The 113011-nt window shown below is 69.4% G+C and carries 99 protein-coding genes, 2 pseudogenes and 1 riboswitch; of the genes and pseudogenes, 55 read left to right on the forward strand and 46 right to left on the reverse strand.

From position 1 onward, the window contains the following. The 3 genes and pseudogenes from ABZU72_RS15150 to ABZU72_RS15160 all read right to left on the reverse strand — a co-directional run. Window positions 1–500, reverse strand: a pseudogene (locus ABZU72_RS15150) (HNH endonuclease); the annotation flags it as partial. Window positions 501–913: 413 nt separating this feature from the next. Next, a complete protein-coding gene (locus ABZU72_RS15155) occupies window positions 914–1168 on the reverse strand; it encodes a hypothetical protein (protein WP_355019663.1) in 255 nt (84 codons plus the stop codon). Next, on the reverse strand, window positions 1165–2463 hold the full coding sequence (locus tag ABZU72_RS15160; RefSeq protein ID WP_355019664.1) for a PspC domain-containing protein: 1299 nt from the start codon (window positions 2461–2463) through the stop codon (window positions 1165–1167). Before ABZU72_RS15160 ends, ABZU72_RS15155 begins: the two co-directional genes overlap by 4 nt. Window positions 2464–2587: 124 nt before the next feature. Here ABZU72_RS15160 and ABZU72_RS15165 point away from each other — a divergent pair, with 124 nt between their 5' ends. Then, entirely contained in the window at window positions 2588–3928 is a 1341-nt protein-coding gene (locus tag ABZU72_RS15165; protein ID WP_355019665.1) for a PspC domain-containing protein, read from the forward strand. Then, entirely contained in the window at window positions 3925–4572 is a 648-nt protein-coding gene (locus ABZU72_RS15170) for a response regulator transcription factor (protein ID WP_355019666.1), read from the forward strand. The genes ABZU72_RS15165 and ABZU72_RS15170 overlap by 4 nt, the downstream gene beginning before the upstream one ends. 3 nt (window positions 4573–4575) lie before the next feature. Here ABZU72_RS15170 and ABZU72_RS15175 read toward each other — a convergent pair whose 3' ends face one another. Further along, entirely contained in the window at window positions 4576–6846 is a 2271-nt protein-coding gene (locus tag ABZU72_RS15175) for a bifunctional SulP family inorganic anion transporter/carbonic anhydrase (RefSeq protein ID WP_355019667.1), read from the reverse strand. Between the two features lie 170 nt (window positions 6847–7016). Here ABZU72_RS15175 and ABZU72_RS15180 point away from each other — a divergent pair, with 170 nt between their 5' ends. Both ABZU72_RS15180 and pcrA read left to right on the forward strand, forming a co-directional pair. Next, on the forward strand, window positions 7017–7379 hold the full coding sequence (locus tag ABZU72_RS15180; protein WP_160025265.1) for a hypothetical protein: 363 nt from the start codon (window positions 7017–7019) through the stop codon (window positions 7377–7379). 61 nt (window positions 7380–7440) lie between these two features. Continuing rightward, on the forward strand, window positions 7441–9900 hold the full coding sequence (gene pcrA / locus ABZU72_RS15185) for a DNA helicase PcrA (RefSeq protein ID WP_355019668.1): 2460 nt from the start codon (window positions 7441–7443) through the stop codon (window positions 9898–9900). Window positions 9901–10031: 131 nt separating this feature from the next. Here pcrA and ABZU72_RS15190 read toward each other — a convergent pair whose 3' ends face one another. Further along, a complete protein-coding gene (locus ABZU72_RS15190) occupies window positions 10032–12059 on the reverse strand; it encodes a peptidoglycan DD-metalloendopeptidase family protein (protein WP_355019669.1) in 2028 nt (675 codons plus the stop codon). A gap of 510 nt (window positions 12060–12569) precedes the next feature. Here ABZU72_RS15190 and sucC point away from each other — a divergent pair. From sucC to ABZU72_RS15205, 3 genes are all read left to right on the forward strand, one after another. After that, a complete protein-coding gene (gene sucC / locus ABZU72_RS15195; RefSeq protein WP_355019670.1) occupies window positions 12570–13733 on the forward strand; it encodes an ADP-forming succinate--CoA ligase subunit beta in 1164 nt (387 codons plus the stop codon). A 17-nt stretch (window positions 13734–13750) separates the two neighbouring features. Further along, window positions 13751–14647, forward strand: a complete 897-nt coding sequence (gene sucD / locus ABZU72_RS15200; protein ID WP_355019671.1) for a succinate--CoA ligase subunit alpha — start codon at window positions 13751–13753, stop codon at window positions 14645–14647. Between the two features lie 242 nt (window positions 14648–14889). Continuing rightward, window positions 14890–15561 carry a LysM peptidoglycan-binding domain-containing protein gene (locus tag ABZU72_RS15205; RefSeq protein WP_355019672.1) on the forward strand — a complete coding sequence of 224 codons (672 nt, stop codon included), beginning with the start codon at window positions 14890–14892 and terminating at the stop codon, window positions 15559–15561. Between the two features lies 1 nt (window position 15562). Here ABZU72_RS15205 and ABZU72_RS15210 read toward each other — a convergent pair whose 3' ends face one another. Continuing rightward, window positions 15563–16399 (reverse strand): helix-turn-helix transcriptional regulator, encoded by an 837-nt coding sequence (locus tag ABZU72_RS15210; protein WP_355019673.1) that lies wholly within the window; start codon window positions 16397–16399, stop codon window positions 15563–15565. A 102-nt stretch (window positions 16400–16501) separates the two neighbouring features. Here ABZU72_RS15210 and ABZU72_RS15215 point away from each other — a divergent pair, with 102 nt between their 5' ends. Further along, window positions 16502–17098 (forward strand): NAD(P)H-dependent oxidoreductase, encoded by a 597-nt coding sequence (locus tag ABZU72_RS15215; protein ID WP_355019674.1) that lies wholly within the window; start codon window positions 16502–16504, stop codon window positions 17096–17098. Window positions 17099–17170: 72 nt separating this feature from the next. Here the strand turns inward: ABZU72_RS15215 and ABZU72_RS15220 are convergent, their stop codons facing one another. The 6 genes from ABZU72_RS15220 to ABZU72_RS15245 all read right to left on the reverse strand — a co-directional run bounded on the left by ABZU72_RS15220 (window position 17171) and on the right by ABZU72_RS15245 (window position 24811). Further along, window positions 17171–18553, reverse strand: a complete 1383-nt coding sequence (locus ABZU72_RS15220; RefSeq protein WP_355019675.1) for a dicarboxylate/amino acid:cation symporter — start codon at window positions 18551–18553, stop codon at window positions 17171–17173. A gap of 156 nt (window positions 18554–18709) precedes the next feature. Further along, entirely contained in the window at window positions 18710–20212 is a 1503-nt protein-coding gene (locus ABZU72_RS15225) for a hypothetical protein (RefSeq protein ID WP_355019676.1), read from the reverse strand. A 1-nt stretch (window position 20213) separates the two neighbouring features. Further along, window positions 20214–20717 (reverse strand): SigE family RNA polymerase sigma factor, encoded by a 504-nt coding sequence (locus ABZU72_RS15230; RefSeq protein ID WP_355019677.1) that lies wholly within the window; start codon window positions 20715–20717, stop codon window positions 20214–20216. A 97-nt stretch (window positions 20718–20814) separates the two neighbouring features. Next, window positions 20815–22341, reverse strand: coding sequence for a hypothetical protein (locus ABZU72_RS15235; protein ID WP_355019678.1), 1527 nt, complete (start codon window positions 22339–22341; stop codon window positions 20815–20817). Further along, on the reverse strand, window positions 22338–22847 hold the full coding sequence (locus ABZU72_RS15240) for a SigE family RNA polymerase sigma factor (RefSeq protein ID WP_355019679.1): 510 nt from the start codon (window positions 22845–22847) through the stop codon (window positions 22338–22340). The genes ABZU72_RS15235 and ABZU72_RS15240 overlap by 4 nt, the downstream gene beginning before the upstream one ends. Before the next feature lie 131 nt (window positions 22848–22978). Continuing rightward, on the reverse strand, window positions 22979–24811 hold the full coding sequence (locus ABZU72_RS15245) for a hypothetical protein (protein WP_355019680.1): 1833 nt from the start codon (window positions 24809–24811) through the stop codon (window positions 22979–22981). Between the two features lie 156 nt (window positions 24812–24967). Between ABZU72_RS15245 and ABZU72_RS15250 the strand changes: the two genes are divergently transcribed. The 5 genes from ABZU72_RS15250 (at window position 24968) to ABZU72_RS15270 (ending at window position 29921) form a co-directional block, all read left to right on the forward strand. Further along, a complete protein-coding gene (locus ABZU72_RS15250; protein ID WP_355019681.1) occupies window positions 24968–26230 on the forward strand; it encodes a DUF6350 family protein in 1263 nt (420 codons plus the stop codon). A 10-nt stretch (window positions 26231–26240) separates the two neighbouring features. Then, window positions 26241–26852 (forward strand): phosphoribosylglycinamide formyltransferase, encoded by a 612-nt coding sequence (gene purN / locus ABZU72_RS15255; protein WP_355019682.1) that lies wholly within the window; start codon window positions 26241–26243, stop codon window positions 26850–26852. 10 nt (window positions 26853–26862) lie between these two features. Next, window positions 26863–26940, forward strand: a riboswitch (ZMP/ZTP riboswitch). Between the two features lie 30 nt (window positions 26941–26970). After that, window positions 26971–28548: a bifunctional phosphoribosylaminoimidazolecarboxamide formyltransferase/IMP cyclohydrolase gene (gene purH / locus ABZU72_RS15260; protein ID WP_355019683.1), complete on the forward strand. Its 1578-nt coding sequence runs from the start codon at window positions 26971–26973 to the stop codon at window positions 28546–28548. A gap of 154 nt (window positions 28549–28702) precedes the next feature. Then, the gene (locus ABZU72_RS15265; protein ID WP_355019684.1) at window positions 28703–29554 is read left to right on the forward strand and encodes a bifunctional methylenetetrahydrofolate dehydrogenase/methenyltetrahydrofolate cyclohydrolase; all 852 of its coding nucleotides are present in this window, start codon (window positions 28703–28705) and stop codon (window positions 29552–29554) included. Between the two features lie 4 nt (window positions 29555–29558). Next, on the forward strand, window positions 29559–29921 hold the full coding sequence (locus tag ABZU72_RS15270; RefSeq protein ID WP_355019685.1) for a DUF3017 domain-containing protein: 363 nt from the start codon (window positions 29559–29561) through the stop codon (window positions 29919–29921). A gap of 56 nt (window positions 29922–29977) precedes the next feature. Here the strand turns inward: ABZU72_RS15270 and ABZU72_RS15275 are convergent, their stop codons facing one another. After that, complete coding sequence (locus ABZU72_RS15275; protein ID WP_355019686.1) at window positions 29978–31072, reverse strand: MIP family channel protein; 1095 nt, start codon at window positions 31070–31072, stop codon at window positions 29978–29980. Between the two features lie 261 nt (window positions 31073–31333). On the opposite strand from ABZU72_RS15275, the gene ABZU72_RS15280 reads away from it, so the two are divergent. Then, window positions 31334–33526 (forward strand): NADP-dependent isocitrate dehydrogenase, encoded by a 2193-nt coding sequence (locus ABZU72_RS15280; protein WP_355019687.1) that lies wholly within the window; start codon window positions 31334–31336, stop codon window positions 33524–33526. 198 nt (window positions 33527–33724) lie between these two features. After that, entirely contained in the window at window positions 33725–37285 is a 3561-nt protein-coding gene (locus ABZU72_RS15285) for an ABC transporter ATP-binding protein (RefSeq protein WP_355019688.1), read from the forward strand. A gap of 32 nt (window positions 37286–37317) precedes the next feature. Here ABZU72_RS15285 and ABZU72_RS15290 read toward each other — a convergent pair whose 3' ends face one another. Both ABZU72_RS15290 and ABZU72_RS15295 read right to left on the reverse strand, forming a co-directional pair. Further along, window positions 37318–37857, reverse strand: a complete 540-nt coding sequence (locus ABZU72_RS15290; RefSeq protein WP_355019689.1) for a Clp protease N-terminal domain-containing protein — start codon at window positions 37855–37857, stop codon at window positions 37318–37320. Beyond that, window positions 37857–38069: a helix-turn-helix domain-containing protein gene (locus ABZU72_RS15295; protein WP_141802873.1), complete on the reverse strand. Its 213-nt coding sequence runs from the start codon at window positions 38067–38069 to the stop codon at window positions 37857–37859. The genes ABZU72_RS15290 and ABZU72_RS15295 overlap by 1 nt, the downstream gene beginning before the upstream one ends. A gap of 120 nt (window positions 38070–38189) precedes the next feature. Between ABZU72_RS15295 and ABZU72_RS15300 the strand changes: the two genes are divergently transcribed. Further along, on the forward strand, window positions 38190–39392 hold the full coding sequence (locus ABZU72_RS15300) for an MFS transporter (protein WP_355019690.1): 1203 nt from the start codon (window positions 38190–38192) through the stop codon (window positions 39390–39392). Here the strand turns inward: ABZU72_RS15300 and ggpS are convergent. Further along, window positions 39389–41671: a glucosylglycerol-phosphate synthase gene (ggpS, locus tag ABZU72_RS15305; RefSeq protein ID WP_355019691.1), complete on the reverse strand. Its 2283-nt coding sequence runs from the start codon at window positions 41669–41671 to the stop codon at window positions 39389–39391. The two genes, ABZU72_RS15300 and ggpS, sit on opposite strands and share 4 nt — an antisense overlap. 440 nt (window positions 41672–42111) lie before the next feature. On the opposite strand from ggpS, the gene trpS reads away from it, so the two are divergent. The 4 genes from trpS (at window position 42112) to ABZU72_RS15325 (ending at window position 44914) form a co-directional block, all read left to right on the forward strand. Next, window positions 42112–43149 carry a tryptophan--tRNA ligase gene (trpS, locus tag ABZU72_RS15310; protein WP_355019692.1) on the forward strand — a complete coding sequence of 346 codons (1038 nt, stop codon included), beginning with the start codon at window positions 42112–42114 and terminating at the stop codon, window positions 43147–43149. Window positions 43150–43161: 12 nt separating this feature from the next. Beyond that, entirely contained in the window at window positions 43162–43686 is a 525-nt protein-coding gene (locus tag ABZU72_RS15315; RefSeq protein WP_350665729.1) for a 2'-5' RNA ligase family protein, read from the forward strand. Window positions 43687–43731: 45 nt separating this feature from the next. Beyond that, entirely contained in the window at window positions 43732–44628 is an 897-nt protein-coding gene (locus ABZU72_RS15320) for a YihY/virulence factor BrkB family protein (RefSeq protein ID WP_355019693.1), read from the forward strand. Window positions 44629–44689: 61 nt separating this feature from the next. After that, window positions 44690–44914, forward strand: coding sequence for a hypothetical protein (locus ABZU72_RS15325; RefSeq protein ID WP_355019694.1), 225 nt, complete (start codon window positions 44690–44692; stop codon window positions 44912–44914). A gap of 3 nt (window positions 44915–44917) precedes the next feature. Here the strand turns inward: ABZU72_RS15325 and ABZU72_RS15330 are convergent, their stop codons facing one another. Then, window positions 44918–45373, reverse strand: a complete 456-nt coding sequence (locus tag ABZU72_RS15330; protein WP_355019695.1) for a MarR family transcriptional regulator — start codon at window positions 45371–45373, stop codon at window positions 44918–44920. Window positions 45374–45427: 54 nt separating this feature from the next. Here ABZU72_RS15330 and ABZU72_RS15335 point away from each other — a divergent pair, with 54 nt between their 5' ends. Together ABZU72_RS15335 and ABZU72_RS15340 are read left to right on the forward strand one after the other, a co-directional pair. Continuing rightward, window positions 45428–45844: an organic hydroperoxide resistance protein gene (locus ABZU72_RS15335; protein WP_355019696.1), complete on the forward strand. Its 417-nt coding sequence runs from the start codon at window positions 45428–45430 to the stop codon at window positions 45842–45844. A gap of 301 nt (window positions 45845–46145) precedes the next feature. After that, the gene (locus ABZU72_RS15340; RefSeq protein WP_355019697.1) at window positions 46146–47051 is read left to right on the forward strand and encodes a hypothetical protein; all 906 of its coding nucleotides are present in this window, start codon (window positions 46146–46148) and stop codon (window positions 47049–47051) included. A gap of 138 nt (window positions 47052–47189) precedes the next feature. Here ABZU72_RS15340 and ABZU72_RS15345 read toward each other — a convergent pair whose 3' ends face one another. The 4 genes from ABZU72_RS15345 to ABZU72_RS15360 form a co-directional block, all read right to left on the reverse strand. After that, complete coding sequence (locus ABZU72_RS15345) at window positions 47190–47930, reverse strand: succinate dehydrogenase/fumarate reductase iron-sulfur subunit (RefSeq protein ID WP_355019698.1); 741 nt, start codon at window positions 47928–47930, stop codon at window positions 47190–47192. Next, a complete protein-coding gene (locus ABZU72_RS15350; RefSeq protein WP_355019699.1) occupies window positions 47927–49981 on the reverse strand; it encodes a fumarate reductase/succinate dehydrogenase flavoprotein subunit in 2055 nt (684 codons plus the stop codon). The genes ABZU72_RS15345 and ABZU72_RS15350 overlap by 4 nt, the downstream gene beginning before the upstream one ends. 13 nt (window positions 49982–49994) lie before the next feature. Next, entirely contained in the window at window positions 49995–50714 is a 720-nt protein-coding gene (locus ABZU72_RS15355) for a succinate dehydrogenase cytochrome b subunit (RefSeq protein WP_355019700.1), read from the reverse strand. Between the two features lie 108 nt (window positions 50715–50822). Beyond that, window positions 50823–51926 carry a glycosyltransferase gene (locus tag ABZU72_RS15360; protein ID WP_355019701.1) on the reverse strand — a complete coding sequence of 368 codons (1104 nt, stop codon included), beginning with the start codon at window positions 51924–51926 and terminating at the stop codon, window positions 50823–50825. A 104-nt stretch (window positions 51927–52030) separates the two neighbouring features. Between ABZU72_RS15360 and ABZU72_RS15365 the strand changes: the two genes are divergently transcribed. The 3 genes from ABZU72_RS15365 to ABZU72_RS15375 are packed head-to-tail and all read left to right on the forward strand — an operon-like array spanning window position 52031 to window position 55543. Then, window positions 52031–53614 (forward strand): sulfatase, encoded by a 1584-nt coding sequence (locus ABZU72_RS15365; RefSeq protein ID WP_355019702.1) that lies wholly within the window; start codon window positions 52031–52033, stop codon window positions 53612–53614. Between the two features lie 49 nt (window positions 53615–53663). Continuing rightward, window positions 53664–55208, forward strand: coding sequence for a sulfatase-like hydrolase/transferase (locus tag ABZU72_RS15370; RefSeq protein ID WP_355019703.1), 1545 nt, complete (start codon window positions 53664–53666; stop codon window positions 55206–55208). Continuing rightward, complete coding sequence (locus tag ABZU72_RS15375; protein ID WP_355019704.1) at window positions 55205–55543, forward strand: DUF1707 domain-containing protein; 339 nt, start codon at window positions 55205–55207, stop codon at window positions 55541–55543. Before ABZU72_RS15370 ends, ABZU72_RS15375 begins: the two co-directional genes overlap by 4 nt. Here ABZU72_RS15375 and ABZU72_RS15380 read toward each other — a convergent pair. After that, window positions 55540–55971 (reverse strand): hypothetical protein, encoded by a 432-nt coding sequence (locus ABZU72_RS15380; RefSeq protein ID WP_355019705.1) that lies wholly within the window; start codon window positions 55969–55971, stop codon window positions 55540–55542. The two genes, ABZU72_RS15375 and ABZU72_RS15380, sit on opposite strands and share 4 nt — an antisense overlap. A gap of 89 nt (window positions 55972–56060) precedes the next feature. Here ABZU72_RS15380 and ABZU72_RS15385 point away from each other — a divergent pair, with 89 nt between their 5' ends. From ABZU72_RS15385 to ABZU72_RS15405, 5 genes are all read left to right on the forward strand, one after another. Continuing rightward, complete coding sequence (locus ABZU72_RS15385; RefSeq protein WP_355019706.1) at window positions 56061–57851, forward strand: methylmalonyl-CoA mutase family protein; 1791 nt, start codon at window positions 56061–56063, stop codon at window positions 57849–57851. Further along, on the forward strand, window positions 57848–60025 hold the full coding sequence (gene scpA / locus ABZU72_RS15390) for a methylmalonyl-CoA mutase (RefSeq protein WP_355019707.1): 2178 nt from the start codon (window positions 57848–57850) through the stop codon (window positions 60023–60025). Before ABZU72_RS15385 ends, scpA begins: the two co-directional genes overlap by 4 nt. A 69-nt stretch (window positions 60026–60094) precedes the next feature. Further along, a complete protein-coding gene (locus ABZU72_RS15395) occupies window positions 60095–61783 on the forward strand; it encodes a serine/threonine-protein kinase (RefSeq protein ID WP_355019708.1) in 1689 nt (562 codons plus the stop codon). Window positions 61784–61813: 30 nt separating this feature from the next. Next, complete coding sequence (meaB, locus tag ABZU72_RS15400) at window positions 61814–62794, forward strand: methylmalonyl Co-A mutase-associated GTPase MeaB (protein ID WP_350666565.1); 981 nt, start codon at window positions 61814–61816, stop codon at window positions 62792–62794. 12 nt (window positions 62795–62806) lie between these two features. Then, window positions 62807–63991 (forward strand): amidohydrolase, encoded by a 1185-nt coding sequence (locus tag ABZU72_RS15405; RefSeq protein ID WP_355019709.1) that lies wholly within the window; start codon window positions 62807–62809, stop codon window positions 63989–63991. Window positions 63992–63998: 7 nt separating this feature from the next. Here ABZU72_RS15405 and ABZU72_RS15410 read toward each other — a convergent pair whose 3' ends face one another. From ABZU72_RS15410 to ABZU72_RS15425, 4 genes are all read right to left on the reverse strand, one after another. Then, window positions 63999–65282: an ABC transporter permease gene (locus tag ABZU72_RS15410; RefSeq protein ID WP_355019710.1), complete on the reverse strand. Its 1284-nt coding sequence runs from the start codon at window positions 65280–65282 to the stop codon at window positions 63999–64001. Window positions 65283–65287: 5 nt separating this feature from the next. Next, window positions 65288–66568 (reverse strand): ABC transporter permease, encoded by a 1281-nt coding sequence (locus tag ABZU72_RS15415; protein WP_355019711.1) that lies wholly within the window; start codon window positions 66566–66568, stop codon window positions 65288–65290. Then, on the reverse strand, window positions 66565–68079 hold the full coding sequence (locus ABZU72_RS15420) for an ABC transporter ATP-binding protein (protein ID WP_355019712.1): 1515 nt from the start codon (window positions 68077–68079) through the stop codon (window positions 66565–66567). Before ABZU72_RS15420 ends, ABZU72_RS15415 begins: the two co-directional genes overlap by 4 nt. Window positions 68080–68193: 114 nt before the next feature. Then, on the reverse strand, window positions 68194–69282 hold the full coding sequence (locus ABZU72_RS15425) for a BMP family ABC transporter substrate-binding protein (RefSeq protein ID WP_355019713.1): 1089 nt from the start codon (window positions 69280–69282) through the stop codon (window positions 68194–68196). A gap of 179 nt (window positions 69283–69461) precedes the next feature. On the opposite strand from ABZU72_RS15425, the gene ABZU72_RS15430 reads away from it, so the two are divergent. The 5 genes from ABZU72_RS15430 to ABZU72_RS15450 all read left to right on the forward strand — a co-directional run bounded on the left by ABZU72_RS15430 (window position 69462) and on the right by ABZU72_RS15450 (window position 73717). Beyond that, window positions 69462–69875, forward strand: coding sequence for a cytidine deaminase (locus ABZU72_RS15430; protein WP_355019714.1), 414 nt, complete (start codon window positions 69462–69464; stop codon window positions 69873–69875). 48 nt (window positions 69876–69923) lie between these two features. Continuing rightward, window positions 69924–70541: a hypothetical protein gene (locus ABZU72_RS15435; protein ID WP_355019715.1), complete on the forward strand. Its 618-nt coding sequence runs from the start codon at window positions 69924–69926 to the stop codon at window positions 70539–70541. A 17-nt stretch (window positions 70542–70558) separates the two neighbouring features. Beyond that, window positions 70559–71176, forward strand: a complete 618-nt coding sequence (locus tag ABZU72_RS15440; protein ID WP_355019716.1) for a hypothetical protein — start codon at window positions 70559–70561, stop codon at window positions 71174–71176. A gap of 138 nt (window positions 71177–71314) precedes the next feature. Then, a complete protein-coding gene (locus tag ABZU72_RS15445; protein ID WP_355019717.1) occupies window positions 71315–72598 on the forward strand; it encodes a thymidine phosphorylase in 1284 nt (427 codons plus the stop codon). Between the two features lie 75 nt (window positions 72599–72673). Further along, window positions 72674–73717 carry a S66 peptidase family protein gene (locus ABZU72_RS15450; RefSeq protein ID WP_355019718.1) on the forward strand — a complete coding sequence of 348 codons (1044 nt, stop codon included), beginning with the start codon at window positions 72674–72676 and terminating at the stop codon, window positions 73715–73717. Between the two features lie 3 nt (window positions 73718–73720). Here the strand turns inward: ABZU72_RS15450 and ABZU72_RS15455 are convergent, their stop codons facing one another. Then, window positions 73721–74356, reverse strand: coding sequence for a helix-turn-helix domain-containing protein (locus ABZU72_RS15455; RefSeq protein WP_355019719.1), 636 nt, complete (start codon window positions 74354–74356; stop codon window positions 73721–73723). 56 nt (window positions 74357–74412) lie between these two features. Here ABZU72_RS15455 and ABZU72_RS15460 point away from each other — a divergent pair, with 56 nt between their 5' ends. Together ABZU72_RS15460 and ABZU72_RS15465 are read left to right on the forward strand one after the other, a co-directional pair. Beyond that, window positions 74413–75360, forward strand: coding sequence for a hypothetical protein (locus tag ABZU72_RS15460; protein WP_355019720.1), 948 nt, complete (start codon window positions 74413–74415; stop codon window positions 75358–75360). Window positions 75361–75794: 434 nt separating this feature from the next. Further along, window positions 75795–76874, forward strand: a complete 1080-nt coding sequence (locus ABZU72_RS15465) for an isoprenylcysteine carboxylmethyltransferase family protein (RefSeq protein ID WP_355019757.1) — start codon at window positions 75795–75797, stop codon at window positions 76872–76874. Here ABZU72_RS15465 and ABZU72_RS15470 read toward each other — a convergent pair. Beyond that, window positions 76782–77072, reverse strand: a pseudogene (locus ABZU72_RS15470) (MaoC family dehydratase); the annotation flags it as partial. The gene ABZU72_RS15465 and the pseudogene ABZU72_RS15470 overlap by 93 nt on opposite strands. A gap of 35 nt (window positions 77073–77107) precedes the next feature. On the opposite strand from ABZU72_RS15470, the gene ABZU72_RS15475 reads away from it, so the two are divergent. Beyond that, the gene (locus tag ABZU72_RS15475; RefSeq protein ID WP_355019721.1) at window positions 77108–78187 is read left to right on the forward strand and encodes an adenosine deaminase; all 1080 of its coding nucleotides are present in this window, start codon (window positions 77108–77110) and stop codon (window positions 78185–78187) included. Here ABZU72_RS15475 and ABZU72_RS15480 read toward each other — a convergent pair. Both ABZU72_RS15480 and deoC read right to left on the reverse strand, forming a co-directional pair. Beyond that, on the reverse strand, window positions 78162–78773 hold the full coding sequence (locus tag ABZU72_RS15480) for an ATP-binding protein (RefSeq protein WP_355019722.1): 612 nt from the start codon (window positions 78771–78773) through the stop codon (window positions 78162–78164). The two genes, ABZU72_RS15475 and ABZU72_RS15480, sit on opposite strands and share 26 nt — an antisense overlap. A 30-nt stretch (window positions 78774–78803) precedes the next feature. After that, a complete protein-coding gene (gene deoC / locus ABZU72_RS15485) occupies window positions 78804–79472 on the reverse strand; it encodes a deoxyribose-phosphate aldolase (RefSeq protein WP_355019723.1) in 669 nt (222 codons plus the stop codon). A gap of 45 nt (window positions 79473–79517) precedes the next feature. On the opposite strand from deoC, the gene ABZU72_RS15490 reads away from it, so the two are divergent. After that, complete coding sequence (locus tag ABZU72_RS15490) at window positions 79518–80087, forward strand: hypothetical protein (protein WP_355019724.1); 570 nt, start codon at window positions 79518–79520, stop codon at window positions 80085–80087. Window positions 80088–80091: 4 nt separating this feature from the next. Here ABZU72_RS15490 and ABZU72_RS15495 read toward each other — a convergent pair whose 3' ends face one another. The 3 genes from ABZU72_RS15495 to ABZU72_RS15505 form a co-directional block, all read right to left on the reverse strand. Beyond that, on the reverse strand, window positions 80092–81741 hold the full coding sequence (locus ABZU72_RS15495) for a phospho-sugar mutase (protein WP_355019725.1): 1650 nt from the start codon (window positions 81739–81741) through the stop codon (window positions 80092–80094). A gap of 373 nt (window positions 81742–82114) precedes the next feature. Continuing rightward, window positions 82115–82912 (reverse strand): purine-nucleoside phosphorylase, encoded by a 798-nt coding sequence (locus tag ABZU72_RS15500; RefSeq protein ID WP_355019726.1) that lies wholly within the window; start codon window positions 82910–82912, stop codon window positions 82115–82117. Window positions 82913–82941: 29 nt separating this feature from the next. Then, window positions 82942–83394, reverse strand: a complete 453-nt coding sequence (locus tag ABZU72_RS15505) for a gamma-glutamylcyclotransferase family protein (RefSeq protein ID WP_355019727.1) — start codon at window positions 83392–83394, stop codon at window positions 82942–82944. A gap of 72 nt (window positions 83395–83466) precedes the next feature. Between ABZU72_RS15505 and lpdA the strand changes: the two genes are divergently transcribed. After that, window positions 83467–84867 carry a dihydrolipoyl dehydrogenase gene (gene lpdA, locus ABZU72_RS15510; protein WP_355019728.1) on the forward strand — a complete coding sequence of 467 codons (1401 nt, stop codon included), beginning with the start codon at window positions 83467–83469 and terminating at the stop codon, window positions 84865–84867. 34 nt (window positions 84868–84901) lie between these two features. Here the strand turns inward: lpdA and ABZU72_RS15515 are convergent, their stop codons facing one another. Next, window positions 84902–86113 (reverse strand): site-specific integrase, encoded by a 1212-nt coding sequence (locus ABZU72_RS15515; RefSeq protein ID WP_355019729.1) that lies wholly within the window; start codon window positions 86111–86113, stop codon window positions 84902–84904. Between the two features lie 3 nt (window positions 86114–86116). Next, a complete protein-coding gene (locus tag ABZU72_RS15520) occupies window positions 86117–86677 on the reverse strand; it encodes a hypothetical protein (RefSeq protein ID WP_355019730.1) in 561 nt (186 codons plus the stop codon). Window positions 86678–86785: 108 nt separating this feature from the next. Here ABZU72_RS15520 and ABZU72_RS15525 point away from each other — a divergent pair, with 108 nt between their 5' ends. The 3 genes from ABZU72_RS15525 (at window position 86786) to ABZU72_RS15535 (ending at window position 90474) form a co-directional block, all read left to right on the forward strand. Then, on the forward strand, window positions 86786–86974 hold the full coding sequence (locus tag ABZU72_RS15525) for a helix-turn-helix domain-containing protein (RefSeq protein WP_355019731.1): 189 nt from the start codon (window positions 86786–86788) through the stop codon (window positions 86972–86974). Window positions 86975–87387: 413 nt separating this feature from the next. Further along, the gene (locus ABZU72_RS15530) at window positions 87388–89790 is read left to right on the forward strand and encodes a bifunctional DNA primase/polymerase (RefSeq protein WP_355019732.1); all 2403 of its coding nucleotides are present in this window, start codon (window positions 87388–87390) and stop codon (window positions 89788–89790) included. A gap of 402 nt (window positions 89791–90192) precedes the next feature. Then, window positions 90193–90474 carry a WhiB family transcriptional regulator gene (locus ABZU72_RS15535; RefSeq protein WP_355019733.1) on the forward strand — a complete coding sequence of 94 codons (282 nt, stop codon included), beginning with the start codon at window positions 90193–90195 and terminating at the stop codon, window positions 90472–90474. Window positions 90475–90524: 50 nt separating this feature from the next. On the opposite strand, the gene ABZU72_RS15540 is transcribed toward ABZU72_RS15535, so the two are convergent. Together ABZU72_RS15540 and ABZU72_RS15545 are read right to left on the reverse strand one after the other, a co-directional pair. Then, complete coding sequence (locus tag ABZU72_RS15540) at window positions 90525–91013, reverse strand: hypothetical protein (protein ID WP_355019734.1); 489 nt, start codon at window positions 91011–91013, stop codon at window positions 90525–90527. Window positions 91014–91023: 10 nt separating this feature from the next. Further along, the gene (locus tag ABZU72_RS15545) at window positions 91024–91293 is read right to left on the reverse strand and encodes a hypothetical protein (protein ID WP_355019735.1); all 270 of its coding nucleotides are present in this window, start codon (window positions 91291–91293) and stop codon (window positions 91024–91026) included. Window positions 91294–91671: 378 nt separating this feature from the next. Here ABZU72_RS15545 and ABZU72_RS15550 point away from each other — a divergent pair, with 378 nt between their 5' ends. From ABZU72_RS15550 to ABZU72_RS15565, 4 genes are all read left to right on the forward strand, one after another. Continuing rightward, window positions 91672–92100, forward strand: coding sequence for a helix-turn-helix domain-containing protein (locus tag ABZU72_RS15550; RefSeq protein ID WP_355019736.1), 429 nt, complete (start codon window positions 91672–91674; stop codon window positions 92098–92100). Between the two features lie 3 nt (window positions 92101–92103). After that, the gene (locus tag ABZU72_RS15555) at window positions 92104–92925 is read left to right on the forward strand and encodes a hypothetical protein (RefSeq protein WP_355019737.1); all 822 of its coding nucleotides are present in this window, start codon (window positions 92104–92106) and stop codon (window positions 92923–92925) included. A 33-nt stretch (window positions 92926–92958) separates the two neighbouring features. After that, window positions 92959–93213, forward strand: a complete 255-nt coding sequence (locus tag ABZU72_RS15560; RefSeq protein ID WP_355019738.1) for a hypothetical protein — start codon at window positions 92959–92961, stop codon at window positions 93211–93213. Between the two features lie 119 nt (window positions 93214–93332). Then, window positions 93333–93563 carry a hypothetical protein gene (locus tag ABZU72_RS15565; RefSeq protein ID WP_355019739.1) on the forward strand — a complete coding sequence of 77 codons (231 nt, stop codon included), beginning with the start codon at window positions 93333–93335 and terminating at the stop codon, window positions 93561–93563. A gap of 194 nt (window positions 93564–93757) precedes the next feature. Here ABZU72_RS15565 and ABZU72_RS15570 read toward each other — a convergent pair whose 3' ends face one another. Further along, window positions 93758–94030, reverse strand: a complete 273-nt coding sequence (locus ABZU72_RS15570; protein WP_355019740.1) for a hypothetical protein — start codon at window positions 94028–94030, stop codon at window positions 93758–93760. 251 nt (window positions 94031–94281) lie between these two features. After that, on the reverse strand, window positions 94282–96120 hold the full coding sequence (locus ABZU72_RS15575) for an NAD(P)/FAD-dependent oxidoreductase (RefSeq protein WP_355019741.1): 1839 nt from the start codon (window positions 96118–96120) through the stop codon (window positions 94282–94284). 136 nt (window positions 96121–96256) lie between these two features. Between ABZU72_RS15575 and ABZU72_RS15580 the strand changes: the two genes are divergently transcribed. Next, window positions 96257–97324: an SDR family oxidoreductase gene (locus tag ABZU72_RS15580; protein ID WP_355019742.1), complete on the forward strand. Its 1068-nt coding sequence runs from the start codon at window positions 96257–96259 to the stop codon at window positions 97322–97324. An 11-nt stretch (window positions 97325–97335) separates the two neighbouring features. Here the strand turns inward: ABZU72_RS15580 and ABZU72_RS15585 are convergent, their stop codons facing one another. Next, the gene (locus ABZU72_RS15585) at window positions 97336–97869 is read right to left on the reverse strand and encodes a helix-turn-helix domain-containing protein (protein ID WP_355019743.1); all 534 of its coding nucleotides are present in this window, start codon (window positions 97867–97869) and stop codon (window positions 97336–97338) included. Window positions 97870–97990: 121 nt separating this feature from the next. Here ABZU72_RS15585 and ABZU72_RS15590 point away from each other — a divergent pair, with 121 nt between their 5' ends. The 3 genes from ABZU72_RS15590 to erm all read left to right on the forward strand — a co-directional run bounded on the left by ABZU72_RS15590 (window position 97991) and on the right by erm (window position 100987). Then, window positions 97991–98533, forward strand: a complete 543-nt coding sequence (locus ABZU72_RS15590; RefSeq protein WP_355019744.1) for a DinB family protein — start codon at window positions 97991–97993, stop codon at window positions 98531–98533. 36 nt (window positions 98534–98569) lie between these two features. Continuing rightward, entirely contained in the window at window positions 98570–99970 is a 1401-nt protein-coding gene (locus ABZU72_RS15595) for an NAD(P)H-quinone dehydrogenase (RefSeq protein WP_355019745.1), read from the forward strand. A 258-nt stretch (window positions 99971–100228) separates the two neighbouring features. Further along, a complete protein-coding gene (gene erm, locus ABZU72_RS15600; protein ID WP_355019746.1) occupies window positions 100229–100987 on the forward strand; it encodes a 23S ribosomal RNA methyltransferase Erm in 759 nt (252 codons plus the stop codon). 75 nt (window positions 100988–101062) lie between these two features. On the opposite strand, the gene ABZU72_RS15605 is transcribed toward erm, so the two are convergent. Then, on the reverse strand, window positions 101063–104440 hold the full coding sequence (locus ABZU72_RS15605; protein WP_355019747.1) for a pyruvate carboxylase: 3378 nt from the start codon (window positions 104438–104440) through the stop codon (window positions 101063–101065). A 137-nt stretch (window positions 104441–104577) separates the two neighbouring features. On the opposite strand from ABZU72_RS15605, the gene ABZU72_RS15610 reads away from it, so the two are divergent. Next, window positions 104578–105498 carry a hypothetical protein gene (locus ABZU72_RS15610; protein WP_355019748.1) on the forward strand — a complete coding sequence of 307 codons (921 nt, stop codon included), beginning with the start codon at window positions 104578–104580 and terminating at the stop codon, window positions 105496–105498. Between the two features lie 3 nt (window positions 105499–105501). On the opposite strand, the gene ABZU72_RS15615 is transcribed toward ABZU72_RS15610, so the two are convergent. From ABZU72_RS15615 to ABZU72_RS15625, 3 genes are read right to left on the reverse strand one after another with little or no spacing between them, the layout of a single operon-like run. Further along, window positions 105502–106167, reverse strand: a complete 666-nt coding sequence (locus tag ABZU72_RS15615; protein WP_355019749.1) for a hypothetical protein — start codon at window positions 106165–106167, stop codon at window positions 105502–105504. Continuing rightward, window positions 106167–107333 (reverse strand): hypothetical protein, encoded by a 1167-nt coding sequence (locus ABZU72_RS15620; protein ID WP_355019750.1) that lies wholly within the window; start codon window positions 107331–107333, stop codon window positions 106167–106169. The genes ABZU72_RS15615 and ABZU72_RS15620 overlap by 1 nt, the downstream gene beginning before the upstream one ends. 34 nt (window positions 107334–107367) lie before the next feature. After that, complete coding sequence (locus tag ABZU72_RS15625) at window positions 107368–108276, reverse strand: LysR family transcriptional regulator (protein WP_355019751.1); 909 nt, start codon at window positions 108274–108276, stop codon at window positions 107368–107370. A gap of 94 nt (window positions 108277–108370) precedes the next feature. Between ABZU72_RS15625 and ABZU72_RS15630 the strand changes: the two genes are divergently transcribed. Then, window positions 108371–109756, forward strand: coding sequence for an MFS transporter (locus ABZU72_RS15630; RefSeq protein ID WP_355019752.1), 1386 nt, complete (start codon window positions 108371–108373; stop codon window positions 109754–109756). Beyond that, window positions 109753–110541, forward strand: a complete 789-nt coding sequence (locus ABZU72_RS15635; protein WP_355019753.1) for a 3-hydroxybutyrate dehydrogenase — start codon at window positions 109753–109755, stop codon at window positions 110539–110541. The genes ABZU72_RS15630 and ABZU72_RS15635 overlap by 4 nt, the downstream gene beginning before the upstream one ends. A 17-nt stretch (window positions 110542–110558) precedes the next feature. Here ABZU72_RS15635 and ABZU72_RS15640 read toward each other — a convergent pair whose 3' ends face one another. Further along, the gene (locus tag ABZU72_RS15640) at window positions 110559–111488 is read right to left on the reverse strand and encodes an NAD-dependent epimerase/dehydratase family protein (RefSeq protein WP_355019754.1); all 930 of its coding nucleotides are present in this window, start codon (window positions 111486–111488) and stop codon (window positions 110559–110561) included. A 129-nt stretch (window positions 111489–111617) separates the two neighbouring features. Between ABZU72_RS15640 and ABZU72_RS15645 the strand changes: the two genes are divergently transcribed. Next, window positions 111618–112328, forward strand: coding sequence for a WHG domain-containing protein (locus ABZU72_RS15645; RefSeq protein WP_355019755.1), 711 nt, complete (start codon window positions 111618–111620; stop codon window positions 112326–112328). 129 nt (window positions 112329–112457) lie between these two features. On the opposite strand, the gene ABZU72_RS15650 is transcribed toward ABZU72_RS15645, so the two are convergent. Further along, a partial coding sequence (locus ABZU72_RS15650) for a biotin/lipoyl-containing protein (protein ID WP_355019756.1) occupies window positions 112458–113011 on the reverse strand: 554 nt, incomplete at its 5' end.

The raw sequence follows: 113011 nt of genomic DNA on the forward strand, positions 1-113011 counted from the left end.
AGTTCGTTGGCCGTCAGCCGGGTGGCGTAGTCGACCAGCAGCTTCTCGGCCAGGATCAGGTCTTCAGTGCTGGCGACGGGGTTGGTCTCGATCTTCTCGAGCGCTTTGGTGATCACCCTGGCCTTGTCCTGGGACACGACACCCTCAGCGAGACCGGCGGCGACCAGGTCGTACTTCGCGACACCGGTCGCGAGTTTGATCTGAGAGCGGGCCACGGCCTTGTCGACCAACAACTCGGCCCGCATCCAGTCGGACGCGTCTTTGGCACCGGTCTCTTCAGCGATATCGCCGGCGGACGCGAGCACCCGCAGCTTGAGCGCGGCCTGCTGGGCCTGGAGTTTCTCCAAGCGTTCCAGCAGGTCCTTCTTCTGCTCGGTGCGCCAGTAGGCGGGATCTGTTGCCAGCAGGTCTTGGAGGGCGGTCTCGATGGTCTTCAAGGCAGCGTCGATCGCGTCGCCGGGGTTGGTGCCCCAGTGGTCGATCGAGCGGCCGAGACTCATCGCCCATCCTCCCCTTCAGAGGTGTGCTGTGATGAGTCTGATTCTACGCCTCCAGCCCGTCCCTGGCTATCTATTTTCCCAGGTCAACCACCATTTTCGCGGTGAGTGAACGGCCTAGCATCTGTGGATGGTAAGTGGCCCGAAGGGCCACCCGCGCACCCCTCGACCCCGACCTTTCGAGCAACGATTCCGCTGCGCCACACCCGGGCCGCCGCCCCGATAGCCAGCCAAATCTTTTCTCGATCTGGTCCGGAGTCCAGGACCGCGAAGCGGCCGGCGAAGCCGGCGCCCGAAGGGCGTCCTTGACGCCGGATCGGATCGAGAAGACCCTCCAAGAACGGGTCGGCGGCCCAGACCAACCCCGAAGAACGATCCCGCAGAGACGCCAAACGTCCCCGCGAAAGATCCCTAGGTCAGTTCTTCCTGAGCAGCGCCGCGAGGAGACCGATGGAGCCGCCGACGATCCACGGGAGCGGGAGGAGCCAGCGGAGGTCCTCGATGCTGTGAATGACAACGGTGCCACTGACGATCAGTGCCCACACGACGACGAAGACGAGGAAGGCGAGGCCCATGACGAGGTGGCCGATGTTGACCGGGTGCCGGCCGGTGCGCTTCGGCGGTTGAGCCTGGTCCTCGAAGCGTGGCGGTGGGGCGTAGTCGTAGCTCACGGGTTGCTCCTCTCGGCCGTTCCGACGAAGGCGGCGGCTCGGGGGTCGCTCTCCTCGTAGACGTTGATCGCACCGACATCGGCCGTGGCGGTCAGCTGGAGGTCGGCGTCATCGGCGAGACCAGGCTCGCTGCCTTTTTCGCCGGCCACGTGAGTGCGGGCCAGGTTGAACCCGCCGACGTCGCTGCGGGTCTCGTCGAAGACCTGCGCCTCACCGAGGGTGCCGACCGAGGCGTCGACGGCGACGGTGGCGTCGTCGGGGACGATCACCGTGATCTCGCCGAAGGAGCTGTTGATGTCGAGCTCGCGGCCCTCGAGCGTCTTCGCGTCGATGGCGCTCATGTCAAGCAGGATCTCCCCGGCATCGACCTGGTAGGACGACTCCAGCGTCGCGACGTTCCGCGGATGGGACTCGATGCTGCTGCCGGTGTCGATGTTCGACGGGTCGATCATGGTGAGCGGTAGCGCGGCGAGAGCGAGCAGCCCGAGGAAGATCAGCCCGCCGGCCCGGCCCCAGAAGGCGCCGAGCACGAGGAAGCCACCGAAGACGGCGAGCAGTGCGGCCGGGTAGGCGCTGGTCGGGACCGGCGTCCAGTCGGCGACGTCGACGAGCCCGAGGACACCGACCACCAGCGCGGCGACCGCGATGGCGCGGCCGAACAGCAGCGGCGGGCGCCGCTGACCAGCCAGGGTGACAGGCGCGTTGGGATCGTAGGATCCGGGGGGCCACGGCGCCGGAAGAGTACGCGCCTGAGCTGCGGAGACGTCCATGCTCGTGGGTGCAGGTGACGAAGCCGGAGACGGGGGTGGTCCGCCACGCTTGCGGCCCCACTTGCCGCGGTTGGTGTACCAGAGCGCGACCACCCCGAGCACCGCGAGCCAGAACCAGGGGACGCTGGTGTCGCCGAACGCGTCGCCGAGCAGCGAGATCGCCGCGATCCCGCCGGCGATCCAGAGCAGGAGGTTGCGGGCAGGTGGCCCGACGGGGATCATCCCGTCCTCGGCACCCTCCTCGGGCACCAGCACCCAGGCCGCGACGTACACGATCCCGCCGGCGCCCCCGAAGAACACCGCCACGACCAGCAGCACCCGCACCAGCAGCGGGTCGACGTCGAAGTGGCGTGCGATCCCACCCGCGACGCCGGCGATGTGCCGTCCCTCCGGAGAGGCATGGGTCGTACGCCGCAGGCCACTGAGGTTGCGCAGCTGCTCGACACTGGGGCGGGCGCGCTCCTCGGAGGCAGGCGAGGGCGGCTCCTGGTTGGGAGGCAGGGGTGCCTCGGGCGGGATCGTCACACCCCTACTCTGACTCCTCAACACCCTGCAGACCATCAGGGACGGCCCTGAGTTCTCGATGCGCAAGGATCAGGGTGAATCCTCATGGCATACACCCGCGGTTGGTGTGACGATGGATGTCATCATGACGACAACCCATGCCACGGCGGAGCTGCCGGCACCGCCCCCGGAGCGCGCAGGGCCTATGGCTTCGGGCTCCGCTTCAGCAGTACGCCGCGCCTACCGCGACACCGACGCGTCGGTGATCGGCGGCGTGGCCGCGGGCCTGGCCGAACACCTCGGCCTGCCGGTGCTCGCCGTGCGCGCGTTCTTCGTGGTGACCGCCGTGTTCAGCGGCTTCGGCGTTCTCCTCTACGCCGCCCTGTGGATCTTCGTCCCCGCCGCGCCCCTCCTGGAGCAGTCCACGCCCGGCGGTGAGAGCGCGACCCGCGGTGGCCGCCGCCCCGCCGCGCGTTCGGGCGGCGTCGACAAGGGCCCGGCGATCGCGCTGCTCGCCCTCGGATTCGGTGCCGTGGTGCTCTTCGACACCTTGCTCGGTGCCGGTGCGCTGATCTGGCCGGCGATGCTCGGCGTCGCCGGTGTCGCGCTGCTGTGGCGCCAGGCCGACGCCGCCCAGCGGGAGCGCTGGATCGACGGCACCGGACGCCTCGACCTGGTCCGGATGGTCTTCGGCAAGGGCGGCTGGCGGGCGTACGTTCGGGTCGGGGTCGGCGTCGGGCTGATGCTCTTCGCGGTGATCCTCGCCGGCGGCCAGCTCGACTTCGGCAACGCCACCGCGCTGATCATCGCCGGGCTGATCGTGCTCGGCGCGGGCTTCCTCGTCGTCGGGCCGTGGATGCACCAGCTCGCCAGCGACCTCGGCAGCGAGCGCGAGGAGCGGATCCGGAGCCAGGAGCGCGCCGACATGGCCGCTCACCTGCACGACTCCGTCCTCCAGACCCTCGCCCTGATCCAGCGCAACTCCGGCGATCCCGCGATGGTGCAGAAGCTGGCCCGCGCCCAGGAGCGCGACTTGCGAGAGTGGCTCTTCTCGACCCCGGCCGAGGCAGACGAGACGTTCGCGGCCGCGCTGAAGGCGGCCACCGCCGAGGTCGAGGACGCCCACGGCGTGACCGTCGACGTGGTGGTCGTCGGCGATGGCCCCTTCGACGAGACGGTGCGCCCGATCGTCGCCGCCACCCGCGAGGCGGTCACCAACGCCGCCAAGCACGCCGGCACCGGACGGGTCGACGTCTACGCTGAGGCGACCGAGGAGGCCTTCGAGGTCTTCGTCCGCGACCGGGGAGCGGGCTTCGTCGTCGACGAGATCTCCGCCGACCGGCACGGCGTACGCGACAGCATCATCGACCGGATGTCGCGACACGGCGGCAGCGCTGTGGTGAGATCGTCTCCGGGAGAGGGCACCGAGGTGCGGCTGAAGCAGCCGCGGACCGGCAATACACATTCTGGAGAGGAACGACGATGAGTGAGGTCAAGGTCGTCATCGTCGACGACCATGCGATGTTCCGCACCGGCGTACGCGCCGAGCTGAGCCGGTCGCCGGTGATCCGGATCGTCGGGGAGGCCGAGGATGTCGACACCGCGGTCAAGGCGATCGCCGCGGGCAAGCCCGACGTGGTGCTGCTCGACGTACATCTTCCCGGTGGCGGCGGTGTCGAGGTGATGCGCAAGGCGCCCGCCGTCGACGGCTCGCCGCGCTACCTCGCGCTGTCGGTCTCCGACGCGGCCGAGGACGTCATCGGCACCATCCGCGGCGGTGCCCGGGGCTACGTCACCAAGACCATCACCGGCTCCGAGCTGGTTGCCGCGATCCAGCGGGTCTCCGGAGGAGACGCGGTCTTCTCGCCGCGCCTGGCCGGCTTCGTGCTCGACGCCTTCGCCGGCACCATCGCCATCGCCGACATCGACGAGGATCTCGACCGCCTGACCGAACGAGAGCGCGAGGTGATGCGCCTCATCGCCCGCGGCTACTCCTACAAGGAGGTCGCCGGCGAGCTGTTCATCTCGATCAAGACGGTCGAGACCCACATGTCCAACGTGCTGCGCAAGCTGCAGCTGTCGAGCCGTCACGAGCTCACTCGCTGGGCCAACGATCGCCGCCTGCTCTAGGGCTTAGGCCGGCTCCGGCGGGCGAGCGTCCATCAGGTGGGCGAGCTCGTCGGTCTCGGCGTCGGTGAGTGTCGTGAACCCGTCTCCGCGCAGGATCTGCAGCTTCCCGTCGGAGATGTCGAGGAACAGCCCCACGAGACGTACGTCCCGGCCTGCCAGGATCTCCCCGAGACGGTCGATCATCACCGCGACGTTGACCTGGGAGACCTGGTCGACCTCGCTCCGGCCGGCCGCGGCGGCAGCGGCGCCGACCGGGTGCCCGGTCTGCCACTCCTGGATCGCCGGAGCGGCGTGACGTAGCCAGTCGCCGACCGGTCCGGCGGGCACTTCCCCGGCACGGGTGCTCTCCAAAGCCGAGGTGATCGCCCCGCAGCGGGAGTGACCGCAGACGACGACGGTGTTGATGCCGAGGTCGTCCACGCCGAAGAGCATCGGCGCCGCGACCGAGCTGTCCGGGCTACCGGGCTCGGGCACGAGGTTGCCCATGGTGCGCACGGTCAGCAGGTCGCCCGGGCCGCTCGACGTGATCAGGTTCGGCACCACCCGGGAGTCGACGCAGGTCAGGAAGACCGCGTGCGGCTCCTGACCGTCGGCCAGCCCTTGGTAGACCGGGCGCAGCGGTGCCGCGTGGCGGCGGTGATACTCCCGGACGCCGAGGGCCAGCGGGTGGTGCCCGTCGATGCGGTCGGCACGTACGTCCTGCCAGGCGCTCCACGGCAGCAGGCCGCGGGGGCTGATCGGAGGCGCCTTGAGAGCGCGCTCCTGACGCGGGGCCTCTTCGCCGTGCGGTCCGGAGTGCTCCACGAGCACGGTGCCGCCGGCAGCCTCGTAGCGGACACGCCAATGGTCGAGCTGGTCGCGCCCGGCCGGATCGAGGTAGTCGACGAGGAGGTCGAGCTCGACGACCTGGCCCTCCGGGATCGCGTCAAGCCGGCTCACCAGCTTCGGTGTCGCCAGGAACGAGAGGCTGCCGTGCACCTCGACCAGCCACTTCTCGCGGCCGTCGGGGGCCAGGCCTGCCGGGCGTACGTCGATCCGCACATGGACCAGCCGCCACAGCACCAGGACCAGAGCGGCGACCAACCCGATCAGGACGCCCTCGATGAGGTTGAGCGCGAGCACTCCCGCGATGGTGAGGCCGTAGATCCACAGCTCGCCGCGGGCGTGCGCCTGGGAGATGTCGGCGGGCCGGACCAGGCCGGTGCCCATCATGATCAGCAGCCCGGCCAGGGCGGCGAGCGGGATCTGCTCCACGAGTCCGACCAGGACGAGCGCGAAGAGGAGCACCCAGACGCCGTGCAGGATCGCGGACGCGCGGGTGCGGGCCCCTGCGGCGACGTTGGTCGAGCTGCGCACGATGACGCCGGTGACGGGGAGGCCGCCGAGGGCACCGGATGCGGAGTTGGCCAGGCCCTGGCCGATGAGCTCGCGGTTGAGGTTGCTGCGCGGGCCGCCGTGCAGCTTGTCGACGGCGACCGCCGAGAGCAGGCTCTCGACGCTCGCGATCAGGGCGACGGTGAGCACCGCGCCGGCCACCGCGAGCGGGGTGCCCTCGGGAAGCGCGACCGAGCCGATCTCGTCGAGCAGGTCACCACCGAGCTCGACCCGCTCGGCGCCGGGCAGCCATGCCGCGGCGAGCAGGGTGAGCGCGACGATGGCGACCAGCTGGCCGGGCACCGCGCGGACCCGCTGGGGTAGCCGGGGCCAGACGAGCAGGATGCCGATCACCCCGAGCCCGGCCAGGATGGCGTGGATGTTGGGCTCCTGCGCGTTGCCGACGATGTGCTCGAGGTTCTCGAACGCGCTGGGCTGGGAGCGGCCGCCGAGAGCGACGTTGAGCTGGCCGAGGACGATCGAGATCCCGATCGCGGCCAGCATCGCGCTGACCACGGTCGGCGAGATCGCCAGCGCGTAGCGCCCGAGCCGGGTGGCACCGAGCACGACCTGGAGAATTCCTGCCATCACCGTGATCGCACAGGTCGCCTCCCAACCGAACTCGGCGACCGTCTCTGCGACGACGACGGTGAGACCTGCGGCCGGGCCGCTGACCTGCAGTGGTGAGCCGCCGAAGAGGCCGGCAACGATGCCGCCCGCTGCGGCGGCGATCAGGCCCGCGGCGACAGGCGCACCGGAGGCGACGGCGATGCCGAGCGAGAGCGGCACGGCGACGAGGAAGACGACCAGCGAGGCCGGTACGTCGAAGCGAATGGTCTGGCGGAGCTGATCGAGCGGTCTGGACCCGCCGGTGGGCAGGGTCGGGCGAGGTGATGACACGTCAGAATCCTCCTTGCGGAGCCGAGAGCGATGGTGGCGGTCACGGTGAGAGTAGGCAGACGTCGCCGAATTCCCCAAGGCGAATGTGACCAAAATCGTGTGATCGTTCGAAAACGTGCCGAACCGGTACCGCGTGGCGGGCTCCGAGGCGGTGGCTCTAGTCTTTGCGCATGGAGATCGTGCGGCACATCCTGCTCGTCATTCACCTGCTCGGCTTCGCAGCGCTCTTCGGCGGCCTGCTGGTGCAGATCAAGGCCCCTGACAAGGTCGCCAACGGCCTCATGCGCGACGGCTCCGGCACCGCCTTCCTCGCCGGTCTGCTGCTCGTCGGCGTCCTCGAGATGGGCGACGGTCCGGTCGACCACGCCAAGGTCGGCGTGAAGCTCGTGATCGGCCTGGTCATCCTCGGCCTGGTGATGTCGCAGCTGCGAAAGCCCAAGATCTCCGACGGGCTCTACTGGACGATCTTCGGGCTGACGATCATCAACGTCTGCGTGGCGGTCTTCTGGTCCTCCGCGCACGTCGCTGCCTGACGATCCCACCGGGCCCGCCGACCCGCGACTTGTCGGTGGCGCACTCTAGGCTGGAGCCAGCATGAGTACGCCTGACCAGACCCCTGTCGCAACCATTCCGGGCCTCGAGGCCTTCGCCTCGGCGCAGCCGGCCGACGAGCCGCGTACGAAACGGCGTGGCCCGAGCACGGAGGAGCTCCTCGACGGGCTCAACGAGCCCCAGAAGGCCGCCGTGCAGCACCAGGGGGCGCCCCTCCTGGTCGTCGCGGGAGCAGGGTCGGGCAAGACCCGGGTGCTGACCCGACGGATCGCGTGGCTGATCTCGCAGCGCGGCGCCCACCCCGGCAGCATCCTGGCGATCACCTTCACCAACAAGGCCGCGGCCGAGATGAAGGAGCGCGTCGAGGCCCTGGTCGGCAAGCGCGCCCGGATCATGTGGGTCTCCACGTTCCACAGCGCCTGCGTGCGGATCCTCCGCAAGGAGATCGACAAGGTCGGGCTGAAGTCCAACTTCTCCATCTACGACGCCCAGGACCAGAAGCGGCTGATGCAGCTGGTGCTCAGCGACCTCGACCTCGACCCGCGTCATTACCAGCCCGGTCAGGTGCTCAACTGGGTCAGCGACCAGAAGAACGAGCTGCGCGACGTCGAGGCGGCCGAGAAGGACGCGCGCAACCACCTCGAGCAGACCTATGTGGCGGCCTACAAGGAGTATCAGAAGCGTCTGCGGCAGGCGAACGCCCTCGACTTCGACGACCTGATCATGTCGACCGTCGAGCTCTTCCGGACCTACCCGGAGGTGCGCGAGGTCTACCGGCGTCGCTTCCGGCATGTGCTGGTGGACGAATACCAGGACACCAACCACGCTCAGTACGCCCTGGTCCACGAGCTCTGCGCCGACCGGATGGACGACACCGCGCTGACCGACACCTACGTCCAGGACACCCCTCGCGCCGAGCCGGCCGAGCTGATGGTGGTCGGTGACGCCGACCAGTCGATCTACGCCTTCCGCGGCGCCAACATCCGCAACATCCTCGACTTCGAGCAGGACTTCCCCAACGCGACCACGATCCTGCTGGAGCAGAACTACCGCTCCACGCAGACGATCCTCACCGCCGCCAACGCGGTCATCAAGCACAACAAGGGTCGCAAGGAGAAGGCGCTGTGGAGCGACGCCGGCAACGGTGACCGCATCGTCGGCTACGTCGCCGACGACGAACGTGACGAGGCCCGGTTCGTCTCCGACGAGATCGACAAGCTCGTCGACGGTGGACTCAAGGCCGCCGACGTCGCCGTCTTCTACCGCACCAACGCCCAGTCGCGTGTCTTCGAGGAGGTGTTCATCCGCACCGGCCAGCCCTACAAGGTCGTCGGCGGTGTGCGCTTCTACGAGCGCAAGGAAGTACGCGACGCGCTGGCCTACCTGCGCACCCTGGCCAACCCCGACGACCAGGTCTCGCTCCGAAGGATCCTCAACACCCCCAAGCGGGGCATCGGCGACCGCGCCGTGGCCTGCGTCAACGCGCTGGCCGAGCGCGACGGCCTGACCTTCTGGGATGCGCTACAGAAGGCTGAGGACGCCCCCGGTCTGGCCACCCGCAGCCTGACCAACATCAAGGCCTTCGTCGCGATGGTCGAAGAGCTGCTGCAGATGGTCGCCGCCGGCGAGCGGGCCGACGTCATCCTGGAGACGGTGCTCGACCGATCGGGCTACCTCGCCTCGCTCGAGGAGTCCGACGACCCGCAGGACGAGACCCGCGTGGAGAACCTCGCCGAGCTCGTCGCTGTGGCCCGTGAGTTCTCCGACGACCCGGTCGCGGCCCCGAGCGCCGACCCGGCCGACGTCGACGCCGGCACCGTCGTGCCCGGGCTCCGCGACTTCCTGGAGCGGGTCGCCCTGGTCGCCGACACAGACCAGATCCCCGACGACGAGGACGGCGTGGTCACCCTGATGACGCTCCACACCGCCAAGGGTCTGGAGTTCCCCGCGGTCTTCCTCACCGGCATGGAGGACGGCGTCTTCCCGCACTCCCGAGCCCTCGGTGACGGCACCGAGCTCGAGGAGGAGCGCCGCCTGGCGTACGTCGGGATCACCCGCGCCGAGAAGCGGCTCTTCATCTCGCGTGCCGTCGTTCGGTCCGCCTGGGGCGCGCCCTCGCACAACCCCGGCAGCCGCTTCCTCGACGAGCTCCCGGTCGACCTGGTCGACTGGCGGCGTACGGAGAAGGAGATGTCCTCGTGGGGCCGGCCGAACTTCGCCAACGACAGCTGGGGTGGCGGCCAGCGTCTCGGCCAGCCCACGGCCGCCGGCCGCCGCAACTTCTCCTCGGCCGCGCTGCGCGCCGACGTCGCCGCCAAGTCGAAGCCGGCCCGTGAGGTGCCCTCGCTCGACCCGGGCGACCGGGTCACCCACGACTCCTTCGGCCTCGGCACCGTCGTCACCATCGAAGGCTCGGGCGACAAGCAGGTAGCGAGCATCGACTTCGGCGACACTGGCGTCAAGCGCCTCCTGCTCCGCTACGCGCCCGTCGAGAAGCTCTGACACGCCGAGTCGGCTCGTCCTGACAGAGATCAGCGTCGAGTCGGCTCGTTCTCACCCGAAATGCCGCCGAGTCGGCTCGTCATGACGAGCCGACTCGGCGGGTTTTTCGGTCAGGATGCGCCGACTCGACGTCAGCTGGGGTCGACGCCGTGCTCGTTGAGGGCGGCGTCGGGGTCGACGGCGTCACCACCACCGGGGCGGACCTCCACGTGGAGGTGGTTGCCGGTGGAGTTTCCGGTCGAGCCGACGTAGCCGATGACCTCGCCGGGGGAGACCGTCTGGCCGACGGAGACGCCGTAGTCACTCTGGTGGCAGTACCAGATCTCGGTGCCGTCCTCGAGGGTGATGATCGTCCGGTTTCCGTACGCCCCGCCCCAGGCGGTCTCGGTGACCGTGCCGCGGGCGATCGCGTGGATCGGCGTGCCGTAGGGGGCCGCGAAGTCGAGACCCGTGTGGGTGCTGGACCAGTTGGAGCCCGAGGAGCCGAAGGTGCCGGTGATGCGGTAGACGCCCGCCGGGATCGGCAGCTCCCACATGTTCGACTTGAGGAACTTGTCCTGCTTGTCGGCCTGGACGTCGACGCCCTGGAGCGCCTTCTCGCGGTCGCTCGCCGCGGTGTCGGCCTCGGAGCGCTCGTCGTTGCGGGTGACGGTCGCGGAGCGGTCACCGACGACGACCATGTCGCTGTCGCCACCGAGCGCGGTGGCGCCGACGAGGCGTACGTCATCAGCGGCGACCATCGTCGGGCCGCCGGTCAGCGCGATGCCACCGATGGCGGCGGCGAGAGCAGCGGCGCCGGCGGTCAGAGGGACCGTCGGGCGGCCACCGGCCGCCGCAGCGGCGGCGCGCCGGGTGCGGGGACGGGTGGGGCCGCCGATGCCGACCATCGTGCCGGTGGTCTCGACGGCCGGAAGGTCGTGCAGCTCGGGCCGGTACGTCGCGATCTCGCTGATGCTCGGCAGGTCGATGCTGCCGGTGTCGGCGCGGAAGTAGGTCTCGGCCTGCTGCGGGTCGCTGTCGTAGCCGTCGGCGTAGTCGTCCTGGTAGTACGCCTCGTGGGGCTGCGGCGCCTCGTAGTAGGGCGCATCCACGGTGTAGGTCTCGGCCGGGAGGTCGATCGCCATCGAGTCGAAGTCGATCTGCTGCGGCAGGGACACCGGCGGGGCCGGGAACGAGGTCGTGTCGATCTTGAACGACGTCGGCGGCGCGTCGAACGCCTCCTGGAACCCGCGGGGCTCCTGGATCTCCGGCTCGTAGGCCGGAGCAGCCGGCGCCACCGGCGGAGCCGGGATCTGGCGGGCCTCGCGCACAGCGCGGATCTTGCCGGTCAGCGGCGCGAACGTGTTGGCCATCCGCAGCGGCTTCGGCGTGTGCGTCGGCTCGGGCGCCTGGAAGGTCGGCTCAGGAACGACAGAAGCGACCGGGGCGACGGGCGCCACCGGCTCGGGAAGCACCGGCGCGGGAACTGCCGGAGCTGCGGGAACGGCCGGAACGCCGCGCGGCGGCGTCTTGGTCGAGACCGACCTGCTCGACGTCGCCTTGGTCGGCGCGGGCTTGGTCGGCTGGGTGAGGAACATGGTGAGCTCGGAGGTCGTCATGCCTCCGACGCCGAGGTCTTCGAGCACCTCGGGGGTCACCTTGTCCGGGTCGATGCCCATCGAGGAGAGCAGGTCGGCCAGGACCGGGTCGATCTGGGCCGCCCGGCGCTGCACGGGCACGATCGGGGTCGCCGCGAAGGGCGGCGGCGTCGGGAACGAGGCCGGGAAGGACGGGCCGTCGCCCTCGACGAGAGCACGCAGCTCACCCGTCGAGATGCGGCCGTCGTGGGCCTCGTCGGTGCGCGGGGACCCGACGACCGGCAGCTTGCCGGTCTGCTCGAGGACCACACGGTTGGGCCGGGCCTTGGCGACCGGCTCCTCGGGAATCTCAGGGGCGGGGGATGGCTTCGCGGTCCCAACGGCGGGGGACGGCGCGGCGCGCCGCTTCCCGACGTAGGAGGTCGATCCGGTCGCCCGCGGGGCAGGCCTGGAGGCAGGGCTGTCGGTCGCCGGCGCTGCGCGCCGCTTCCCAACGTAGCTGCTGCTGCTCGTGGTTGCTCCGGGGGAAGGGGTGACCGAACGCGGACTGTCACTTGTGACGTCGGCTCGGTGGTTGCCCATCAGTTCATATCTCCGCTGTTCGGGGTCAGACGGCGAGCCATGACTGTAACGGACCGGAGGGCGCGGTCAAGAAATGTGGCACGCCCGTTTCGCTGATTTCACCAACGGCTGTGGCCGAATCAGTCGCTGATCTGCGTATTTCCGCCAGATTCGGAACTCGATTGCGACTTATTCATGTCACCCGAAACGCGTGTCATCGGCCCATTTGAGCCTCGATACGGTGTCAAAACCTGCTGGCCCCCGGGCCTCGGGCCGCGTCGTACGGGGTCAAACGGGGGTCACTACGTAGGGCTACGGACTGTTACCCAAGGTTGCCAATTTGTTGGTATATGTCCGGTGTGTCCGGCCCCACGCTCCGCTAGTGGCGTACGTCACGTCGTGTGCCCTGGGCTCGTAAGTCCGGCTCGGCGGGGTCTATGGTGCTGGACGGACACATCTGAAGACGAGGGCGTCGACCGCTGATCAATGCGGTACGGCCCCCGTACCGCAACACACAGACCAGGTGGATCAGTGGATCTCATGGAGTACCAGGCGAAGAAGCTCTTCGCCAAGCACGGCGTCGCCGTGACCGAAGGTGTCGTCGTCGAGACGGCTGAGGAAGCCAGGAAGGCCGCCGAGGAGATCGGCTTCTGCGTCGTCAAGGCGCAGGTCAAGGCCGGTGGCCGAGGCAAGGCCGGCGGCGTGAAGCTGGCCAAGACCGCGGACGAGGCGTTCGAGCACGCCTCGAACATCCTCGGTATGGAGATCAAGGGCCTGCGTGTCAACCGGGTGCTGATCACGCCGGCGACCCCGCCGGTGGAGGAGTACTACTTCTCCTTCCTGCTGGACCGGTCGAACCGGCAGTACCTCTGCATCGCGTCTGTCGAGGGTGGTGTGGAGATCGAGGAGGTCGCCAAGACCAACCCCGACGCCGTGAAGAAGATCGGCATCGACCCCGGCAAGGGTGTCGACGAGGCCAAGGCGCGCGAGATCGCGACCGAGTGCGGCTTCCCGGAGCCCGTCTTCGAGCAGGCCGTCGCGATGATCCAGAGCCTCTACACGGTGTTCACCGAGGAGGACGCGACGCTCGTCGAGGTCAACCCGCTGGCTCGCCTCGAGGGCGACAAGCTGGAGGCCCTGGACGGCAAGGTGTCGCTGGACGAGAACGCCTCCGAGATCCGCCACGAGGACCACGAGCAGTTCGTCATCCGTGACGAGGAGGACCCGCTCGAGGCCAAGGCCAAGGACAAGGGCCTCAACTACGTCAAGCTCGACGGCCAGGTCGGCATCATCGGCAACGGCGCGGGTCTGGTCATGTCGACCCTCGACGTGGTCGCGTACGCCGGTGAGGCTCACGGCGGCGTCAAGCCCGCCAACTTCCTCGACATCGGTGGCGGCGCCAACGCGCAGGTCATGGCCGACGGTCTCGACGTCATCCTGAACGACGAGCAGGTCAAGTCCGTGTTCGTGAACGTCTTCGGTGGCATCACCGCGTGTGACGAGGTCGCCAAGGGCATCGTCGGCGCGCTGGACATCCTCGGCAACGAGGCCACCAAGCCGCTCGTCGTGCGTCTGGACGGCAACAACGTGGACCTGGGCCGCCAGATCCTCAGTGAGGCCAACCACCCGCTGGTCACCATCGTCGACACCATGGACGGCGGCGCCGACAAGGCCGCCGAGCTGGCCAACGCCTGAGGTCAGGAGAGAGAAACATGAGCATCTACCTCAACAAGGACAGCAAGGTCATCGTCCAGGGCATCACCGGCGGCATGGGTGCGAAGCACACCGCCCTGATGCTCGACTCGGGCGCCCAGATCGTCGGTGGCGTCAACGCCCGTAAGGCCGGCACCACGGTCACCCACAAGGACGCCCAGGGCGCCGACGTGGAGCTCCCGGTGTTCGGCACGGTCGCGGAGGCGATGAAGGAGACCGGCGCCGACGTGTCGGTGCTCTTCGTGCCGCCGGCGTTCACCAAGGACGCCTGCATCGAGGCCATCGACGCCGAGATGCCGCTGATCGTGGTCATCACCGAGGGCGTCCCGGTCCAGGACACCGCCGAGGTGTGGTCCTACCTGCAGGGCAAGGCCACGCGCATGATCGGCCCGAACTGCCCCGGCATCATCACGCCGGGCGAGTCGCTGGCCGGCATCACCCCGCACACCATCACCGGCAAGGGCCCGGTCGGTCTCGTCTCCAAGTCGGGCACGCTGACCTACCAGATGATGTACGAGCTGAAGGACTTCGGCTTCTCCACCGCCATCGGCATCGGCGGTGACCCGATCATCGGCACCACCCACATCGACGCCCTCGAGGCGTTCGAGAAGGACGACGAGACCAAGCTCATCGTCATGATCGGTGAGATCGGTGGCGACGCCGAGGAGCGGGCCGCGGCCTACATCAAGGAGAACATCTCCAAGCCTGTCGTCGGCTACGTCGCCGGCTTCACCGCGCCGGAGGGTAAGACCATGGGTCACGCCGGTGCGATCGTGTCCGGCTCCGCCGGCACCGCGCAGGCGAAGAAGGAGGCCCTCGAGGCCGCCGGCGTCAAGGTCGGCAAGACCCCGTCGGAGACCGCTGCTCTCGCTCGCGAGATCCTGCAGTCCCTCTGACGTACGCCAGTTCCTGACCGCCCCGCGACCGTCATGGTCGCGGGGCGGTCGGCATCTCTGCCGGAATTGCTCCGAATGCGCACGCTTGAGCATCCGCACGGATTAATGTGCTGACCATGGCCAAGCGCATGGCACGTTTGATCTCGGGTGTCGTAGGTATCGGGTTCTCGGCTTCGATCACGTCGTTGGCCGTGGGTTTGCCGCCGGTGGCGCCGGCACCGACCCAGGGTGTGGATCGGAGTGTGGCTCAGGCGGAGCCCGACCGGAGGACCCACACCGTCCAGCCGGGGGAGACGCTCTCCCGGATCGCCGGGAAGTACGGCGTCAAGGTCAGCGACCTCGCGACCTGGAACCAGATCGCCGACCCCGCCAAGATCCGAGCGGGGGCGGAGCTCGTGGTGAGCCCGCCCGCAAAGCCTGCCGGGAAGACGTACACCGTGGCGCCCGGTGACACCTTCTCCGGCATCGCCAAGAAGTTCGGCGTCGAGGTGGGCGGGCTGATGGCCTACAACGGCTACGAGGATCCCACCAAGCTGCTGGCGGGGAGCGAGATCAAGATCCCGACGGCGAAGCCGAAGCTGAAGAAGTACAAGGTCGTCGCCGGTGACACGTTCGTCAGCATCGGCAAGAGGTTTGGCGTCACCGCGGATGCGCTGATGGCGCACAACGGCTACGAGGACCCCACCAAGCTGCTCGCCGGCGCGACGATCGAGATTCCGGCCAAGGCGGTCAAGCCCAAGCCGAAGCCGAAACCCCAGCCCGGCACCGGCGAGACGGTCTACACGACCGTCGCCGGAGACACCTACGCGAGCGTGGCCAAGAAGTTCCGCATCACCGAGGAGGAGCTGCGGATCTACAACGGCACCAGGGCACCCGACAAGCTGCCCCCTGGGTACAAGCTCTACATCCCGTAGGTCAGACCGCGCGCAGGGCGCCCGAGCGGCGGCGCCGCATCGCGTCGAGGGCCTCGGCGGTGGCGTCGTCGGCCGGCATCAGCACCTGGATCTGCTGGTTGTCGGCCGCCGGAAGCTCGAGCTCCTCGACGTCGAACCGCAGCTCGCCGGCATCGGGATGCAGCCAACGCCATACGCCGCCGTGAGGCGGGTCGTGGCGGCTCAGCCGGTCGGTGAACTCCGGTCCCGCCCGGTCCGACATCGCCTCGATCATCATCCGCGCGGCGATCGGGTTGGGGCCGCGGTAGAGGTTGGCGACCAGGTCGTCGGCCACCCGCGCCCAGTCGGGGAACGCCTCCCGGGCGCGCGGGTGGAGGAAGGCGTACGCGGTCAGGTTGGGCTCCGCGTGGTCGAGCATCCCCAGGGGCCGGGCGAGCAGGTCGAACGTGGACGTGTGGGCCAGCAGGTCGCCGAGCCGGTTGGTGAGCACGGCGATGCCCGGCTCGAACTGCTCCACCAGGGCGCGTGCGCCGGGGCGTACGTCACGACCGGAGGAGAAGGGGCCGAGGCACTGGCCGCTGGAGGCCATCGCGAGGGTGCGCAGGTGCTCGTGGGCGGCGGCGTCGAAGCGGAGCGCGTCACCGATCGCGCGCAGGACCTGCGGGGAAGGATGCCGGTCGCGGCCCTGCTCGATCCGGACCAGGTACTCGACGCTGATCCCGGCCAGCGTGGCCAGCTCGGAGCGCCGCAGGCCGGGTGCCCGGCGACGTACGCCTTCCGGGAGACCGACGCTCTCCGGCGTGGTCTGGTCGCGGCGGTCCCGGATGTACGAGCCGAGGGCTCCCGCGTTGGCTGGCATGTCATCAAGCCTACGGCCCGGCAAGGCGGTCAGGGTGGCCCTGCTGGGGCCAGCCTCGGCTCGGTCTCCCGCCGGCCGCCGATCCGCGTGAACCTGGACGGCATGAACACACCACTACGTATCGCAGTCATCACCGCCAGCGTCCGGGAAGGCCGCGGCGGCCCGATCTTCGGCTCCTGGATGGCCGAGCAGGCCGAGGCGTACGGCGGTCTCGACGTCGAGCTGATCGACCTGGCCGACCATGAGATCCCGTTGTCCCTGCCCGCCGAGTCGCCGAAGGCGGCCGGCGACGACTACCCGCGGCCGGACGGTCAGCGCGACCTGACCCAGGCACTCGAGGCCGCCGACGGCTTCGTCGTCGTCACGCCGGAGTACAACCACAGCTATCCGGCCTCGTTGAAATCGGCCCTGGACTGGCACTTCACCCAGTGGCAGGCCAAGCCGGTCGCGCTGGTCTCCTACGGTGGCGACAGCGGCGGCCGCCACGCCGCGCTCCACCTGGAGAACGTGCTCACCGAACTGCACGCCCACCCGCTCCAGGCGCGTCTCGCCTTCCCGCGCTACTGGGAGCGCCTCGACGAGAACGGTCGCCCCAACGACCCGGACTCGGCCGTCTACGCCAAGGGCATGCTCGCCCAGCTCTCCTGGTGGGCCGAGGCCCTGCGGACCGCGCGTAGATACGCGCCCTACCCCGGATGAGACGGCGGCGCCCCGGCAGCCAGTTGGCTGCCGGGGCGCTCGATCGCGTACGTCCGGGGCTGTCCGGGGACGTCAGGCGGCGACCGTCTCCTTGACGGGCTCGTCGTCGGCCAGGAGCCCGGCCGCGGAGGCGGAGCGGTAGCGGTCGATGTCGAGGATGCCCTCGCGCTTGGCCACGATGGTCGGCACGAGCGCCTGTCCGGCGACGTTGACGGCGGTACGTCCCATGTCGAGGATCGGGTCGATCGCGAGCAGCAGACCGACGCCGGCCAGCGGCAGGCCGAGGGTCGAGAGCGTGAGGGTCAGCATCACGACGGCGCCGGTGAGGCCCGCGGTGGCGGCCGAGCCGACGACCGAGACGAAGGCGATCAGCAGGTAGTCGGTGATGCCGAGGTCGATCCCGAAGATCTGGGCGACGAAGATCGCCGAGATCGCAGGGTAGATCGACGCGCAGCCGTCCATCTTCGTGGTCGAGCCCAGCGGGACGGCGAACGAGGCGTACTCCTGGGGGACGCCGAGGTTCTTGACCGTCACCTGCTCGGTCACCGGCATGGTGCCCACCGAGGAGCGCGACACGAAGGCGAGCTGGATCGCCGGCCAGGCGCCGCGGAAGTACGCCAGCGGGTTGAGGCCGTTGACCCGCAGCAGCACCGGGTAGACGACGAACAGGACCAGTGCCAGGCCGACGTAGACGGCCACCGCGAACCAGGCCAGGGAACTCAGCGAGTCCCAGCCGTAGGAGGCGACCGCGTTGCCGATCAGGCCGAGGGTGCCGATCGGCGCCAGCCGGATGATCCACCACAGCACCTTCTGCACGATGGCGAGGAAGGAGCGGTTGAAGGCGAGGAACGGCTCGGCCTTCTCGCCGGTCTTGAGCGCCGCGATGCCGATCGCGAGGGCGACCACGAGCACCTGGAGGACGTTGAAGCTCAGGGCGGTCTCCGCGAGCGGGCTCCCGCCGACCTGCTCGACGCTGGTCGATGCCTGGAGGCCGAGGAAGTTGCCGGGGATCAGGCCCTGGAGGAAGTCGAGCCATGAGGCGGACGCGCCGGCCTCGGCCGCGTCCGCGGTGCTGACCGCGGTGTTGCTGCCGGGCCGGAAGAGCAGCCCGAGGCCGATGCCGATGGCGACCGAGATCGCCGCGGTGATGGCGAACCACAGCAGCGTCTGGCCCGCGAGCCGGGCCGCGTTGCTGACCGTACGCAGGTTGGCGATCGAGGCGATGATGGCGGTGAAGATCAGCGGTACGACGACGGCCTTGAGCAGCGAGACGAACGAGTCGCCGATCGTGGCGAGGGTCGTCGTCAGCCAGTTGGCCTCGTCGCCCGCGCCGGGACCGATCGCTCGCGCGACCGCACCGAGGGCGACGCCGAGGACGAGGCCGAGGATGATCTGGACCGAGAAGGACGGAAGCGGCAACCGCCGCCTGGCGGGTGCAGTGGGGGCGGTGGACACGAGAGGGCTTCTCCAAGGTTGATGCGGGTCGGGGCTCTGATGGGCCCGAACGCCATGACCAGTACGTGTCTTCCTTGGATGAGCGCGTTGTGACAGGAGTCTCCACGCGCTAAGTCATGAAAGACGATCAACCATATCGTGTTTGAGTGGTGTCCGTCAGCGCAGGTCGCTGATCCCGGCGGTGACCGCCGCCTTCTCGATCGCGAGGATCCGGCCCGGCCACGAGTCGGGCTGGTCGGGCTGGTAGCACGGGTCGTTCTTGTCGCCGGTGCTCGGCGGGCAGGGGCCGGCGAGCTCGGCGTAGCCGACCAGGACGAGCCGGGTCTCGTACTCCGCGACCAGCTCGGTCTCGAACCAGATGCTGTCGTTGCCGTCCTCCCCGGGGTACGTCGCCTGCGACCGTGCCGCGCGCTTCGGCCCGGCATCGAGGTCGGAGCTGACGTCCATGGGCAGCGCGGTGACGTCCGGGTCGACCCCGAGCTTGTTGGCCGGGCAGACCTCCATCCACTCCATGACCTCGTTGTACGCAGCGCCGGCGGCGTTCTCGTCCGCGAACTCCAGCACCGCCACGTGGACCTGGCCGACCATGGCGCTGTCGGTGTCCCAGCGGTAGTCGGACGCGATCTTCGCCGTGGGTCCGAGCGTGGTGAGCCATTCCTTCTGGCAGGCGAGGGTCGGTACGTCGGGAGTGGGCGTGTACTGGTTCCAGCCGAGAGGGCTCTCGAAGCGGTCGAGCGCGGGGAGGGTGCTGCCGTCGATCAGGTTGACGGCGCTGAGACCTTCCGCCGCGGGCGATCCTGTCTCCGTCGGGTCGGCGGCCGGTTCGCCCGGGGGCGCGGCACCGACCATCCGGTAGGCGGCGTTGACGGCGGAGGTCTGCAGGGTGGTCGGTGACACGTAGTCCTGGACACCCCGCTTCCGGGTCATCACCAGGACCCGGTCCTCCGCGGAGACGACGGCCGTCGCGGTCTCCCAGACCGCGTTCATCTCGGGGTCATCAGGCTGGTACGTCACCACGTCGATGTCCCCGCCCGAGATGACGTCGCCCTCGACCGGGAGCGAGCCGGCCACCTCTGCTCCGTCCACGCCGGGGCACGAGGCCGCGGCGTCCGAGAGGTCGGTGCGTACCTTCTCGGCCTCGTCGGCCGAGCCGAACTCGGCGACGACGGCGTTCAGCGTGCCGGCCGCATCAGCCATCTCCTCCCCGGGCTCCGCGACGAAGTCGCGGCGGTACGTCGCCAGCGCCCCGGAGTCGCCCAGCGAGTCGGTCAGGCAGTCGTTGTAGGTGTCGGTGCCCTCGCCGTCGTAGGTCTGCCCCTGGACCCAGGCCGGATAGGGGTCGTCGGCGACCAGATCGTCCTCGGTCGGCAGGTTGGCCCGGCTGAAGTCGGACACCGGCGCAGAGGCGGACGCGCTGGGCGCGGCCGCGCTGTCGCTCGGTGCCGGTGCGGGGTCGATGCCCTTGTCGCCGAGTCCGGTGGAGAGGAAGATGATCGGCCCGGCGACGACGGCGGCCAGGGCCGCCGTGCCTGCGGTCACGACGGCGCGACGGCGGCGCCGGATCTGGTCACCTCGGCTCCGTGCCTCGGCTGCGGAGCTCATCGGTGCCCCAGGGGCGTCGGCGCGGAACTGGTCCAGACGCGAGATCGGGTCACTCATCTCAGGCCTCCTTCCAGACGGCGCCGGGATTGTCCTCGGCGAGCAGCTCCGCGAGAGCGGCTCGTCCTCGAGCCAAGCGGGCCTTGATGGTGCCGGTGGGCGCACCGACCTCGGCGGCCACCTGATGGACCGGCAGATCGGCGATGTGGTGCAGGACGATGGCCTGGCGCTGCGCCTCCGGGAGCTGCCTCAGCGCCGCGACGAGAGCCACGTGGGACTCGTCGACCGCCGGCATCTCCGTGCGGGCGCCGACGGCCCTGTCGGTGACACGGCCGGCGTACTTCTTCCGGCGCCAGCGTCCCACCGCGAGGCGGTAGGCGGTGGTGCGGACCCAGGCTTCGGGGTAGTCGACCGAGGACATCTTGCGCCGGTGCGCCCAGGCACGGGCGAACGCCTCCTGGACGCACTCCGCAGCCTCGTCGAAGTCGCCGATCATGGCGTACAGCTGAGCACACAAGCGGCGGTACGACGCGTTGTACAGCGCGTCGAACTCGTCCTCGTCCATCGTTCGCCTCCCCGGCTGGCTTTCCATGACTCTTGCCCGAGCGCCAGTGTCAGCGGTGGCATGTGCGAGCGTAAAGGTCAATTGCACTGGGTCCTCATCAGGGCAGGTCCTGGAAGGCTCGGTCCACGGTGGCCTCGACCGTCTGGGCGACCCGGTTGTCCCATTCGGTGTAGTCCGAGGCCTCCTCCGGCGGGCAGGCTCTGGTCGGCGGGCAGGGGCCACCGGCCTCGGCGTGGGTGGCCAGCACCAGCCGGGTCCCGAGCTGGGCGACGGTCTGGTGGTCGTACCAGGTGGCGTCGCAGCCCTCGCCACCGCAGTCGGCGGCGTACTCGGCGAGCGCCTGCGCGGCTCGGTCGACCTCGGGCGTGGCGCCGATCTGGATCGACTCGACGGGCCTGGCGGTGAAGAGCTTCGCGTCGTCCAACGATGCCGGACAGGCGTCGAGCCAGCCGTGGACCGTGTCGAAGGCGGCGTCGGCGTTCTCCTTCTCGGCGAACTCCAGCACCGTCACGTTGACCTTGCCGATCTGGCTGCCGCCGTTCTCGAGGCGGAACTCCCGGCTGACCGACTCGGCGGCCTTCAGCGATGAGAGCCAGGCGCCCTGGCAGTAGAGCGTCGGGGTCGGCTGCGGCGCGACCTGCTGCCAGATCGCGGACGACTCACCTTCCATCGGCAGTCCCGGCAGCGACCCGGCCACGACGAGATGTGCGTCGTTGAGGATCGCCGCGGGCGCGGATGCCGATGAGGACGAGCTCGAGGACGCTGAGCTCGACGCCGTCGCGGGTGGCGGCGAGGAACCGACCAGCCGGTAAGCGGCGTTGACGGCGGAGGTCTGCAGGGTCGTCGGCGAGACGTAGTCCTGTGCGCCGCGCCGCCGCGTCAGCACCACCAGCCGGTCCTCGACGGCGACGACAGCGGTCGCCACCTCCCAGCCCGCGTTCGTGTTCGGATCCTCCGACGGGTACGTCACCACGTTGATGTCGCCACCGGTGACGACGCCGCCCTCGACCGGGAGCGAGCCGGCGACCTCCGTGCCGTCGACGGCAGTGCAGGAGCTCGCGGCGTCGGAGAGCTCCGCGCGCGCCTTCTCGGCCTCGTCGGCCGAGCCGAACTCGGCGACGACCGCCTTCAGCGTCCCGGCCGAGTCTGCGTACTCCTGCCCGGCCTCGGCGATGAAGTCACGGCGGAAGGACGCCAACGCGCCCGAGTCGGCCAACGTCGGCAGACACTCGTTGTGGTCGCCCCGGCCCTCGCCGTCGTAGGTCTGCTCCAGGACCCACTGCGGATAGGGGTCTTCGGCAACCAGGTCGTCCTCCGACGGGAGGTTGGCGCGGGTGAGGTCCGAAGCGGGTGCCGAGGCTGACGGGCTCGGTGCCACCGTGCTCGGCGTCTGGCTCGGCGCCGGTGCGGGCTGCGGTTCGATGGCCTTGTCGCCGAAACCGGCGGAGAGGAAGATGATCGGTCCGGCGACGACCGCGGCCAGGGCCACGGCTCCGGCGGCGACGAGGGTGCGCTGGCGGCGGCGGATCTGGTCACCCCGTCGGCGTACCTCGGCTGCGGACTTCATCGGTGCTCCAGGGGTATTCGCGCGGAACTGGTCCAGGCGGGAGATCGGGTCACTCATCGCACGCCTCCTTCCAGTGCCGTGCCGGGCGCTTCGTCGGCCAGCAGAGCTGCCAACGCAGTGCGCCCGCGGGAGAGGCGGGCCTTGATGGTTCCTGTCGGCACGCCGACCTCGGCGGCCACCTGGTGGACCGGCAGGTCGGCGATGTGGTGCAGGACGATGGCTTGGCGCTGGGCCTCGGGGAGCTTCTTGAGCGCGGCGACGAGGGCGACATGGGTCTCGTCGACCGCGGGCATCACCGTGCGGACACCGACGGCCCTGTCGGTGACGCGGCCTGCGTACTTCTTTCTGCGCCAGCGGCCCACCGCGAGGCGGTAGGCGGTGGTGCGGACCCAGGCTTCGGGGTAGTCGACCGAGGACATCTTTCGCCGGTGCGCCCAGGCGCGGGCGAAGGCCTCCTGGACGCATTCGGCGGCCTCGTCGGAGTCGCCGATCATGGCGTACACCTGAGCGCACACGCGACGAAAGGACGCGTTGTAGAACGCGTCGAACTCGTCCTCGTCCATCGCTTGCCTCCCCGACTGGCCGGACCCTGATCTGGCCCTGCGCCAGCCTCAGAGGGTCAGATGCATGGGAGGCAGGTCTGGTTGCATCCGGGAGGAAACTGAGCTCAGATTTCTGGGCTCAGTTTCTGGGCTCAGAGATAGTCGAGCCGGTAGGCGGCGCGTTTGGTGAGCGCAACGAAGTCGGAGTTGCTGATGTCAGCGTCGCCGTCGGGCACGAAGCTCATCTGGGCGACGTTGGCGCCGCGCCGGATCGCGGCCATCCGGTAGTAGATCGACGAGTTCTCGAGCTCCACCCGGATGTCCCACACCGTGATCGCGCCGTCCTTGATGGACTCGGTCGCGAGCTGGGTGACGTGGCTGCCGAGCTGCTTGTCGCTGCACTTGTCCAGCCGGCCCTTGATCGCGACGTTGAAGGCCTGCGCCTCCTTGGCGGAGCCGAACTTGCCGACCGTCTCGGTGAGCCCGAAGATCGGGGCGAGCTTCTTCTTCGTCTCGGGGATCACGAAGGAGCGCGTCTGGGCGCCGGTCATGCCCTTGGCGGTGAACTCGGTGTTGTCGCAGCGGGTCTGAGCGGGGTTGGTCTTGGCCGGCTTCGCCTCGGTGCCCTCCCACGGGTCACCGATCGTGCTGACCGGGGGCAGATCGGTCTCGTTGATCAGCCCGGGCGCCTTGCTGGTGGCGATCGGGACCACCGTCGTACGCGGTCGCTTGGTCTCCACGCACGCGCCCGCGCCCGGCATCGAGCAGAGATTGTGGACGGCGGTGCCGAGCATGGTGGAGGTCTTGGCCGCGGTCGTGCTGGACTTGCCCTCGGTCTTCACGGTGACCGCGGCGGTGTGCCTGCCGGTGCGCGCGACGCCGTAGGTGACCGCTCGGTTGTTCTCCCAGTCGCGGTAGGTGAAGAGAGTCGCCTGGTCGCCGATGCCGTCGACCGACTCGGTGAAGATCAGCTGGTAACGGGGCTCGGCGCACGCTGCGTACCACCCCTGCATCTTCTTGTACGCCGCAGCCGCCGCCTTCGCGTCGACCGACGACTCGATCGTGGTGCCGGCGGTGGTCGCCTTCGCCTTGGCGATGAAGGTGCGCGCCAGGCTCGCGGCCGGCCGCTTGTCGGCCGAGGTGTCGGCCTGGCAGGGGATGGTGAGACCGGTGCCCTCGAGGTTGTCGGAGGAGATGTCGACGGCCCAGGAGCCGCCGTAGATCTTCGCGACCTCCTCCTCGGTCATCAGGTCCTTGGCGGTGAGCTTCTTGCCGGGGATCTGGCTCGGCTCGACCTCGAACTCCTCGGCCGCAGACTGCATCGAGAGGGTGTTGAGCCGTGGCTCGGTCTCGGCGTCCTGGGTGACGAAGAAGCCGGTGCCGACCAGGGCGGCGATGGCCGCGACCGCGCCGATGGTGGTGTGCACCCGGCGGCGTACGGCGCCGGCGGTGGTGATCGTCGAGGTCTTCGGCCAAGGCTGCTCGGTGAGCACGTCGACGAGCGGGTCGAAGATGGACTGCAGCTGCTCCGGAGCGATCCCGAGCTCGGCGCAGATGGCGGCGTTGGCGCCCTGCAGGTCGGTCTCGGTGCGGCTGATCGGGGTGCCGACCTCGCGGGCCAGCTGGGCCAGGTCGACGCTGGTGAGGTGGCCGAGCAGGAAGACCTTGCGGTCGTGGAGCGGAAGGCTGCGCAGCGCGGAGAGGGTGTGGCGGGCCTCCGGCGCGATCGTCTGGTCGCGGTGGAGCAGCGGCACCGAGTGGTTGCGGATCGCCTTGGACCAGGCGATCGGGCGGACCCAGTCCTCGCGCTCGAAGTCGTCCATCGGCTTCACCTTGCGCCAGTGGTGCCAGGTGATGACCAGCGCGCCGCGCACGGCGGCCTTGGCGGCCTCCAGATCCCCGGTCAGCGACCAGGTTTGGAGAAGGAGGCGTCCACGGACGTCCTGATAGAACGCCTCGAAGGTCTCGTGGTCTGCCGTGGTCATGCCCATGTCAGCGGTCAACTGTAGGTGATTCGGTCGAATGAACGGCAATAGCCGCAGATGCACAGGCGGGTATCAACCGCTGTGACCAACCCGGTGAACGCCTCAGGCGGCGCGTCGCCGAGATCGAGACGACGCGGGTTGCGAGGATGAGACGCGATGTCCTCGCTGCTGCCTCCACGCACCCCTGACCGCGGGCGAGTCGCGGATGATCTCCACGATCTCCGCCACCGCCGCCCGCTGGTCGCGGTCGCCCTGCTGGGCGGCATCGGCACGGCCGGCGCCACGCTGGTCGTGTGCCTGGCGATCGGCATCCTCGGCTGGTTCCTCAGCGACATGGGCGCCCACGGCGAGCCGTCGGACGCCCTGCGTGTCGCCGCGCTGGGGTGGCTGCTCGGCCACGGTTCGGGCGTCCTCGTCTCCGGCATCGCGGTCACCGTCGTCCCGCTCGGGCTGACCCTGGTCCTCGCCTGGGCGATGTGGCAGGTCGCGGTCCGGGTCGGTGACTCGGTCTCGCTGCACGGCCCGGACGTCAACGCCCTCGCCGACGGCGAGCGTGACCTGACCGTCCCGGTCGTCGCCGGCCTCTTCACGCTCGGCTATACCGGAACCGCGCTGACCACCGCCATCATCGCCGGCACCCCGGCAACCGCGCCGAGCATCCTCGGCGTCTTCTCCTGGTCGGTCGGGCTCTGCGTGGTCGTGGCCCTGCCTGCGATCGCGGTCGGCTCCGGCCGCGCGGCGTTATGGATCACCCTGCTGCCACGCGCCGCCGTGGACGTACTGGTGATGGTCAGGTCGATCCTGCTCTGGTGGTTCGCGGTCAGCACGCTGGTGTTCTTCGCGGCCCTCTTCGCCGACTTCACCACCTCGATCAACGTCGTCTCCCAGCTCCACCTCGACCTCGGCGGGATCATCCTCTACTCCCTGCTCGCCGTCCTCGTGCTGCCAAACGCCGTGCTCTTCTCCAGTGCGTACGCCCTGGGCCCGGGGTTCTCGGTCGGTGTCGGGACGACTGTCACCCCGACGGCAGTGACCCTCGGGCCGCTGCCGATGTTCCCGATGCTTGCCGCTCTGCCCGACAACGGTGCCCCGCCCGCCTGGGTCGCCGCGGTGATGGCCCTCGGCCCGCTGACCGCCTTCTGGGCCGTCTGCCGAGTCAGCCGGGTCCGGCCGACCCTGCGCTGGTCCGAGGGCGCGCTCCGCGGAGTCAGCGCCGGTGTCGTCGCCGGCCTCCTCGTCGCCATCGCCTCCGGCATCGCCGGCGGCGCCGTCGGCCCCGGCCGGATGCTCGACGTCGGGCCGTACGCCGGGCAGGTGCTCGTCAACGCCATCGCCTTCTTCGGGCTCGCCGGTCTGCTCGCCGGGCTCACCATGACCTGGTGGCACCGGCGTTCCCTCCCGACCGACCCGGCCGCCTAGAGTTCGCAGCATGTCGCTGCGTCTCGTCGTCCTCGTGTCCGGCTCGGGCACCAACCTCCAGGCCCTGCTGGACGCCTGCGCGTCCCCGGAGTTCGGGGCAGAGGTCGTCGCGGTCGGTGCTGACCGGGACGGGATCCAGGGGCTGACCCGGGCGACCGATGCCGGGATCCCGACCTTCGTGCACCGGGTCAAGGACTTCGGCTCGCGCGAGGAGTGGGACGCGGCCCTGGCCGAGTCGGTGGCTGCGTACGAGCCTGATCTCGTGGTCTCCGCGGGCTTCATGAAGCTGGTGGGGGAGGCCTTCCTCGCCCGGTTCGGTGGGAAGACGCTCAACACCCATCCGGCGCTGCTGCCGTCCTTCCCGGGGATGCACGGTGCGCGGGACGCGCTGGCGTACGGCGTGAAGGTCACCGGGGCGACGCTGTTCATCGTCGACGCCGGGGTCGACACCGGGATGATCATGGCCCAGGTGACGGTGCCGGTGGAGGACGACGACACCGAGGAGACGCTCCACGAGCGGATCAAGGTCGTCGAGCGATCGATGCTCGTCGAGACGGTCGGGCGGATCGCCCGCGAGGGCTACACCGTCGACGGCAGGCGAGTTCGATTCGGGCCTGCCTGAGCGGTTAGAGTGACGAGCACACGACTGGCGCAGGTGGGGGACCACCGGGGAGTGTAAAGAGACGGCATCGACCGCCTGGGTGCCCTCATCGAAATCGTTGACCGATGAGGAGATTGCTGTGCTCGATCAGATCACCATCAAGCGGGCCCTGGTGTCCGTCTACGACAAGACCGGTCTCGAGGACCTGGTCCGCGGGCTTCATGACGCCGGCGTCGAGCTCGTCTCGACCGGCGGCTCGGCGGCACTGATCGAGAAGCTCGGCCTGCCGGTGACCAAGGTCGAGGACCTGACCGGCTTCCCCGAGTGCCTCGACGGCCGCGTGAAGACGCTGCACCCGCGCGTGCACGCCGGCATCCTCGCCGACCGCCGCCTCGAGTCCCACGTCGAGCAGCTCAAGGAGCTGGAGGTGGAGCCGTTCGACCTGGTCGTCTCCAACCTCTACCCGTTCGTGCAGACCGTCGCCTCCGGCGCCGGGCCGGACGAGGTCGTCGAGCAGATCGACATCGGCGGCCCCTCGATGGTCCGCGCCGCCGCCAAGAACCACCCCTCCGTCGCGATCGTGACCTCCCCGGAGCAGTACGCCGACACCCTCGCTGCCGTCGCTGCCGGTGGGTTCACCTACGACCAGCGCAAGGCCCTCGCCGCGGCCGCGTTCGTCCACACCGCGACGTACGACGTGGCCGTCGCCTCCTGGATGGGCTCCGTGCTCACCGACACCTCCGAGGGCACCGGTTTCCCGGCGTGGGTCGGTGGGACGTACGAGAAGGCGAACGTTCTGCGCTACGGCGAGAACCCGCACCAGAAGGCGGCGCTCTACCTCAACGGGTTCGGACCCGCCGGGCTCGCCCGCGCCGAGCAGCTGCACGGCAAGGAGATGTCCTACAACAACTACACCGACACCGACGCCGCGCGCCGCGCCGCCAACGACTTCGCCGAGCCGGCGGTCGCGATCATCAAGCACGCCAACCCGTGCGGCCTGGCCGTCGGCGCCGACATCGCCGAGGCGCACCGCCGGGCGCACGCCTGCGACCCGGTCTCCGCCTTCGGTGGCGTCATCGCCTCCAACCGGCCGGTCTCGGTCGAGATGGCCAAGCAGGTCGCCGAGGTGTTCACCGAGGTCATCGTGGCGCCGGGCTACGAGGACGGCGCCGTCGAGATCCTGCAGGGCAAGAAGAACATCCGCATCCTGGTCGCCGCCGCCGACGAGAGCGCCCCGGTCGAGACCCGCCCGATCTCCGGTGGCCTGCTGATGCAGCAGGTCGACCACGTCGACGCCGAGGGCGACGACCCGGCTTCGTGGACGTTGGCCACAGGTGAGGCCGCCGACGAAGCCACCCTCGCCGACCTGGCCTTCGCCTGGAAGGCCTGCCGCTCGGCCAAGTCCAACGCGATCCTGCTGGCCTCCGACGGTGCCTCGGTCGGCATCGGGATGGGCCAGGTCAACCGCGTCGACTCCTGCCGCCTGGCCGTGGAGCGGGCAAACACCCTCGCCGAGGGCTCCGAGCGCGCCCGCGGCGCCGTCGCCGCCTCCGACGCCTTCTTCCCCTTCGAGGACGGCCCGCAGATCCTCATCGACGCCGGTGTCAAGGCGATCGTCCAGCCCGGTGGCTCGATCCGCGACGAGCTCACCATCAAGGCCTGCGAGGCTGCGGGCGTGACGATGTACTTCACCGGCACGCGCCACTTCGCGCACTGATCCAGAAAACCCCGCCGAGTCGGCTCGTCATGACGCGCCGACTCGGCGGGAGATCGTGTCAGAACGCGCCGACTCGGGTCTTGATCTGGTCAAGATGCGCCGGGTCGGCGTCGCGTACAAGGAATACAGAGACTCGAGTGACAGGATTGACATCGTGACAGCACAGAAGCTGGACGGCACCGCGACGCTGAAGGCGATCAAGGCAGAGCTCGCCGAGCGGGTCGAGAAGCTGAAGGCCCAGGGCATCACCCCGGGCCTCGGCACCGTGCTGGTGGGCGATGACCCGGGAAGCCGGTGGTACGTCAACGCCAAGCACAAGGACTGCGCCGAGATCGGCATCGAGTCGATCCGGGTGGACCTGCCGGGGACGTCGACCCAGGAGGAGGTCGAGGCGGAGATCGACCGCCTCAACGCCGACCCGGCGTGCACCGGCTTCCTGGTGCAGCAGCCGACCGGCCTGGACGAGTTCGCGCTGCTCTCCCGGGTCGCTCCGGAGAAGGACGTCGACGGGCTGCACCCCTACAACCTCGGCAAGCTGGTCCTCGGTGAGGACGGGCCGCTGCCGTGCACCCCGGTGGGCTGCATCGAGCTGTTGCGGCGTCACGGAGTCGAGATCAAGGGCGCCGAGGTCGTCGTCGTCGGTCGTGGGCTGACCGTCGGTCGTCCGCTGGGCCTGCTGCTCACCCGCCGTAGCGAGAACGCCACGGTCACCCTGTGCCACACCGGCACCCGCGACCTGGCTGCCCACACCCGCAACGCCGACATCGTGGTGGCTGCCGCGGGCGTGCCCGGGATCATCACCAAGGACATGATCAAGCCCGGCGCGGCCCTGCTCGACGTCGGCGTCTCCCGGGTCGACGGTAAGATCGCAGGAGACCTGGCTGAGGACGTTTGGGACGTGGCTGGTTGGGTGTCGCCGAACCCGGGTGGGGTGGGTCCGATGACACGGGCCATGCTGCTCTCCAATATCGTCCTCAGCGCTGAGAAGGCTCTCGAAAGGCTCTGACACCGTGTCCGTCCACCCCCCGCTCAGCACCACACCGGAGGCTCCCGCACCGGCGGTGGCGACACCTGAGCACGAGAAGACGGACCCCCAGGACGTACGCGGCTTCCCCTCGACCATCGGTGGGTTCGTCTACCTCGGGGTGCTGACGGCGGCGATCGTCGGTCTCGGGCTGGTCGGCTTCGGCCACTGGCGGGTGGGGATCATCGTCCTCGCCGCCGGGGTGGGCGCTGCGTCGCTGGGGCGTGCGGTGCTGCGTACGAAGGATGCCGGGATGCTGGCGGTCCGCAACCGCTGGTTCGACGTGGCTCTGCTGGCGCTGACCGCGGGCGCGCTGTGGATCCTCGCGGTGACCGTTCCAGGAGAATGAAGACGTACAAATAGGACGAAGGCCGCCCCGAGGGGCGGCCTTCGTCCTTCTCGAGGCTACTGCTCGATCGGGACCCATTCCTGCTTGGCGTAGTCCCAACGCCAGCCGTCCTGCTCGTAGACCGGAAGGTCGCCCTCTGCGGCCGGGGTCGGCTGCTGCCAGGACTGCTGGCCACCGGTGCCGGAGCCGCCGGAGACGATGGTGCGGTCGCTCGTCTCGGGGGTAGCGGGCGCGGCCGGCGCGGCAGGAGCCGCCGGTGCAGCCGGTGCCGCGGGAGCAGCGGCCGGAGTCGCGGCCGGGGCCGCGGGAGCGACGGCCTGGGAGTCCCAGGCCGGCACGTTATGGGCCGGAGTCATGCTGTCGCCGCCGAAGGCGAGGCCGGCACCCGCGATCTCGGAGCCGTCCTTGTTGAAGATCAGCGGGTAGACGAAACCGGCGACGGCACCGCCCAGAGCCGGGACGATCAGGAAGACCGGGAGGTTGGCCAGTGCGTCGGTGCCCGAGAAGAGAGCGGGGCCGAACGAACGGGCGGGGTTGACCGAGGTGCCGGTCAGCGGGATGCCGACGAAGTGGATCGCGGCCAGCGAAAGGCCGATGGCGAGCGGCGCAGCGGTGGCGTTGGTCCCGGCTCGAACGTCGGTGACGCCGAGAATGATGAAGACGAAGATGAAGGTGAGGACCAGCTCGACCAGGATCGCGCCGATGAGGCCGGTGCCGGCTCCGTCGCCGAAGCGGTTGGCGCCGAGGCCGCCGTCGTTCCACGAGTTGTAGTCCGAGGAGAGCGCGACGAGGAACAGCACGATCGCACCGATGGTTGCGCCGACGAACTGCGCGCCGATGTAGGCGCCGGCGTCCTTCCAGCTGATCCGGCCGGCGGTGGCCACGCCGAGCGTCACCGCCGGGTTGAAGTGGCCGCCGGAGATGCGACCGAAGGTGTAGGCGCCGATCACGACGGCGATACCGAAGGCCAGGCCGACAGCGGCGACCTCGAGGCCCCAGATCGCGTTCTCGGGTCCAGCGTGGGTGGCGCCGGCGATGATTGCGACGACCGAGCCGCACCCGATGAACACCAGAATGAATGTCCCGATGACCTCGGCTGCGAGTTTCTGGATGAAGGTCGGCTCAGCCGCCGACAGTGATTCCTCAGTCATGTCCCCTTAACCCTTCAATGTCTGTTGACGTCGGTCAGACCCATCGACACCCGAGAAGCACTCAGGTATCAGCAGTCACCTGAACAACATGAGGTGTTGACACACAGTAACTCTTTTGCGACGGCACATCGTGGTGCTTAGGTGGGGCGGGGCGGTGTCTCATCACCCTTTCTGTTATCTTGATGTCAAGACACTTTCCTTCGTCCGGGTCCCCGGCCTCAGTCATAAGCAGATCGCAACTTGTCAGGAGTAGCCACAGCAATGGCCGCACGAATCATCTACACCCACACCGACGAGGCGCCGCTGCTGGCGACGTACTCCTTCCTTCCGATCGTCTCGGCCTACGCGGCCAAGGCGGGGGTCGAGGTCGAGACGCGTGACATCTCCGTGGCCTCGCGCATCCTGGCCCAGTTCGGCCTGGCCGACGATGCGCTCGGCGAGCTCGGTGACCTGGCGAAGACGCCGGAAGCCAACATCGTCAAGCTGCCCAACATCTCCGCCTCCATCCCGCAGCTGAAGGCCGCGATCAAGGAGCTGCAGACGCAGGGCTACCAGATCCCCGACTACCCCGAGGCGCCCAGCACGCCCGAGGAGGAGGAGATCCGGGCCAAGTACGACAAGGTCAAGGGCTCCGCGGTGAACCCGGTCCTGCGTGAGGGCAATTCCGACCGTCGTGCGCCGGGCTCGGTCAAGGCGTACGCCAAGGCTCACCCGCACACCAACAAGCCCTTCTCCGACGACTCCAAGACGACCGTCGCCACGATGGGTTCGCACGACTTCAAGTCCAACGAGAAGTCCGTGACCCTGCCGGCCGACGACACGCTCTCCATCGTGCTCGAGAAGTCCGACGGCGAGACGGTGACGCTGCTCGCCGAGCTGCCGGTGCTCGAGGGCGAGATCGTCGACGCGACGTACATGTCCGTGGCCAACCTGCACGCCTTCCTCGAGAATGCGCTCGCCAAGGCCAAGGCCGACGACGTGCTCTTCTCGCTGCACCTGAAGGCCACGATGATGAAGGTCTCCGACCCGATCATCTTCGGCCACGTCGTGAAGGCCTACTTCACGGACGTCTTCGAGAAGTACGGCGCCGACCTCGAGGCCGCCGGCCTGTCCGCCAACGACGGCCTGGGCGCGATCCTGTCCGGCCTCTCCGGCCTGGAGAAGGGCGCCGAGATCGAGGCCGCCTTCAAGGCCGCGATCGAGGCCGGCCCGCGCCTGTCCTACGTCAACTCCGACAAGGGCATCACCAACCTGCACGTCCCCTCCGACGTCATCATCGACGCCTCGATCCCGGCCCTGGTCCGCAACGGCGGCAAGCTCTGGGGTGTCGACGGCGGCGAGGACGACACCCTCGCGGTGATCCCGGACTCCTCCTATGCCGGCGTCTACCAGACCGTCATCGACGACGTGAAGAAGAACGGCCCGCTCGACCCGGCCGCGATCGGCACCGTCCCCAACGTCGGTCTGATGGCGCAGAAGGCCGAGGAGTACGGCTCCCACGACAAGACCTTCCAGATCGAGGCCGCCGGCACCGTCCGGGTGCTGAACAAGGCCGGCGACGTGCTGATCGAGCACGACGTCGAGGCCGGTGACATCTGGCGCGCCTGCCAGACCAAGGACATCCCGGTCCGCGACTGGGTCAAGCTCGCCGTCAGCCGCGCCCGCGACTCCAAGACCCCGGCCATCTTCTGGCTCGACGAGTCGCGCGCCCACGACGCCGAGCTGATCAAGAAGGCCGCGACCTACCTGACGGAGCACGACACGGAGGGTCTCGAGATCAAGATCCTCTCGCCCGAGCTCGCCACGGCGTACTCCCTCGAGCGCCTGCGCAACGGTGAGGACACCATCTCGGTCACCGGCAACGTGCTGCGTGACTACAACACCGACCTGTTCCCGATCCTCGAGGTCGGTACGTCGGCGAAGATGCTCTCCATCGTCCCGCTGATCGCCGGTGGCGGTCTGTTCGAGACCGGTGCGGGCGGCTCGGCGCCGAAGCACGTGCAGCAGCTGGTCGAGCAGGACTACCTCCGCTGGGACTCGCTCGGTGAGTTCTTCGCGCTGGTGCCCTCGTTCGAGAAGTACGCCGAGCAGGCTTCCGCCCCGGCCGCGAAGGTGCTCGCCGGCGCGCTCGACCGCGCGACCGCGACCTTCCTCGAGAACGACCGCTCCCCGGGTCGCAAGCTCGGCACCACCGACAACCGCGGCTCGCACTTCTACCTGGGTCTCTACTGGGCCCAGGAGCTCGCCGCGCAGACCGAGGACGCCGAGCTCGCCGCCGCGTTCAAGGGCCTCGCCGAGACCCTCGCGGCCAACGAGGCCAAGATCGTCGAGGAGCTCCTCGCGGTCCAGGGCAAGCCCGCCGACATCGGCGGCTACTACCTGCCCGACCCCGAGAAGGTCACCGCCGTGATGCGTCCCTCCGCGACGCTCAACGAGGCGATCGACTCTCTCTGATCCACCTCACGACGGCCTGGCACGGACTCCGTGCCGGGCCGTCGTCCCATTTCGGGACACCTTCCGGGCGTACGTGACTTTGCTCTCCAGATCTTTCTTCTGATTCCTATAGATGCAGGTCAGCGTGGTGTTTGCTGGCGGGTGAGGGCGGAAAACCTTTAGGCGAGTGTCGGTGGTCGCACTTACCGTGATCTTCTGATGACTGCGACGCTCTCGACTCCGCCCGTGCCCACCTCAGGCAAGGCTCTTGGAGTCCCCACCGACCCTGCCGACCCGAGCCGGCAGGTCGACTGGCGACGCCTGAAGGGGCCGGTGACGGGCGCCGCGCTGATCGCGCTGGCGGTGGCCATGGTGGCCCAGTCGATCGGCACTGTCGTGGCCGGACGGCTGGCGGAGAACCCGACCGCGAGCCTGGTCGGCTGGCTGGCGCTGTGCGTGATCGGCGCCTCGCTGATCGACTCGACCGCCAAGATCGCCTGGGTCGGGGTCTCCGACCGGGCCGAGGGCAAGCTGCGCGAGGACGTGCTCCAGGCTGCCATGCGACAGCCGCTCTCCGAGCTGAGCGAGCAGGCCGTCGGCGAGATCCTCGACCGGGTCGACGACGACTCCCACGAGGTCGGCAACCTGCTGCGCTGGCAGCTGTGGATGCTGTTCCGCTCGATCTTCGCGGCGCTGCCGATGTGGATCGTGGCCAGCTTCACCTGGTGGCCGGCGGCGATCCTGTTCCCGCTGCTCGCCGCGGTGACCTGGTTCGTCATCCGCCGGCTGCTGAGCAAGATCTCCGAGCTCAAGGTCATCGAGGAGGCCTCGTGGACCGACCATGCCGCGGTGCTCGAGGAGGGCATCGCGGGGCGTGACGATCTGCGTACGAGCCTGGGCCAGGACCACGTCGTCGCCCGGGTGGCGCGGCTGTCGGCGACGGTCCACGAGAGGTTCCGTGCGGTCGTCACGGTCGAGGCGAAGGTCGGCCGACGCGCCGGCCTGCTGCTGCACTCCCTGCTGGCCGGCATCGGTCTGGCCGGAGTGGCGCTCGCCGCGAACGACCGTCTCGGGATCAGCGCGCTGGTGACGCTGTTCCTGGTCACGAGCACGTTCGTGGGCCAGATCGCGATGCTCGCCAACCACCTGCCCGACATCCAGGCGGGCCTGGGCGCCGTCATCCGGCTGCGCCAGATGATGGGCTCCGAGCCGGAGCCCGAAGGTGGCGCGCCCGTCCCCGACGGGGGAGCGCTCGAGGTCGACCTGCGCGATCTGACCTTCTCCTACGCCGAGGGCACCTTCGCCCTCCAGGGCATCTCGCTCACGGTGCCGGCCGGCGACACCATCGCCCTGGTCGGCCGCACCGGCTCCGGCAAGTCGACGCTCGCCTCGCTGCTCTCCCGGGCCGTCGAGCCGCCGCGCGGCTCGGTGTTCCTGGGTGGCGTGGACGTACGCGACCTCGACCTGCAGCAGTTGCGCGCCTCCGTGGGCGTGGTCACTCAGCGCACCGAGATCCTGGCCGGCACGCTCGCGGAGAACATCGCCCTCTTCGACGACTTGCGTCCGCGCGAGGACATCGAGCGGGCGGTCGCCCGGCTCGGGCTCTCGGAGTGGGTCGCCGGCCTGCCCGACGGGCTCGACACCCTGCTCGGCCCCGGCGGCACGTCGCTGTCGGCGGGGGAGGAGCAGCTGGTCGCCTTCGCGCGACTGCTGGTGCGTGACGTACGAGTGGTCGTCCTCGACGAGGCGACCGCGCGGATGGACCCGCTCACCGAGCGCCGGGTGGTCGCGGCCGCCGACCGGCTGCTGACCGGGCGTACGGGCATCCTGATCGCCCACCGGCTCTCCACCATCGAGCGGGCGCCGCACGTGGCCGTGCTCGACCACGGCCGGGTTATCCAGCACGGCCTGCGGGCCTCGCTGGCGACCACGCCGGGGCCGTTCCACGACCTGCTCGAGGCCAGCCGCACCGATCACCACGACTCGCCTTCGCCGGCTGCCAAGCCCGTCGACCACTCCACCCTCGATCACGTCGCGGAGGGCAACGTGGGCGGCAAGCGCCGCTCGGGCGCCCCGCCGGACGTCCCCGAAGTCGGCACCGGGCCGTCGCTCGCCCGTGGGATGCTGCACGTCCTGTTCCTGCGCCCCGAGTGGGGCGTCGCGGGTGCGCTGCTGTTCCTGTTCGCGTCGATGACCGGTGCGCAGGGTGCCTTCACCGGGCTCCTGTGGGGCCGGATCGTCGAGTCGCTGCAGGACGGCGGCAGGCCGACGGTGATGTCGGTGCTGCTCGTGGTCAGCCTGCTGGCCGCGCCGCTGATGCTCGCCGACGCCTTCTACCGCTACCCGCGCTGGTGGATCGAGGTCATGCTGCGTGCCCGGATGGCCGTGCTCTACGGTCAGACCAGCCAGCACCGCCTGACGCGTACGCCGCCGGGCGAGGTCGTCGCACGCTCGATGGACGCCGACCGTTACGCCCGCTACGCCGACCGCTGGGTCGACTTCGTCAACGGTCTCGTCATCGCGACGATCACCGCCCTGCTCGCCGGCACCGCGCTCGCGGGCGCCGTGCTCCTGGTCGTCATGATCGCCTCGGCGCTGGCCTCCGCGGTCGGTCGGCCGATCGCCGGCCGCTCGGCTGCGGCCTCCTCCGCCGCTCGCGCGCGGTTCGGCCGCGCGGTGGTCTCCGCGCTGGAGTCCGTACGCACCGTGAAGCTGGCCGCGGCCACCCCGCAGGTCCACGCCCACCTGCAGCACGTCGACTCGGGCCGGGTCGAGGCAGCGGTGAAGGAACACCGGGTGCAGGCGTTCCTCGACGGGGTTCCCGCGCTCATGGTGCAGTGCGGAGTCGTGGCTGCCTGGGGGATCTACTTCGGCGGCGGCTGGGGTCTGGCCACCGCGCTGCTGGTCGCCAACGCGGTCTCGGGCTTCGACTGGTTCGGCCGGGTGGCCGGCATGGTCGTCACCGAGGCTCCGGGCACGCGTGCGTGGCAGAAGGAGACCAGCCGGTTCGCCGGCGGTCGAGACCTGATGGATCTGCCGCCGGGCGTCGACCTGGTCTCCGGTGACGCGCCGGATCCGGGTCCGGTCGAGCAGGTGCCGCTCGAGTCCCTCGAGCTCTCGGCCCTGTCGGCGGTCCACGACGACGGCACGATCGGCGTCTCCGACGTCTCGCTCACGATCTCGCGCGGCGAGCTGGTCCTCCTCGTGGGGCAGGTCGGCTCCGGCAAGTCGTCCCTGCTGGCGTCGCTGGCCGGCCTGATCGAGCACACCGGCACGATCCGGTGGAACGACGAGCTGGTCCAGGACACGCAGTCCTTCCTGAGGCCCGGGCAGGTGGCGTACGTCGCCCAGGTGCCGCGGGTGCTCTCCGGCACGTTCGCCGACAACATCCGCCTGGGCCACGACCGGCCGTTCGACAGCCCGGTCGCCGACGCGCGGCTCGAGCTCGACGTCAAGGAGGCGGGCGGCGCGGACGCGATCGTCGGTCACCGTGGCGTACGCCTCTCCGGGGGACAGGTCCAGCGTCTCGCCCTGGCGCGAGCGCTGGCCGCCGACACCGAGCTGCTCCTGGCCGACGACGTCTCCAGTGCGCTCGACGCGGCCACCGAGATCGAGCTCTGGCGGGCGCTGCGTGACCGGCACACGACGGTCATCGGCGCCACCTCGAAACGAGCCGCTCTCGCCCAGGCCGACCGGGTCGTCGTCATGGTCGACGGCGAGATCGCGGCTGTGGGTCCGTGGACCGAGCTGGCTCCGGCCTGGTCCCACCTGGCCGGCTGACCCCCGCCTCCTCGGGAGGCGGGGGTGAGACCTCAGGCGGCCTCGCCGTGCTCGAGCGTGTGGCGCAGCGCAGCAGCATCCACGCCGAGGGCCTGTAGGGCAGCATGTCCTTCCCCCTCCGCGCGAAGGATGCCGAGCAGGATGTGCTCGGTGCCGATCGAGCGGTCCTTGAGTCGGATCGCCTCGCGCAGCGAGAGCTCGAGGACCTTCTTCGCGTCCTTGGTGAAAGGGATGTGCCCGCCTAGCCGGCGGCGTGGCTTCCCGCTGTCCAGGGCGCCGGCACCGAACACCTCCTCCACCTTGGAGCGCACCGCGTCCAGGTCGATCCCGAGCGTGGACAGCGCGTCGGCGTCGTCGTTGCCGAGACGCCCGTGGGCCCGCTCGATCTCCGCCCGCAGCGCAGCTGCATCGACCCCGGCCTCGGCGAGCGCCTGGGCGGCGGACGAGCCTGCGCTGGAGCCGATCGCCAGCAGCAGGTGGTCGTCGCCGATGCGCTCGTGACCGAGGTCGGCGGCGTACGTCTGGGCCGCGGTCACCGCATCGCGGGCCGGCCTGGTGAACCTCTCGAACATCACATCTCCTTCGCGTACTTCTTGTGGACCGCCTGTCGGCTGACCTCCAGCGCGTCGGCGATCTCCTGCCAGGCCCATCCCTGTCGGCGGGCGTTCGCCACCTGCAGCCGCTCCAGCGAGTCGGCGAGGCGGCGCAGTGCGAGCGCGGCTCGCAACCCGGTGCTCGGGTCGGCGCTCGCGGCCGACTCGGCAAGGTCCTTCGCATCCGTCATGCTGTCAATATAGGTTGACAACGCCCTCGTGTCAACCAGAGTTGACGAAGCGGTGGGCATCGGGACTCGCGTCACACCGATTCACGGAATAGCCCACAAATCGCCGAAGGTTAGGCAGTAGTGACCGACACCGCCAGCCCCGAGACCGCCGTCAGACCGGTCACCACCGTCCAGTTCGTGATCGCCATGCTCGCCCTCGCGACGGGTGGGTTCGCGATCGGTACGACCGAGTTCGTCACCATGGGCGTGCTGCCCGAGATCGCCGAGGGCGTCGGTGTCGGAACCTCCACGGCCGGCCACCTGATCAGCGCTTACGCGGTCGGGGTGGTGGTCGGCGTACCGATCCTCTCGTTCTTCGTCGCCCACCTTCCGCGCAAGGGACTGCTGCTGTCGCTGATGGCGGCGTACGCGCTGTTCAACCTGCTCAGCGCCGTCGCCGTCGACTACAAGATGCTGCTGGTCGCGAGGTTCCTCGACGGGCTCCCGCACGGCGCCTACTTCGGCGTCGCGACCATCGTCGCGACGTCGATGGCCGCACCGAAGCACCGCGGGCGAGCGGTGGCCCTGGTGATGCTCGGGCTCTCGGTCGCCAACGTGATCGGCGTCCCGTTCGCGACCTGGCTCGGTCAGACCGCCGGCTGGCGGGCACCGTACGCAGCCGCAGCAGGCCTCGCTCTGCTGACCGTGGTCCTGGTGCAGCTCTCGGTGCCCCACTTCCCGGGCGACCCGAACGCGACCGGCCGCAGCGAGGCCAGCCGGTTCTTCACCAACAAGCAGGTCTGGCTGACGATGCTCGCGGGTGCGATCGGGTTCGGCGGCATGTTCGCGGCTTACTCCTACATCTCCCCGATCGTCACCGACACCGCCGGCCTGGCCGAAGGAGCGGTGCCCTGGTTCGTCTTCGCGTTCGGCACCGGGATGGTCGTCGGCACCTGGGTCGCCGGGGAGCTGGCCCGCTGGTCTGTGATGGGCTCACTGCTCGCGAGCAGCCTGGGCATGGTGGCGGTGCTGACGCTCTTCTGGCTGGTCGCCCCGGCCGGGTGGTGGCTCGCACCGGTCGCCTTCCTGACCACCGCCGTGGCGTCGGTGCTGGTGATCAACCTGCAGGTGCGCCTGATGGACGTCGCCGATGACGCGGTGACCCTCGGGGCGGCGATGAACCACGCGAGCCTCAACATCGCCAACGCTCTCGGTGCCTTCGCCGGTGGCATGGCCCTCGACGTCTGGAGCGTCCGCGAGGCGCCGTTGGTAGGCGCCGGCCTGGCCGCCGCCGGGATGCTGGTGCTGCTGTGGAGCACCAGCATCCACCGGCGTAGGGCCTAGAGGGCCTCTTCGTTGCCGTCCGTGGCGGTGGCCGCCTCGACCGCCGCCAGGAACCCGTCGGCCCAGGCCTTGGAGTCGTGGTGGCGGATGGTGTCCCGGAGCCCGCGCATCCGGTCCTTGGCCTCGGCCTCGTCCATATCGACGGCCTGCAGGAAGACCCGGACCATGTCGGAGACGTCGTGGGGGTTGGTCAGCACCGCGCCGCGCAGTTCGGCGGCAGCCCCGGCGAACTCGGAGAGCACCAGGGTGCCGCTCGTGCCGAGGAGACCGTGGACCGCGGCGTACTCCTTCGCGACCAGGTTGAGGCCGTCGCGCAGCGGGGTGATCCACATGACGTCGGCGTTGGCGTAGTAGGCCAGCAGCTCCTCGAACGGGATCGGCCGGAAGTAGAAGTGGACCGGCATCCAGCCCATCCGCGAGAACCGGCCGTTGATCCGCCCGACCGCCTGCTCGATCTGGTTCTGCAGCGTCTTGTAGACGGTCATCTCGCCGGCCGCGGGCACGCATACCAGCACCAGTGACAGCTCGCCCATCAGCGACGGGTCCTCGAGCAGCGCCCGCTCGAAGGCCTCGAGCTGCTGCAGCACGCCCTTGGTGTAGTCGAGCCGCGATACGGCCAGCGCGATCCGCTGGCCCTCGAACTCGTCCTTCACCCGAGCGATCGAGCTCTGCACCGCGGGGGAGGCCAGAGTCTGCTCGATCCGCTTCGTGTCGACACTGACCGGGTTGGCGCCCAGGTGCACCCGACGTCCACCGACGTCGATGACCGAAGGCATCACGTCGAGACCCAGCGCGAAGCCGTAGGTCCGGAAGCGGGGAGCACAGTCCTCGGTCTCGACCACCTCGACCGGCGCCACGCCGCGGGCCACGTCGACGAAGTTCTCGACCTGGCGGGGGATGTGGAACGAGATGTAGTCGCACTGCAGCAGCGAGCCGATGATCTCGCGGCGCCACGGCACCACGTTGAACACGTCCGCGCCGGGGAAGTGGGTGTGGTGCAGGAACGCGATCTTCACGTCCGGCCGCATCTCCCGCAGGTAGGCCGGCACCATCCACAGGTTGTAGTCGTGGATCCAGACGATGCCCCCGTACGCCGCCTCGGCCGCCGCCTGCTCGGCGAAGGCCCTGTTGACCTGGCAATAGACCTTCCAGTCCTCCTCCTTGAACTTCGCGCGTTCCCAGAAGGTGTGCAGCAGCGGCCAGAACGCTTCCTTGGAGAAGCGCTTGTAGAAGACGTCGACCTCCTTCTTCGACAGCGGCAGCCGGGAGGCCACCAGGCCCGGGTAGAGCTTGGGATCGACGACCGTGTGGGTGGCGAACTTGCCGCGCTTGGGGTCGTCGATGGACCAGGCGACCCAGGATCCGGTGCGCTCGGTGAAGAAGGAGAGCAGCGTCGGGATGATGCCGTTGGGCGACTTCGGTCGCCGGCGCTTGACCTCGCCGTCCTCGATGACCTCGTCATAGGGGAGGCGGTGGTAGACCATGACGAGGTCGGACTTCCCCGGGTCGTCGGCGTCGTTCTCCGGGTCGTAGATGTGCTCGTCGTCGAGCAGGTTGAAGTGACTGATCGCCTGCAGGATCCCGCCGGTGCCAGGGGCGGTGGCGTGGAACGTACGTTCCTTGTCGCGGGTCGCGTCCAGCAGCAGGTCCTCGGCCTCGCCGACGCAGACACCCGGGAACCCGATGTCGTACATCGACAGGTCGTTGAGGGTGTCGCCGGCCACCAGCACGCGGTCCTTGGGGATGCCGAGGTGCTCGACGAGCTTCGTCACGGTGTGGCCCTTGTTGATCCCGCCGGGCAGCACGTCGAGGTAGTGGCTGGCGGAGTAGAGCAGGTCGCAGCCGATCTGCGCGACCAGCGGGGCGAGGTCGTCGGTGACGGCCTCGGGGTCGCAGAAGTAGGAGACCCGGCGGTCCTGGGGCACGTTCTGCCGGACCAGTCCGGGGCGGTCGCCGATCTTCTCGAGCACGGTGAGCTCGCCCGGCCACTTGGCGGCGATCTCCTGCTGGATGGGCTCGACGGCGAGCAGGTCGTGTCCGGTCACGATGGTGGCGCCGACGTCGCAGATGATGAAGTCGGGCGTCGGGATGGTCGGGTCGGCGAGCAGCGGCAGCACCGACTCCAGCCCACGACCGGTGACGAAGGACAGCAGTACGTCCTCGCGGCGGCTCAGCGTCTGGTACAGCTTGACCTTCGCCTCGGGGTCGCCGGCTAGGAAGGTTCCGTCCAGATCGGTCGCAAGCAGCATGCGTGCGTTGGCAGCGGACGTGTCGTTCACAAGTCTCCTCGAGGGTCGCCTGGCCTCGAGGCCGATTCGGCAGCTGGCCCGAGGCTGCGGACCCCTTGGAGGATCCGCGGGTCGACCAAACAGGCTAACAGGGGCATGTGTCGGGCGGGAAAAGGGCATTTGACGGGCCATCGAATCCCCTCTGAGTAGAGCCTCTCAGGAGGTCCACAAACTCGTAAGAAATTGGATGCACCTGTTCGATAACTCCATCGAGAATCTGTCGTTGAGGGGGCATGCGGATCCTGCCCGCGGCCTTCGAGAAGACCGCGGGCGACCACGGTCCTCGACGTTGATCACGGGGGGCGCCGAGGCCCATGGCCGGCACGCAGGTCGGTGCCGCGGGCAGGGTCCACAGCTCGTACGGATCGGTTCTCGATCCTCTTCCTCCCACCATTTCGAGCCTTTCGGCGGGTGGCTGACAGAATGCGCACATGACCGGCAGCACTGCTCCTACGACTAGGCCCAGGGTCCTTTCCGGCATCCAGCCGACGGCGGACTCCTACCACCTCGGCAACTATCTCGGCGCGGTCCGGCAGTGGGTGAACCTGCAGGAGGAGCACGAGCCGTTCTTCTTCATCGCCGACCTCCACGCGATCACGGTCGAGCAGGACCCGAAGGTGCTCCGCGAGCGTACGCGGCGGGCCGCCGCCCAGCTGCTGGCCGCCGGTGTCGACCCGGAGCGGTCCGCGATCTTCGTTCAGTCCCACCTGCCCGAGCACGCTCAGCTCGGCTGGGTGATGCAGTGCATCACCTCGTTCGGTGAGGCCCGGCGGATGACCCAGTTCAAGGACAAGTCCGCCAAGGGCGGTGAGGGCGCGGCTTCGGTCGGCCTGTTCTCCTACCCGATGCTGATGGCCGCCGACATCCTGCTCTACCGCCCGGCGTACGTCCCGGTCGGCGAGGACCAGCGACAGCACCTCGAGCTGACCCGCGACCTCGCGCAGCGGTTCAACAGCCGTTACAAGAAGACGTTCCGGCTGCCCGAGCCCTACATCCTCAAGGAGGTCGCGAAGATCTACGACCTCCAGGACCCGGCGATCAAGATGTCCAAGTCGGCCTCGAGCCCGACCGGCCTGATCGACATGCTCGACGACCCGAAGGTCTCGGCGAAGAAGATCCGCTCCGCGGTCACCGACTCGGAGATGGAGATCCGCTTCGACGAGGAGGCCAAGCCGGGCGTCTCCAACCTGCTCCGGATCTACTCCGCGCTGACCGGCTCCGAGATCGAGACCCTGGTCGGCAAGTACGCCGGCAAGGGCTACGGCGATCTGAAGAAGGATCTCGCCGAGGTCGTCGTCGACTACGTCACCCCGTTCCGGGAGAAGACCTTCGAGGTCCTCGAGGACCGGGCGTACCTCGACGGCATCCTGCAGCAGGGTGCGGAGAAGGCAGGCGTGGTCGCCCGCAAGACTCTGGCCGACGTCTACGAGCGGGTTGGCTTTGTGGCCCCCGCGTCGCCGCTCGGCTAGTAAGGTCGGCGCATGCGCACCATCGGTGTTGCCATTGCTATCCCGGAGCCATGGGCAAGTCAGCTCCAGGACTACCGGACGTCTCTCGGGGACGCGACGGCGACCATGATCCCGACGCACATCACTCTTGTGCCCCCGACGGAGATCCACGACGACCTGCTGCCGGACGTCGAGAGCCATCTCGAGTCCGCAGCCTCGCGGGTCGCCCCGTTCAGCGTGCACCTGCGTGGCACCGGCACCTTCCGGCCGGTCTCGCCGGTGGTGTTCGTGGCAGTGGTGCAGGGCATCTCGGGCTGCGAACAGCTGGCCAACGCGGTCCGGCAGGGGCCGCTCGACCAGAAGCTCACGTTTCCCTATCACCCGCATGTCACGATCGCTCACGACCTTCCCGACGCTAGCCTCGACAAGGCTTTCGGTGAGCTGGCCGACTTCGAGTGCGAGTGGTCGGTCGAGGAGTTCCACCTCTATGTCCACGACGACACGGATGGCTGGCGCCCGACGCGGGAGTTCGCGCTGAGAGCAGCACTGACCGGTTGAGGCGGGCTCGGGTCCGCCCACGAACGACGGATGGGGGATCTCGGGATGAAGGACAAGGTCAAGGCAAAGATCGCCGAGCTGCGCGCGCGCTTCCCGGCGCTGGATCGGCTGGTGCGCACCCAGGAGCACTACGGCGAGGTGGGCGCCGCCCAGCAGGCCGGCGCGATCACCTACTTCGGTTTCCTGTCGACCTTCCCGATCCTCGCGCTCGCGTTCTTCGCCGTGGGCCAGATCGCCCAGGTCTACTCCGGAGCCGAGAGCGACCTCGTCGAGGCGATCGACCATGTCCTACCCGGGCTGGTCGGCGACGGTCCCGGACAGCTGAAGATCGCCGACATCGAGAGTGCGGCCGGCGCGGTCGGGATCATCGGTGTCATCGGTCTGCTCTACGCCGGTCTCGGCTTCATCGACGGACTTCGCAAGGCCCTCGAGGCGGTCTTCCTGGTGCCCGACGAGGAGCAGCCGGGCTTCCTGGCGGCCAAGGCCCGTGACCTGGTCGCACTGATCGGGCTCGGCCTGATCCTGCTGGTCGCGGTGGCGTTCACCGGCCTCGTACGCACCTTCTCGGTCAACGTCCTGGACTGGATCGGCCTCGACGAAGGCTTCGGCTGGCTGATCGTCCTCCTCACCCTGGTGCTCGGCCTCGCGGCCAACACGGTGCTCTTCTTCGCGATGTTCCACCTGGCTCCCCAGAACGACAACCCGAAGCGCCCCCTGTGGGCCGGAGCAGTGCTCGGCGCGATCGGCTTCGAGATCCTCAAGCAGGCCTCGGCCCTGCTGCTCACGGCCACCCAGGGACAGCCCGCCTTCCAGGCCTTCGGCATCGCCCTCATCCTGGTCGTCTGGATCCACTACACCTCGATGGTGATCCTGTACGCCGCGTGCTTCGCACACGTGGGGGCTACCCCGGCCGAACCCAGCTCCGAGGCTGCATCGACGTGATCGCCCGCTTTACGGGCTGCTGACCGGCGGGGCTTGGCCGGCGGATGAGAGAGTCGTACCCATGAAGCTCGAGAAGACTGACGGCGCGCTCCTTCTGGTCATCGGGGTCTGGACGATCGCGATCTGGACCAACTTCGGCCGCAACCTCGTCAAGACCGCCAAGGACCCGGAGCAGACGCGTCCGAAGCCCTACTACCTCGCCCATGCGGTGCTCGTGGTCGTCGATGTTCTCCTCGGCGGCCTGCTGATCAAGCTGGGCGTACAGCGGCTGCTGACCAGGGGATAGCCCTCAGGAGGACTCGGCCGTGTCGAGGTGGTCGACCAGCTCGGTGAGCTGGTCGCGTAGCGCGAGCGCCTCGTCACGGGTGATCCCCATCGATGCGCCGAGCTCCTGCGGCACGCTGGCGACCTGCTCCTCCAGGTTCCGGCCGTCCTCGGTCAGGCTGACCAGCACCCGGCGCTCGTCGCCGGGGTCGCGGTCGCGCCGCACCAGCCCGGCGGCCTCGAGCCGCTTGAGCAGCGGCGTCAGCGTGCCTGAGTCGAGCCGCAGCCGCTGGCCGAGGGAGGTCACCGAGAGCGGCTCCTCGCTCTCCCAGAGCACCAGCATCACCAGATACTGCGGATAGGTCAGCCCGGTGTCCTTGAGCAGGGTCGCATAGCGCTTCGTGACGGCTCTGGTCGCTGCGTACAGCGGGAAGCAGAGCTGAAGGTCGAGCGAGAGCTGCGGATAGGTACGTCCGGACACATCGACCAGTCTACCCCCTTGCGCTATTAAGTTGTGCGCAATATAGTTGTGCGCATGACACCGATCTACACAGCCACCGCAGTCAGCACCGGCGACGCCCGCAACGGGCACGTCCAGTCCTCCGACGGTCTCATCGACGCCGACGTCCGCATCCCCAAGGAGATGGGTGGCGCCGGCGGTGCCACCAACCCCGAGCAGCTCTTCGCCGCCGGCTACGCCGCCTGCTTCCACTCGGCCCTCAAGCTCGTCGCAGGCAAGGCCAAGGTCGACATGACCGACTCCGAGGTCGTCGCCGACGTGAGCATCGGTGAGAACGGCCAAGGCGGCTTCGGCCTCGCCGTACAGCTCGAGGTGACCATCCCCGGCGCCGACGCCGCGACCGCCCAGCAGCTCGCCGAGCAGGCCCACCAGGTCTGCCCGTACTCCAACGCCACCCGCGGCAACATCGAGGTCAAGCTCACGGTTGTCTGAGGTTCCCCGATAGCGATACGACGGGACGTACTTGTCCATTACCCACTGGTAGGCCGACAAGAACGTCCCGTCGTATCTGTTGCTGGGCGAGTTATCCACAGGGGTTCGGATTGCGGGTGCGTGTCGATCGCATCTGGCTCACCATCCCTCTATGACTTCTCGGACGGCTCACTTTCGCCCGGCACCTCATGGTGACCGGGGGCTTGGGCTCGTCGCGCCGGTGCGCGTGGATCCGACGGGGAAGAGGGGGCCGACGCCCAGGCAGGTGCGGGGGAGCGCCTGGCGTCGGACCGGACCTGGTTTGTACGTCCCCGCCTCCGTCGACTCCGACCGACCTCAGCAGCGGGTGCTGGAGGCAGCGACGGAGATTCCTGGAGGCCACGTCACCGGCTGGGCGGCCTTCGCCTGGGCCGGAGCGCGCTGGTTCGACGGCCTCGACGGGAACGGCAATGCGAGGCCCGTACCGATCGTCATCACCAACCATCGTTACCGAAGCCGGCCGGGCATCCTGCTCACGGCGGAGCGGTTGCCGCTGAGTCAGTGGTACGTCCTCGATGGAGTCAGCGGAACCCATCCGCTCCGTTCGGCGGCTTACGAGGCGCGCCGTGCCTCGTCGCTTTGGCGAGCGGTGGTCGTGCTCGACATGGCGCTGCAGACCGACCGCATATCGATCGCCGAGCTGGTCGAGCACGCCGGCACGCTCAACGGTTGGTACGGAGTCGAACAGCTCCGCCAGGCCATCGGACTCGCCGACGAGAACAGCTGGTCGCCGATGGAACCCGAGATGCGCCTGCACTGGGAGCTCGATCTCGGGCTGCCGCGTCCACTGTGCAACCACCCGATCTTCGACCTCGCCGGAAACCACATCGGCACTCCAGATCTGCTCGACGTCGAGGCCGGGGTCGTCGGTGAGTACGACGGCGGCCTACACCTCGCCGGCGAGCGCCGTGCCAGCGACATCCAACGGGAGAGCCTCTTCCGTAGAGCCGGCCTGGAGTACGTCACCATGACCTCGATCGACCGGCGTGACCCCACTCAGTTCCTGCGACGTACGAAGGAAGCGCGGGAACGAGTGCTGCGCCTCGGACCGGAGCGTCGATGGACGGTCGATCCACCGGCGTGGTGGACGCCCACGGTCACGGTCGAGCAGCGCCGCTCACTGACGGCCGCCGACCGCGAGCGCTTCCTGAGACACCGAGCCGCCTGAGGCTGAGCTGGTGCAGATGCGACGGGACGTTCTGGTCGCACTACCCGTCGGTAACCGACAAGAACGTCCCGTCGTACCGGGAAACGGCCGAAGGGCCGCCTCCACACGGGAGGGCGGCCCTTCGGTTGGAACCAGACGTCAGCCGAGGATGAGCGACTTGCGCAGGTCCTTGTTCAGCTGCGAGATCACGTCTAGCGGGATCTCCTTGGGGCAGGCGGAGGCGCACTCACCGATGTTGGTGCAGCCACCGAAGCCCTCGGCGTCGTGCTGGCCGACCATGGACTGCACGCGGGAGTAGCGCTCCGGCTGGCCCTGCGGCAGCTCACCGAGGTGGGTGATCTTCGCGCCGAGGAACAGCGAGGCGGAGCCGTTGGGGCAGGCGGCGACGCAGGCGCCGCAGCCGATGCAGGTGGCCGTGTTGAACGCCCGCATGGCCTTGTCACGCGGGGCCGGAACCGAGTTGGCCTCGGGGGCCGAGCCGGTGTTGGCCGAGATGTAGCCGCCGTTCTGGATGATCCGGTCGAACGCGGAGCGGTCGACGATCAGGTCCTTGACGATCGGGAACGACGAGGCGCGCCACGGCTCGATGGTGATGGTGTCACCGTCGTTGAAGGAGCGCATGTGGAGCTGGCAGGTCGTGGTGACCTCCGGGCCGTGTGCCTCGCCGTTGATCATCAGCGAACACATGCCGCAGATGCCCTCGCGACAGTCGGAGTCGAACGCGACCGGCTCCTCGTCGTTGTGCAGGAGCTGCTCGTTGAGCAGGTCGAGCATCTCGAGGAACGACATGTCCGAGGACACCCCGTCCAGCTCGTACGTCTTGAGCGCACCCTTCTCGGACGCGTCGGCCTGCCGCCAGATCTTGAGGGTGAGCTTCACTTGTAGGACCTCTGCTTCATCTCGATGGCGGTGTAGATCAGATCTTCCTTGTGGAGGACCGGGGCGCCGTCCTCGCCACCGAACTCCCAGGCCGCGACGTAGGCGAACTCGTCGTCGTGACGCATCGCCTCGCCGTCCTCGGTCTGCGACTCGCCTCGGAAGTGGCCGCCGCAGGACTCGCGCCGGTTGAGCGCGTCGATGCACATGAGCTCACCGAGCTCGATGAAGTCGGCGACACGGCCGGCCTTCTCGAGGTCCTGGTTGAGGGAGTCGGCCGAGCCGAGGACCTTGACGTTGGTCCAGAACTCCTTCTTGAGCTCGCGGATCAGGCCGATGGCCTTCTTGAGGCCCTCCTCGGTCCGCTCCATGCCGCAGTACTCCCACATGATCAGGCCGAGCTCCTTGTGGATCGACTCGACCGAGCGGGTGCCGTTGATCGACATGAACTTGTCGATCCGCTCCTGGACGGACTGCTTCGCCTCGACGACCGCCGGGTGGTCCTCGGAGATGGGCTCGAACGGCCCGTCGGCGAGGTACTCGCGGATGGTGTTCGGGAGCACGAAGTAGCCGTCGGCCAGACCCTGCATCAGCGCCGAGGCGCCGAGGCGGTTCGCGCCGTGGTCGGAGAAGTTGGCCTCACCGGTGCAGTAGAGACCCTCGATGTTGGTCGAGAGTTCGTAGTCGACCCACAGGCCGCCCATGACGTAGTGGACGGCGGGGTAGATGCGCATCGGCAGCTCGTAGGGGTTCTCACCCGTGATCCGCTCGTACATGTCGAGGAGGTTGTCGTACTTCTCCTCGATCGCGGCCTTGCCGAGGCGCTCGATCGCGGCACCCAGGTCGAGGTAGACGCCGCGGCGGAACTTCTTGACCGTGCCGTCGGGCTGGGTCTCGTCGACCTCCGGACCGACACCGCGGCCCTCGTCGCACATGTACTTCGCGGCGCGCGAGGCGATGTCGCGGGGGACCAGGTTTCCGAAGGAGGGGTAGATCCGCTCCAGGAAGTAGTCGCGGTCCTCCTCGGGGATCTCACGCGGGTCCTTGGCGCAGTCCTCGGCGTTCTTGGGCACCCAGATGCGGCCGTCGTTACGCAGCGACTCCGACATCAGGGTCAGCTTCGACTGGTGGGCGCCGGTCACCGGGATGCAGGTCGGGTGGATCTGCGTGTAGCAGGGGTTGGCCATGTAGGCGCCCTTGCGGTGCGCACGCCACGTGGCGGTGACGTTGGACCCCATCGCGTTGGTCGAGAGGTAGAAGACGTTGCCGTAGCCGCCGGTCGCGAGCACGACCACGTCGGCCAGGTGGGTCTCGATCTCGCCGGTGACCATGTCGCGGGCGATGATGCCGCGGGCCTTGCCGTCGGCGACGATCAGCTCGAGCATCTCGTGGCGCGTGAACTGCTCCACGGTGCCGGCGGCGACCTGGCGCTCCATGGCCTGGTAGGCGCCGATGAGGAGCTGCTGCCCCGTCTGGCCGCGGGCGTAGAACGTACGCGACACCTGCACGCCACCGAAGGATCGGTTGTCGAGCAGACCGCCGTACTCGCGGGCGAAGGGCACGCCCTGGGCCACGCACTGGTCGATGATGTTCACCGACTCCTCGGCGAGGCGGTAGACGTTGGACTCGCGGGCGCGGTAGTCGCCGCCCTTGACCGTGTCGTAGAAGAGCCGGTAGGCCGAGTCGCCGTCGCCCTTGTAGTTCTTGGCGGCGTTGATGCCGCCCTGGGCGGCGATCGAGTGGGCGCGACGCGGGGAGTCCTGGTAGCAGAACGACTTCACGTTGTAGCCGGCTTCGCCGAGCGTGGCGGCAGCGGCGCCGCCGGCCAGGCCGGTGCCGACGATGATGATCGACAGCTTGCGGCGGTTGGCCGGGTTGACCAGGCGGTTCTCGAACTTGCGGGTCGTCCAGCGCTCCTCGATCGGTCCGGTCGGAGCCTTCGGGTCGACGAGCTTGTCGCCGAGCACGTAGTAGCCCGCGGCGTCGTCGGATTTCTGGACCGGTGCCTCGTTGGTCGGGGTGAGGCCGGGCAGGTAGTGGGTTCCAGCAGCCATGTGTCAGATGTCCTTACGAGATGACGCCGAAGACGGTGAACAGGGGGACCAGCGAGAAGCCGCCGGCGATCACGATCGCGACGACCCAGCCGGCGACGCGGGCCCTGGCACGCGACTCAGCGGTGTTGGTGAACCCGAGCGTCTGGATGGCGCTGAAGGTGCCGTGGTGCAGGTGGAACGCGAGCGCGAGCATCGCGAACAGGTAGATGGCGACCATCCACCACTGCTCCGGCAGGAAGGAGTTCACCAGGAGCCGGTAGGGGTTCTCGGTGATGTCCGGGGCCTGCCCGCCCGTGCCCACGTTGATCTTCACGATGGTGAAGTGGAGCAGGTGCCAGATGATGAAGACGAGCAGGGTCACGCCGCCCCAGCGCATGGTGCGCGAGGAGAGCGACGAAGCCTTGTTCTTCTTCACCGCGTACTTGACGGGCCGCTGGGCGTGCGCACGCATGGAGAGCGCCACCGCGGCGCCGACGTGCGCGACCAGCGAGCCCAGGAGCACCACCCGGAGGATCCAGAGGAGGCCGCCGTACGGAAGGTACGGCTCCCCGAACGTACGCAGGTGCTCGGCGTACTCGTTGTAGGCCATCTCGCCGCTGAAGGCTTTGAGGTTGCCGTACATGTGCACCAGCACAAACAGGATGAAGACGATGCCGCTGGCCGCCATAAGGAGCTTCAGGGCGATCGTTGAGCGCGTCGACCGCGCGCCTTTGATCAGAGTCGTGGTTGCCACGGCACGCACGCTACTACCCCTCATACCCGAACTTGTACGCAGGGAGTATGTGACATTTTCGTCGCTGCGCGGGCGGGTGGGGTTACTGACGAGTATCTTGAGAACGGGTTAGGCAAGCCTAACAGCAGGGTGTGCATTCTCCGCGGCGATGGCGTGAGGTCGTGAGGACCGGGCCTCGGTCAGTGCGACCAGACGGGCCAGCAGCTCGTCGACCGCATCGGTCCACGGTCGCGTCGCGACCAGCTCCCGACCGCGGTCGCCGAGCAGGTGCCGCCGGGGGTCGGAGACGACCGAGGCGACCGCGTCCGCGAGCTCCCGGGCGCGGGCAGGGTTGTAGAGCAGTCCGGTCTCCATGTGCTGGACGATCTCAGCCGCCGCGCCGGCGCGCGGGGCGACCACCGGGAGGGCGCTGGCCGCGGCCTCACGCAGGATGTGGCCACATCCCTCCTCCTCGCCGGGGTGGACGAGAACGTCGAGCGAGGCCAGTGCGACGGCCAGGTCGCCGGTGCCCAGCGGGCCGGTCAGCTTCGCCTGTGGGACCCGCTGCTTGAGCCAGCCGCGCTGGGGCCCGTCGCCGATGATGACGAGGCGGATCCCGGGCACCACGGTGAGCTCGGCGAGGCGGCGTACGCCATGGCTCTTGGCGAGGTTGCCCGCGTAGCCGACCACGACCAGCGGTGTGGGCCGGGACTTCGCCTTGGACCAGCGGCGGTGGAGCCAGTCGTCGCGCAGACTGGGCGAGAAGGCGGCCGTGTCGACCCCCGGCTCCCACACCTCGGCGGCGACGTCGATCGCCGCGAGCGTGCGGCGCAGGTACTCGCTTGTGACAAAGATCTCATCGGCGTACGCGGCGATCGAGGTGCTCCAGGTGAGCGCCGCCTTGGGCGAGAGAGGGGACTGCTGGACGACCAGCGTCGTCGCGGCGGCTGCTGTCGGCGACGAGAGCGCCTTGCGGCCCAGGCGACCCGGGTCGAAGGTGACCACGACGTCCGGCTCGAAGGACTCCAGGGCGCTGCGTACCTGACGGCCGGTCTTGGCGATCGGCGAGACGCGGACGACCCGGCTGTTGCGGTAGACCGAGAGTCCGGGGCCGGGCGCGATGAACCGCACCTCGTGGCCCGACTCGATCATGCGGTCGGCGATGGCCTTCACCGTGGTTGTGACACCATCGATGGTAGGAAAGAAGCTCTCGGTGACCAGCGCCATCTTCATAGGACCAGCGTCCTGCCCGGGGATGGCGAGAGCGCGACGTGCGCGTTGACCTGGGATGAACCATCGGCACGGCCAGTAGACGACCAGCATGATGAGGACAATCAGTGGCGGTACCCAGGCGGGTCTGGACGCTTTCGGCAGCAGCACTCGCGGTGGCTGGGGTCGTCGGCGGAGTCATGGGGCTGGCGGGCTGTGGTCAGGCGCCGACCCAGCAGCCGTCGGGCGCGCGCGTCTCTGAACAGCCCTCGACCGCCACCCCGGCCTTCGAGATGCCGGTCGAGAAGCCCAACCTGCTGATGATCACGGTCGACGACCTCTCCGCCCTCGACATGGACTACCTGCCGAGCGTGCAGAAGCTCGTGGGCGACAGCGGCGTCACCTTCACCGACGCGGTCGCGCCGACGCCGATCTGCGTGCCGGCCCGCGCCTCGCTGCTCTCGGGGCAGTACGCCCACAACCACGGCGCCCACACCATCCACGGCCCCGAGGGTGGCTATCCCTCCTTCGACGACTCCGAGACCCTGGCCACCTCCTTGCAGGAGGCGGGCTACTCGACGGTGTTCACCGGGAAGTACCTCAACGAGTACGGCGACGCTGGGACCGAGCGCGACCTGCCCCCAGGCTGGGACGAGTGGCGCGCGACCGTCGACCCTTCGACCTACAACTATCTGGGCGCGAAGTTCAACGTCAACGGTCGCCTGGTCAAGCCGAAGGGCTACTCGACCACTGTCATCACCCAGCAGGCGAAGGCGGCGCTGACCGACGCGAGGAAGAAGCCCGGGGCCGAGGCGAAGCCGTGGTTCCAGTGGGTCAACTACGTGGCACCGCACATCGGCGGGCCGACGGAGAAGGGTGACCCCAAGCAGCGCTTCCCGGGCACCAAGGGCGCGATCGGCGTGCCGGTGCCGGACAAGCAGGACCGGGACAAGTACGCCGACGAGCCGATCCCGCAGCAGCCCAACCTGTTCCCGGAGGCGCGCAAGAAGTTCCCGAAGGGGTCCCCGTCGCGGAAGAACCCCTCGCAGATCGAGAAGGACGCCTACCGGCTCTCCTACCAGCGCCGGATCGAGTCGGCGCGCAGCCTGGACCGCAACATCGCCTCCCTGCTCGGTGGGCTGAAGAAGAGCGGCGACCTGGCGCGCACCCTGGTCGTGTTCACCTCCGACAACGGCTTCTCGAGCGGCTACCACAACTTCAACGGCAAGCTCTGGTACTACGAGGAGTCGTTGCGGATCCCCGTGCTGATGAGCGGTCCCGGCGTACCGAAGGGGCGCGAGGTCGGGACCACGCTGACCAACCCGGACATCGCCACGACCCTGCTCTCGGCTGCCGGCGCCGATGACCCGCACGAGGCCGACGGCATCGACATCCTGCCGTGGCTGCGTGCGCCCGAACAGACCCGTGTCGTCCCGATCGAGGCGTGGCCGACCTCGGACGGCACCTCGCGGCTCTGGTCCGGCGTGCGCGTGGGGCGGTGGACCTACGTCGAGCTGACGACCGGTGAGGCCGAGCTCTACGACCGCACCAACGATCCGTACGAGATGACGAACCTCGCCGACGACCCGGCCCACGCCAAGACGGTCTCCCGGCTGGCCGATCTGACCGACAAGTACCGCGACTGCGCCGGCGACGGCTGTCCTAAGAAGATGTACGCCGCCGACCGCCCGCTTGATCTGGCGGGACTCTAACGGGTTAAAGTAGACTAAATAACTCTTATTACTTTGGGAGTGTTTGGTCATGCCGGTCGGCAACCTGTTCACGCGTCGCAAGCGCGCTGCTGTGGCGACGGTGGCGATGAGCGCCCTCGCGGTGACCGGCCTGGTGCACGAGCCGGCCGCCGTGGCCGCGGGCCCGACGCGTACGCCTGCCCTGGAGCGGCCCGCGGAGAGGCCGAACCTGCTGATGGTCACGGTCGACGACCTCTCCTCCCTCGACATGGACTACCTGCCGCGGGTGCGGAAGCTGGTCGAGCGGACCGGGGTCTCCTTCTCCGAGGGGATTGCGCCGACGCCGATCTGCGTGCCGGCGCGGGCCTCGCTGCTGACCGGGCAGTACGCCCACAACCACGGTGCGCGCACGATCGAGGGGCCGTACGGCGGGTATCAGGCCTTCGATGACTCCGCGACGGTCGCCACCTCGCTGCAGGATGCGGGCTACTCGACGATCCTGGCGGGGAAGTACCTCAACGGCTACGGCGAGGGCGCGACCCGCGGCGACGTGCCGCCCGGGTGGGATCAGTGGCGCGCGACCGTCGACCCGTCGACCTACAACTTCCGGTCGCCGAAGTTCAGCGTCAACGGCGAGATCATCAAGTCCAAGGGCTACTCCTCGACCGTCATCACCGAGCAGGCGAAGGCCGGGATCGCGGCCGAACGCGCCAGCGGGAAGCCCTGGTTCGCCTGGGTCAACTATGTGGCGCCGCACCACGGCGGGCCGTCCGGGCCGGACGATCCGAAGAAGATCTACCGGGGCACCGACGCCGCCCTGTCGGTCACCGTGCCCGACACCCAGGACCGCGGGTTCTACGACAATGCGCAGATCCCGGCGCGGCCCAACCTCTTTCCCGAGGACACTTCCGGCTACGCGAAGGGCTCGCCCGGGCGCGGGAAGTTCAACCCGCGGAAGAAGGACGCTCTCCGGATCGCCTACCAGCGCCGCCTCGAGGCCATCCGCAGCCTGGATCGCAACATCGCCTCGCTGATCGGCTCGCTCAAGCGCAGCGGTGAGCTGAAGCGGACGCTGGTCGTGTTCACCTCCGACAACGGCTTCTCGAACGGCTACCACAACCTCAACGGCAAGCTGTGGCACTACGACGAGTCGCTGCGGATCCCGGTGCTGATGAGCGGTCCCGGGGTGCCGCGTGGCCGCACGATGCGGACCCCGGTCACCAACCCGGATCTCGCCGCCACCCTGCTGGCGGCGGCGGGGGCTCGGCCACCTCGAGTGCCGGACGGGATCGACATCATGCCGTGGCTGAGCGCGCCCGAGCAGGTCCGCGCCATCCCGATCAGCGGCTGGCGGGTGACCGACGGGAGCAGGCAGCTGTGGTCCGGCGTCCGGGTCGGGTCCTGGACCTACGCCCGCCTGCACACCGGCCAGGTCGAGGTCTACGACCGCTCCTCGGACCCCTATGAGCAGCACAACCTCGCCGCCGACCCGTCGGTCGCGGAGACCGTCAAGGCGCTCGCGAGGCTCGCCGACCGCTACCAGGGCTGCGCCGCCTCGACCTGCCCGAAGGACCTGTACGCCTCTGGCCGGGCGCTCGATCTGGAGGCGCTGTGACGAGGGTCGGTGACCTGGAGCGCGAGGCCGCGCGGGCGCGGCTCGTCGAGGCGTACGCCGCGGGGAGGATCGACGCGCCCGAGCTGGAGTCGCGAGCCGAGGCGGTGTGGGGTGCCACGCGGTCCGCCGACCTCGCCGCGGTGGTCGACGACCTCGGCGAGGATCCGGCTCCGCCTGGTGCGGCGGGCCACCGTCTCGTACGCGATCTTCTGGTGTTCCTGATCTGCGGCGCGATCGCCGTCCTGGTCTGGCACCTCACCGGGAGGGGGTTCTTCTGGCCCGTGTGGGTGCTGGTCTACACCGGCCTGCCGCTGCTGCGTCTGTGGCGGGACTAGGACTGCTTGGCGGGGGTGTCGGCGGGGACGTTGCCCGCCTCGATCTCCCGCGCCAGCTCGGTGATGCGTACGCCACTGGCTCGCCAATCGCCCGCGCGCTCCTCGTAGATGGGGTGGAAGCTGCGGCGGACCTCGACGGTCCAGTGACGGCCGAAGACGACCCGGGCGCCGACGGCGAAGGGGAGGATCGCGAGCAGGAGGAGGAGCTCGATGCCGGTGAGCAGCATGACCGCGACGACTACGACGAGGATCGGCAGCGCGATGATGAGCCAGAGCACCATGAGGATCGCGCTGATCGGATCGTCGCCGGAAGGCGCGCCGAGAGGGACCTCTAGTCCGTCGAGACTCAGACGGCGCGACTTCCGCTGCCACGGGACCCATCGTCGGGTGATCCGATAGACCTGTCCGCCTGGAGTGCGTACCTTCACGGCGGTCAACCTAGCGGCGCGTCTCAGTTAGCGGTTGTAAACCTCACACTTTGTGGTCACCGCCACTTCATCGGCCTAAGGTTCGACCCATGAACGACGCCGCTCGCGACGACTCGTTGCGCCTTGCCCAGCCGGCGGATGCCCATTCCCAGGCAGAGTGGGAGGCGGCGACCGCTGCCGTCCTCCGCAAGAGCGGTCGGCTGACCGCTGACGACGCCGACTCGCTCGTCTGGGACAAGCTGACGCGCACCTCCCTCGACGGACTCCGGATCGCCCCGCTCGGCCTGCCGGACACGTCCTTCGCCGACGCGGCGCGTCCCACGCGCGCCGGCGCGTGGGACATCCGCTCGCTCGTCTCCGGTCTCTCCGGGGTGGACGCCAAGGCGGCCAACGAGGCTGCCCTGGTCGACCTGGACGGCGGGGTGTCCTCGCTGTGGGTGGCCGCCGACGAGACCACCGACCTCGCTGTGCTCCTCGACAAGGTGCTCCTCGACCTGGCGCCGATCGTGCTCGACGCGCCGCTCGGTGCGGTCAAGGTCGCCCAGAACCTGCTCGCGCTGATCGCCGAGCGCGGTGCCGGGCTGCACGCCGCGACCAACCTGGGTGCCGACCCGATGGGCGCGCTGCTGCGCGACCTGCCGCTGGCGCCCGACGAGGCGTTCGCCGAGCTGGTCGACCTCGCTCGTCTGGCGCAGGGGATCGGGGTCCGGGCGATCGTTGTCGATGCCACGGCTGCGCATGATCTGGGCGCGTCCGACGTGCAGGAGCTCGGCTGGTCGGTCGCGGTCGGCGTCGCCTACCTGCGCGCCCTGACCGAGGCTGGCTTCTCACCCGCCGTCGCGGCGAACCTCATCGAGTTCCGGTTCGCGGCCACCGACGAGCAGTTCCCGACGATCGCCAAGCTGCGGGCCGCTCGTCAGTTGTGGACACGAGTCCTCGAGCTCTCCGGGGCCGAGGGCGTGGAGATGCGCATCCACGCGGTGAGCTCGCGGCCGATGCTGTCGAAGTACGACCCCTACGTGAACATGCTGCGCGGCACCGTCGCCGCCTTCGCCGCCGGTGTCGGCGGAGCGGACGCGGTGACCGTGCTGCCCTTCGACTCCGCCAACGGCGTACCGGATGGGTTCGGGCGACGGATCGCCCGCAACGTGTCCCACCTGCTGATCGACGAGTCCCACGTCGCGGCCGTCGCCGACCCCGCCGGTGGCTCCTTCGCCGTCGAGCAGCTGACCGCCGACATGGCCGCCGCCGGCTGGGAGGCGTTCATCCAGCTCGAGGAGGAGTGGACCGGGGCGAACGCCGTCGGAGGCCACGACTTCTCGCCCTTCCGCGACCGGATCGCCGCGGTCTCGGCCGAGCGGGAGAAGGCGATCGCACGGCGCAAGCGCCCGATCACCGGGCTCACCGAGTTCCCCAACCTCGCCGAGACGCTCCCCGAGCGGCCGGTCGACCCGCTGAACGAGCGGGTGGTGCGCTACGGCGCCTCCTTCGAGGCCCTGCGTGACACTCCCGCCACCACCAAGGTCTTCCTCGCCACCATCGGCACGGTCGCCCAGCACACCGCCCGGGCGACGTTCGCGACCAACCTCCTCGCCGCCGGTGGCATCGGCGTCGAGGTCGCTGGCGCGACCGCCGACGCCGAGGACCTCGCCGGGAAGTACCGTGCGGCAGGTTCACCGGCGGTCGTCTGCCTGGCCGGTTCGGACAAGACGTACGCCGAGTGGGGCGCGGCCGCGATCGCGGCCCTCCGCGAGGCAGGCGCCACGCACGTGATCATCGCCGGGAAGCCCGACGCCGTCGACGCCGAGGTGGACGACGCCGCCTCGATGGGTGTCGACGCGCTCGCCTTCCTGACCGCTACGAGGGAGAAGCTCTCATGACGATTCCCGGCTCCTTCAAAGGGATCCCGCTGAATAGCGATACCCCGCCGTACTCCGCCGACGCTCCCTCGGGTGAGGGCTGGCTGAGCCCTGAGGGCATCGAGATCCAGCCGGCGTACGGGCCTGCGGATCTCGAGGGTCTCGACGCGCTCGACACCTTCCCCGGTCTGAGCCCGTTCCTGCGCGGGCCCTACCCGACGATGTACACGACCCAGCCGTGGACGATCCGGCAGTACGCCGGGTTCTCGACCGCGGAGGAGTCCAACGCGTTCTACCGCCGCAACCTGGCGGCCGGTCAGAAGGGCCTCTCGGTCGCCTTCGACCTGGCCACCCACCGTGGCTACGACTCCGACCACCCGCGCGTGCGCGGCGATGTCGGCATGGCGGGCGTCGCGATCGACTCCATCTACGACACCAGGACGCTGTTCGACGGCATCCCGCTGGACCAGATGTCGGTCTCGATGACCATGAACGGTGCGGTGCTGCCGGTGCTGGCGCTCTACATCGTCGCGGCCGAGGAGCAGGGGGTGCCTCCGGAGAAGCTGGCCGGGACCATCCAGAACGACATCCTCAAGGAGTTCATGGTCCGCAACACCTACATCTACCCGCCGGCGGCGTCGATGCGGATCATCGGCGACATCTTCTCCTACACCGCCGCGAAGATGCCCCGGTTCAACTCGATCTCGATCTCCGGCTACCACATGCAGGAGGCCGGGGCGACGGCCGATCTCGAGCTCGCCTACACGCTGGCCGACGGCGTCGAATACCTGCGCACCGGTCTGGCCGCGGGCCTCGACGTCGACGCGTTCGCGCCACGGCTCAGCTTCTTCTGGGCGATCGGGATGAACTTCTTCATGGAGGTCGCCAAGATGCGCGCGGCCCGCGCGCTGTGGTCGCGTCTGGTCTCGCAGTTCGACCCGTCCAACCCGAAGTCGCTGTCCCTGCGGACCCACTCGCAGACCTCCGGCTGGTCGCTGACCGCCCAGGACGTCTTCAACAACGTCGGCCGCACCGCGATCGAGGCGATGGCCGCGACCCAGGGTCACACCCAGTCGCTGCACACGAACGCGCTGGACGAGGCGATCGCGCTGCCGACCGACTTTTCGGCCCGCATCGCCCGCAACACCCAGCTGCTGCTGCAGCAGGAGTCCGGCACCACCGAGATCATCGACCCGTGGGGCGGCTCCTACTACGTCGAGCGTTTGACGCACGATCTCGCCGAGCGCGCCTGGGCACACATTCAGGAGGCCGAGGCGGCCGGTGGGATGGCCAAGGCGATCGAGCAGGGCATCCCGAAGATGCGCATCGAGGAGGCGGCCGCCCGCACCCAGGCGCGCCTCGACTCCGGTGCCCAGAAGCTGATCGGCGTCAACACCTTCCGGCTCCCCTCCGAGGACCCGCTCGACGTGCTCAAGGTCGACAACGACCAGGTCTACAAGCAGCAGCTCGCCAAGCTCGAGCGGCTGCGTGCGGAGCGCGACGACGAGGACGTACGCCGGGCCCTCGAGGCCATCACCAACGCGGCCGGTTCGACGAGCGAGCCCAGCGGCACCGGCAACCTGGACGGCAACCTGCTCAAGCTGGCCGTCGACGCGGCCCGTGCGAAGGCGACCGTCGGGGAGATCTCCGACGCGATGGAGAAGGCCTGGGGACGCCACCAGGCCGTCATCCGTACCATCTCCGGTGTGTATCGGGACGAGGCGACGACGTCGGGTGACTCGAAGGTCACCGAGGTGCTGAAGGCGACCAAGGAGTTCGAGGAGGCCGAGGGCCGTCGCCCGCGGATCCTGGTGGCGAAGATGGGCCAGGACGGCCACGACCGTGGCCAGAAGGTCGTGGTCTCGGCCTTCGCCGACCTCGGCTTCGACGTCGACGTAGGCCCGTTGTTCTCCACGCCCGAGGAGGTTGCGCAGCAGGCGGTCGACGCCGACGTACACATCGTCGGGGTCTCGTCGCTGGCTGCCGGTCACCTCACGCTGCTCCCCGCACTGAAGGCGGCGCTGGAGGAGCAGGGGCGCCCGGACATCATGATCGTCATCGGCGGGGTCATCCCGCCCGACGACGTGGCCACGCTCGAGCAGATGGGCGCCGCCGCGGTCTTCCTGCCCGGCACCGTCATCGCCGACTCCGCCATCGACCTGCTCGGTCGTCTGCGGGAGCAGCTCGATCACTGACCGCCTCGCCCAGCGGTAGTCCCGAGTATGTCCTCGCCGGGGGCGTCGGGCTCGTCTAGCCTCAGAGCTGTGACGGACCTACGCCCCGGGCGGGCATCCGGGGACGAGCTGATGAGGGTCGGCGCCTACGAGATCCTCAGCAAGCTCGGTGAGGGCGGCATGGGCGTGGTCCACCTGGCTCGCCACGAGGAGACCGGCGAGCGGGTGGCGCTGAAGGTGCTGCGTACCCATGTCGTGGGGGACGAGGAGACCCGCGCCCGCCTGGAGCGCGAGGTGCGGTCGCTGCGGCAGGTGCGCAGCCCGTGGATCGCCGAGATCGTCGACGCCGACCCCTACGCGGACCTTCCCTTCGTCGCGACCCGCTACGTGCCGGGGCCGACGCTGCACGACCGGATCAAGGACGACGGACCCGTCGTCGGCGAGGACCGGTTCTGGCTGGCGCGCTGCCTGGCCGGCGGTGTCGCCGCCTGCCACGACGCTGGCGTGCTGCACCGCGACGTGAAGCCTTCCAACGTGGTGATGGAGGGACGTACGCCGGTGCTCATCGACTTCGGGCTCGCCCGGGTCGCCGACGACCCCAAGATCACCCTCACCGGATGGCTGGTCGGCACGCCGGGCTACCTGGCGCCGGAGATCCTGGAGGGGACGCCCTCCTCGCCGGCCAGCGACGTGCACTCCTGGGCGGCCACCACGGCCTTTGCGCTGCTGGGCCGACCTCCGTTCGGGACCGGTCCGTCGATGGCCGTCCTGGACCGGGTACGCCGCGGCCAGCACGATCTCGACGGCATCGAGGGGTCGATGCGGGAGGTCCTGACGGCGGCCCTGGCGACGGATCCCGAGGATCGGCCGGGTCTCGAGGAGCTGAGGGAGTGGCTGATGGAGCCCGAGGTGCCGTGGTCCAGGGCCGATTCGACGGTCACCAAGGTGCTGCCTGTGACGATGCCGCTGGCCGCCGCGCCGGCGGACGCCGAGCTCAAGCCGACGCTGGTGGATCCGGACGCCGCCGGCGATGCCGTGACGGAGGTGGAGGAGGTGCCGCCGACAGCGGTGACCGTCGCCGACGCGCCGGCCGAGCCCGTGGTGGTGCGCCGGTTCGACCCGCAGGCACCGCCACCGGCTCCGTCGCCCGAGCCCGGCTGGAGCCCACCCAGCAAGCACGCCAACCTCAAGCGCTGGCCGGGGCCGATGCACTTCCTGATCCTGGTCGCGCTCGCCGCGATCCTCGCCGGGGTGGTGGCTGCGTACCCGTTCCTCGGCGCCACCCTGCTCGGTCTCGGCGTCTGGCTGCTGCGGGCGGTCTCGCTGGCCGCCGACCATCTGTCGAAGCGTCGCGAGGCGCGCGGACGGAAATGGTACGACGGCCTGTGGGCGCTCGTCCGCTCGCCGTGGGACCTGGTGCGCGCCATCCCCGGCACGGCGGCGCTGACCGCGCTGACGGGGGTCATCGCGGCCGCTGTCGCGGTCGGCTGCCTGGCGCTCGAGCTGCCGCTGACCGTGGTGCTCTACGTCGCCGCGATGGTCTTCATGTCCGCGGCCTGGCTCGCCTCGCAACGGGTCCGTGACACGGTCGGACCGGTCGCCCGGGCCGCCTCCTCGCCGTCACAGCGCTGGGTCGTCGCCGCCGTCGGCCTGGCGATCATCGCCGCCGCCGTCGGCTGGTACGCGGCGCAGATGGGTGTCTCGTGGGTGCCGCTGGACGACGTACGTTCGGGTCAGCTGCCCCGCGTCGTGAGCGACGTCCTGCGGCGCGCTCGCTGACCCGGTTCGCGATTGGCTAAGGTGCTGGCCATGCCAGGGCCCGACGTACAAGACCTTCTCGACGGCATCAGCGACGGCAAGCGGGCGGCGGTGTCACGAGCGATCACCTTGGTGGAGTCGACCAAGCCCCAGCACCGCGACATCGCCCGCGAGCTGCTCACCAAGCTCCCGGCGGGCGACACCGTGCGGGTCGGGATCTCCGGGGTGCCGGGGGTCGGCAAGTCGACCTTCATCGAGGCGCTCGGCAGCCGGCTGACTGCCAACGGCCTCAAGGTGGGGGTGCTGGCCGTCGACCCGTCGTCGGTACGCACCGGCGGCTCCGTGCTGGGCGACAAGACACGCATGCAGCGGCTCTCGGTCGACCCCAACGCCTTCATCCGGCCCTCCCCATCGGCAGGGACGCTCGGCGGCGTCGCCCGGGCGACCGTGCAGGCGATGGCGGTGCTGGAGGCGGCCGGCTACGACGTGGTGCTGGTCGAGACGGTCGGCGTCGGGCAGTCCGAGGTGACCGTGGCGGGGATGGTGGACACGTTCCTGTTCCTCACCATCGCGCGCACCGGTGACCAGCTGCAGGGGATCAAGAAGGGCATCCTGGAGATCTCCGACGTGATTGCGGTCAACAAGGCCGACCCCAACGATCCTCACCGTGCCCAGGAGGCGCGCGCGGCCGCGCGCGAGCTCGCCGGCGCGCTCCGGCTGGTGCGCTCCCGCGAGGAGTGGGCGCCGCCGGTGGTCACCGCATCGGCGCTCCACGACGACGGGGTCGACTCCGTCTGGGAACAGGTGATGGCGCACCGCACCCATCTCGGCAAGGACGGGCTGCGCACCAAGCGCGCCGAGCAGCAGCTCGACTTCACCTGGGCCCTCGTCCGCGACGAGCTCGACCAGCGGCTCAAGCACTCCGCGGGCGTCAAGGCGATCCGCGACGAGGTGCGTGCCGAGGTGCTCTCCGGGGAGCTTCCGGCGACCGTCGCCGCGGACAGGATCCTCGCGGCCTACGACAAGGATTAGTCTGACGGGACCATGCTGGAGCCTGCTGCCTTCCTCGCCGAGCGAGTCGATACCTACGACGCCGAGCTGACCGACCTGCGCCGGGACATCCACGCGCATCCTGAGCTCTCCTGGCAGGAGCATCGCACCACCGAGCTGATCGCCGAGCGACTGGAGAAGGCGGGCTGGCAGGTCGACCGGCCGTCCGCGACCGGTCTGATCGCCGATCTGGGCGGGGACGGGAAGGGGTCGAGGGTCGTCGCGCTGCGCGGCGACCTGGACGCGCTGCCGGTCGATGACGTCACCACCGACATCTGGACGAGCACCGTTCCCGGGGTCGCGCACGCCTGCGGCCACGACGTTCACACCACGGCCCTGCTCGGTGCCGGCCTCGCGCTGGCCGACCTGCATCGCGAGTCACCGCTGCCCGGTGGCGTACGCCTGCTGTTCCAGCCCGCGGAGGAGGTCATGCCGGGCGGAGCGCTGCACCTGATGAGCCTGGGCGCGCTCGACGACGTGGAGCGGATCTTCGCGCTGCACTGCGACCCGACCGTCGACGTCGGCCGGGTCGGGATCCGCTCCGGCGCGCTGACCAGCGCGGCCGACCTGATCGACGTACACCTCAGTGGCACCGGCGGTCACACCTCGCGCCCGCACCTGACCGGCGACCTGGTCTTCGCGCTGGCCAAGGTGACCACCGAGCTACCGGTGATCCTGAGCCGGCGGATGGACCCCCGGGCCGGCGTGAGCGTGGTCTGGGGCAAGGTCACCGCCGGCCAGATCCACAACGTGATCCCCGCCCACGGCTCCGTCGGAGGCACCGTGCGGATCCTCGACAGCGACGCCTGGAGCGAGGTCGAGCACGTCGTACGCGAGGTCGTCGCCGAGATCATCGCGCCCTACGGCGTCACGGCCGCCGTCGACTACACCCGCGGTGTCCCGCCGGTGAGCAACGACGAGGAGTCTCACCAGATCCTCGTCGAGAGCGTCCGCGAGGTCCTGGGGGAGCGGGGTGCTGTCGTCTCCGCGCAGAGTCTCGGCGGCGAGGACTTCGGCTGGTACCAGGAGCAGGTCGCCGGCTCGATGTTCCGGCTCGGCGTACGCACCCCCGGCGGACCCACCTATGACCTCCACCAGGGCGACCTGCGCATCGACGAACGCGCGGTGGGCGTCGGGGCCAAGGTTCTGGCCGCCGCCGCCCACCGCGCGCTGGTCTGACTCGGGGCTAGCCCTTTCGGTACGGGATGCCGTCGGCGGCGGGTGCGCGCGAGTGCCCGACGAGACCGGCGACGGCGAAGATCGTCACCACGTACGGCAGCATCAGCATGAACTGCGACGGCACCGGAGAGCCGATCACCGAGAGCACGGACTCGACGTTGGAGGCGAAACCGAAGAGCAGCGCCGCCAGGGTCGCCTTGATCGGATCCCACTTGCCGAAGATCACCGCAGCGAGCGCGATGTAGCCCGCGCCGCCGGTCATCTCACGGCCGAAGGACGGCACCGAGACGAGCGTGTACGTCGCCCCGCCGATGCCCGCGATCGCGCCGGCCAGCAGCACGGTGCGGTAGCGGGTGGCGATCACGTTGATGCCGACGGTGTCGGCCGCCTTCGGGTGCTCGCCGACCGCGCGCACGCGCAGGCCCCACTTGGAGCGGTAGAGGGCCCAGGCGACGAGGAAGACGGCGACGTACATGATGTAGACCAGCACCGTCTGGCGGAAGAAGATCGGGCCGACCACCGGGATGCCGGACAGTAGCGGGATCTCCAAGCGCGGGAAGTGGGGCGGGTTGTTCAGCGCCGCGGCGTTCTCCGAGAGGACCTGGGAGAACATGAAGCTGGTGAAGCCGATCACGAGCACGTTGAGGACGACGCCGACGATGACCTGCTCGACCCAGTAGGTGATCGCGAACAGCCCCAGGAGCAGTGCGACCAGCATCCCCGCGACCATCGCGGCCACCAGGCCCGCCCACGGGCTGCCGGTGAGGGAGGCGACGATCGCCGCGCCGAAGGCGCCGAAGAGCAGCTGGCCGTCGATGGCGATGTTGACGACGCCCGACCGCTCACCGACCACGCCGCCGAGCGCACCGAACACGAGCGGCACCGCCAGCGCCAGCGAGCCGGCGAGCAGGCCGACCACGGGAAGCGTCTTGCCCGCGACCGCCCAGGCCAGGAACCCGGACACCGCGATCACGGCGAACGCCGCGACCAGCACCAGGGGAGTCTTGCGGCCGGCGCGAGCGTTCCAGGCGGCGTACGCCGTGCACAGCAGGCACAGCACCACGGCCGTCCACACGATGCCGTTGGCGGGCAGCGTGATGTCGGGGATGGCGAACCAGTCACCGTCGCGACTCCACCTGAAGGTGGAGTCGCCGGTGCGAGGAGCCAGGATGACCAGCAACGCCACCAGCACGGTGAACACAGCCATGACGATGGGTGTCTTCCACAGGCCCGGGATGCGCTCGGCGACGACTGGTGCGTCGGAGTTGACCGGAAGATCGACACTGGACACGGTGCTCAGGCCTCCTTCGTGGGGAGTCGGAAGATCGCCTTCACCAGAGGTGGCGCGGCGAGGAACAGCACGATCAGGGACTGGATGACCAGCACGATGTCGACCGGGATGCCTTCGGAGGCCTGCATGAAGAAGCCGCCGGACTTGAACGCGCCGAACAGGATCCCGGCGGCCAGGATGCCGAACGGACGGGACCGTCCGAGCAGAGCGACGGTGATCGCGTCGAAGCCGATCCCGGCGTCGAGACCGCTGGTCGCGCCGTCGGTCACCGAGCCGAGCACCTGGTTGACACCGGCCAGGCCGACCAGGGCGCCGGAGATCAGGAAAGCGCTCAGGTAGGCGACCCCGACGTTGATGCCGGAAGCCCTCGCGGCGGCGGGGTTCTCGCCGACCGCGCGGAACCGGTAGCCGAGCGAGGATCGGTTGAGGATCCACCAGACCAGGAACGTCGCCAGCACGGCGAGCAGGAAACCGGCATGCAGGTTGAACTGCTGCCCGAGCAGGTCCGGCAGGATCGCCGACTCCGGCATCGGCGAGGACTTCGGGTTGCCCGACCCCGGCGCCTGGAGCAGCGACTTGCGGGTCAGGGCGTAGAAGACGAGGTAGTAGCCGATGTAGTTGAGCATGATCGTCACGATCACCTCGTGGGCACCGGTGAGTGCCTTGAGGAGGCCGGCGATCCCGCCCCACAGGGCGGCGGCCAGCGCTCCGACGAGGATCGCCAGCGGCAGGTGCACGATCATCGGCAGGTCGAGCCTGACCGCCACGAAGGCAGCCGCGGCGCCACCGAGCAGCATCTGACCGCGACCACCGATGTTGAAGAGCCCGGCGCGGAAGGTCAGGCCGATGCCGAGCCCGGCCAGCGTCAGCGGCGCGGCGAACTTCATCGTCTCGGTGATCGGTTTGATCTGCTGGGCGAACGTGCCGCCCAGGTCGTTGTAGACCGCACCCCGCCACAGCGAGACGTACGCCCCCGAGATGGCCTCCCACGCGTAGAAGAACGTGTCGGAGGGGCGGGCGAAGAAGTAGGAGAGCCCGTAGCGGACGTCCTCGTCGGTGAAGAGGATCATCAGCGACCCGAAGAACATCGCGAGCACCACCGAGAGCACCGCGACCAGCGCGTTGCCCGTGGTGATCTCGCGCATCGCCACGTGCCAACGGCTCGCCTCGGGCACCTGGTCGGCGTCGGAGGACGCCTTCACCGCCTCGGCCGACTCAGTCGCCTCGGTTGCCTCGGTTGGCTCTGTCGTCTCGGCCGGCTCGTTCTCCGGCCCCTTCTCACTCACGACTCGATCCCTTCAGGAGATTCGCCGGCCATCATCAGGCCGAGGGTGTCGCGGGAGGTGTCGGCGGGCACGATGCCCACGACCCGCCCGCGGTAGAGGACCATGATCCGGTCGGCGAGGGCGGCGATCTCGTCGAGCTCGGTGGAGACCACGAGCACCGGGACACCGGTGTCGCGCGCGGCCACGATCTGCTGGTGGATGAACTCGATCGACCCGACATCGACGCCGCGCGTCGGCTGTGCCGCAACGAGAAGTCGCAGGTCACGGGAGAGTTCGCGGGCGACGACGACCTTCTGCTGGTTGCCGCCCGACAGCTGCCCGGCCAGGGTCGAGACCCCGGGGGCGCGTACGTCGTACTCGGCCAGCTTCTCCTTGGCGAAGGTGTCGAGCTTCTTCAGGTTCAGCGAGCCGCGCGAGACGAAGGGCTCGTCATAGCTGCGGTTGAGCATGAGGTTCTCGGCGATGGTGAAGTTGCTGACCAGGCCGTCGACCTGGCGGTCCTCGGGGATGAACCCGATCCCCGCCTCGAGTGCCTTGCGCACCGAGCGGCCCACGATCTCGCGGCCGTCGAGCTTGATCGAGCCCTCGACGTGCGGAGCCAGGCCGACCATGGCCTCGGTGAGCTCGGTCTGGCCGTTGCCCTGGACCCCGGCGACCGCCAGGATCTCGCCCGCGTCGATGTGGAAGCTGATCCCGTCGACATGGAGGTGGCCGGTCTCGTCGGCCACCGTGAGGTCGGAGACGACGAGTGCGCGCTCGCCCGGCTGCGCCGGGTCCTTGTGCACCTTGAGCTCGACCGGGCGTCCGACCATCAGGGCCGCGAGCTCGGCGTTGGAGGCGTCCGGGGAGGCCTCGCCGACGACGGTGCCGCGGCGGATGACCGTGATCCGGTCGGCCACCTCGCGCACCTCGCGAAGCTTGTGGGTGATGAAGACGATGCCCGTGCCGGACTCCTTGAGTTGGCGCATGATCGCCATCAGCTCATCCGTCTCCTGCGGCGTCAGCACGGCGGTCGGCTCGTCGAAGACGAGCACCTCGGCGTCGCGCGAGAGCGCCTTGATGATCTCGACCCGCTGCTGCACGCCGACGGGGAGGTCCTCGACGAGTGCGTCGGGGTTCACCTGGAAGCCGAAGCGGTCGGAGATCTCCCGGACCCGCTTGCGGGCGGCGTCGAGGTCGAGGCTGCCGGCGAACCCGGTGGCCTCGTGGCCGAGCATGACGTTCTCGGCGACGGTGAAGACGGGGATGAGCATGAAGTGCTGGTGCACCATGCCGATGCCGGCGGCCATCGCGTCGCCGGGACCCTTGAAGCGCTGCGGCTCGTCGTCGATGACGATCTCGCCCTCGTCGGCCTGGTAGAGGCCGTAGAGCACGTTCATCAGCGTGGACTTGCCCGCACCGTTCTCACCGAGCAGGCAGTGGATCTCACCCGGCTCGACGGTCAGGGAGATGTGGTCGTTTGCGACCAGGGAGCCGAAGCGCTTGGTGATGTCGCGAAGCGCGAGTCTCATGGCACGGATCATTCCTTGCAGGGGTGGAGAAATTCCGGAAGTACGTGGCGAGGGGGCCGGGTGCATCCGGCCCCCTCGTCGTGGTGGTCCCGGCGAGCGGGACCACCGGGTGGGTCACTCCGCCAGGTAGGAGTTGACCTTGATCGAGCCGTCCTTGATGCCGGCGGTGACTTCCTCGATCTCGTCGGGGAGGGTCTCCGAGACCTTCGACTCGAAGTTGTGGAACGGCGCCAGGCCGACCCCGTCGTTCTCGAGCGTGCCGACGTACGGCGTCGCGTCGAACTTGTCCTCACCCGCGGCGAGGATGACATCCGTGGTGGAGGTCTTCATGTTCTTCAGGATGGAGGTGAGCACGACGTCCTGGGTGTTCGGGTCGGTCTCGTAGAAGTCGGCGTCGACACCGATCAGGGCGACCTCCTTGCCGGAGTCGGCGATCGCGGTGAGCGCACCCTGGTAGATCGGGCCGCCGACCGGCAGGATCACGTCGGCGTTCTGGTCGATGATCTGGCGGGCGGTGTTGGTGGCCTTCTCGTTGGCGACGAACTCGCCGGTGAAGGAGCCCTTCTCGCCGCCCTCGTAGCCGACGACCTTGACGTCCTTGTTCTTGGTCTTCGCGTAGTACTCGACGCCCTGCTTGAACCCGTCCATGAAGATCGTCACGGTCGGGAACGGCTGGCCGCCGTAGGTGCCGACGACGCCGGTCTTGGTGTAGTCGGCGGCGACATAGCCGGCCAGGAACGCGGCCTGGGCGGTGTCGTAGAGGATCGGCTTGATGTTCTCCGCGTCCGTCTTGCCGTCGAAGTCGGCGTCGGCCGCGTCGTCGATCAGGACGTACTCGGTCTCGGGGTTGGCCTTGGCGGACTCGATCGTCGCGGCCGAGAGCGCGAAGCCGACGGTGACGATGGTGTCGCAGCTCTGCCCCACCAGGCCCTCCAGGTTGGAGGTGTAGTCGTTGGGGCTGTTGGACTCGACGTCCTTGAACTTCGCGCCGAGCTCGTCGGCGGCTTCCTTCACGCCCTCGTAGCTGAGCTGGTTGAACGACTTGTCGTCGAACCCGCCCTCATCGGAGACGATGCAGGGAAGGTAGTCGCTGTTTCCCTCCCCAGCGCGCTCGGCCGGCGCCTCTCCGCACGCGGCGAGCGCGGCAGCGGTCAGGACCGCGGCGAAGCCGCCGGCGGCGGCCTTCTTCATGTTGTTCTTCACTGGTGCCTCCAGGTCGTTGCTCCGCGAAGCGCGGCGCAAAGGACATTCATGTCCGAACGTTCTCCCCAAAGACCGAGCATTGCCAGGGATTACGCGAACGGTTACCAACTTTTGATCTCGACGAAGCCTAAGCCTCGTAGCTTGTGCTTGGTTGGCCGGACAGGCTTTAAGGTCGAACCATGACCGAGAAGCAGACGTACGCCGCAGAGGGCTTTGACTGGGAAGGCCTGCGTGCGCAAGCGGTGGAGGCCGCAAAACATGCGTACGCGCCCTACTCCAACTACCCCGTCGGAGTGGCCGGATACGCAGACGACGGACGCCTGCTCAAGGGCTGCAACGTGGAGAACGCCGCCTACGGCGTGACGCTGTGTGCCGAGTGCGGGCTCGTCTCCTCGCTGCACATGACTGGCGGTGGCCGCCTCACCCACGTCGTCTGCGTCAACGGCTCCGGCGAGGTCATCATGCCCTGCGGCCGCTGCCGTCAGCTGCTCTGGGAGAACGGCGGCCCGGAGCTGCTGCTGATGACCGTCTCGGGCGTGAGGCCGATGTCCGAGGTCCTTCCCGACGCCTTCGGCCCGGAGAACCTCGCGTAACCGAACTGCGTGCTGCCAGGTTGAACGGCCACATTCTCGGAGGTCACCATGACGTACGCAACGCCCGCCCATCCACCGACTCCGCAGCAGCCGCCCGGAAGGAAACGGTGGGTCTGGTTCGTCGTCGGCATCGCCGGTGGCCTGGTCGTCGGTCTGATCGGAGCAGGGATCTTCGTGCTCGCGCGCGCGGCGAGCGGTGGTAGCGATGACGAGCGGCCGAACATCGAGGCGCTGGTCGGTGAGAACTACTGCTACCGGATCGCCGAGAAGCTCGGCATGGACTACGTCGGCGACGACCTGTCGGGCGACGCCTTCGGTCTGGACTACGGCGGCACCTGCACCCTCACGGAAGCGAACCCCGCCTCGGAGGAGTTCGGGCACAGGCCCGAGGCGAGCTTCGAGATCGAGCTGCGGAACCTCCATCCCCTCATCGACTGGGTGCGCGACTGTCATGACGGCCAGCGAGCGGCGGGCGTTGTGATTCTGCCGGGTGAGCAAGACGATGACACCTGCGTCGTGACGGCGTCCAGGAGCAGGATCGGGTGGGCCGGCCGGATGCTCACGGACTCGCTCAGTCTCACGGTGAGGCCCGACGGGAGTGAGCATCCACGACTCGACGTACGCCTGGTCGAGATCCTCGACGCCGCAGAGAGCGAGCTGTCATGACGTCGGGAAGCTCTGCGATGTCACGGGTCGTGCTTCCGCTGATCGGTGGAGCAGCGGTCGCCATCGCTGTGGTCGCTGGTGTGGTCGGTGGCGCGGTCGCGCTGCTCGGACCGGACGAGAGCGAGGCCGGGACTCCTCCTCCCGACGTCTGTTCGAAGGTGTCTGACGTGCTGCCGCCGGAGCTCAGCCAGGTCGGCGACGTACGACGTACGGACTCGGTCGACGGCGTCGTGCTGTGCTCGTTCCGAGGCGCCACCCCCGCAGGGGACACCTCGGTTCTCGTCAGCCTCACGACGATCGGCGAGACCGGACCCGCCGCGCGGATGGAGGAGGACCCGGAGCGCTTCGTGTCGCTTCGCTGCGGTGCGCTGAAAGGTTTCGCGATGATGCCTCAGGGCCCTGGTATCCCGGAGGGAAGCTACGACGAGGTGCCCGACAAGTGGTGTGCGGCCACCGAGGTCCGGGCCGGTGAGAACGACAGTGCCGAGGCCGAGGCCGGGGCGGGCACCGTTCACAACAGGGTGGAGCACATCGGGGGCAGTTCGTACGTGCAGGTGACCATCCTCCGGTCCGGTGTCGAGATCGAGGGACTGGAAGAGCTCGGAGCCGACGTCGTCGAGGCGCTACGGACCTGAAGCTCCGAGGAGAAGTGGTCACTTTGGGCCGTTGCCGGCGGCTCGAGGAGGCCCAAAGTGACCACTTTTCCGGGCGGTCGTGGGTGAGGGGCGTCGTCCGGTAGCGGACCTGCGGCAGTCGCGCCTTACGCTGTCCGCATGGCGGAACATGATGCGGTCGAGGTGATCCTCGCCAAGCGCGATGGTGGCGAGCTGAGCGACTCCCAGATCGACTGGATGATCGCGGCCTACACGGCCGGGGTCGTGGCTGAGGAGCAGATGTCGGCACTCAACATGGCGATCCTGCTCAACGGGATGTCGCGGCGCGAGATCGCGCGGTGGACGGCGGCGATGATCGCGTCGGGCGAGCGGATGTCGTTCTCCTCCCTGGACAGGCCGACCGCGGACAAGCACTCCACCGGAGGCGTGGGCGACAAGATCACGCTGCCGCTGGCGCCGCTGGTCGCCGCGTGCGGCGTGGCGGTGCCGCAGCTGTCCGGGCGCGGGCTCGGCCACACCGGCGGCACGCTCGACAAGCTCGAGTCGATCCCCGGCTGGCGCGCGTCGCTGTCCAACGAGGAGATGCTGGCTCAGCTCGGGTCGGTCGGCGCGGTGATCTGCGCGGCAGGTGAGGGGCTGGCCCCGGCCGATCGCAAGCTGTACGCGCTGCGCGACGTCACCGGCACCGTCGAGTCGATCCCGCTGATCGCCTCCTCGATCATGTCGAAGAAGATCGCCGAGGGCACCGGGGCGCTGGTCCTCGACGTCAAGGTCGGCGCCGGGGCGTTCATGAAGACGCTCGCCTCCGCGCAGGAGCTGGCGCGCACGATGGTCGACCTCGGCACCGACGCGGGCGTCAACACGGTTGCGCTCGTGACCGACATGGCCACCCCGCTCGGCCTGACCGCCGGCAACGCGATCGAGGTCACCGAGTCCGTCGAGGTCCTGGCCGGCGGCGGACCCGCCGACGTCGTCGAGCTCACCGTCGCGTTGGCCCGGGAGATGCTGGCCGCTGCCGGTGTGTCCGGCCCGGACCCCGCCGACGTACTCGCCTCCGGCAAGGCCATGGACGCCTGGCGGGCGATGATCTCGGCCCAGGGCGGCGATCCGTCGTCGCCGCTGCCGGTCGCCCGCGAGACCCACGTGGTCACCGCGCCGACGTCCGGTGTCCTCACCCGGCTCGACGCGATGGCCGTCGGGCTCGCTGCCTGGCGCCTCGGCGCCGGGCGGGAGCGGAAGGAGGACGCCGTCCAGGCCGGGGCCGGGGTCACCTGGCACGCTCGCCCGGGCGACTCCGTCGCTGCTGGTACGCCGCTGTTCACCCTTCACACCGACACCCCTGAGCGCTTCGACCGTGCGCTGGCCGCGCTCGAGGGTGGCTACGAGATCGAGGACGGGGCTGCGTACGAGCCGACGCCGCTGATCCTCGACCGCATCGGCTGATTCACCGCTGGTCTCGAGCCGAGGGACAGAGATAACCGGTCGCTTCGGGCCACTGCCGGAGGCCAGACTTCATCCATGAAGATCGTCAAGCCACCCAAGGCCGTTCCGGGCGACAAGGTCGCCGTGCTGTCACCCTCGTTCGCCGCACCCGGGGCGGCACCCGCGATCCACGAGCAGGCGCTGGCGCGGCTGACCGAGGTGACCGGGCTGGTGCCGGTGGAGTATCCGACCACCCGGAAGCTCGGTGCGACGCCGCAGGAGCGGGCGGCCGACCTGAATGCCGCGTTCGGCGACCCGGAGATCCGGGCAGTGCTGGCGACGATCGGGGGCGAGGACCAGATCACTGTGATCTCTCACCTCGATGCCGACCTGGTGCGGGCCGACCCGAAGCCGTTCCTCGGCTACAGCGACAACACCAACCTCCTCAACTGGCTGTGGACCAACGGCGTCGCCGCGTTCCACGGCGGTTCGACGCAGGTCCACCTGGGGCCGGGACCAGCGCTCGACCCCGTTCACGAGGCCTCGCTCAAGGCTGCGCTCCTCACCGGCGAGACCCTCGAGATCACCGAGCCGGGGGAGTCCGAGGACATCGGCCGCGACTGGAACGACCCACGCGCGCTGACCGAGTACGGCGAGCGTGAGGCGACCGAGTCGTGGACCTGGGCCGGCCCGGCCCGCGAGGTCACCGGACGCACCTGGGGCGGCTGCATCGAGATCCTCCAGTGGGCACTGACCGCCGGACGCTTCCCGGCCGACCCGGGGGTGCTGGAAGGCGGCGTACTCCTCCTGGAGACCTCCGAGGAGCTAATCCCGGCGCAGGAGTTCGGCTGGATCGCGCGCTCGCTGGGTGAGCGCGGGCTGCTCGAGGCGATCGACGCGGTGATCGTCGCCCGGCCGCCGACCTCCGACTTCGAACGCCGGCCAAGCGCCGAGGAGCGTGCCGCCAAGCGCGCCGAACAGCGCGACGCGGCGATCGAGACCGTCGCCCGCTACAACCCCGACGCGGTGGTCGTCGTCGGCCCACCGTTCGGGCACACCCGGCCGCAGTGGATCGTGCCCTACGGCGGCGAGATGACCGTCGACAGCACGACCCAGCGTCTGTGGGCCGACTACTCCTGAGGTCTACCTGCGGCCGGGGAGCTTCATGGTGAGCAGCTTCGCCCGTGGCGCCAGCCGCTGGGCGAGGGCGAAGACGTCCTCGGTGCGCCGGCGGTCGGGGTCGATCACGGAGAACAGGTTGACGCCGAGGTAGAAGGTGATGGCCGCGTTGGCCACGTCGCGCGCGGGCAGCAGCTTGCCCAGCGGCGTGCCGCGGGTGACGCGGTCCCAGTGCTCGGCGACGAAGTCGAGCCACGGCTCGGCGCGCTCGGTGATCTCCTTGCGGAGGTCTTCGTTGGTGACCGCGGCGGCGATCATCTCGCTGAACTTCGCCAGTGACCCGCGCTCCAGGTCGGTGCGGTAGATCGTGACCGCGGCGGCGGCGAACTCCTCGACCGTACGGACCTCCGCCATCGTCGCGCCGTGCGCCTCCATCCGCGCGGCGGTGTCACGGTCCATCGCCGCCAGCAGGAGCTGGTCGACGCCGCCGAAGTGGTAGAAGACCAGCGCCGAGGTGACCCCGGCGGCGGTGGCGATGTTGCGCGCCGAGGCGCCGGCGTAGCCCTTCTCGCGTAGCACCTCGTCGGCGGCGTCGAGCAGGCGTCGGCGGGTCTCCTCGCTGGTTTTCTCGGTCCCGGCTGTTCGCTTCCGTGGCGGCATGTGCTTATCGTACGCTTTAATCAGGTGATTAAACCTAGCGATCAAGGAGCCGGACCATGACTGACGATCCCCGTGCAGAGAAGAGACCGAGCCGCGAGCGCCTGGTCCTCGCCGCCCTCCTGATCGCCGTCTTCGGAGCGATGCTGTTCGCCAAGGCCCTCGCGAGCGGAGGCCTGGAGCAGACCGCGATGTTCTACGTCGGCATCCCGGCGCTGATCGCGGTGACCGTGGTGCTCACCGCCCGGCCGCGGAGCGCCGTCGGACTCACGCTCGCCGTCACCACGATCGGGCTCGCCCTCGCCGGGCCGCTCCTGGACGAGGGAGTGGTCTGCCTGATCATGGCTGCTCCGCTGATCTACGGCGTGGCCGCGCTGATCGCCTGGATTGTGTCCGCGCTGACCAGGCCGGCATGGAAGCATCACCATGCGCTGGTCGCCGTCCCATTGCTCGCGGCGGCCCTCATCGAGGGCGTCGCCGGGGTGAGCTACCTGCCGCGCGAGTCGGCCGCCTCCGCGACGGTCATGGTCGACGCGTCGCCGGAGGCGTACGCAGCGGCGCTCGCCGCGCCGCCGGCGTACGGCCCCTTCGACGCCGTCCTGCTGAAGACCGTGCCGTTCCCGCACCCGGTCACGGCGACCGGATCCGGGCTCGAGGTCGGCGATCGGCGGGTGGTCAGGTTCAACGACCGGAAGTCGCTCGGTCTCGGCGCGGAGCCGACGCCGCGGTCGATGACGCTGCGCGTCGCGGAGTCCGACATCGACACCGACGCCGGGCGCGTCGTCTTCGAGGTCACCGCCGACAGCACGCTGTCGCGGTGGATGGAGCTGCAGTCGGCGACCGTCGCATGGCACCGGGTCGGCGACCGGACCGAGACGACCTGGACCCTCGACTGGGCACGCACCTACGACCCGTCGTGGTACTTCGGACCGCTCCAGCAGCACACCACCGGCCTCGCGGCCGGCTACCTCGCCGACACGTTCGCCGCCGCCGCGGCCGGCAACTGAGCTCGGCGATGAGTACCGATCCCGCCGTCGTACGCAGCCTGGGGCTCGCCCTGCCGGTCGTCGCGGTCGCCATCTTGTGCGTCCGGCGCCCGCCGAACCAGCGCGAGCTGGCGGCGATGATCGTCGCGTCCGCCTGGTCGCTGCTCGTGCTGCTTCCCGTGAACCTGGTCGCGCAGCGGCTGGGATGGTGGGCCTACGACGTCGACGGCGCCGTGTGGCAGGGCATCGCGGTCGACCTGTGGCTGGCGTGGGCGCTGCTGTGGGGCGCCGTGCCGGCGCTCCTGCTCCGATTGGGGTGGCCCGCAGTCGGGATCGCGGCGGGGCTGGTCTGGGTCGACCTGGGCGCGATGCCGCTGGCCCATCCGGCCGTACGTCTCGGTGAGACCTGGCTCGTCGGCGAGCTGGTCGCGGTCGCATTCGTGCTGGTCCCGGCCATGTTCTTGGCCCGTTGGACGCTGCTCGGCCGCCATGTCGTCGCCCGCGGCTGGGCGCAGGCGCTCTGCGCCGGGGGCCTCATCATCGGCGGGCCGCTGGCTGTGCTCGCGCCGGAGCCGCGCTGGCCGGACGTCATCACCTCGGCGGGCGTCCAGCTCGCCGTCGTCTGTGCGCTGCCGAGCGTCGCCGCGATGCGCGAGCTGGCGATCGTCGGCCGGGGCACCCCGTTGCCCTACGATCCGCCGAGCCGGCTCGTCACGTCCGGCCCGTACGCCTACGTCCGCAACCCGATGCAGATCAGCATGGTGCTGGTCTTCGTCGCCCTGGCGCTCACGTTCGGGGACGCGTGGCTGCTGGTCGCGGCCGTCGCGGCCGCGGCGTACTCGGTCGGGCCGGCCGCCTGGCACGAGGGCGCCCAGCTGCGGACGGCCTTCGGGGACGGCTGGGTCGGCTACCGGGCCGAGGTCCCGTCGTGGGTTCCCCGATGGCGCCCGGCGGTGATCGACAGCGGGACCCTGTGGGTGGCTGCCGACTGCGGGATCTGCTCGGAGGTCGGCCGCTGGTTCCTCCGGCACGAGCCGCGCGGGCTCGCGATCAGGCCGGCCGCCGAGCACCCCGAGGTGCTCTACCGGGTGACCTACGAGTCTGCGAGCGTCAGGGTCAGCGGCGTCGCCGCGGTGGCGCGGGCCCTGAACCACATCGACCTCCGCTGGGCGATGGCCGGCTGGGCGCTCGGGCTGCCCGGCGTACGGCATCTGGTGCAGCTCTGCACCGATGCCTTCGGTGCCGGTCCGCGGCCGTCGCGCTCGGCCGATCCGGCCTCAGTCAGCGAGGAGCAGGACGACCGACTCCGCGACGCATGCGGGCTTGGCGGAGCCCTCGATCTCGATCGTCGTCTTCACCACGAGCTGGAGGCCGGTGGGGAGCTCGGTGACCTCGCCGAAGGTGATGATCGGGCGAATGCGGGAGCCGACCAGGACCGGCATGGGGAACCGGACCTTGTTGAGGCCGTAGTTGAGCTTCGCGCCGGGGGTCTCCAGCGAGTAGACGCTGACGCCGAGGTAGGGGATCAGCGATAGCGTCAGGTAGCCGTGGGCGATGGTGCCCCCGAAGGGACCCTCCTTGGCCCGCTCCTCGTCGACGTGGATCCACTGGTGGTCGCCGGTGGCGTCAGCGAAGGCGTTGACGCGGTCCTGGTCGACCTGGAGCCATTCGCCGGTGCCGATCTCGGTGCCTGCGGCGTCGGAGACTTCTTGGAGAGTGGTGAAAGTGCGCACCCCCGGAATCTAGCGGCATACGGAATGATGGGCCCATGGAACCGTCCGACATGCAGATCAAGGCCGCCCCGAAGGTGCTGCTCCACGACCACCTCGACGGTGGCGTACGTCCCTCGACCCTCGTCGAGCTCGCCGCTCAGGTGGGTCACCGGCTGCCGGAGGGGACCCAGGACGATCCGGTCGCGCTGGAGGAGTGGTTCGTGACCAGCGCGGACTCGGGGTCGCTGGAGCGCTACCTCGACACCTTCGCGCACACGCTGGCGGTCATGCAGACGCTGCCCGCGCTGACGCGGGTGGCTCGGGAGTGCGTCGAGGACCTGGCCGAGGACGGCGTCGTCTACGCCGAGGTCCGCTGGGCGCCGGAGCTCCATCTGGCCAACGGTCTCGAGCTGGACGAGGTCGTCGCGGCCGTCCAGACCGGTTTCGACGAGGGCATGGCTGCCGTCGCGACCACCGGTCGGAAGATCGTCGTACGCCAGCTGCTCACCGCCATGCGGCAGGCCGCCCGCGCCGCCGAGATCGCCGAGCTCGCGGTGACCTGGCGGGACCGCGGGGTCGCCGGCTTCGACATCGCCGGGCCGGAGAAGGGCTTCCCGCCGAGCCGGTTCCTGGCGGCGTTCGAGCAGCTCGCCGCCGACAACATGCGCTTCACGATCCACGCCGGCGAAGGTTTCGGGCTGCCCTCGATCTGGGAGGCGGTGCACCCCTGCGGCTGCGACCGGCTCGGTCACGGCGTACGCATCGTCGACGACATCACCCTCGAGGAGGGCGAGGCACCGCGACTCGGCCGGCTCGCCGCGTACGTCCGGGACCGGCGGATCCCACTCGAGCTCTGCCCGCGCTCCAACGTGCAGACCGGGGCGGCGAAGTCGATCGCCGAGCACCCGATCGGGCTGCTCTACGACCTCGGGTTCCGGGTCACCATCAACACCGACAACCGGCTGATGTCACGCACCTCGATGTCGGCGGAGATGGCCGGCATCGTGGAGGCCTTCGGCTGGGGACTGCCCGAGCTCCAACGATTGACGACCAACGCGATGAAGTCCGCGTTCATCCCCTACGACGAGCGGGTCGACCTGATCCACGAGATCAAGGACGCGTACGCGGCCCTGTGAGTCGTTCGATGGCGACGTAGCCGTGCTTCGGGTAGACGGCGGTGCAGCCCTTGTCGACCGCGTTCGCGACGACCTGCGGCTGCGCGCGCATCAGCGCCAGACCCCGCTTGACCAGCACGAACGGTGGTTTGCGACGCTCGCGGAGATCGCGGGTGAGCCGACGCCAGAAGGTCACCGTCGGTGACTGGGTGACGCAGTAGGCGACGGCGAGCAGCCCCGCGTCGCGGCACTCGGCGACGATGTCCTGGGCGAAGATCCCCTCGGCGACGAAGTACGGCTCGTCCCCGAGGGTCAGCGACTGCCAGCCGGTGCGGCCGTCGTGGGCGATGTCGTAGACGGGTACGTCGGCAGCGCCCGTCTCGCAGAGGGCCGCGATCGTCTTCACCGCGTCAGCGGGGAGCCAGGAGTCGGGGTGGTCCCAGTCGACCAGGCCTGCGTTGGGACCCTCGGTGATCCGGGGGAGCGAGGGGTCGGAGCCGTCCTTGTAGAAGTCGTCCAGCCTCAGGACCGGCAGGCCGAGCCGCTCGGCCAGGCGGGACTTGCCGGCGCCCGAGGGGCCGGCGAGGACGATGACCTGAGCGCGCACCGGAGCATTCTCGCCTGTGCCGGGCCGAAGTCAGTAGCCGGCGCCGGGGGCCGACCCCGACAGCAGCGCGCGCGAGCCCGAGACCCCGAGCCTGGTCGCTCCCGCGGCGATCATCTGCTCGGCCTGCTCCATGGTCCGTACGCCGCCCGAGGCCTTGACGCCGAGGTCGGGGCCGACGGTCTGGCGCATCAGCTCCACGGCGTGGACGCTGGCGCCGCCGGCGGGGTGGAAGCCGGTGGAGGTCTTCACGAAGTCCGCGCCGGCGCGGACGGCCGCCTGGCACACGCCGACGATCTCGTCGTCATCGAGCGCCGCGGACTCGATGATCACCTTCAGCACGGTGGGGGCGGGAACGGCCGCACGGACGGCGGCGATGTCGGCCTCCACGTCGGGGTACCGCTTCTCCTTCGCGGCGCCGACGTCGATGACCATGTCGACCTCGTCCGCGCCGGCGTCGACCGCGGCACTGGCCTCGGCGGCCTTGATCGAGGAGAGGTGCTTGCCGCTCGGGAAGCCGCAGACGACGGCCACCGTCAGACCGTCCGGCACCGTGAGCGGGAGCATCGACGGCGAGACGCACACCGAGTAGGTGCCGAGCTCGGCGGCCTCCGCGATCAGCGCCTCTACGTCGGCGTGGGTCGCCTCGGGCTTGAGGAGGGTGTGGTCGATCAGCTTCGCGATGTCTGCGGGGGTAGGCACGGGCTCAGCATATGCATCTACCCCGCGAAGGCTAAGGTTTGCGCCGTGAATGAAGATCAGCCCGAGGAGTGGTTCCGCAACTCCAGCAGCACCACCTGGGGACTCCTCGCGGCAGGAGCCGCGGTCGCGGTCATCGTGATCGACGCCGTCACCGGCTGGCACCCCGAGACGACGGCCGGCGGGGTGCTGTTCGCCCTGGTCGCGTACGCCGCGTTCGTCCGCACCAGGGTCGGGGTCAGCGAGGGCGACTTCGTGCTCCACCACCTCTACTCGACGGTGCGCTTCCCGATCGCCGCCCTGGAGAGCGTCTCGGTCGGCCGCACCCTCGGCGCCTACGCCGGCGGCCGCACCTACGTCAGCGGCGCCGTCGGGCGCCCGATGCGGGAGGCGATCAAGGGCGCCAAGCGCGACCACGAGCCGCTGAGCAACCACGCCGACTTCATCGAGGACCGGCTCAACGGGCTGGCCCAGGACGCCCGCGACCGGCGCCGGATCAAGCGTGACTCCGACGAGCAGTTCGCCCTCGCCGAGGACGTACGCCGCAGCTGGGACTGGCCGCTGATCGCCGCCACCGGCGTCGCGGCCGTCGTCTTCGTGGTCCTGCTCGTGGTCTAGCCCTCTAGACGCCGAGGGCGGCGCGGATGTCGACCTTGAGCGCGCCGAGGGCGATCTCGGCGTCCGTACGGGCCTGTGCCAGCGCCTCCGGTGAGTCGACCGGCTCGACGACCTCGAGGTAGCACTTGATCTTGGGCTCGGTGCCGCTGGGCCGCACGATCACTCGTGACCCGCCGGCCAGCTGGTAGCGGATCCCGTCGGTCGGCGGCAGGCCGCCGACCCCGGTGGTGAGGTCGTCGAGCTGCTGCACGGCGGCTCCGGCCAGGGCGGTCACCGGCCGGTCGCGGAGGCGCTGCATCGCGCCCGCGATCTGGGCCGGGTCCTCGAGCCGTACGGAGAGCTGGGTGGTGGCGTGCAGGCCGTGCTCGACCGCCAGCTCGTCGAGCAGGTCGGCCAGGTCGCGACCCTCCGCCTTCAGCGACGCCGCCAGCTCGCACAGGAGCAGCAGCGCCGAGATGCCGTCCTTGTCGCGTACGTGCTCGGGGTCGACGCAGTAGCCCAGCGCCTCCTCGTAACCGAACGCGAGCCCGGGCGCGCGCGAGATCCACTTGAAGCCGGTGAGCGTCTCGGCATAGGCCTGCCCCGCGGCTGCGGCGAGCTTGCCGAGCAGCGAGGAAGAGACGATCGAGGCTGCGTACGTCCCGGTGACGCCCTTGCGAATCAGGTGGGTCGCCAGCAGCGCGCCGACCTCGTCACCGGTCAGCATCCGCCACTTCTTGCCGACGGGGATGGCTGCGGCGCAGCGGTCGGCGTCGGGGTCGTTTGCGATGACCAGGTCGACGCCCTTCTTGCTCGCCAGCGCCATCGCCCGGTCCATCGCCCCGGGCTCCTCGGGGTTGGGGAAGGCGACGGTCGGGAAGTCGGGGTCGGGCCGCTCCTGCTCCTTGACCACCAACGGCTCGGGGAAGCCGGCGAACTTCATCGCCAGGTTCACCAGGTCGCCGCCGACACCGTGCAGCGGCGTGTAGACCGTATTGAGGTCACGCGGGCCGCCCTCGGCAAGGAGCCCGACGACCGTGTCGAGATAGCTGTCGACCAGGTCCTCGCTGATCACCTGGCCGGCCGGGCCCTGCGGGACCGAGCTCACCTTGTCGACGGCCGCGATCCGCTTCGCGATCTCGATGTCGGCCGGCGGCACGATCTGCGAACCATCACCGAGGTAGACCTTGTAGCCGTTGTCCTGCGGCGGGTTGTGACTGGCCGTCACCATCACCCCCGCGCTTGCACCCAGCGCCTTGACGGCGTACGCCAGCACCGGCGTCGGCAGCGAGCGCGGCATCACCAGCGCCGGGAGGCCCGCTCCGGTCATAACCTCGGCAGTGTCCTGGGCGAAGACGTCGGAGTTGTGCCGGGCGTCGTAGCCGATCACCACCGGCCCCTGCGCGCCGGTCGCGAGCAGGTAGCGGGCCAGCCCCGCGGCGGCCTTGATCACGACCACCCGGTTCATCCGGTTGGGCCCGGCCCCGAGCGCGCCCCGCAGCCCGGCGGTGCCGAACTGCAGCATGCCCGAGAACCTGTCGGCCAGCTCGGCCGCGGCCCCCGGGGCGGTGGAGGTCAGGAGGCTCTCGAGCTCTGCTCGGGTCTGTGCATCTGGGTCATCGGCAAGCCATTCCCGGGCCTGGACGACGAGCGCAGATTGATCTGTGGGGACCATGGATCTGACCCTAGGTCATCTCGTGCCGGAAGACCGAAGGGCTTCTGTGTTTTGTGGTTGGGGTTTGCCGCCGACCCTTTCGGGGAGGGTGTTCTCAACGGATCCCGGAGTAAAGGACGGGGGTCGGGATCTTGGGCGAACGAAAATTCGTTCGTCTCAAGATGCTGCCTCGACCGGGGTGGGGTTGGTGGGGTGAAAGAAACTTTTCTTTCACGCGGAGACCCCATGTCTGCTGTAGGTGTGGAGCGGTCACCTGCCGTGGGTGAGTGTGCCGTGGCCACACCCGGCGGCCGCAGGCCGTCCTTTACTCCGGGGCAGGTCGAGAAGACCCTCGAAGAAAGGGTCGGCGGCCCAGCCCAACCCCGCGGACCACTCAGATCTTGGGCAACAGATCGCCCAGAAGCGCGCCCATCCGAGTCGCGGCGCTGCGGCCGGCCTCGAGGACCTCGGCGTGATCGAGCGGCTGGTCGGAGATGCCGGCGGCGAGGTTGGTGACCAGCGAGATCCCGAGGATCTCCATCCCCGCCTCGCGGGCCGCGATCGCCTCGAGGGTGGTCGACATGCCGACGAGGTCACCACCGATGATGCCGGCCATCTTCACCTCGGCCGGGGTCTCGTAGTGGGGCCCGGGGAATTGGACGTACACACCCTCGTCGAGCGAGGAGTCGACCTGCTTCGCCAGCCCTCGCAGGCGCGAGGAGTAGAGGTCGGTGAGATCGACGAAGTTGGCGCCGACCAGCGGAGAGGTGGCGGTGAGGTTGATGTGGTCCTTGATCAGCACCGGGGTGCCGGGAGACCAGGACGGGTTGAGTCCGCCGCAGCCGTTGGTGAGCACCATCGTCGAGCAGCCTGCGGCCGCGGCGGTGCGTACGGGGTGCACGACCGCGCCGACGCCCTTGCCCTCGTAGTAGTGGGTGCGGCTGAGGAAGACCAGCAGGTTGCGACCGCTCGCCGAGCGGATCGAGCGGATCTTGCCGCTGTGGCCCTGGACCGCGGCGGCGCTGAAGCCCGGCAGGTCGGTGGTGGCGATCTCGGTGTAGTCCTCGCCGAGCGCGTCGGCGGCGGGCAGCCAGCCCGAGCCCAGCACCAGCGCGATGTCGTGCTTCTCGATGCCGGTCTTCTCCGCGAGCGCGGAGGCGGCTTCCTTGGCGAGTTCGTAAGGCGTGGTCACTCGCTGAGTTTAGACCTGCCCGGACCGGCTCAGTCGTTGGACCGGCACGGCCGCGTACGCAGCGCGTGCACGTAGTCGGCCGGTGCCCCGGCCGCCTCGGCGGCATCGGCCAGCGCGCCCAGGTGGCGGGCGTCCGGGATGCCACCTTCGTACGTGTCCAGGACATAGGTCTCGCAGAGCAGGTCCTCGGCGAGCGCGGAGATCCGCACCTTGGTCTTGAAGTAGAGGCCGATGTCGGCCAGCTCCCACTTCTCCAGGGCTTCCATGTCCTGGTCCACGACGTCGTAGACCGCGACGAAGACCTGCTCGAACGGGTCCTGGACGATCGTGGCCGTCGGTCCGTCGCCGAGCACGTTGTCCTCGCCCCCGAAGGTGAGTCGCCAACCGCCCAGCCACCCGGTCGTACGCAACGGCGAATGCGGGCACCGCTCACTCATCCGCGCCGGGTCGAGATTGACGCCATAGGCCGCATAGAGAGTCACGGGTCACGAGGTTACCGCCCAGTCCTCACCCGCTTGGGATCTATCTGTTATTGGCGGTCTACCCTTGGGTACGTGACCCACTTTGATGTTCTCGTCCTCGGCGCTGGCCCCGGTGGCTACGTCGCCGCCATCCGTGCCGCTCAGCTCGGCAAGTCCGTCGCCGTCGTCGAAGACAAGTACTGGGGCGGTGTCTGCCTCAACGTCGGGTGCATCCCGTCCAAGGCGTTGCTGCGCAACGCAGAGATCGCGCACATCATCACCCACGAGAAGAAGACCTTCGGGATCTCGGGTGACGCGACCATGGACTTCGGTGCGACCTGGAAGCGCAGCCGCGGCGTCGCGGACGCGAGCGCCAAGGGCGTGCACTACCTGATGAAGAAGAACAAGATCACCGAGATCGACGGCTGGGGCACCCTGACCGGGCCGAAGTCGATCGCCGTCAAGGGCAAGGACGGCGCCTCGACCGACTACACCTTCGACAACCTGATCATCGGCACCGGCGCGACCGTCCGCTCGGTCCCGGGTGTCGTGCCCAACGGGCAGAACATCGTGACGTACGAGGAGCAGATCCTCACCGAGCAGCTGCCGAGCTCGATCATCATCGGCGGCTCGGGCGCGATCGGCGTCGAGTTCGCCTACGTGCTGAAGAACTTCGGCGTGGACGTCACGATCGTGGAGTTCCTCGACCGGATGGTGCCGACCGAGGACGCCGACGTGTCCAAGGAGCTGCTGCGCCAGTACAAGAAGCTGGGCGTCAACGTGCTGCTCTCGACCGCCGTCAAGGGCGCCGAGGACACCGGCTCCGGCGTAAAGGTCAGGGTGGCTCCGGCTGCCGGCGGCGAGGAGCAGGTCCTCGAGGCCGACAAGTTCTTGGCCGCCTTCGGGTTCGCGCCGCGGGTCGAGGGCTTCGGCCTCGAGAACGCCGGCGTCGAGCTCACCGACCGGGGCGCGATCGCGGTCGACGCCCGTGGCCGCACCAACGTCGAGGGCATCTACGCCATCGGTGACTGCACCGGCAAGCTGATGCTCGCCCACACCGCTGAGGCGATGGGTGTCGTCGCCGCCGAGACCATCGCCGACGCCGAGACCATGGAGATCAACTTCGACATGATCCCGCGCGCGACGTTCTGCCAGCCGCAGATCGCCTCGTTCGGCTACTCCGAGGCGCAGGCCAAGGAGAAGGGCTACGACGTCAAGACCTCGTCCTTCCCGTTCTCCGCCAACGGCAAGGCCCGTGGCATGGCCGAGGGCGTCGGCTTCGTGAAGATCGTCGCCGACGCCGAGCACAACGAGATCCTCGGCGCCCACATGATCGGCCCCGAGGTCACCGAGCTGCTGCCCGCGCTGACCCTCGCCCAGCAGTGGGACCTGACCGCCGACGAGGTCGCCCGCAACGTCTTCGCCCACCCGACGCTGTCGGAGGCGATGAAGGAAGCCATCGAGGGCATCGCGGGTCACATGATCAACCTGTGATCCCTGTAAGCCTCTGACCTGCAAAAACAGGTCTTCAGACGCCCCCGATGTAGCGCTGATGTAGCGAGCCATCGGGGGCTGCTGCATTTCCCGCCGTCCGGGAACGCTCGAATGCGGCTTCGATGGCTTCGCGGGCGCGCGATTCGCTGGACGGCATCAGGTGTCCGTACGTCCGCAAGGTGAACGCCACGTCAGAGTGCCCGAGGTAGGCCGACACCTCTACCGCCGATGCGCCGCCTGCCAGCAGACTTGAGGCGTACCAATGGCGTAGCCCGTGCATCCCGGTTTCGATCTCGCCGCCGATGGTGAGTCCGGCGTGCTTGCGAGCCGTTGACCAGACGGTTTCGTTGTACGACGTACGGCGGATCGCCTGATCGTTGCGTGTCGTGGTGATCAGGTGAACCGTGGTCGGCTTGCCGTCCGGCTCACGCCACGGCAGCGTGACGGCTTGCGCTGGGTAGGTGCTCAGATGCGCTGCCAGCTCTGCGCGTACGTCAGCAGGCAGCGGGATCTCCCGGGGCGCGTCGCCGTCCTTCCGGGCTTTCGGTGGGGCGAATACGAGCGTCTTACCGACCATCTTGACCTGACGCTTGACGCGCACCACACCGCGCAGCATGTCTACATCTTCGATGGCGAGCCCGAAGACCTCGCCCTGCCGCAAGCCGAGCCCGGCAGCGAGCGTGATCGTGACCTTGTATCGGTCGTGGATGGCGGTATGCATCGCGTCGATCCACTCATCCGGCCACGGCTGGATCTTGCGACGGGGCGCACGCGGCTTCTGTCGGCGCACGGACGCATCTTTGGCCGGATTGGTCGGGATCAGCTTGTCATCGACCGCCGCCGTCAGGATGGAGGAGACGAGACCGAAGATGTCGGCGGCGTACTTGTCGGCGACCTCTAGCGACGAGATCAGACCGCGCAGCGTCGAGCCGGTGACCTTGCGCAGCTCTACGTCACCGATGGCGGGTGCGATGTGAAGACGCAAGATCCGCTCACGGATCGCCAGCGTCTGAGGGTCGCGGGAGGTGTGCGTGATCCAGCGCTCGGCGTAGGCGCCGAATGACTCCCGCCCTGCGTCGAGATCCAGGTACGTTCCGCGCAGCTTGTCCGTCTCGATAGTCCGGGCGAACGCGTCCGCGTCAACGCGCTTGAGGAACGTCTTACGGCGCTTCCGGCCGTCCGGTTCCCGGTAGTTCACGTCATAGCGCGGCTTCCCGCTGACAGTCCTTCTGCTGATGCTCGCCATGGTCTAGCCCTTTGCCTTTCCCTTGCTGGTCTTCGGCAGGATCCCGGCCGCGCGGGCTTGCTCGACCCGTCGCGCTGCCGTACGTGCTGAGAGATCGAATGTGTCGGCGACGGCTTGAGTCGGTCGCCGTCCCTCGTCTAGTGCCGTCCGATAGACCTCTGCGATCTCGCGTAGATGGGCGTCTGTCGGTGGTCGGCGCTTGGACACGGCCCGGTCTAGGTCGCGGCTGATCTGGCGCCGTTCGTCCGGCGTGCGGGACATCAACGGCCCGCCCGACACCGGCACGGCGAACCCTTGAAACGCTCGCTTGGCCGCGTTCTCGACCCGGAATGCCGCCAGATCGGCAGTCCGCAGTCCGCGCCCGTCCGGGTCGCTCGTGAACCGAGCCTCTACCGCAACGGGTGTCCCGTCGTCGCGCATCTCGAATACGACACGGACCTGAGGTCCACCACGGTCGCTTGTCTGCGCGGCGCCGATCACGCGTCGGGGGTAGACGAGCCCGCCGAGCGTCACGCTCCCGTCTAGCGCGCTCGACTCCATCTCTTCCCAATGCCAACTAGTCATCTCTCCTCGCCCTTCCTTGCCAAGAATCTGCGGTGCTATGGCAAGGACAACTATGCCACGACGTGTCTAGGGTTACAAGCGGACAACAGCTGACGAAAGGGAATGACAATGCCGGAGAAGCTTCTAAGCCCGCAAGACCTTGCCGCCTATCTCGGTAAGCCGATTCAGTCGATCTACGCGATGAATCACCGAGGGAGTGCGCCGCGACGGATCAGGGTTGGTCGGGATATCCGATACCGCCTGTCAGACGTTGAGGCGTGGCTTTCGGCTAATCGCGTAGATGACGGCGCTGCCTGATAACGCGAGAGCGCCACGCCCCGGTGACCAATTCCTAGGGCGCGGCGCTCACTGAAAGGAGAACCAATCCGATGCCGACCTTTATCAATGCATGCCCCGTAAGGAGCTGCTGTTCCAATGGCAAGAGTAACTGATTTCAACGCGCCACGGATTCGCTGTGACGCGTCTATTACCGAGATCGACGGACGGCGGGCAATCGCCGTTCTACCCATCGCCCCCGAAGATGCGCCCTATGCGGTGCGTGAGGGCATCACCAGACGCCGCGTAGCCGTATTGGAGGGCCGTTGCCCATGCGGGGCGCTGGCGACCCTCTCAGACGCGCCGGGGGCGCCCGTGGTGGCGAGCGTGACCCACGGTGAGCGCTGCCCGGCCAGCGATGAGCGGCTGGTTAAGGCCGTCCGGCGGTGGTTGGGATGAGTGCCGAGACGATCGGCCCGGAGACTAGCCCCGGGACCGGTTCCGGGACCGGCCTGGTGACCGGCGCGGAGCTGGTCTCGGCGGCGCTCTGGTACGCCGGGCAGGGGTTGCCCGTCTTCCCCTGCGAGGTGGGCGGGAAACGGCCGCTGACGCGCCACGGCTGGCGCGACGCCACGACCGACGCCGACCAAATCCGGGCGTGGTGGATGCACACGCCTGAGGCGAATATCGGGCTACCTACGGGCGGACGTTTCGACGTGATCGACCTGGACGGTTTCGATGCTCAGAGGACGCTGAAAGGGCTGGCTTTAGCCGAAGAGATCGACGCCGCCCTTTACTGGACCGTCTCGACCCCGCGCGAGGGCGGGATGCATCTCTACGTCCCGGCCTCTGGCGCTAGCAACGCGGCAGGCATTGGCGGAAGGGGGCTCGACTACCGGGGGCGCGGTGGCTACGTCATCGCGCCGCCCTCGCGTACGGATGCGGGGCGCTACACGCGGGCGGCGGCTGCCCCGACGTGGCCGGAGACGGACGCCTTGCCCGGTGACGTGCCCAACTGGCTGGACCGGCTCAAACGCGAGCTTGGGCCCGAGCGGATTGATCGACTTGAGCCGGGAAAGCCGCCCGCTGAGGGTTGGGTGGAATGGATCAATGCTCAGGTCGAAAAGCACCCATACACGCGCGAGCTTGAGCAGCAGGCCGACCAGCCGCCCGAGTTGACCACACGCACCGAGCCGGACCGGGACCTGACGGTCTACGCCGCTTGCGCAGTCGCGGGCGAGCTGGCCAAGCTCGACGCTTTGGCCCGGCCCTGGCATGAGGGCGCCCGCTGGGACTCGACCACATTCGAGGTCGCCTGCAATCTGATCGAGCTGGCCAACGCGCCGTGGTCCGGCTACACCCTGGGCGATGCCCAGCGGGATCTAGCCGCCAGGGCCCCGACCGATGAGGTCTGGAGGGAGCGTGACGTCTACCGGAAATGGGACTCGGCGTGGGCGACCGTGGGAGGTAAGGCCCGGCCTGAGCCCGAGGCGTTGCGTCCGGTGGTGGCAGAGGTCAGCGCCGCCGAGCTGAGCCCCGAGCCGGCCCATGCGTGCCCTGCGCTGAGCGGGGTGGGCCCCGACTCGGGCCACGATGATGCCGACTTCTGGGACGCCCGCAAGTCACTGCGTCGGGTGCACGATTGGGCCCGGGCTAGGGAAGCCGCGCCGCTGGCCGTGCTGGGCGTCGTGCTGGCGCGCGTGGTAGCTGCCACTCCGGCGAATGTCGTCCTGCCGCCCATCATCGGCGGGGAGGTGAGCCTGAATCTGTTTCTGGCGCTGGTGGCCCCCTCCGGCGGCGGGAAGGGAGCCGCCGACCGCGCCGCCGGAGCTGCGGTCAATCTCGCGCCAGCTATCGAGTCTGGCGCCGGGCAGGACTTCCGGGAGACGGGCCCGGGGTCGGGCGAGGGAATCGCCCATCTGTTCGTCCGCAGGGACAGGAAGGGCGACGTTCACCAGCACACGCGGGCAGCGCTGCTGAACGCGCCCGAGGTCGACACGTTGAACGGGCTTAAGGGTCGGCAGGGCTCCACCTTGATGCCGGAGCTCCGCAAGGCGTGGATGGGCGAGCCACTCGGATTCGCCTACGCCGATCCGGCTAAGCGGCTGCCCGTGGATCGCCACGAATACCGGCTGTGTGCCGTCGTCGGCGTCCAGCCCTCCCGTGCCGGGACACTGCTCGATGATGCCAGCGGTGGGACGCCTCAGCGGTTCCTGTGGCTGCCCACGACGGATCGGAACATCCCCGATGAGACGCCGCCCGAGCCTGCCGCGCTGACCTGGGAAGCGCCCGTGTGGCCCGCGCTCGTTGATCGGCTGCGAACCCTTGAGGTCTGCGCCGAGGCCGAAGACGTGATCCGCAGCGCCCACAAAGCCCGGCAGCGTGGCCACGGCGACGCTTTGGACGGTCACGCGCTGCTGTGCCGGGAGAAGGTGGCCGCCGCCCTGGCCATCCTGGACGGTCACGCCGGAGTGAGGCCGGATGACTGGCATCTAGCCGGGCGGCTTATGGAGATCAGCGACCGCACCAGGGCGGGCGTCGTAGCCGCACTACAGGCCGACCAGCGGCGGGCGACCGTGGCCCGGGCCAAAGCCGAGGGCTTGCGCGAGATCGAGCGGGGAAAAGTGGTCGCAGAAGACGGACACCAGCGCGCTGGACGGGCCATCGTCCGGAAGCTGAGATCGACCGATGAATGGGCGGCCGCGAGCGATGTGCGACGGGCCCTCAAACACGAGACTCGCCCCCATTTTGAATCCGCCCTTGAGGCTCTATCGGAGACCGGACAGGTCGAGATCAGCGATCCAGAATCGGGGCGGCGCGGGCGACGTATTCGGCTCGCAGAAAGCGTCCGCAGGTGATGCCGCGAAAAAGGGTGTCCCGTGTCCCGGGACACCCCTAGCCACGACTCCGCGCCCTTATCGTGAAAGGCATTTTGGTGTGTGAACTGCATAAACGCATTGATCCGAGACATGAGATTTCAGAGCTAAGGGTGTCCCGGGACACGGGGACACCCCTTTCGATCCAAGCCGTGGAAACACTCGAATGGACGGACATTAACCGATGACAGTGCCCACCAATTCGAGCCCGGAAGCGCCCCGGCCGATGAGGCTACGGCGCTACTTCCTGGCCTGCCTCGACTGCGGCCGTAGTGGCTGGCCTTATCGGCCCGAGCCCATCGTCCCGCTTTGCCCTGCCTGCCGAGCCCGCCGCCAGACCGAGCGTGACGACCGGCGGGCTCGACGGATGGGAGGGCGGACGCGATGACTCCCACGCGTCGCACGTTGGAGGTGGCCATCGCTCAGGCGTCGGGCCGTGGCGAGTCGGTTCCCTGTCGCCGGGCGTACGCCGACCTATGGACGTCTGCCAGCAAGCCCGAGCGCAACGCTGCCGCCCGACGCTGTGAGGGCTGCCCGGTGCTCGGGCTGTGTCGGGACTACGCCGAAGTGCGCGGCGAACGGGTCGGCGTGTGGCGCGGAATCGACCGGACCCCAAGCCCTTCGCCCACGAACCGCAGGCGGAAGCGCCATGGAGGCGATTCCTGAGTCCCGTCGATGCGTTGCGTCTGCGCCGCGCCCGGACGCGTTAAGGGAAGTCAGTCGTCCAACTCCGACATGTCGGATTTCGAGCGTTGCGACGGTCTTACGCCCAGGTCGCGCCGAGCAGACAGGGCATAGCGCGCGAAGTTGTCGCCGAATTTGTCATACAAAAGATCGACTTCGTCGCTATTAGTCGACTCGTCCGAAAGCGCCTTTTCCCAACGCTCAAGGCTTCGCTCCACGACAAGAGAGTCCACGGCAGCAGCGCGTCCCGAATGTAGAAGCAGGATTGACGTAGCGACTTGAATCTCCTTGATCGCCTTGCGTAGATCATCGGGTGTCGGGTCTTCCTCCGGGATTCCGTTAACAGCCACCAGTATGGCCAGGTGCGCGGCCCGCTTGTGCTCGAAAAGGAGTTCGGCGGTCTGGTCGTGCCGCGCCCAACGCCGTTCCATCGCCGACTTGACGAACCCGAATGCCGTCGTGAGCAGGATGCCGATCACGACCCCTGCGAAACCCCATGTCCCATCGGTCATCCACTCCACGGCCGATCAATCAGCGGTGGTCGACGTGGGCGGGAGCCGCCACGGTGGGAGCCGCCTTGCCCCTTGCCGCCCTGATGCCGACGGAGACACCCGCGCCGAGGATCCCAATCGACATCATGACGCCGCAGATCGCGACGAGGACGAACCCGAAGATCCTGACTGGGACGCTGTCGGCAAAGATCAGGGCATACCCCATGCCGCTGCCGATGGCGCCGAACCACAGCAATGCCCAGATGAGCCCTGTGTCGGGCTTCGGATCGCTCATGTGCTCATTGGTCATGGGGCGGGACCGTAGGTCCCTGGGAAGCCGAGAGACCGACGAACGCGAGAAGCTGTCCCTCAGACTAGGTAGGTTGGGCCGGACTCGGCTGCTCCCCGGCGGGCTATGGGCCGCTGCCGTGCGACTCCCGCCGGGGCATCGCTCCTGCGTTTCCGCTGATCAGGGGTCGGTCTTCTTGGGGCCGCCCCCCTCTGGGGCAGTGCCACGCCTGCTCCAATTACATACCCTAGGTATGCATCCGTCCGGCCCCTCGATGCCGGATGTGCCCGGGTCATCTCTCCCTATCTTGCGGGGGATTCCGCCAGTGCCGATCAGCGGCATAGAAAATACCTCCGATTATCGAATGACTATCAGTTAATAGTGGGCGATAATCGAGAAATGGTTAGGCCGGAAGCCAAATACGATCGAATTCCGATCCCGAAACGCAATCAAGGGCCATCCCCGCATGGCCTGTTGAGCCTCGACGAAGCGGCCGAGCGTTTATCACGCGCCCGCACGACGATTCGCCTCTGGGCAATCGACGGTCGCTTGAAGGCACGGCGCAAGGGCCACCGCCTCTATGTCACTGAGCAAAGCGTTGAGGATGCCGCCGAGCTAATCCGAGAGACTGGACGGGAATTCGAGACGGAAATGCGATCTGAGGGCACCAATTCCGAAAGCGGCCCATCGGCCCACGGCGGGCCTGAAAGCCGCTCAGGGGCTGATTCTGATGTCACTAGCGCGACGATTGACCCTGATTCCATCTCTAATACCGAAGCCAATACCGAGCCGCTGGCCGAGCCGCACTATCTCCCGTGGAGGACCTGAGAAATGACCATGCTCGCCATCCCCAATGTCCCGTTTCGCTCCAATGGCGCGATGGACGCCGAGACGCTAGCGGAAGTGGCCGGAACCGAGGCCGCCGAGCCGTTGCGCCAGGTCGAGCGCGCCTATGGCCGGGCTCAGACGGCCGTACGCGAGCTGCGCGACAACCGGCCCGGTGAGGGCAGCGCCTATCTCGGGACCGGCCGAGCCGCTGGTAAGGGGTGGGCGGCAGCAGCCAACGCCGATGCTGCCGACGCCGCCGAGGAACGCATCCCCGCCGATGGCTGGCGCACGGCGGCATTGCTCGCCGGAGATGACGCCCGCTGGGCCGATGCCGCCGCAGCCGTGCGAGCTCTGCCCATCGTGGAGCGCCGAGCCGAGGCGGCCCTCGACCGCGAGGCCATCGCCGCCGCTGCCGCCAAGGCTGCCGCCGCAGCGGTGGCCACGTGGGCAGCCGAGGCTGAGCAGGGATGGTCCGCCCGCCACGATCCCGCCGAGGCATGGAACCACCGCCGAGCCGGTGAAGCTGCCCTAGGCGACTGGCGGCAGGCTCGGCGGGTCGAGACCTGGGCCCAGCGCAAGGGCGAGACGCCCGCCGCCATGGCCAAGGCCGATCTCTCCGGCGCTTCCTACCTGCCCGAGGGCCCCGCCGCGCGCGGGTGCTGGCTGGCACTTGGGCTGATGCTCAAGCCCGGCCAGGTCTGGCCCGCCATCCCCAACGACGTGACCTTCCCCGAAGACATGCCCGAGAAGCTGCTGGACGCCGTGATGCCCGGCGGGAAACGACAGGTCGACCTGACCACGACCGGCCACCACGCCCACGCCTAGCCCCGCAACTAGAGCCCGAGGAAAGAGCCCGTGATGACGACACCTACCCCGCTGCGGATTCGGCCGCTGGCCGAAGCGCGGCGTCGCGAGGTCGAGCGTAGAGCCCGCCTCAGGCGCCTTGCGGCGCTGAACGCCGGAAACGATCTCGCCTGGCGTCTGGAGCGCTCCGAGGACGCATCCCTGACGCCCGCCGACCTGCCGCCGGGTGCTACGCGTGACTTCCTGCAAACCCTGATGGACGGCAAGCCGCAGCGGCGGACGGTCGGTGCCATCGTCGGCATCTGGTGAGCCGGACGCCGGGCAGGGGCTACGCAAGATGAGGTAAAGACGTCCGGCGTCTGTCTGCCCGGTGATCGAGCGCGCGGCAGCGTGCTGGGAGACATTCCCGACCGGATCCGGAGCGACGCATGCCCTACAACGTCCAATACCTTAACGACCTGTATGAAGACGACCAGAGCGGAGTGAACGCTCAAGCGATAGAGGCTTATCTCAACCGGTCAGAGGGCGACGGCTGGACGCTGGTCGGCATTATCAGCGATCACCCGGTATGGGTGGAGGACGGCGAGGCAAGCGGGCACGTGGCCCCGATGTTGGTCCTGCACCGTCCCGCCGCGAGCGAGCCGGGCGAGGGGTGGTGACGTGACGCGGTCGCCGCCTGCGCGTTGCTACGGGCGCGGTCGTTCCGCTTGAGTACGACCCGGAAGACTCCGACGCCTGTCCGGAGCACGTCTCCGGGTCAGGGTCAACGGGGGTCTCGGTCGGGTCTCGGTCGGCTGCCCCGACACGTACGGCCGGTGCTCAGGTGGACAGGTCGGGTCGTCGGCCGGGTTGGTCACTCCGATTCTTCCCAGATCTTCCGCTGCGTCTCCGCAGCCTCTTCCTCCTCAGGAGTGTTGATCGAGTAGGAACCTGCAGCCTCGATCTCAGCGGCTCGCTCAGACAGGTACGAACGCCAGCCTGCGTCATCGAGGCCAGCCGGTGCGTCGGCGACGACCTCGCGCAGGACCTTTACGGCTGCCTTGGTAAAGCCCTCCCCGAGGATGGCCTCGATCCCCTTGGCCGGGGACATCAGTCTGTCCATCATCTCTCGGTGCTCTTCGGTCACTTGGCTCAGTCCTTCCACGCTGGTTCGTCTGGTGGTCCATGCTCTGTGATGTAGCGCTGATGTAGCAAGACAACAGAAAACAGCCCCTCACCATCGGAAGACGTTGGAAGACGTTTCCGCAGGTGGGGGCCGTTTACGTGCCGTAAGCGCAGGTCAGCGGCAGGCCGATTACACATGATCAACCTCTGACCTGCTGTCTGACCGGCTGAGAGAGGCCCGGGGACGCGTACGTATCGCATCCCCGGGCCTCTTCACGTCCGGGGCACGGTGAGCGCTTCGTCGATGGAGGTCTCGCGCCAGGCGCGGAGCTCCTCGTGGAAGGCGACGGCGGAGCCTGGGTAGCCGGTGGGGACGTCGGGCCGGCCGGCGCCCTCGGCGTTGTAGTAGCCCGGCGTGCACTCGGCGTGGAACCAGGCATGCCGAGGCGCACCTTCGGCGATCCGGCGCGCCCAGGCGTCCTCGGCCTCGCGGGACGGCTCGACGAGAGCGCCGCGGGTCTCGGCGGCGACCACCAGCGCGGCGGCGTGGACGGCCTGCTCGTCGAGGATGTGGCTGAAGTTCACGCTGCTGGCGTTGTGGAGCGAGCCCATCTTGAGCAGGTTGGGGAACCCGCTGGACGCGAAGCCGTGCAGCGACCGCGGGCCCTCCTGCGCCCAGGCATGGAGGAGCTGTAGGCCGTCGCGACCCGTCACCGGCAGCCTCCCCGAGGTGATCCCCGAGACACCGACGGAGAACCCGGTCGCGAAGACCAGCGCGTCGACCTCGTACTCGACGCCGTCCACGACCACACCACGCTCGGTCATCCGCTCGATGCCGTGGGAGTCGGCGGTGTCGACGAGGGTGACGTTGTCGCGGTTGAACGCGGGCAGATACCTGTCGGAGAACGTCGGCCGCTTGCAGGCGTAGCGATACCAGGGCTGAAGCGCCGACGCGGTCGCCGGGTCCTCGACGATCTCGGTGACCCGGGCGCGGATCCGCTCCATGGTGGCGTGGTCGAGGGCCTCGTACGCGGCCTCGAACTCCTCGTTGCCCTGGCCGGCCCCGTCGCGGCGGAAACTCGGCAGCAGCTTCTCGAGCAGCGCCGCCGACTCGGTCCAGGCGTCGTCCACGAGGTCCTCGTCGACGCCCGGGACGGCCTCGCCGGAGACGAGCCGCAGGAAGTTCTCGCGGCGCTCGGTGGCCCAGCCGGGGCGGTCCGCGCCGAGGTCGGCGGCGGTGAGCGGGCGCTGGCCGCGTACGCCGACGGTGGAGGGGGTGCGCTGGAAGACGTAGAGGTGCTCGGCGTCCTCGGCGAGCATCGGCACCGCCTGGATGCCGGTCGCGCCGGTGCCGACGATGCCGACCTTCCGGCCGGCCAGGCCGGTCATGCCGCCCTCGGCGGTGCCGCCGGTGTAGCCGTAGTCCCAGCGCGAGGTGTGGAAGGTGTGCCCCGCGAACGACTCGATCCCGGGGATGCCGGGCAGCTTCGGCTCGGTCAGGGTGCCGGTCGCGGTGATGACGTACGTCGCCCGGAACTCGTCGCCGCGGTCGGTGGTCACCAGCCAGCGCTGGTCGGCGTCGTCCCAGGTCAGCGAGGTCACGGCGGTCGAGAAGAGCGCGTTCTCGTAGAGGTCGAACTTCTCGGCGATGCGTACGGCGTGCTGCCGGATCTCCTCGCCCGGGGCGTACTTCCAGCGCGGGATGTAGCCGGTCTCCTCGAGCAGCGGCAGGTAGACGGCCGCGTCGATGTCGCAGTGGATGCCGGGGTAGCGGTTCCAGTACCAGGTGCCGCCGAAGTCGCCGCCCTTCTCGACGATGCGCACCGACCCGATGCCCTGCTGGCGCAGCCGCGCGCCGGCGAGGATGCCGCCGAAGCCACCGCCGACGACCGCCACGTCGACGACGTCGCGGACCGGCTCGCGGTCCGCACGCTCGGTGTAGGGGTCCTCGGCGAAGTAGCCGAACTCGGCCTCGGTGGGCCGATACTGTGCGGCCCCGTCGGGACGTACGCGGCGCTCTCGCTCGGCGGTGTAGCGCTCCCTGATCTGCGTTGCCTTGATCTGGGCAGCGCGCTCGGGTGTGACCGGGTTCTCGCAGCGCGGCAGGGTCATGGCGCGGCTCCTCTCGTGGGGTGGGGTCTGCCCGGTGCGCCGACGAGGGTCGCGAAGTGCCCCGAGCGGCATTCGCGGTTACGATAGCCGAAACGGACAAGCGTGTCCGGATCGCCTCCGACGAAAGGCCGCCGCCATGTCGACCCTCACCGCCTCCTCGCCCGTACGCAGCTTCCTCGCCCATCCGGTGGCCGGGAAAGTCCTGCGCGGCATCATCGCGGCCGGCGGCGGCACCGAGGAGGCGCTCGCGCCCGCGCTCGGGCTGCCGCTGGACAAGCTCGTCGAGATGTCCGGCGGCAGGTTCCCGGCCGAGGTCGTCGGGCTGCTGGTCGGTGTCGCCGAGACCGGCGTGATCCCCGACGGCGTGCCGACCGTCGACGCCGCTCCGGCGAGCGCGCCCGCCGAGCCCGCGGCCGACCTGGGCATCGAGATCGGCTCGCCCCAGCCCTGGACCGAGGTGCTCACCGGCGGCCGGTTCGCCGGCCAGACCGTGGTGGTGACCGGGGCCGCGGGCGGGATCGGGAAGGCGGTCGCGGCCCGCATCGTCGGCGAGGGCGGACGGGTGGTCGGCATCGACGTCTCGGCCGAGAAGCTGTCCACGACCGCGAGCGAGCTGGGCGAGAGGTTCCTCGCGCTGGCCGCGGACATCACCGCGCCGGAGACCGCAGCCGCCGTCGTGGCCGCCGCCGGCGAGCGCATCGACGCACTGGCCAACGTCGCCGGTGTGATGGACGACGACGCCGCCCCGCACGAGATCGACGACACGATCTGGGCCCGCTGCATGTCGGTCAACGTCGACGGGCCGATGCGGCTGATGCGCGCGGTGCTGCCCGGGATGCTCGCCGCGGGTGAGGGCAGGATCGTCAACGTCGTCTCCGAGGCCGGGCTCCGCGGCTCGGCCGCCGGTGCTGCGTACACGACCTCGAAGCACGCCCTCGTCGGGCTGACGAAGTCGGCGGCGTTCCAGTACGCGGGGACCGGCGTACGCATCAACGCGCTCGCTCCCGGTGCGGTCGCGACCGGGATCCACGTACCCGAGGGCGCGCCCTACGGCTCGTCCCGGACGGCCGGGATGCGCGTCGCGATCCCGGGGATCGCCACCGCCGACGAGCTCGCCGCGTCGATCACGTTCCTGCTCTCGCGCGACTCGGTGAACATCAACGGAGCCGTGGTCGCCTCCGACGGCGGCTGGTCGGCAGCCTAGAGCCCGGGAGCTCAGACGCCCGGCGTGACCGGGCCGATCTCGATCCCGAGCATGCCCCACGCCCGGCGGGCGGCGGTCTCGCGCGTCTCCGGGGTCGGCCCGTGCACCCCGCCGGAGACCATCGCGACGGCGAGCATGAGGTCGTCGGTGTCGTAGGTCTCCCTGGGGAGCCCGTCGATGGCGGTGCGTACCCGATCGGCCAGGAAGCGGGAGCTCTCCTCGTCGCTGAGCCGGATGATGCCGACGAACGCGGTCGAGTGGATCATCTGCCAGGTGACGACGCCGAGCACATCGGCCAGGGTCGCATCGGGGCGGGCGGCGACCTGCTCGATGTCGCGTACGTTCTCCTCCAGCACCGCGGTGGCCAGGGTGAGTCGGTCGGGGAAGTGCCGGTAGAGGGTGCCCTGGCCGACGCCGGCGCGCTTGGCGACCGCCGACATCGGCGCGTCCAGACCCTGCTCGGCGAGCACCTCGCGGGCGGCGGTGACCAGGAGGTCACGGTTGCGGACCGCGTCGCTCCGGGTCGGGTTGGCAGGGCTGGTCATCCCAGCAGGGTAATCGCCGGCGAGTCTTTTCCAGCCCTCGGTCCAATGCGGACAGAAACTGACCTGAACGGCTCATAGCGTTGTCGGTGTCAGAGGGAAACACCACCAAGGAGTCCATGTCATGACCGCAACCGCCGCCAGCGCCATGAAGACCAGCGCCACCGCCACCCTGTCCCGTGAGCGCACCGACCTGCTCGAGACCCTGGCCAAGCACCGCGGCTTCCTGCGCTACGCCGTCCGCAACCTGACCGACGAGCAGGCCAGGCTCACCCCGACCGCCTCCGTGCTCAGCCTCGGCGGTCTGGTCAAGCACGTGACGGCCGGCGAGCGGGGCTGGGCCGACTTCATCGTCCGTGGCGCCGTGGCGCAGGAGCTCACCCCGGAGAAGTACGCCGAGTTCGCCGCCGACTTCGTGCTCGCCGAGCACGAGACGCTGGAGGGCGTGCTCAAGGCGTACGAGGACGTCGCCGCCGCCACCGACGAGCTGATCCGGACCGTCGACCTCGACGCGGACCACGCCCTTCCCGAGGCCCCGTGGTTCGAGGCCGGCGCGCGTTGGTCCAACCGCCGCGCCCTCGCCCACATCCTGGCCGAGACCGCCCAGCACGCCGGCCACGCCGACATCATCCGGGAGACCATCGACGGTCAGAAGACGATGGGCTGAGTCTGCCGCTCCGGGGCGCGTGGAAGAATGCGGCCCATGGCGCGGGTGACGATCATTGGTGGGGGTCCAGGCGGATACGAGGCGGCGCTGGTCGCGCAGCAGCTCGGGGCGGAGGTCACGGTCGTCGATCGTGACGGCCTCGGCGGCAGCGCGGTGCTCACCGACTGCGTGCCGAGCAAGACCCTGATCGCCACCTCCGAGCTGATGTCGGACATGACGCTCGCCCGCGACCTGGGCATCAACTTCCGTGACCACCACGGCGACCCCGCCACCGAGCTCTACGCCGACCTCGAGCTGGTCAACAAGCGCGTCAAGTCGCTCGCGCTCGCGCAGTCGAGCGACATCGAGAGCCGGCTGACCCGCCGCGGGATCCGCATCGTCAAGGGCACCGGGCGCATCGACGCCGACAAGCGTCAGGTGATCGCGACCCGGGCCCAGGACGGCACCGAGGAGGCGATCGAGAACGACGCGGTCCTGATCGCCACCGGCGCCCGGCCGCGGGTGCTGCCCACCGCCCAGCCCGACGGCGAGCGGATCCTGACCTGGGAGCAGGTCTACGACCTCGACGACCTGCCCTCGCACATGATCGTCGTGGGCTCGGGTGTCACGGGTGTGGAGTTCGCCAACGCCTACCTCAACCTCGGCTCCCAGGTCACCCTGGTCTCCTCGCGCGACCGTGTTCTCCCCGGCGAGGACGCCGATGCGGCGACGGTCCTCCAAGACGTACTCGAGCGGCAGGGGATGAACATCCTCAGCAAGTCGCGGATGGAGTCGGTGACCCGCTCCGGCGACGTCGTCACCGTCAAGCTGACCGACGGCCGCGAGGTCACCGGCAGCCACTGCGTCCTCGCGCTCGGCTCGATCCCCAACACCGAAGGCCTCGGCCTCGAGGAGGCCGGCATCGAGCTCGACGAGGGCGGGTTCATCCGCACCGACAAGGTGTCGCGTACCTCCGCCTACGGCGTGTACGCAGCCGGCGACTGCACCGGCGGCTTCATGCTCGCCTCGACGGCCGCCATGGCCGGGCGGATCGCGATGCGCCACTTCCTCGGCGACGCGGTCATCCCGATGGACCTCAAGGAGGTCGCGGCCAACGTCTTCACCTCGCCGGAGATCGCCACGGTCGGCTACTCGCAGGCGCAGGTCGACTCGGGTGAGGTCGTCGCCGACACCCTGCGCCTCGACCTCAAGGGCAACCCGCGGGCCAAGATGCAAGGCATCGCCGACGGCTTCGTCAAGCTCATCTCCCGCCCCGGCACCGGCGTCGTCATCGGCGGCGTCGTGGTCGGCCCGCGCGCGTCGGAGCTCATCCACCCGATCGCGCTCGCCGTCTCCACCGGCCTCACCGTCGACCAGATCGCCAACACCTTCACCGTCTACCCCTCGATCTCCGGCTCCACCGCCGAGGTCGCCCGCCGCCTCCACCACGTCGAGTAGTCGCGTACGTCGGCCGAGACGTCACTTGCGTCGGCCGAGATGGCACTCGAAAACGGTGTGCGAGCAGCGCCACGGCTTCGCTAGCGTGAGCGCCATGGGTAACTGCTGCATGACGATGATCGTTCGGATCCGCCGCCGCTGACGGCGCGGATCCCACCGAAGCACTCGTCGCATTCGCGCCGCCACCTGGCAACCCTGCCGGGCGGCTCCGAGTGCTACCCGCATGCCGCCCGGCTCCTTCTGTCTCGAGGAGCATCCATGCCCGACGTACGCCCTGGCCGGCACGAGCTCGGCCAGAACTTTCTCACCGACAGGTCGGTACTCGACCGCATCGTCCATCTCGTCTCGCAGCGGCAGGGTCCGCTGGTGGAGTGGGGCACCGGCAACGGTGCCGTCACCCTGGCGCTGGCCGAGCTGGACCGTCCGCTGGAGGGGGTCGAGATCGACTCCCGCCGAGCCGCCGAGCTGCGCCGACGGACCGGCCCTCACGTGTGCATCGCCGAGGGCGACATCCTGCGTCACGCGCCACCGCAGGACGCGGTCGTCGTCTCCAACGTCCCGTTCCACCTGACCACGCCGATCCTGCGCCACCTGCTCGCCTCGACGACGTGGCGCCATGCCGTGCTTCTCACCCAGTGGGAGGTCGCCCGCAAGCGCGCGGGCGTCGGCGGCACGACCCAGCTGACCGCGCAGTGGTGGCCGTGGTTCACCTTCACCCTTGACCGCCGCGTCCCGTCGACCGCCTTCCGGCCGCGGCCGAACGTCGACGGCGGGCTGCTGCTCATCGACCGTCGTCGTGAGCCGCTGCTGCCCGAGTCGGAGCTCCGCGACTTCCAGTCGTGGGTGGCCACGGTCTTCAGCAGCCGAGGCCGCGGGGTCGCCGAGATCCTGCGCCGCAACGGCGTTCCCGATGCACTTGCCCGCCAGATCGCCCGGCGGCGCCGGCGATCTCAGGCGCCGGTGCTGCCGCGGGACCTGCGTGCGGAGGACTGGGTCGAGGCGTACGCAGCGGTCTGACCTGCCGAGAAGGCGCGCGCGTCGGCCGAGATGGCACTTAGGTGCCATCTCGGCCGACGCGGCTGACGTCTCGGCTCAGTCGAGGACGAGCACCAGGTCGCCGCCGTCGACGGCCTGGGTGGCGGAGAAGGCGAGGCGGGAGACGGTGCCGTCGACGGGGGCGGTGATGGCGGCCTCCATCTTCATGGCCTCGATGGTGGCGACGGTGTCGCCGGCCTTGACCGACTCACCGGCCGCGACCGAGATGGTGACGACGCCCTGGAACGGCGCGGCGACCTGGCCGGGAACGGCGGGGTCGGCCTTCTCGGCGGCGGCGACCTCGGCGGCGACGGAGCGGTCACGCACCCCGATCGGGCGCAGGTGGCCGTTGATCGTCGCCATGACGGTGCGGATGCCGCGCTCGTCGGGCTCGGACACGGCGGTGAGCCCGAAGATGACCGTCTTGCCCTCGGAGAGCTCGACGATGTGTTCCTCGCCCTCGCGTAGACCGTAGAGGTAGTCGAGCGTCGAGATCACCGATACGTCGCCCCACTTCGAGCGGGCCTCGGCGAAGTCCTTCGTCGGTCCGGGGAAGAGCAGCCGGTTGAGCGTCCCACGGCGGTCGGAGGCGAGCCCGGCGGCGTCCTCGGCCGACAGCGTCGGCGACGCCGCCTTCCAGGTGCGTCCCGCGGTCGCCTTGCTGCGGAACGGCTCGGGCCAGCCGCCCGGCGGGTCACCGAGCTCCCCGTTGAGGAACCCGATGACCGAGCCCGGGATGTCGTACGCAGCCGGGTCGGCCTCGAACGCGGCCGGGTCGGCACCGGCCGCGACCAACGACAGAGCCAGGTCGCCGATGACCTTGGACGATGGCGTGACCTTGGGGACGCGGCCGAGGATCTGGTTGGCCGCGGCGTACATGTCCTCGATCTGCTCGAACTTCTCGCCCAGTCCGAGCGCGATCGCCTGCTGGCGCAGGTTGGAGAGCTGGCCGCCCGGGATCTCGTGGCGGTAGACCCGGCCGGTCGGCGCGGGCAGTCCGGACTCGAACGGCGCGTAGACGCGGCGTACGGCCTCCCAATAGGGCTCGAGCGAGTTGACCGCCGCCAACGACAGGCCAGTGGCACGCGAGGTGTGGTCGGTCGCCGCCACCAGCGAGGAGAGCGGCGGCTGGGAGGTGGTGCCGGCCATCGACGCGGTCGCGGCGTCGACGGCGTCGACACCGGCCTCGATCGCGGCCGTCAGCGTGGCCAGCTGGCCACCGGCGGTGTCGTGGGTGTGCAGGTGGACCGGCAGGTCGAACCGCTCCCGGAGCGCGGTCACCAGGGTGCGCGCGGCGGGCGCCCGCAGCAGCCCGGCCATGTCCTTGATCGCCAGTACGTGTGCCCCAGCCGAGACGATCTCCTCGGCCAGCCGCAGGTAGTAGTCGAGCGTGTAGAGCTTCTCGTCGGGCGAGGAGAGGTCGCCGGTGTAGCAGAGCGCCACCTCGGCGACGGACGTCCCGGTCGCCCGCACCGCTTCGATCGCGGGCCGCATCTGGGACACGTCGTTGAGCGCGTCGAAGATCCGGAACACGTCGATCCCGGTCTCCGCGGCCTCCGAGACGAACGCATCGGTGACCTCGGTCGGGTAGGGCGTGTAGCCCACCGTGTTGCGACCGCGCAGCAGCATCTGCAGGTTGATGTTCGGGATCGCCTCACGCAGGTGCGCCAGCCGCTCCCACGGGTCCTCGGAGAGGAAGCGGAGAGCCACGTCGTACGTCGCGCCACCCCATGCCTCCATCGACCACAGCTGCGGCGTCAGCCGGGCGACATGGCCGGCCACGCCGAGCAGGTCGGTGGTGCGGACCCGGGTCGCCAGCAGCGACTGGTGGGCGTCGCGGAAGGTGGTGTCGGTGACCGCGACCGACTCCTGGGAGCGCAGCGCGGCGGCAAAACCCTCCGGCCCGAGCTCGCGAAGCAGATCGCGCGAGCCCGCCGGCGGAGCCACCGACAGGTCGAGCTTCGGCAGCTTCTCGACCGGGTGCAGCGAGACCGGCGCAGCGCCGTGCGGCTGGTTGACGGTCACGTCGGCCAGGTAGGTGAGCAGCTTGGTGCCGCGGTCACCGGAGGCCCGCGCGGTCAGCAGCTGCGGGTGGGTCTCGATGAACGAGGTCGTGATCGAGCCCGAGATGAAGTCGGGGTCGTCGAGCAGCGCCTGCAGGAACGGGATGTTCGTCGCCACGCCGCGGATGCGGAACTCCGCCACGGCCCGCCGGGCCCGGGTGACGGCGTCCTCGAAGGTGCGCCCGCGACAGGTGAGCTTGGCGAGCATCGAGTCGAAGTGGGGCGAGACCTCGGCTCCGGCGTACGTCGTGCCGCCGTCGACCCGGATCCCGGCACCGCCGGGGGAGCGGTAGGTGGTGATCATGCCCGTGTCGGGGCGGAAGTTGTTGGCGGGGTCCTCGGTGGTGATCCGGCACTGCATCGCGGCGCCGCGCAGCTGCACCGAGTCCTGGGTGAGCCCGAGGTCGGCCAGCGTCTCGCCGGACGCGATCCGCATCTGCGAACGCACCAGGTCGACGTCGGTGACCTCCTCGGTCACGGTGTGCTCGACCTGGATGCGCGGGTTCATCTCGATGAAGACGTAGTTGCCCGCGGGGTCGAGCAGGAACTCGACGGTGCCGGCGCAGGAGTAGCCGATCTCCTTGGCGAACCGCACCGCGTCCGCGCACATGCGTTCCCGCAGCTCAGGGTCGAGATTGGGGGCGGGGGCGATCTCGACGACCTTCTGGTGGCGGCGCTGCACCGAGCAGTCACGCTCGAAGAGGTGGATCACCTCACCGGTGCTGTCGGCGAGGATCTGCACCTCGATGTGACGCGGCTCGACCACGGCCTGCTCGATGAAGACGGTCGGGTCACCGAAGGCCGCCTCGCCCTCGCGCATGCAGGTCTCGACCGCCTCGCGCAGTTTGTCGGGGGAGTCGACCCGTCGCATCCCGCGACCACCGCCACCCGCGACCGCCTTCACGAACAGCGGGTAGGGAAGGGCCGAAGCGGCGGAGACGAGCGCGTCGACGTCGGTGGACGGCTCGACCGACTGCAGGGTCGGTACGCCGGCAGCCTTGGCCGCCGCGATCGCGGTGGCCTTGTTGCCGGTGAGCGTGAGGACCTCCGCCGACGGTCCGATGAACGTGATCCCCGCCCGGGCGCAGGCCTCGGCCAGCGCCGGGTTCTCGGAGAGGAACCCGTAGCCGGGGTAGATGGCGTCCGCGCCGCTCTGCTTGGCGACCTCGACGATCGCGTCTGGATCGAGATAGGCCCGGATCGGGTGACCGAGCTCTCCGATCTGGTAGGCCTCGTCGGCCTTCAGCCGGTGCTCTGAGCCCCGGTCCTCGTAGGGAAAGACGGCGACCGTCTTGGCCCCGAGTTCAAAGCCTGCGCGGAAAGCTCGGATCGCGATCTCGCCGCGGTTGGCAACCAACACCTTCGTGAACATGGCGGCCACGCTACCCATCCGAAGTGCGTCGTCCAGGTTATGGGACGATTTCGCCCAGTTAGTGGACGTCAAGAAGTCGCTAACTGTGCGGATTCGTTGGGACCGCTGAACGGGTCGCGGGCCATACCCTCGGCGGCATGAAGATCAAGACTCGACAGCGTCGTTCAGCTCTGGTCGCCATCGCTGGCACGGCCCTGCTGGCCGGATCGCTCACCGCGCTCGGAGCGGCGAGCTCGCCGGCCGCCGCGGCCGGCACGGTGAACTGCTCCGGCTCGATCAACGGCAAGGCCGGTGGCTACATCCGCAAGCGCGGCATCAAGAACAGCACGGTGACCAGCAACTACCGCAGCGCCGGCACCGTCACCTGGTCGCCGCGGGCGTGGATCGAGATCGGCGGAGCCGGTGACGAGACCACCTGGAAGACCAGCTACATCGTGCCCGGCACCGACGGCACCGGCCGCACCGTGACCATCGGCGGGACCAACGGGCAGTCCGTGCTGTCCGAGACAAAGGCCGCGCAGCTCTACCGCTCCAACGGCACCGCGGTGACCGGCTGGAACCCCAAGAAGGTCGTGAACGGCCCGACGACGGCGGTCTACAGCGTCACGACGTCCGGCGTCGTGCAGCAGACGGCGCTCTCGTACTCCAGCGCGGGCACCCGCCTCGGCACGGTCACGAACCTGCCGGTCACCCTGCCGAGCACGACGACCGTCGCAGGCGTGTGGACGAGCCACAACGGGGTGATGTACAACCTGCTCTACTCGATCAACCCGAGCACCAACAAGCTCGAGCAGATCGTCGTACGTCCCGACCGCCCGGCGGAGGCGAAGAAGTATGTCGTCCGCAGCCTCGGCACCGGATGGCGGTACATGTCGGTGCACAACTGCTACGACGCCGACGGCGCGGTCGCGGCCAAGGACATCGTGCTGATCAACCCCACGACCGGCAAGGCCGTGCGCATCCGCCAGAGCAGCGGGATCGGGCACAGCACGACCTTCTCCGCCTCCACCCGGGTCGGCACCGACGGTTCGTGGAAGTGGAGCGGGATCAGCAGCTAGCGCTCACCCTGGCCAGAGGTCGAGCAGGTCCCCCGGGCGCAGCCCGAGGGCGTGCTCGATGTCGCCGGGCGAGGTCTCGCGCAGATACTCCGAGACCAGCTGGGCCAGCTCCATCCAGTAGCCGCGCAAGGTCGACTCGGACAGATACATCGACCGGCTCATCTCGGCGTACGTCAGCCCGCGGGCGCGATGGGCGAGGACCTCGCGCTGGCGCGGGGTGAGCACGGTGATGCTGCGGCGGCGCACGAGGACCTCGATGAGTCCGGTGATACCCGGGGGGATCACCGGCTCATCGGCGGCGACCGCGCGGAACGCCGCCTCCGCCTCGGCCAGCGACGCCGCCTTCGAGACCACGCCGGTCGCCCCGGCGGCGAGGCAGGCCGCGAGCACGAACCGGCGCTCCTCCTGGGAGTAGACGCAGACCCGGTAGCCGGCCTCGACGATGCGCCGGATGGCCGTGGTGCCCTGTGAGGCGTCGGGCTGGCCGGTGTTGGCTAGGTGGAGGTCGAGGATCACCACGTCGGCCTCCGGCTTCGCCGTCAGCAGGTCCTCGACGTTCTCGTGACTAGACACGAAGTTCAGATCGGGCAGGAGCAGACTCAGTGAGGCGCGCATCGCCGTCGCGTCGTCCACGTGGCTGAAGCGCGGTCCGGGGGTCACGTCAGACATCACGAGACCTCCGCGACGGTCGTCTGCGCGAGCGTGACAGTGGTGCCGAGGTCGCGGATGCTGTTGATCGCGACGTCGACGCCGGAGCGCGCGAGTTGCGCGACGACCACCTCGCGCAGACCGACCCCAAACGTCGTCGCGGAGGTGTCGAAGCCGATGCCGTCGTCGTGCAGGGTGACCTCCCAGCCGATGCCGTCCTCGTCCTCGGCGGCGTGCAGGACGACCCGCCCCGCCCGCGCGTGCTGACGTACGTTGAGGAGCAGGCTGCGCATTGCGGCGGCCAGGTCGTCGGCGAGCGCGCGCGGGAGCGCGACGTCCTGGGCGAGGTCGGCGACCACCGTGATCGGCAGGTCGTCGAACTCCGCGCCGACGGCGGTGACCACCGCGGCCAGGTTGGTCGCCTCGCTCACCGGAGGCGGGGTCTGACCGCTCAGATAGGCGCGCATCCGGTTGAGCTCGACCTCGGCCTGCGACCGCAGCGCGCCGTTGCCGTCGGCGGTGTCGGTCTCCACGAGCAGCCGCATCATCGCGGTGCCGTTGTGGATCGCGAGCCGGGCACGACGCTCCTCCTCGGCCTTGGCGGCCTCGGCGGCATAGCGCCGGGCCTCATCGGCCTCCGTCCCGATCCGCACGATCGTCTGACAGCCGAACCAGGCCAGCGGCCCGAGCACCAGCAGCGTCAGGCAGGTGCTCAGCGCACCGGTGAGGTCGGCCCAGCCGTCCACGGTCGGCGCGATGTAGACCGCCTCGGCGACCGCCAGCGAGCCGAGCAGGAACATCCACAGCCACCGCGAGCGTACGGCCGAGAGCCCGCAGGACACGCACAGCGCATAGCCCAGCTGGAACCCCACCCAGGTGCCTGTACGCAGCTCCACAGGGACCGTCCACAGCCCCACGATCAGCAGCGCCACGGCCACGGCGACGTCGAGCACGGCGTACGTCACTCCCGGCGGCCGCCGGGTGACCAGGGTGATCGCAGCGATCGCGACGAGCATGACGGTGGCCAGGATCCAGCTCGCCCCGGTCAGCCAGGGATGGTCGACGCGGGAGAGCGCGGGCATCGCCGTCAGCAGCGACGGCGCCATCTGTGCGAGGGTCGCCAGTCGCATCCCGGCCACGAAGAATGCCACCAGGCGCGTAGCGGCTGCCCGAGTCGAATGTGGCACCCGTGAATTGTCGCTGATGGTCGATCCGCGGGCGTCACCGGCCGATCAGGGCACCTCGCTGCTCGTCCATCTGCTTCCGCAGACCGCCCACGACGGCGGCCACGGCCGGCCTACGCCAGGACTCGGGATGCACGACCGCCCAGTAGGGCAGCCGCTGGTGGATGTCCTCGTGGAGCATCCGGACCAGGTCGGGGTGCCGGTCGGCCATGAAGCAGGGCAGCAGGCCCAGACCGGCGCCTGCCCGGGTCGCCTCGACGTGCACGAACACGTTCGTGGAGGTGACCGCGTCGCGGATGCCGGGCAGCAGCCGCCGGGGGATGTCGAGGTCGTCGACCTGAAGCATCGAGTCGACGAAGTAGACCAGGCGGTGGCGTACGGCCTCCTCGATCGTGCCGGGAGTGCCGTGGCGCTCCAGATAGCCGGGGGAGGCGTAGAGGCCGAGCTCGTACTCACCCAGGTGCATCGCCCGGCCGCGGTTCACCGCCGGCTCGCCGACCACCACCTCGATGTCGACGCCGGAGCGGTGCTGGGCCGCCTGCCGGGTCACGGTGACGATCTCGACTGAGAGCTCGGGATGGTCCTGCCGCAGCACCGCCACCGCCGGTGAGGCGATGTACGCGGCGAACCCGTCGGTCGTCGACATCCGGACCACGCCGGCCACCGGGTCGGCCGGCTCGTCGGCCGCCAGCCGGGCCAGTGACTCGGCGACTCCTTCGGCGGCCCGCGCCGCGCGCTCACCGAGAGCGGTCAGCGCCCAGCCGTCGGAGCCGCGCACCAGGACCCGGCCGCCGAGGGCGCGCTCGAGGGCGGAGATGTTGCGGCTGACCGTCGTGTGGGTCAGGCCGAGCGAGCGGGCCGCGGTGGTGAAGCGGCCGCTGCGCGCCACCTCCAGCAGCACCAGCAGCTGGTCGGCGGAGGGCGGCGTCGAGGGGGAGGTGGCCATCGGGCCAGCCTATCGGCGAATGTGCATTTGCGTTCACGCCGTGTGCCAACATGCGCGTTGCAAGCACATTATGATCGCTGTCACACTCCGAGCCATGTCCACGACACAGCCGGGCGCCACCGCCGCCCCCAACGACCCCCCAGTCGACGAGCAGAGCCTGCTCCGCAGGACCGTGGCGGCCTCCATGGCCGGCACGGTCGTGGAGTGGTACGACTTCTTCCTCTACGCCACCGCCTCGGCGCTGGTCTTCGCCAAGGTGATCATGCCGGCCACCGGCAACGCCTACGACGCGATCATCGCCGCCTTCGTGACGTACGCCATCGGGTTCGTCGCCCGCCCGCTGGGCGGCGTCGTATTCGGCCACATCGGCGACCGCCTCGGCCGCAAGTACACGCTGCAGCTGACGATCATGCTGATCGGTGTCGCCACCGTGCTGATGGGCTGCCTGCCGACGTACAACCAGATCGGCCTCGCCGCGCCGATAGCGCTGGTGGTGCTGCGGTTCGTGCAGGGGCTCGCCCTGGGCGGTGAGTGGGGCGGCGCCGTCCTGCTGGTCGCCGAGCACGCCCCCGACGACAGGCGGGCGACCTGGGCCGCCTGGCCGCAGGCCGCGGTGCCGGTGGGCAACCTGCTCGCCACGCTGGTGCTCACCGTGATGACCCTCGCGCTCTCCGACGCCGCCTTCCTGGCGTGGGGCTGGCGGGTCGCGTTCTGGCTCTCGGCCGTGGTGGTCGTCGTCGGCTACTTCATCCGCCGCTCGGTGACCGACTCGCCCATCTTCGAGGAGGCGAAGGCGGAGCAGTCCGAGTCCGCCTCGACCGGTTACGGCGTCTTCGAGGTGCTCCGCCGCTACCCGCTGGGCGTGCTCAAGGGCATGGGCCTGCGGTTCGCGGAGAACATCATGTACTACCTGGTGGTGTCCTTCTCGATCGTCTACCTGGTCGAGGACCAGAAGATGGACCAGGGCGCGCTGCTCGGCCTGATCGCGGTCGCGCACGCCTGCCACTTCTTCTTCATCCTCGCCGTGGGCCGGATCGCCGATGGCGTGGGCCGCAAGCCGGTCTACCTGGTCGGTGCGGTGCTCGGCGCGACCTGGGGCTTCTGGGCGTTCCCGATGCTCGACACCAAGAACAACCTCGCGATCGTTGCAGCGCTCATCGCCGGTCTGGCCATCCACGCGCTGATGTACTCCACGCAGCCCGCGATCATGGCCGAGATGTTCCCGACCCGGATGCGCTACTCCGGCATCTCGATCTCCTACCAGGTGACCTCGATCTTCGCCGGCTCGCTCGCGCCGCTGCTGGCCATCGCATGGCTCAAGGACACCGGCACCTGGACCAACACCGCGATCTACCTCGCCGTGGCCGGCATCATCACCGGCCTGGTCGTCCTCACCCTCAAGGAGACCCGGGGCGCCTCGCTGCGGGCCCTGGACCGCGCCGACGCCGAGCGTACTGAGCGCGAGGTGACCCCGGCGTGAGCTCAGCGACGACGGCCCCGCCCGCGTCGGCCGATTCCGGACGTACGCTGCGGGGCCGCCGCGCCCTGGTCACCGGCGGCGCTTCGGGGATCGGTGCGGCGGTGGCCCGCGAGCTCGCCGCCCGTGGCGCGCGGGTCGTCGTCGCCGACGTGGCCGGCGACGCCGCCCGTGCCCTCGCCGAGGAGATCGGCGGCGAGGCGTGGGTGGTGGACCTGACCGCCACCGAGGAACTGGACGACCTCACCCTGGAGGTCGACATCCTGGTCAACAACGCCGGCATCCAGCGGGTCAGCCCGATCGAGAAGTTCGACCCCGACGACTTCCGCAGGATCCACTCGATCATGCTCGTCGCTCCGTTCCTGCTGGTCAGGGCCGTCTTGCCGCACATGTACGCCAACCGCTGGGGCCGCATCATCAACATCTCCTCCGTGCACGGCCTGGTCGCCTCCCCCTTCAAGAGCGCCTACGTCTCGGCCAAGCACGGTCTGGAGGGACTCTCGAAGGTCACTGCCCTCGAGGGCGGCCCGCACGGGGTGACCAGCGTCTGCATCAACCCGGGCTACGTGCGTACGCCGCTGGTGGAGAAGCAGATCGCCGACCAGGCCGAGGTGCACGGTGTCCCGGCCTCCGAGGTCGTCGAGCAGGTGCTGCTGCAGGACGTCGCGGTGAAGCGGCTGGTCGAGCCGGACGAGGTCGGCTCCCTGGTCGGCTGGCTCACCGGCCCGGACGCCTCGATGGTCTCCGGCGCCTCGTGGGCCATCGACGGCGGCTGGAGCGCCCGGTAGCCCCAGCCTTCCCGCGCTCAGGCCTGCGTACGCCACCAGTCCACCGTCGCCTTCGCCCCGGTCTCGAGCGGGGTGGGGGCCAGGCCGAGCAGTGACTCGCTGGCCGAGGAGTCCAGCACGAACGGCTTGTCGAACTGGTAGACCATCTCGGCCAGCTCCCGGGTGCCGGCGTGCACCGTGCCGATCGCCTTCATCGTCCAGGTGGGGATGCGGCCGACCCGAGGTGCGGGGACCCCGGCCACGTCGGCATAGAGCTGGACGAGTTCCCGCTGGGAGATGGCGGGCGCGGTGGGCGCGTGCAGGAAGGAGTCCCACAGGCCCTCCTCGTCGGCGGCCTTGATCATCGCGGCACCGAGGTCGGGGACGTACGTCCAGGAGTGCGGTGCGTCCGGGTCGCCGAGGACGCGCATGGTGCGGCCGGCGAGGACCGTCGGCACCATGCGCTCACCGGCGTGGGCGTTGCGCACCAGCGGACCGTAGAAGTCCGAGGCCGCGACGCTGACCGTCGGGGTCGGGGAGGCGTCGCGGGCACGGAGCAGCTCGACCCGCACCGCGGGCTTGCCGAAGTCGGCGTTGCGCGGCGTCTGCTCGGTCATCGGCCCGGTGACGTGGCCGTAGGCGTAGAGGCTCTCCGGGAAGACGACCACGGCACCGGCCCGTCCGGTGGCCTCGAGCACGACCTTCTCTGCCCGCGGGAGCTCGGCGCGCCAGGTGTCGGCGGCGTAGGCGCTGCCGTGCATGCAGTGGAAGACGGCGCTCACGCCGGCGGCCGCCTGGGTGACGGTGTCGAGATCCGTTGCGTCGCCGCGGAGCCGCTCGATGCTCGCGTGCACCGGGCCGCTGCCGGAGCGGGTGAGGAGGCGTACGCGATCCCCGCGGGCGGCGAGCTGCTGGGCGATGGTCGCGCCGACGGGGCCGGCGCCGATGACGAGGTGGGTGCTGTTCATGGCTGTCTCCTGAGTGTGAGGTTTCGAGAGCAGTGCTCTCGGAATGAGTCTGACGCGAGACTTCGGCAAAAGCAAGAGCAGTGCTCACTTTTGTTGACAGCGCTCTCTGGGTCGGGTCACGATGGCGTCATGACAGCCACCTCACGAGACGGCACCCCACGCGAACGGGCGCGGGCGCAGACCATGGACGAGATCGTCCGGATCGGCCGCGAGCACCTGGCGATCCACGGTGCCGCCGCGCTCTCGTTGCGCGCGGTCGCCCGCGATCTCGGAGTGGTCTCCTCGGCGGTCTACCGCTACGTGAAGAACCGCGACGAGCTGCTGACTCTGCTCCTCGTCTCCGGGTACGACGAGCTGGGCGACGCCGCCGACGCTGCCGTCGCCTCGGCCCCCTCGGACGACTACCGAGCCCAGCTCCAGGCGCTCGGGCGCGCGGTCAGGACCTGGGCGCTCGCCGAGCCGGCGACGTACGCTCTGCTCTTCGGGTCGCCCGTCCCCGGCTACGCCGCGCCGGACGAGCGGACCAGTGTGCCCGGCACCCGCGTCCCGACCGCGATGCTGCGACTGGCCGCCGGCGCCATGGCGGCCGGTCGGCTAAGCGTGCCCGAGGTGCCGGGGGAGATCTCACCCGCTCTCGCGATGGGGCTCCAGGGCATCCGTGACCAGCTCGGGCTCGACCTGCCCGACGCCTGCCTCACCCGCGGCGTACTCGTCTGGACGAGCCTCTTCGGCCGGGTCAGCTTCGAGGTCTTCGGCCAGTTCGGCCCCGACAGCTTCGGCGACCCCGCCGCCCTTTTCGAGCTCCACCTGGCCACGCTGGCCGACGAGCTCGGGTTGTGATCCTCCGTCAAGGCGATGTCCTGAGCCTGTCGAAGGGTGCGCAGGAAAAGGCACACATCCCCAGCGGAACTCCGCTGGGGATGTGCGCCTTCGGCTGCATACCTTGATGAAGGAACAGCCCTCGACCAGCTACTTGATCTCGGCGATGACCGCGCCGTTGGCGACGGTCTCGCCGACGGTGGCGTTGAGGCCGGTGACGACGCCGGACTTGTGGGCCGTGAGGGGTTGTTCCATCTTCATGGCCTCGATGACGACCACGACGTCGCCCTCGGCGACCTCTTGGCCTTCTTCGACGGCGATCTTGACGATGGTGCCCTGCATCGGTGAGGTGACCGAGTCGCCGGAGGCGGCCGCGCCGGCCTTCTTCGCCGACCGCTTGGGCTTCTTCGCCGCGGTGCCGCCGCCGACCGCGAGGCCGCCGAGTCCGGCGGGCAGCGTGACCGAGAGGCGTTTGCCGCCGACCTCGACCACGACGGTCTGGCGCTCGCCGTCCTCGGCGGGTTCGCCGACAGCACCGGTGTAGGGGGTGATCTGGTTGTCGAAGTCGGTCTCGATCCAGGTGGTGTAGACCTCGAAGGACCCGTTGGCGGCGGTGTAGGCGGGGTCGGTGACCACGGCCTGGTGGAACGGGATCACGGTCGGCATCCCGTCGACCTGGAACTCCTCCAGCGCCCGGCGGGAGC

Origin of the sequence: Nocardioides sp. NPDC004968, from assembly GCF_040608935.1 — a bacterium.
GTDB lineage: Bacteria > Actinomycetota > Actinomycetes > Propionibacteriales > Nocardioidaceae > Nocardioides.

Excerpts from the sequence above, each read along its gene's own strand:
- ABZU72_RS15165 (WP_355019665.1), top strand. The coding sequence starts at position 2,588 with ATGACGACAACCCATGCCACGGCGGAGCTGCCGGCACCGCCCCCGGAG.
- ABZU72_RS15170 (WP_355019666.1), top strand. The coding sequence starts at position 3,925 with ATGAGTGAGGTCAAGGTCGTCATCGTCGACGACCATGCGATGTTCCGC.
- ABZU72_RS15180 (WP_160025265.1), top strand. The coding sequence starts at position 7,017 with ATGGAGATCGTGCGGCACATCCTGCTCGTCATTCACCTGCTCGGCTTC.
- pcrA (WP_355019668.1), top strand. The coding sequence starts at position 7,441 with ATGAGTACGCCTGACCAGACCCCTGTCGCAACCATTCCGGGCCTCGAG.
- ABZU72_RS15190 (WP_355019669.1), bottom strand. The coding sequence starts at position 12,059 with ATGGGCAACCACCGAGCCGACGTCACAAGTGACAGTCCGCGTTCGGTC.
- sucD (WP_355019671.1), top strand. The coding sequence starts at position 13,751 with ATGAGCATCTACCTCAACAAGGACAGCAAGGTCATCGTCCAGGGCATC.
- ABZU72_RS15210 (WP_355019673.1), bottom strand. The coding sequence starts at position 16,399 with ATGCCAGCCAACGCGGGAGCCCTCGGCTCGTACATCCGGGACCGCCGC.
- ABZU72_RS15215 (WP_355019674.1), top strand. The coding sequence starts at position 16,502 with ATGAACACACCACTACGTATCGCAGTCATCACCGCCAGCGTCCGGGAA.
- ABZU72_RS15225 (WP_355019676.1), bottom strand. The coding sequence starts at position 20,212 with ATGAGTGACCCGATCTCGCGTCTGGACCAGTTCCGCGCCGACGCCCCT.
- ABZU72_RS15230 (WP_355019677.1), bottom strand. The coding sequence starts at position 20,717 with ATGGACGAGGACGAGTTCGACGCGCTGTACAACGCGTCGTACCGCCGC.
- ABZU72_RS15235 (WP_355019678.1), bottom strand. The coding sequence starts at position 22,341 with ATGAGTGACCCGATCTCCCGCCTGGACCAGTTCCGCGCGAATACCCCT.
- ABZU72_RS15240 (WP_355019679.1), bottom strand. The coding sequence starts at position 22,847 with ATGGACGAGGACGAGTTCGACGCGTTCTACAACGCGTCCTTTCGTCGC.
- ABZU72_RS15245 (WP_355019680.1), bottom strand. The coding sequence starts at position 24,811 with ATGACCACGGCAGACCACGAGACCTTCGAGGCGTTCTATCAGGACGTC.
- ABZU72_RS15250 (WP_355019681.1), top strand. The coding sequence starts at position 24,968 with ATGTCCTCGCTGCTGCCTCCACGCACCCCTGACCGCGGGCGAGTCGCG.
- purN (WP_355019682.1), top strand. The coding sequence starts at position 26,241 with ATGTCGCTGCGTCTCGTCGTCCTCGTGTCCGGCTCGGGCACCAACCTC.
- ABZU72_RS15275 (WP_355019686.1), bottom strand. The coding sequence starts at position 31,072 with ATGACTGAGGAATCACTGTCGGCGGCTGAGCCGACCTTCATCCAGAAA.
- ABZU72_RS15280 (WP_355019687.1), top strand. The coding sequence starts at position 31,334 with ATGGCCGCACGAATCATCTACACCCACACCGACGAGGCGCCGCTGCTG.
- ABZU72_RS15285 (WP_355019688.1), top strand. The coding sequence starts at position 33,725 with ATGACTGCGACGCTCTCGACTCCGCCCGTGCCCACCTCAGGCAAGGCT.
- ABZU72_RS15290 (WP_355019689.1), bottom strand. The coding sequence starts at position 37,857 with ATGTTCGAGAGGTTCACCAGGCCGGCCCGCGATGCGGTGACCGCGGCC.
- ABZU72_RS15295 (WP_141802873.1), bottom strand. The coding sequence starts at position 38,069 with ATGACGGATGCGAAGGACCTTGCCGAGTCGGCCGCGAGCGCCGACCCG.
- trpS (WP_355019692.1), top strand. The coding sequence starts at position 42,112 with ATGACCGGCAGCACTGCTCCTACGACTAGGCCCAGGGTCCTTTCCGGC.
- ABZU72_RS15315 (WP_350665729.1), top strand. The coding sequence starts at position 43,162 with ATGCGCACCATCGGTGTTGCCATTGCTATCCCGGAGCCATGGGCAAGT.
- ABZU72_RS15320 (WP_355019693.1), top strand. The coding sequence starts at position 43,732 with ATGAAGGACAAGGTCAAGGCAAAGATCGCCGAGCTGCGCGCGCGCTTC.
- ABZU72_RS15325 (WP_355019694.1), top strand. The coding sequence starts at position 44,690 with ATGAAGCTCGAGAAGACTGACGGCGCGCTCCTTCTGGTCATCGGGGTC.
- ABZU72_RS15335 (WP_355019696.1), top strand. The coding sequence starts at position 45,428 with ATGACACCGATCTACACAGCCACCGCAGTCAGCACCGGCGACGCCCGC.
- ABZU72_RS15350 (WP_355019699.1), bottom strand. The coding sequence starts at position 49,981 with ATGGCTGCTGGAACCCACTACCTGCCCGGCCTCACCCCGACCAACGAG.
- ABZU72_RS15360 (WP_355019701.1), bottom strand. The coding sequence starts at position 51,926 with ATGAAGATGGCGCTGGTCACCGAGAGCTTCTTTCCTACCATCGATGGT.
- ABZU72_RS15370 (WP_355019703.1), top strand. The coding sequence starts at position 53,664 with ATGCCGGTCGGCAACCTGTTCACGCGTCGCAAGCGCGCTGCTGTGGCG.
- ABZU72_RS15385 (WP_355019706.1), top strand. The coding sequence starts at position 56,061 with ATGAACGACGCCGCTCGCGACGACTCGTTGCGCCTTGCCCAGCCGGCG.
- scpA (WP_355019707.1), top strand. The coding sequence starts at position 57,848 with ATGACGATTCCCGGCTCCTTCAAAGGGATCCCGCTGAATAGCGATACC.
- meaB (WP_350666565.1), top strand. The coding sequence starts at position 61,814 with ATGCCAGGGCCCGACGTACAAGACCTTCTCGACGGCATCAGCGACGGC.
- ABZU72_RS15405 (WP_355019709.1), top strand. The coding sequence starts at position 62,807 with ATGCTGGAGCCTGCTGCCTTCCTCGCCGAGCGAGTCGATACCTACGAC.
- ABZU72_RS15420 (WP_355019712.1), bottom strand. The coding sequence starts at position 68,079 with ATGAGACTCGCGCTTCGCGACATCACCAAGCGCTTCGGCTCCCTGGTC.
- ABZU72_RS15430 (WP_355019714.1), top strand. The coding sequence starts at position 69,462 with ATGACCGAGAAGCAGACGTACGCCGCAGAGGGCTTTGACTGGGAAGGC.
- ABZU72_RS15435 (WP_355019715.1), top strand. The coding sequence starts at position 69,924 with ATGACGTACGCAACGCCCGCCCATCCACCGACTCCGCAGCAGCCGCCC.
- ABZU72_RS15440 (WP_355019716.1), top strand. The coding sequence starts at position 70,559 with ATGTCACGGGTCGTGCTTCCGCTGATCGGTGGAGCAGCGGTCGCCATC.
- ABZU72_RS15445 (WP_355019717.1), top strand. The coding sequence starts at position 71,315 with ATGGCGGAACATGATGCGGTCGAGGTGATCCTCGCCAAGCGCGATGGT.
- ABZU72_RS15450 (WP_355019718.1), top strand. The coding sequence starts at position 72,674 with ATGAAGATCGTCAAGCCACCCAAGGCCGTTCCGGGCGACAAGGTCGCC.
- ABZU72_RS15455 (WP_355019719.1), bottom strand. The coding sequence starts at position 74,356 with ATGCCGCCACGGAAGCGAACAGCCGGGACCGAGAAAACCAGCGAGGAG.
- ABZU72_RS15460 (WP_355019720.1), top strand. The coding sequence starts at position 74,413 with ATGACTGACGATCCCCGTGCAGAGAAGAGACCGAGCCGCGAGCGCCTG.
- ABZU72_RS15465 (WP_355019757.1), top strand. The coding sequence starts at position 75,795 with ATGTTCTTGGCCCGTTGGACGCTGCTCGGCCGCCATGTCGTCGCCCGC.
- ABZU72_RS15475 (WP_355019721.1), top strand. The coding sequence starts at position 77,108 with ATGGAACCGTCCGACATGCAGATCAAGGCCGCCCCGAAGGTGCTGCTC.
- ABZU72_RS15495 (WP_355019725.1), bottom strand. The coding sequence starts at position 81,741 with ATGGTCCCCACAGATCAATCTGCGCTCGTCGTCCAGGCCCGGGAATGG.
- ABZU72_RS15515 (WP_355019729.1), bottom strand. The coding sequence starts at position 86,113 with ATGGCGAGCATCAGCAGAAGGACTGTCAGCGGGAAGCCGCGCTATGAC.
- ABZU72_RS15520 (WP_355019730.1), bottom strand. The coding sequence starts at position 86,677 with ATGACTAGTTGGCATTGGGAAGAGATGGAGTCGAGCGCGCTAGACGGG.
- ABZU72_RS15525 (WP_355019731.1), top strand. The coding sequence starts at position 86,786 with ATGCCGGAGAAGCTTCTAAGCCCGCAAGACCTTGCCGCCTATCTCGGT.
- ABZU72_RS15530 (WP_355019732.1), top strand. The coding sequence starts at position 87,388 with ATGAGTGCCGAGACGATCGGCCCGGAGACTAGCCCCGGGACCGGTTCC.
- ABZU72_RS15535 (WP_355019733.1), top strand. The coding sequence starts at position 90,193 with ATGACTCCCACGCGTCGCACGTTGGAGGTGGCCATCGCTCAGGCGTCG.
- ABZU72_RS15545 (WP_355019735.1), bottom strand. The coding sequence starts at position 91,293 with ATGACCAATGAGCACATGAGCGATCCGAAGCCCGACACAGGGCTCATC.
- ABZU72_RS15550 (WP_355019736.1), top strand. The coding sequence starts at position 91,672 with ATGGTTAGGCCGGAAGCCAAATACGATCGAATTCCGATCCCGAAACGC.
- ABZU72_RS15555 (WP_355019737.1), top strand. The coding sequence starts at position 92,104 with ATGACCATGCTCGCCATCCCCAATGTCCCGTTTCGCTCCAATGGCGCG.
- ABZU72_RS15560 (WP_355019738.1), top strand. The coding sequence starts at position 92,959 with ATGACGACACCTACCCCGCTGCGGATTCGGCCGCTGGCCGAAGCGCGG.
- ABZU72_RS15565 (WP_355019739.1), top strand. The coding sequence starts at position 93,333 with ATGCCCTACAACGTCCAATACCTTAACGACCTGTATGAAGACGACCAG.
- ABZU72_RS15575 (WP_355019741.1), bottom strand. The coding sequence starts at position 96,120 with ATGACCCTGCCGCGCTGCGAGAACCCGGTCACACCCGAGCGCGCTGCC.
- ABZU72_RS15580 (WP_355019742.1), top strand. The coding sequence starts at position 96,257 with ATGTCGACCCTCACCGCCTCCTCGCCCGTACGCAGCTTCCTCGCCCAT.
- ABZU72_RS15585 (WP_355019743.1), bottom strand. The coding sequence starts at position 97,869 with ATGACCAGCCCTGCCAACCCGACCCGGAGCGACGCGGTCCGCAACCGT.
- ABZU72_RS15590 (WP_355019744.1), top strand. The coding sequence starts at position 97,991 with ATGACCGCAACCGCCGCCAGCGCCATGAAGACCAGCGCCACCGCCACC.
- ABZU72_RS15595 (WP_355019745.1), top strand. The coding sequence starts at position 98,570 with ATGGCGCGGGTGACGATCATTGGTGGGGGTCCAGGCGGATACGAGGCG.
- erm (WP_355019746.1), top strand. The coding sequence starts at position 100,229 with ATGCCCGACGTACGCCCTGGCCGGCACGAGCTCGGCCAGAACTTTCTC.
- ABZU72_RS15605 (WP_355019747.1), bottom strand. The coding sequence starts at position 104,440 with ATGTTCACGAAGGTGTTGGTTGCCAACCGCGGCGAGATCGCGATCCGA.
- ABZU72_RS15610 (WP_355019748.1), top strand. The coding sequence starts at position 104,578 with ATGAAGATCAAGACTCGACAGCGTCGTTCAGCTCTGGTCGCCATCGCT.
- ABZU72_RS15615 (WP_355019749.1), bottom strand. The coding sequence starts at position 106,167 with ATGTCTGACGTGACCCCCGGACCGCGCTTCAGCCACGTGGACGACGCG.
- ABZU72_RS15625 (WP_355019751.1), bottom strand. The coding sequence starts at position 108,276 with ATGGCCACCTCCCCCTCGACGCCGCCCTCCGCCGACCAGCTGCTGGTG.
- ABZU72_RS15630 (WP_355019752.1), top strand. The coding sequence starts at position 108,371 with ATGTCCACGACACAGCCGGGCGCCACCGCCGCCCCCAACGACCCCCCA.
- ABZU72_RS15640 (WP_355019754.1), bottom strand. The coding sequence starts at position 111,488 with ATGAACAGCACCCACCTCGTCATCGGCGCCGGCCCCGTCGGCGCGACC.
- ABZU72_RS15645 (WP_355019755.1), top strand. The coding sequence starts at position 111,618 with ATGACAGCCACCTCACGAGACGGCACCCCACGCGAACGGGCGCGGGCG.